A 113121-nucleotide genomic window follows, 5' to 3' on the forward strand; every position below is an offset into this window, starting at 1 on the left:
TCGAAACCGACGAGGTACGGCTTGAGGCTGGACCAGCCGCGCAGTTGCAACGGGCGATTGGCGAAGGCCACCGCATAGGATTCGAACAGCGGAGTGCGGATCAGCAGCAGGTCGCTGCGCTGCTCGGCCACCAGCCGGGTACGGCACAGCTCGCCGTCATTCAGGCCGCGCTCGGCATACTGCAGGGCACGGGCGGCGGGTGCGGCGCGGGTTTCGATACTGATGCCCAGCTCGCTATAGGCTTCCACGAGGATGCGCTTGCAGATCTGGAACAGCGGCAGGCCCTGATCGGGAAACGCACTGAAAACCAGACGCGCCTCGGCATGGCCGGGTGCGGACAGGAGCAGCAGGGCAAGCAGGCAGCATCCATGAACACGCATTGCACTAAAGCCCTGGGGCACGGCCTGCGGCTGGAGTGACTGCCAGACGGCGCCGCCTGCCATGGCGGGCACCTTGCTCCCTGCAACAGACCCATGCGGTGGGTCACGGCGTCTTCCCCGTTCTCGATACGTGCGGGGTTAGCTGAAACTATAGACGCCCGTCTTCAGGGTGTTGGCCAGTTCGCGAGCAGTTCGTCCGTGCACAACACGCGGGCGTACTCGCCTTGCAGGTTGGCCATGGCCATGTCGTGGACCTCGTCGGCGCTGCGCGGGCGGCCGGCGAAGTCGGCCTTGGCGAAGGTGTAGCAGGCGTCCGCGACGACGGTGGTCGCGAAACCCAGGTTGCCAGCGCTGCGGGCCGTGGCTTCCACCGAGTTCTCGCTGGCCACGCCGACGATCACCAGCGCATCGATGCCGCGCACTCGTAGCCAGTGCTCCAGCCCGCTGGCGATGAAAGCGTCGGGAACGTTCTTTTCCAATATCTGCTCGCGCTCCCGGGGCATGAACTCGGGTTGGAAGAGGGCGCCTGGTTGGCCGGGCGCGAATACCGAATCCGCCTCCCGCGAAATGTGGCGGATATGCACCAGCGGCCAGCCGGATTCGCGCCAGCGTGCCAGCAGGGCTGCGATGCGGACTTCGGCATCGGGGTTGTTGCGCGGCTTGTCCAGGCGGCGGATACCCTGCTGCTGATCGATGATCAGCAGGGCACCGGGAGTGTTCTGCACGGTCGTATCCACTTTCCGTTCCCTGAGGCTGGCATACTGGCCGCAATCTACCCTTATCAAGTCGCCGCCAGCCAGCGGCGAGGAGCCGCGTTGAAGAAAATCGCCGTATTCGCCGACGTGCAGAATCTGTATTACACGGTGCGCCATGCCTACGGCTGCCACTTCCACTACGGCGCGTTCTGGCAGAGCGTCAGTGCCGAAGGGGACATCGTCGAAGCCAGCGCCTACGCCATCGACCGCGGTGATCCCAAGCAGCAGCAGTTCCAGCAGATCCTTCGCAACCTGGGCTTCAACGTGAAGCTCAAGCCGTTCATCCAGCGCGCCGACGGTTCGGCCAAGGGTGACTGGGACGTTGGCATCACCATCGACGTGCTCGATGCCGCGCCCAGGGTCGACCTGATCGTGCTGGCCTCGGGTGATGGCGACTTCGACCTGCTGCTGGAGCGGGTGGCCCAGGCCCATGGCGTGGAGACCCTGGTGTATGGCGTGCCCGGCCTGACTGCGCAATCGCTGATCCGTGCCGCCAGCCGCTACCAGCCCATCGAAAATTCTCTGCTGAAGCGCAACTGAACCGCTTCCAACCTGGAACATCCCGTGGACCCCATAGCTGTCATCGACTTCGAAACCACCGGCATCACGCCGGGTAATGATTGCCGCGCCACCGAAATCGGCGTCGTCATCCTGGAGAACGGGCGCATCGTCGATCGCTACCAGAGCCTGATGAACGCCGGCGTCCCGATACCCGCCTTCATCCAGGGCCTCACCGGCATCACCAACGCCATGGTGCGTGAGGCACCGCCGGCGGCGCAGGTGATGGGCGAGGCGGCTGACTTCATCGGCGATCTGCCGCTGCTGGCGCACAACGCGTCCTTCGACCAGAAGTTCTGGGATTACGAGCTGGGGCGCATTGGGCGCTCCCGACGTCAGGCGTTCGCCTGCTCATTACTGCTCGCCCGGCGCCTGTTGCCCGAAGCGCCCAACCACAAGCTCGGCACCCTCAACAGCTGGGCGCGCCTGCCCGACACCGGCAAGGCCCACCGGGCATTGGCCGACGCCGAAATGGCCGCCAACCTCACCCTGCACCTGGCAGGCCGTCTACGGGAAACGCATGGGATCAGCGCGGTGTCGCACCAGCTCTTCTGTACCTTGCAAAAGGTGCCAGCAGCAAAGATTCCCGAAGCGCTCAGGCGCCATCGGGAAGCCTGACCCGCTTTTGTAGGTTGGTCCGAGCTCGGCGAGGCCCAACGATTCCGGGTCGGGTCCGCCTGTTGGGCCTCGCGGGGCTCGGACCAACCTACAGGTATTCAGCCCTTTGCCGTGCGCAGGGTTTCCACCTTGCCGCGCTCCTGGAGCACGCCTTGTAAAAAGTGCCAGCGGCAAAGATTCCCGAAGCGCTCAGGCGCCATCGGGAAGCCTGACCTGCTCTTGTAGGTTGGTCCGAGCTCGGCGAGGCCCAACGATTCCGGGTCGGGTCCGCCTGTTGGGCCTCGCGGGGCTCGGACCAACCTACCAAAAGCTCAGCCTTTTACCGTACGCAGGGTTTCCACCTTGCCGCGCTCCTGGAGCACGCCTTGTAAAAAGTGCCAGCGGCAAAGATTCCCGAAGCGCTCAGGCGCCATCGGGAGGGCTGAACTGCTTTTGTAGGTTGGTCCGAGCTCAGCGAGGCCCAACGATTTCGGGGCGGGTTCGCCTGTTGGGCTTCGCTTCGCTCTGCACCAACCTACAGGACGCTCAGCCTTTTACCGTACGCAGGGTTTCCACCTTGCCGCGCTCCTGCAGCACGCCGGGAATCCGTTGCTCGAAGGGCGTGGAGAGGATGAGAGACGTCTTGGTCGCGCCGAACTTGCCGATCTGGTCGATCAGGTCCTGCAACTCCGGCATCGACGACACGGCCGCTTTGATCAGCAGACAGGCATCGCCGGTGACGCGGTGGCAGAGGTTCAACTGCGGGATCTGCTCCAGGGCTTCCTGGGTGCGTTTGTAGTCGCGGTCGGTGATGCGCAGTTCGATCACGCACTCGATGGGCAGGCCCAGTTTCGCCAGGTCCACGCTGGCGTGGTAGCCGGTGATCAGGCCGCTGGCTTCCAGCTTGGCCACCCGGTCGGCCACCGCCGGTGGCGACAGGTTGACCCGGCGTGCCAGGTCGGCGAATGACGCGCGGCCATTCTCGATAAGCGCCGCGATCAGCAGGCGGTCGTATTTATCCACAGGGACCTCCGAAATCAGCTTCTGTCGAATCGACGGTAGAAGCCGTTGAAAACAGTTCTTTCAAAGGCAAGGGGCGCGATGAATAAGGCTTTCATCCTTATTTCGCCCGGCTTGCCTTACTTAGAATAGACACCTCATTCCTGCCTGTGTCGAGTTCCGATCATGCCTGCGCGCCGCTTTCCGCTCCTGCTCATAGGGGCCTTCATCGCTCTCTACCTGATCTGGGGTTCCACTTACCTGGCGATTCGCATCGGCGTGGAATCCTGGCCACCGATGTTGATGGCCGGCGTCCGCTTCGTGGTCGCGGGCGCACTGATGTACGGCTTCCTGCGCTGGCGCGGCGTTCCCAACCCGAGCTGGCAGGAATGGAAGTCCGCCGCAGCCATCGGCTTCCTGCTGCTCAGTTGCGGCAACGGTGGCGTCACCCTGGCCGAAGACCTTGGCGTAGCGTCCGGCGTTGCCGCCCTGGCGGTGGCCACGGTACCGCTGTTCGCCCTGCTGTTCGGGTTGATCTGGGGGCAGCGCACCACGCGCCTGGAATGGGCCGGCATTCTCCTCGGATTGATCGGAATCGGCCTGCTCAACCTCGGCTCCAACCTCCAAGCCAGCCCCCTGGGCGCCGTCCTGATCATCTTCGCCGCGGCGGCCTGGTCCTTCGGCTCCATGTGGAGCAAGAACCTCAAGCTGCCCGCCGGCCCCATGGCCAGCGCGGCGGAAATGCTCGCCGGCGGCGTCGCGTTGCTGATTGGCAGCCTGCTGAGTGGCGAGCGTCTGGTTGCCGCACCGACCCTCGCCGGTTGGGGCGCACTGGCCTACCTGATCGTGTTCGGTTCCATCATTGCCTTCAGCTCCTACCTCTACCTGCTGAAGAACGTGCGCCCGGCCGCAGCCACCAGCTATGCCTACGTCAACCCGGTGGTGGCGGTGCTGCTGGGGATCGGCTTCGCCGGTGAGAGCATCGGTCTGGAAGAGGGCCTGGCCATGCTGGTGATCATCAGCGCGGTGGTGCTGATCGGCCTGCCGCAATGGCGCGAGCGCAACGAAGCGAAGGTGCAGAAGGGCGATGGGATGGAACAGCAGACCAGTTGATCCCGGAGACCACGGGCAGCCTGATAGAATTGCGCCTTTTCCGCACACTATGGCTGCCCCAATGACCTTCGCTTCCCTCGGCCTGATCGAACCCCTGCTGCGCGCCACCGAGGCGCTTGGCTACAAGACCCCGTCGCCGGTGCAGGCCGAAGCGATTCCCGCCGTCCTCAAGGGCCGTGACCTGATGGCCGCGGCCCAGACCGGTACCGGCAAGACCGCTGGCTTCGCCCTGCCGCTGTTGCAGAGGCTGACCCAGGAAGGCCCGGAGGTCGCCAGCAACTCGATTCGCGCGTTGGTACTGGTGCCCACCCGTGAGCTGGCCGAACAGGTCAACGAAAGCTTCCGCGTCTACGGCCAGCATCTGCCGCTGCGCAACTACGCGGTCTACGGCGGCGTCAGCATCAACCCGCAGATGATGAAGCTGCGCAAGGGCATCGACGTCCTGGTCGCTACGCCCGGCCGGCTGCTCGACCTCTATCGGCAGAACGCCGTGAAGTTCAACCAGCTCCAGACGCTGGTGCTGGATGAGGCCGACCGCATGCTCGACCTGGGCTTCGCCCGCGAGCTGGACGATCTCTTTACCGCGTTGCCGAAGCGCCGCCAGACCCTGCTGTTCTCCGCCACCTTCTCCGATGCCATCCGCCAGATGGCCCGCGAACTGCTGCGCGATCCGCTGTCCATCGAAGTCAGCCCGCGCAATGCGGCGGCCAAGAGCGTGCGCCAGTGGCTGATCCCGGTGGACAAGAAGCGCAAGAGCGAGCTGTTCCTGCACCTGCTGGAAGATCGCGGCTGGGGCCAGGTGCTGGTCTTTGTGAAAACCCGCAAGGGCGTCGATCAACTGGTGGATGAACTCCAGGCCCGGGGCGTCAGCGCCGAGTCGATCCATGGCGACAAGCCGCAGCCGTCGCGCCTGCGTGCACTGCAGGCCTTCAAGGCCGGCGAGGTGCAGATACTGGTCGCCACCGATGTCGCGGCCCGTGGCCTGGACATCGACGACCTGCCGCTGGTGGTCAATTTCGATCTGCCCATCGTCGCCGAGGATTACGTGCACCGTATCGGCCGTACCGGTCGCGCTGGTTCCACGGGTGAAGCGGTATCGCTGGTCTGCGCCGACGAGGTACAACTGCTGGCGTCCATCGAGGTGCTTATCCGCCAGACCATCCAGCGCCGCGACGAGCCGGATTTCTTCCCCGATCACCGCGTGCCCGTTACAGACGCCACCGGCCAGGTGATCAAGAAGCCGAAGAAGCCCAAGAAGCCGAAGGAGCCCCAGGCTGGCGCTGCCAAACCGGGCAAGGGCGCGGCACTGGGCCGCTGGGTCGACAGCGAGAAGCCCAAGGTCAAAGCGGTGCGCAAGTCACCCGGCTTCGGTAAGGCGAAGAAAGGCTGATCGTGGCTCCGGGCGTCACCTGATTGTGGTGATGGGTGACGCCTGATGGGGCAGTGGGAACCGGAATGGGGCAGGGCAGGGAACCGGCACCCCCGTACTAGAAGGCCTCGGCGGGCTTTCAGGATATTGGCTCACTTCCTGCATTTCTGTGCGAAATGCTGAACGCCTATAGTGATTGAAGCGCAGCCCAACCTCAGGCATTTCCCACATGCGCCACAAGGAACTCAAACACTGGACCACCGGTGTTGCCCACCTGCTTTCCCAGCCCGCCGGACGGGCGCGTCTGCTCGGCCTCAGCCAGTGGCTGCAGCAGGTCTGCCATGTCGACCATTTCGTGCTCTTCGTCTACGAAGGCAACCATCGGCCGCTGGCGCTGTTCGATACCTTTCCACCGGACAAGCGCCACGTGTACGTCGAGGATTACCAGGTCGGCCCCTACCTGCTCGATCCCTTCTACCTCGCCTGCACGCGCAACCAGGCCTCCGGACTCTGGCGCTTGCGCCAGTTCGCCCCGGACCACTTCTACCTCGGCGAGTACTACGTCACCTACTACCAGCAGACTGGCCTCACTGAAGAAATCGCCTTCTTCATCGACCTGGCCGATGGTGCCAAGGCCGTCCTCTCGCTGATGCGCAGCGCCTGCAGCCCGGCCTACAGCCGCGATGAAATGCAGTTGCTGGACTGCGCCCAACCGGTGGTGGAGCAGGTGGTCAACGAAGCCTGGGAGCAGGCGCGCGCCCATGCGCCGCGCCCGGTGCAGGACCTGGACTACAAGATCCGCGAAGCCTTCGACCAGTTCGGCGCCCACGTGCTGACGGCGCGGGAGCAGGAAGTGGTGCAGATGCTTCTGCGTGGCCACTCCAGCGCATCCGTGGCCGAGCACCTGGCGATCAGCCCCGGCACGGTAAAAATCCATCGCAAGAACATCTACGCGAAGCTCGGCATCGGCAGCCAGTCGGAGTTGCTGGGCCTGTTCGTTCGGGAGCTGGGCGGGCAACGAGATGAGCCCGAAGACCTGCTGAAGGCGGTATAGGTTTATCGCTGTTAGCGATTAAAACACCGTTGATCAATAACCATACAACCTGTTCCTGCCCCAGCTGCCATCGGCCTTCGACGTGGATGCCCACGAGTTATCCACAACGATTTGCACAGAATTTGTGAGTAGCAGCGGTGGGGCGCCGCAACTGCCCAACTTGACGCGGCAGACCTTCGGCCTGCTTGGCGAATGAATTCGCAGGTTGAAGTCGGATTACTGTAGGAGCGAGCTTGCTCGCGAAAAGGTCCCGGCCCGGCTATTCGCGAGCAAGCTCGCTCCTACAGATTCTTATCGCCCCCGCAACGAGGGGGTTGCTCAAAATTTGACCGCAAAGCTCTGGCCCTAGCCCCCCGTGGCCTGCAGCCCACCATCCATAACTTATCCACAATGGATTCCACAGTTTTTGTGGAATGCATATCTATCCCCCGAGGGATATATACAGCCTGGAATCACCATTGCTAGCGTGTTGCCACATGCCAAGAACACCTAAAAAAGGGGCCGGCCGTGAGTGATGCAAGCGAGTTCGTCGATATCGAGTTCCGCAATGTGGTCAAGCGCTATGGCGCGGTCACGGCGGTCAACGGCTTGAACTTCAAAGTCCGGCGGGGCGCGTTCCACTCCTTCCTCGGCAGCTCCGGCTGCGGCAAGACCACGACCTTGCGGATGATCGCCGGCTTCGAGCAGCCCAGCGAAGGCGAGGTGCTGCTGGCCGGGCATTCGGTAGCCGGGATTCCCGCGCACCAGCGGCCGGTGAACATGGTGTTCCAGAGTTATGCACTGTTCCCGCACCTGACGGTGGCGGAGAACATCGCCTATGGCCTGCGCTACCACCAGCCACGCCCGGATCGCGCCGCGCAGCGCCGGATGGCGGACGAAGCCCTGGAAATGGTGCACCTGTCCGGCTTTGGCCAGCGCAAGCCCCACGAACTTTCCGGCGGCCAGCAGCAGCGGGTGGCCTTGGCCCGTGCGCTGGTGAACAAGCCCACCGTGCTGCTGCTGGATGAGCCCCTGGCGGCGCTCGATCGCAAGCTGCGCAAGGAGATGCAATCCGAGTTGCTGCGCCTGCAGCGCGAAGTGGGCATCACCTTCGTGCTGGTCACCCACGACCAGGAAGAGGCGCTGTCCATGAGCGACAGCATCAGCGTCATGCAGGACGGCCAGATCCTCCAGAGCGCCAGCCCCGAGCAGCTCTACGAAACCCCGGCGAGTCGCTATGTGGCGGACTTCATCGGCGAATCCAACCTGTTCGACGGCACCGTGCGGCGCATCGAGAATGGTCGCGTGCTGCTGGACACCACCCACGGCCTGCAACTGGCGAGCCCGCAGACGCCCACCGGCCCCGCCCTCAAGGCCACTGAGCCAGGCTGCATCGCGGTGCGCCCGGAACTGATCGCCATTGGCGCCAGCGAAGAGGCGTTGCCCCGCGAAGTCAGCCTGCCGGGCCAGGTGGTGGACCGCATCTACCTCGGCAACCTCACTGAATACCGCGTACGCACCGAGCCCTTCGGCATCGTCTGCGTGCGCGTGCAACGCCATGGCCAGCACGAGCGTTCGGCCTTCGAACACGGCTCGCCGGTACGCATCGGCTGGGACCAGGCGAGCGGCCTGGCCATGACGCTGTAGAGAGACGCAGTAGGCGAAGGACCAGAACAACCAACCCTTGAAAGGCAGGTGGCAGCAATGGATCGGAAAGACTTCATCAAGCAACTGCGCAGTTGGCAGAACGGCTCCATCAGCCGTCGCGAGTTCCTCGGTCGGACTGGCCTCGGCGTGGCCATGGCGGTAATGGCCGCGAACATGCCGGGCCTGCTCACCAGCAACCGGGCCTTCGCCGCCGAGAAAGGCGCCCTTGGCGACCGCGTGGTCCTGGCTACCTGGCCGAACTATCACAACGCCAACAACTTCGCCGCCTTCGCCGAACAGACCGGCGCCCAGGTACAGATGAACGTGTTCGGCTCCAATGAAGAGATGCTCGCCAAGCTCCAGGCGGGTGGCAGTGGCTGGGACGTCTTCGTGCCCACCAACTACACCATCAGCACCTATGCCGAGCTGGGACTGATCGAGCCGCTGGACCTCTCGCGCCTGCCCAACTTCGATCCGGCCTCCTATGAAAAACGCTTCATGGAGCAGGGCGTGATCAACGGCAAGACCTACGCCGTGCCGAAGAACTGGGGCACCACCGGCTTCGTCTACGACGGCAACAAGATCAAGGCCAGGCCCACCACCTGGAAGGAATTCTGGGAGCTGAGCAAAGGCGAAGCCAACGGCCGGGTGATGGTCCACGACTACCAGCTCACCGTCATCGGCAATGCGCTGAAGTCATTCGGCTACAGCTTCAACTCGCTGGACCCGAAGGAACTGGCCCAGGCCGAGAAGCTGCTGCTGGAGGTCAAGCCGCACCTCTTCGCGATCAACTCCGACTACCAGCCATCGATGCGCAATGGCGATGCCTGGATGTCCATGTGCTGGACCGGAGACGCCTCGCAACTGCATCGCGACATGCCGCAGATGACCTACGTGCTGGGTAGCGAGGGCGGCGAGCTGTGGAGCGATTTCTTCGCCATTCCGAAGAGCGCCGAGCGGCCGGACGCGGCCTACGCGCTGATCAACTTCCTGCTCGATCCGCAGGTGAACAAGCTGGAAGTCGAGGCCCACGGCTATCCCACCGGTGACAAGCGCGTGGATGCGCTGTTGCCCAAGGACTTGCTCGACGACCCGATCATGTATCCCGCAGCCGACTTGCTCAGTGCGCTGGAGTTCGGCGCCGCCGCCACCCTGACCAGCCCGGCGCGAGCGGAACTGATGGCGCGCTTCAAGGCGGCCTGACGCATGGCGTTGTAGGAGCGAGTTCGGCTCGCGAAGGCGTTTGCGAGCAAGCTCGCTCCTACAGCGTCCGCTTCCATGAATCGCAAGGAATCTTCCATGAACGTCGCTCTCAGCGTCCCCGCGCTGGCCGATGCGGGGCAGGCCGTGCCGGTGGAAAGCCGTAGCCTCGCCCGGCGCGTCACGCTGCTCCTGCTGCTGCCGTCCACGCTGTGGTTCCTGCTGCTGCTCCTTCTGCCGCTGGTGATCATCCTGGTCTTCAGCCTCGGCGAGCGCAGCCCGGTGGGAGGCTACAGCGCGGCCCTGACCCTGGAGAACTACCTGAACCTGGGGTCGCGGGCGAAGGCCTTCTACAACACCCTGGTGCTGGCGCCGCTCGGCACCCTGGTGTGCCTGGTGGCGGCCTACCCGCTGGCCTATTACCTGGCGGTGAAGGTGCAGCGCAGCCGTTCGCTGCTGCTGACCCTGGTGATCGTGCCGTTCTGGACCAGCTTCCTGATCCGCACCTACGCCTGGATTTTCATCCTCGGCGGCAAGGGCATCCCGGCGCTGCTGGCGATGGTCGGGCTGGAGGATGTGCGCCTGATCAACACCCCGAGCGCGGTGCTGATCGGCATCGTCTACGGCTACCTGCCGCTGATGGTGTTCCCCATCTACGTCAGCCTGGAGAAGCTCGACAAGCGCCTGCTGGAAGCCTCGTCCGACCTTGGCGCCGGCGCCTTCGAGACCTTCCGCCGGGTGACCCTGCCGCTCTCGGCACCCGGCGTCATCACCGGCAGCATGCTGGTGTTCATCCTGCTCATGGGCGAGTTCCTGATCCCGGCGATCCTCGGCGGCGGCAAGGTGTTCTTCGTCGGCAACGCCCTGGTGGACCTCTTCCTGCAATCGCGCAACTGGCCATTCGGCAGCGCGGTGGCGATGACCCTGGTGGCGATGATGCTGGTGATCATCGCCCTCTACCTGAAGCTGGTGGCGCGCTATGGCAAGCGCGGCACGGAGGGGATGCTCTGATGTGGCTGCGCAGCTATTCCACCTCGCTCTACCTGTTCCTGTACGCGCCCATCGCGCTGATCGTGCTGTTCTCCTTCAATGCCGGGCGCAGCGGGCTGTCGTTCGAATGCTGCTCGGTGCAGTGGTTCGGCCGCGCCTTTAGCAACCCCTTCATCATGGAATCCCTGGGTACCAGTGCGCTGATCGCCTTCAGCTCGGCGCTGATCGCCACGCTGTTCGGCACCCTGGCAGTGTTCGGCCTGCAACGGGCGGGCAAGCGGGTGCGGCTGTTCTTCGACGCCATGACCTATTGCGCGATCATCATTCCGGGCATCGTCATCGGCATCGCCACGCTGATCGCCTTCATCAGCCTGTTCGAAGTGGTCAATCCGCTGCTGGACATGCTGCTGGGAGCCGGCCTGCCGCGTCTGCGCATGGGCTTGTTCACGGTGATCGCGGCGCACTCGCTGTTCACCATGGCGCTGGTGATCGTGATCGTCCGCACCCGTGTCGAGTCCCTCGACAAGGCCCTGCTGGAAGCCTCCGCCGACCTCTACGCACCGCCCCTGGAAACCTTCCGCCGAGTGACCTTGCCGCAGATTGCCCCGGCCATCCTCGCCGGCTTCCTGCTGGCGTTCACCTTCAGCTTCGACGACTTCATCGTCGCGTTCTTCGTCGCCGGATCGGAAACCACTTTGCCGATCTACATCTTCTCGTCGATCCGCCGGGGCATCACGCCGGAGATCAATGCCATTTCGACGGTGATCATCTGCGTCTCCCTGGCGCTGCTGTTCACCTCCCGCTACCTGCAGAACCGCCGCAGCGGCGCCTGAGCGCCCATGGAGCAGAGCCATGCGTGACCAGTTGTACATCAACGGGCAATGGGTCCGTCCCGACCTGGGCGGCTATTTCGAAGTGCTGGACCCCAGCAGCGGCGACCTGATCCAGCGGGTGCCGGCGGCCACCGAGGAAGACATCGACCACGCCGTGCATGCTGCCCGCCAGGCCTTCAACCGTGGCTGGGGCCAGAGCAGCGGGGCCGAGCGCGCCGGCTGGCTGGAGGCCCTGGCCAACGAGCTGGAGAGTCGCCAGGATGCCTTGGCGGTGCTGGAAGTGCGTGACAACGGCAAACCCCTCCCGGAGGCGCAATGGGACATCGCCGACGCCATCGGCTGCTTCCGCTACTACGCCGAGCTGGCGCGGGAACTGGACAGTCGCCAGGACGAGCCGCTGGCACTGCCGGATGATCGCTTCAGCTGCCGCATCCGCCACGAGCCGGTGGGGGTGGCGGGGCAGATCATCCCCTGGAACTACCCTCTGCTGATGGCGTCCTGGAAGGTCGCCCCGGCCCTTGCGGCAGGCGCCACCTGCGTGCTCAAACCATCGGAACTGACGCCGCTGACCGCCCTCGAACTGGCCGGCGCCGCCGAGCGTATCGGCCTGCCTTCCGGCGTGCTCAACGTGGTGACAGGACTGGGCAGTGAGGCGGGCGGCCCGCTCAGCCAGCACCCCGGCGTGGATAAGCTGGCCTTCACCGGTAGCGTGCCGACGGGGGCGAAGATCATGTCGGCGGCGGCGGCCGACATCAAGAACATCAGCCTGGAGCTGGGCGGCAAGTCGGCCTTCATCGTCTTCGATGACGCCGATGTGGAAGCCGCCGTGGAATGGATCATGTTCGGCATCTTCTGGAACCAGGGGCAGGTGTGCAGCGCGACCTCGCGCCTGCTGGTGCAGGAGGGTGTCGCCAACCGGCTGATCGAGCGCCTGGTCGACGAGACGCGGCGCATCACCATCGGCCCGGGCCTGGAGCGCGGCGTGCTGCTCGGGCCGCTGGTCAGCGCCGGGCAGTATCAGAAGGTCATGGGCATGATCGAACAGGGCCGCCAGGAAGCTAGCCTGCTCACCGGCGGCAAGCGCCCTATGCATCTGTCCCATGGCTACTTCGTCGAGCCGGCGGTGTTCGACGAGCCGGCGGACAACAGCCGTATCTGGCGTGAGGAAATCTTCGGCCCGGTGCTGTGCGTAAAACGCTTCAAGACCGAGGCCGACGCCCTGCGCATGGCCAACGACAGCCGCTTCGGCCTGGCCGCCGCGGTGATGAGCGCCGACCTCGACCGCGCCGCGCGGGTGGCCAACGGCCTGCGCGCTGGCATCGTCTGGGTCAACTGCTCGCAGCCGACCTTCAGCCAGGCGCCCTGGGGCGGCATGAAGCAGAGCGGTATCGGCCGCGAACTGGGCCGCTGGGGGTTGGACAACTACCTGGAGGTGAAACAGGTCACCGAGTACAGAAGCCAGGAGCGGTGGGGGTGGTACATCAAATAGGGAAACGTTGGGGGTGAAATCGGTGTGGGAGCGAATTCATTCGCGAATGGGGCGCTCTGCGCCCCCTGGGCAGGGCAGGCCTGCGGCCTGCATCGCGATTGAAATCGCTCCCACAATATACGCAGTGCCTACAAAAAACGCGGACGACTCGTCTCCGCCAACTGCCGTTTCAGTCGCGCCACCTCGGTCATGTCGGTGATCAGCAGGCATACGCGCTCCACCTTTCCACCTGCGGCAGCCAGCGGCAGGATGGTGAGGTTCTGGTACATGAAATCTTCTTCACCAGTGATCGGCCGGTAATTCTCGAAACGGATCAGGTAAGGCCGCTGTTCCCACAGGCTGAAGGCGCGGGTGCCGAGTTGCAGCACGCTGTCCACCTTGCGCCGTAGCCAGTTGCGTTCGATCTCCGGGAACAGCTCGAAAATGTTCTTGCCGTGTACCCGGTCGGGGCCGAGGCCCGAGTGGTTCTCCATGAAGCTGTTCCATACCTCGACGCGGTACTGGCGGTCCAGGACCACCACGCCGACGTCCAGGCACTGGACGATGTCGAGCAGCCAGTGGAGTTCCTTGAAATCGATCTGTGCCGGCATGGATCAGTCCATCAGGTAGTGGATCTTCTGGGTCAGGCGCGCGATGGAGGTCTCGGTGAAGAGCAGCAGCAGGTCGAAGTGCAGGTTGTGATCTTCGATGGCGTAGCTGATCTCCACTGCCAGCGTCTTGCGCCAGCGCCGGTTGTTGAGCTGGAACAGTCGCTCGATGGAGCTGTGCCGGCCGAGCAGTTGCGGATGGCCCTGGGAGAAACGCACGTCGATCTGCTCGGCGATGCCGGCCAGGCAGGCGCCGATCAGGATGCTCGCGAGGTCGAGTTGCATCTCCGCCTCGTCGTGCTCGCCTTGTGGCTGCCAGCCAAGCAGGCGCGCCACTTCGGCACTCTCTGCGTCGTGGAACAGCAGCAGCGCCTCGCCGGCGATGGATTCCCCGATGAAGCCCTGGCACACCGCCGACAACCGCTCGCCGCGCTGGGCATCGGCCAGGGCCATGTGCAGTTCACTGACTTCGAACAAATTGACGTTGGGCACCGGCAGTTGCACGAACACCCCGAGCACGCGTGCGAGCAGGGCGGCGGCGCGGCCCATGGCAACGTTGCTGACCTCGCGCAGGGCGTCGCGGAAGTTCACCCGCAGGTCCGGATCGTGGCGTCCGGGCACCCCGGTGACCGGGCTGGTGGACGGCGCCGGGCGCAACAGGCCGAGGCGGATCAGGGTCTCGCGCAATTCGTCTGGGTCGGCCGGCTTGCGGATGAAAGCCAGGGCGCCGAGATCGTGGACGCGGCGCTGGGCTTCTTCCTGGATATCACCAGATACGACCACCACCCTGGATTTCAGGCCTTCTGCGCGAATCCGGCTGAGGACCTGATAGCCATCCAGCACCGGCATGGTCAGGTCCAGCAGGACCACCTGGCCATGACCGTGGCGGATGGCTTCAAGCGCTTCTTCACCGTTGCTGGCCTGGGTGATATGCACCGGCCAATCCAGCGGCAGCGCGCGAATCAACTGCTTGCGCGCCATCATCGAGTCGTCGCAGACGAGGAGGGGGATCACCTTGGGGGCACCGCATGAAGAAAGCTGGGCTCAGGGCAAGCATAGACGCTGGCCGCGTGCCAACCGGCACCTCGCGGCCAGCTTCCGATCAGATGTTCTGTCCGATGCGCCAAAGGACGCCGCTGGGGTCGATGAGGACAAAATCGCGCATCCGCCAGGGCTGATCCTGGGGGGGCACCACCCGCAGGCCGTAGCGCTCGATCACGCCCGAGGCTTGCACGTGCTGCCACCAGGCTTCAACGTCCTTCACCTGCAAATGCATCATCAGGTTCTCCGCAAACTCCTTGGTGTAGAAGTTCTGCAGGAGGAAGGCATTGTGGCCGTATCGGAAGTAGCTGACCTCGTCCGAAGTACTGCACATTTCGAAGCCGAGTTCGCGGTAGAAATCCTTGCTCTGTGCGTAATCCTTCGCCGGAACGAAGGCCTTGATCTCGATGGTGTCCAGTGTGCTCATTGGGTGTTCCATGACAGTGGCTGGAAAACGAGCCATCACGGTGGCAGGTGGCCCTCTGACGGGGCCTGGCGAGCGATGCTACTCCAGTGCACCCGGGCGCGATAGCCAGCGCAATACGCCTTGCGCGGCGACTCGACCACTGGCGAAGCAGGCTGTGAGCAGGTAGCCGCCGGTAGGCGCTTCCCAGTCGAGCATTTCCCCTGCGCAGAACACACCCGGCAGGCGCTTGAGCATCAATCCGTCATCCATCGACGCGAACGGCACTCCACCGGCGGTACTGATGGCCTCGTCCAGCGGACGCGCCCGCACCAGCGTCAGTGGCAGCGCCTTGAGCGTCGCCGCAAGTCGCAAGGGGTCGAGGAAGTCGTCCTTGGCCGACAGCTCCCGCAAAAGACCGGCGCGGGCGCCATCGATGCCCAGCTGGCTGTGCAGGTGCTTGGCCATGGAGCGCGACCCGCGTGGACGGGCCAGGGCCTTGGCAATCTTTTCCACAGGCTGGCCGGGCAGCAGGTCCAGATGGACGGTGGTACTGCCCTTGGCGTTGATCCGTTCACGGATGGCGGCGGAGAAGGCGTAGATCAGGCTGCCTTCGACGCCGTAGGCGGTGAGCACGAATTCGCCCTGGCGTGCGGGTTCGTCGTCCAGGCGGATCGCCACCGGCTTGATCGGCGCCCCGGAGAATTTCTCCTTGAGCAGCGGGCTCCAGCCGCCCACTTCGAAGCCGCAGTTGGACGGCTGCAACGGCGCGACAGCAATGCCGCGCGACTCCAGCAGGGGAACCCACGCCCCATCCGACCCCAGCCGCGCCCAGCTACCGCCACCCAGGGCGAGCAGGCAGGCATCGGCGTCGACGGCTTTCTCGCCATCCGGCGTAGCGATGCGCAGGGCGCCGTCGTCGGTCCAGCCCAGCCAGCGGCTGCGGGTATGGATGACCACGCCCTGCTCGCGCAGGCGCTTGAGCCAGGCGCGCAACAGCGGAGCGGCCTTCATGTCGGTGGGGAAGACCCGGCCCGAACTGCCGACGAAGGTCTCGATGCCCAGGTCGTGAATCCAGCTACGTAGCTCTTCGGCGCCAAAGCCGTCCAGCAGCGCGGCCACTTCTTCGCGTCGCGCGCCGTAGCGTGCGACGAAGGGCGCCTTGGGTTCAGAGTGGGTGATGTTCATCCCGCCCACGCCGGCCAGCAGGAACTTGCGTCCTACCGACGGCATGGCATCGAACAACTCCACCCGCGCGCCGCCCTGGGCCAGGACTTCGGCGGCCATCAGGCCCGCGGGGCCGCCGCCGATGACGGCGACGAAGGGGGAGGAGTCGTTCATGGGAATGAGTCGAAGCGGGAAATGGGGGAGGGCGCATTCTAATGCACGCCGCTCGGCTGGACACGGCATGTTGTGGGGGCGAATTCATTCGCGATGGGCGGCGAAGCTGCCCCGAGGAAATCTACCGGGCAGGTCTATGGCCTGCTCAGCGATTGAAATCGCTCCCACAGGAAAGGCACATTGCTCAGCGCCCCAACCCCAGCTCCCGCCACACCTTGTCGGCGCTGTGGTGCAGGATGCCATGCCGCCTTGCCAGGGCCGCGCGGTCCTTGCTGTAACCGCCACCGATTACGCCCAGCACCGGGATATCCCGCCCGAGGCAATGGCGGATCACCCGTTCATCACGCTCGGCCACGCCGGCATCGGTCAGTTGCAGGTAGCCGAGCGCATCGTCCTTGTGCACGTCGACGCCCGCGTCGTAGAGCACGATGTCCGGCTGGTACAGCGGCAACAGATAGTTCAGCGCGTCCTCCACCACCTGGAGGTAATCGGCGTCGCCCATGCCCATGGGCAGGGGGATGTCCCAATCGCTATCGGCCTTGCGTGCGGGGAAGTTCTTTTCGCAATGCAGGGAAACGGTGATGGCCTCGGGCGTATCGGCCAGCAGCCGCGCGGTGCCATCGCCCTGGTGCACGTCGCAGTCGAAGATCAGCACCCGCTGCACGCTGCCGGCTTCCAGCAGGTAACGGCTGATCACCGCCAGGTCGTTGAAGATACAGAAGCCCGCCGCATGGTCGAAGTGGGCGTGATGGGTGCCGCCGGCCAGGTGGCAGGCAAGGCCGTGCTTCAGGGCCAGGTCGGCGGTCAGCAGCGAGCCGCCCACCGCACGCACGGTGCGACGCGCCAGCGGTTCGCTCCAGGGCAGACCGAGACGGCGCTGTTCGTCGCGGCCGAGGTCGCCGTCGAGGAAGCGCTGGATGTACGCCGGGCAATGGGCCAGGGCCAGCACCTCGGGCGGGCAGATCTCCGGCCGGTGCAGGCGCTCGTCGGTGGTCAGGCCGCTCTCCAGCAGGTGCTCGTAGAGCAGGCGGAACTTTTCCATGGGGAAGCGGTGCTCCGCCGGGAAGGGCGGGCTGTAGTCGTCGTGATAGACCAGCGGCAGGAACATCGATAGGCACTCGGGGCGGTACGCACGGCAGTATGATTGGGCCTTCGAGCCCACCTCAAGAGACGCGCCCGTGCATCCGATCGAACTCATCACTCCACGACTGCGTCTGCGCGGCTGGCGCGACGACGACCTGCCGGCCTTTGCCGCCCTGAATGCCGACCCGGAGGTGATGCACCACTTCCCCGCCTGCATGACCCGCGGACAGAGCGATGACCTGGCGGCACGCATCCGCGCCCATTTCCGCGACCATGGCTTCGGCCAGTGGGTCGTCGAGCATCGCGGCGATGGCGCCTTCGTCGGCGTGCTCGGCCTGCAGAACGTGAACTTCGAAGCACACTTCACGCCGGCGGTGGAGATCGGCTGGCGGATGATGCGGCGCTTCTGGGGTCAAGGCCTGGCCAGTGAGGCGGCGCAGGCGACCCTGGCTTTCGCCTTCGAACCGCTTCAACTGACGGAGGTGGTGGCCTTCACCGTGCCGGCCAACCTGCGCTCGCGGGCGGTGATGGATCGCATCGGGATGCAACACGACCCCGAGGGCGACTTCGAACACCCGCTCCTGCCTGAAGGACACCCACTGCGCCCGCATGTGCTCTATCGCCTGGGACGCGCCGAGTGGGAAGCGTTGCAATGAACGACGCGGTACGCGGCTATCACGAACTCAGCAAGCATCGCCCTGATCGCTTCGCGCCGGGGCCGGGGCAACTGGACTGGGCGACCCAGCCGGCGCCTTTCCGTCGCTACAGTGGCGCGCGCTTGCTCGAACTCTGGCATCGCCCGCTGGAGGAAACCCCGCCCTACGATGCGGTGTTCGCCGCTCCAGTCGGCGAGCCTGCACCGCTGAGCCGCGACAGCATTTCCCAACTGCTCTACGACAGCCTGGCGGTTTCCGCGTGGAAGGAAGCCGGGGCCAGCAAGTGGGCACTTCGGGTCAATCCATCCTCGGGCAACCTGCACCCCACCGAGGCCTACTTGCTGCTGCCGCCGGGTGCGGTGGAGGAGGGCGGCGTGCTGGCGCATTACGCGCCGGATGCCCATGCCCTTGAAGTCCGCGCCGACCTGCCAGCGCCGTTGGGCGCGCAACTGTCGGCAGCGTTGCCGCCCGGCGGCTTCCTGCTGGCGCTCGCCAGTATTCCCTGGCGCGAAGCCTGGAAGTACGGCGAGCGCGCCTACCGCTATTGCCAGCACGACCTGGGACACGCGCTGGCTGCACTGGCGATTGCCGCATCGGCATTGGGCTGGCAGGTGCGGGTCATGGCCGGCGTTGCCGAAGAGACTCTGGACGGCCTGCTGGGGTTGGATCGTCCCGGCTTCATCGAACCCGAGTTCGCCGATGCCTTGCTGTGGGTCGGGCCGATCCAGGCGCACGAGTTCGCCTTGCCGTCGTCGCTGCTGGAGGGCCTGGCCGCACTTGAGCTGCAGGGCACGGCCAACCGGCTGTCCCGCGAGCAGCGCCAATGGCCGGAGCTGGAGCGGGTCCATGGCCTGTGCCGCGCACCGCGCTTGCCCCTGGCCGAATGGCCGGCCACCACGGCCACCGCGCTTGTGGATAACCCCGGTCTGCCCCTGCGTCCGCTGTTGCACCGCCGGCGCAGTGCCCAATCCCTGGACGGCCGCAGTGGCATCCAGGCGGATCTGCTGCTGGCCTGGCTGCGTCGCCTCATGCCGGCGAACTCGCCGGTCCCCTTCGCCAGCCTCGGTGAAGCGCGGGTCGATCTGCTGCTGTTCGTCCATCGTGTCCAGGGCATGGCGCCCGGCCTTTATTGGCTGGCACGCGGTGCAGCCGCGGAGGCGGAACTGGCGACTGGCATGCGCGAGGATTTCGCCTGGGAGCGGGTCAGCGACGAGCTGCCGCTGTACCGCCTGCTGGAAGGGGACGCCCGTGGCCTGGCGGGCTTTCTCTCCTGCGGCCAGGACATCGCTTCCGACGGTTGCGTTGCCCTGGCCATGCTCGCCCGATTCGACGCTGCCCTGGAACAGGGCGCCTGGCGCTATCCGCGGCTCTATTGGGAATGTGGGCAGATCGGGCAGATGCTTTACCTGGAGGCCGAGGCCGCCGGGTTGTCGGGAACCGGCATCGGTTGCTACTTCGATGATTCGGTACATGAATTGCTGGAAATGGCCGACAGTCGCTGGCAAAGCCTTTACCATTTCACCATTGGCCGAGCGCTGTGGGACGAGCGCCTGACGACGCTGCCGGCCTATCCCGAACTACGACGACCGCCCCGGCCATGACCAGGGCGGCAGCCTTGCAGAGGAGAATTCCATGACCCAGGTGCTCGACGAGCTGGTCGCGCTGCTGAGCCTCGAATCCATCGAAGAAAACCTGTTTCGTGGTGTCAGCCAGGACCTCGGTTTCCGCCAGCTGTTCGGTGGCCAGGTTCTCGGCCAGTCCCTTTCCGCCGCCAGCCAGACGGTGGAGTCCGAGCGCCATGTGCATTCCCTGCACGGCTACTTCCTGCGCCCCGGCGACGCCACCCTGCCGGTGGTCTACTCGGTCGAGCGGGTGCGCGACGGCGGCAGCTTCAGCACTCGCCGGGTCACCGCTATCCAGAAGGGCCAGCAGATCTTCACCTGCAGTGCCTCCTTCCAGCAGGATGAAGGCGGCTTCGACCATCAGATCACCATGCCCGATGTGCCGGGGCCGGAAAACCTGCCCAGTGAGCAGGAGCTCGCGCGCCAGAATGCTCACCTGCTGTCCGAGCGGATACGCGACAAGCTGCTCTGCGCCAAACCCATCGAGATTCGCCCGGTCAGTGCGGAAAACCCCTTCAGCCCGCGTCCGGGGGAGCCGATCAAGTACGTCTGGTTCCGCGCCGACGGCAGCCTCCCGGACATCCCGGCGATCCACAAGTACATCCTCGCCTACGCCTCGGACTTCGGCCTGCTGACCACGTCCATGCTCCCCCATGGCGTATCGGTGTGGCAGAAGTTCATGCAGGTGGCCAGCCTCGACCACGCCCTGTGGTTCCACCGCGACCTGCGCGCGGACGACTGGCTGCTCTATTCCATGGACAGTCCCTGGGCTGGCAATGCCCGCGGCTTCTCTCGTGGCAGCATCTTCAACCGTGCCGGCCAGTTGGTCGCCTCGGTGGCCCAGGAAGGCCTGACTCGCGTGCGCGAGGATTGGAAGTGACGGCTCCGAGCGCCCAGCTTGGGCGATACCGCCATTGGGTGTTCGACATGGACGGCACCCTGACCATTGCCGTGCATGACTTCGCCGCCATCCGCGTGGCCCTGGACATCCCGCCGGAGGACGACATCCTCCACCACCTCGCGGCCCTGCCCGATGACGAGGCCGCCGCCAAGCACGCCTGGTTGCTGGAGCACGAGCGGGAACTGGCCCTGAACGCCCGACCCGCCGAAGGCGCCATCGAACTGGTGCGCGAACTGCACCAGCGCGGCTGCCGCCTCGGCATCCTCACCCGCAACGCCCACGAGCTGGCACTCCTCACCCTGCAGGCGATCGGACTCGGTGACTGCTTCGCCACTGACGACATCCTCGGCCGCGGCGAGGCCCCGCCCAAGCCGCATCCCGGCGGGCTTCTGCACCTGGCCGAACGTTGGCAGGTCGAGCCGCGTGAGCTGGTGATGGTGGGCGACTACCGCTTCGACCTCGACAGCGGCCGCGCGGCGGGAACGAGCACGGTGTTGGTGAACCTGCCGGAAAACCCCTGGCCGGAACTGGTCGACTGGTTTGCGCGGGATTGTGGGGAGTTGTTGGGGATGGTGAGGGAGTAAGGGGCGGGTGATTGCGAGCAAGGAGGCTCAATGGAACTCAAGAAATTTGCCAGGGAACTGCGCAGCAACATGACCGATGCCGAGCATCACCTCTGGTACTACCTGCGCGGACATCGGTTCTTCGGACTCAAGTTCAAACGACAGAAGCCAATGGGTCGCTACATAGTCGACTTCGTTTGCCTGGAACAGCGGCTGGTGATTGAACTGGATGGTGGCCAGCATCAGGAACAGGCTGACCGGGATGGCGAACGCGATCGCTGGCTGTCAGAGCAGGGCTATCGGGTGTTGCGCTTCTGGAATCACGAAGTGTTGGGAGATACGGACGCTGTGCTTGAGGTGATAGCACGTGCGCTCGGTAAGCTCTGACCCTCTCCCCAGCCCTCTCCCACGCGTGGGAGAGGGGGCGGTCCGTGTGCGTCATGACTTGGTCGCTCCGATCCGGCTCTCTCCCGGCTGCGTGAGCGGGGCGGTCCGTGCGCGTCATGACCAGATCGCGCCGATCAGGCTCCCTCTCCCGCCTGCGGGAGAGGGCGGGGGGAGAGGGCAAATGACAGTCCGCTAAAGCCTTGCCGTCGCAAACGTATCGCACTTGCCCACTTCGCCCTTCTCGAACCCCATCTTGAACCAGCGCACCCGCTGTTCCGAAGTCCCATGGGTGAAGGAGTCGGGAACCACCTGGCCACGGCCCTGGCGTTGCAGGCGGTCGTCGCCGATGGCGTTGGCGGCGTTGAGGGCTTCTTCCAGGTCGCCGGGTTCCAGCCAGTTCAGGCGTTGCTGGGCATGGAAGGCCCAGACGCCGGCCAGGCAATCGGCCTGGAGTTCCTGGCGTACCAGCAGGCCGTTGTCGCCTTCGACCTTTTCGCCGCGTTGGCGGGCGGCGTTGACCTTGGCGGACACGCCCAGCAGGGTCTGCACGTGGTGACCCACTTCATGGGCGATGACGTAGGCCTGGGCGAAATCGCCGGCAGCCTGGAAGCGGCTGGCCATTTCCTCGAAGAAGTCCAGGTCCAGGTACACCTTGCGGTCCCCCGGGCAATAGAAGGGGCCGACTGCCGATGAGGCGAAGCCGCAGGCCGATTGCACGCCGCCGTTGAACAGCACCAGCGTCGGGTCCTGGTACTGGCGACCAGCGGACTGGAAGATGGCGCGCCAGGTGTCTTCGGTATCGCCGAGGATGGCGCGGACGAACTCGCGCTCCTCCGGTGTGCCGGTGGGATTGGCCGATTGTTGCTGTGGATTGACCGAAGCGTTCTGCTGGGTGATCTGCCCCAGGATCTGCAGCGGGTCTTCACCCATCAACAGCGCCACGACCACGACAATGGCGATACCGCCCAGACCCAGCCCCTTGCCACCGCCCAGGCGCATGCCACCGCCACCTGCGCTTCCGCCGTCTTGCACATTGTCGCTGCGTCGCGCACGTTGCCAGCGCATGATCGCTCTCCGTTCGTATGCGAGTTAATCAGTGTTGACGCTGACTCCGGTCACCGCCAGCCCGGTCGTCAGTCCAGCTCTCCGGGAGAGGGCAGCAACCGGGCATGGGCCAGCAGCTGGACCTCGCCACCCACCAGCGCATTGCCGGCTGCGGTGACGCAGACGTCAAGCCGGCTCGGACGGCCAAGGAAGCGTCCCTGGGCCAGGGTAAAAGGCGTGTCGGCGGGCTCCAGGCCCTGGGCCACGCGCCAGGCCGCAACCGGACCGGCGGCGCTGCCGGTGGCAATGTCTTCCACCACGCCCAGCGGGTCCCAGGTCCGGCCTTCGCGGGCGTCGACGTCCATCAGGAAGACGAAGGCCGCATCGATGCCGGCCAGGGCGTCATCCAGGAGTTCGCGCTGTTTTGCTCCGGCCAGCCCAGCGACGGTCACCGGCAACAGCAGATAGGGCAGGCCGGTGCTGACCACCTGGGCCGGATAGCGGCGGTCGCGCTCGCTGCCAAACGCGGCGGCGAAGGCATCGGCGGTGGCTTCGTCCAACACCTTGCCGAATGCCGCGGGCCCCTGATCCATCTCGGCGTAGAAGCCCTTGCCCTGGCGGCGAGTGGCAATGCGCACCTGCTTCTCCGGCAGGTGCAGCGACCAGTCTGCGTCGGACTTGCCGCCGTGCAAGTGATGCAACAGGGCGGCGGCACCGAGGATCGGGTGACCGGCGAAGGGCAGTTCCTCTTCCACGGTGAACACCCGGGCGGAGAAGGCATTCGGGGCGTCCAGGGGGGCGAGGAAGATGGATTCGAACTGCCGCAGCTCGCGGGTCAGTTCCTGCATCGCCGTGGCGCTGAGGCCGCTGGCATCAGGAAAAACCGCCAGGCCGTTGCCGGCCAGCACCCGTTGGGCGAACACATCGACTTGCCAATATTCCATTTCAGGCTCCAGAAAAAGAAAACGGCCGCATCAGGCGGCCGTCGACGAGATGCTGATCTTCAGCGAGCAGGATACTCGCTGAGCACGCTCAACTTGCCACCCTGGGCGACGCCGACCACTTGGTAGGCGTCCTGCTTGTCACCCATTTCCATGCCGGGCGAACCCACGGGCATGCCGGGTACGGCGGCGCCGAGCAGGTCGGGGCGCTCGCGCAGCTTGAGCACATCGCTGGCCGGCACATGGCCTTCGACGAATTTGCCGTCCACTACCCCGGTATGGCACGAGCCGAGCTGGTAGGGCACGCCGACGCGCATTTTGACCGCCGCCATGTCGGTTTCCTCGTGATCACGGACCTGGATGCCGTTATCCCGCAGATGGCTGATCCAGGCCTTGCAGCAACCGCAATTGGGGTCGCGGTAGACGTCCATGGTGATGGGCTCGGCGGCCTGGGCGATGCCGGCGAAGAGGGTGGTGAGCAGGAGGAGGGAACGCATGTGGACTCCTTGCGGCCAGGCGGGCCGGAGACAAAGAAAGGCAGCATAGCGCCGCCGCTTCGCGGCCCCAAGCACGGCTCTGTATCAGACTATTCCCGAGCGCCTATGCTCAATTCTGACCGCGTTGCGAGACCTCTGGCGATGCTCTTCACCCGCGTCCTGTTGGGCCTGCAGGCCCTGATCCTTGCCGTCTTCGGCCTGGCCTACTTCATTCGACCGGAAGAAATGGCGAGCCTCAGCGGCATGCTGCTGATGGACCCTTCGGCGGTCACCGATGTGCGTGCCTGGTACGGTTGCCTGCCGCTGGGCATTGCCGCGTTCCTCCTGCTGTCGCAACTGCGCCTGCAACTGGCGCGCGCCGCGCTGGACCTGCTGGTGCTGGTCTATGTCGCCCTGGCCCTGGGGCGGGTCAGCGGCCTCTGGCTGGATGGCAGCCTGGGGCAGACGTTCAATCTCTACGCGCTGCTGCTCGAGGTGGTGTCGGCGGGCCTCGCCTTCGCCGCGCTGCGCAAGCTGGATGGCTGATATGCAAAAAAGAGCTATAAATATTTTTATTTCGAATTTTTAGAAATAAAAAATTGCCTTTATAAGAGCGAGAACGACACCTCTCCTCGCCCTGAAAAAGGACTTTCCCGATGAACGCCAAAACCGAAACCCCAGCCATCCCCGAAGGCGCCTGCATCACCGCCAAGGTCCCCGAGCGCGGCACCGCACTGCTCGGCGACGTGGTGGTCAACCCCTACAAGCTGGCGCCCCTGACCGCCATCATCCGCGACGGCGGCCAGGCCATCAGCGCCGCCCACGTCCGCGTGCTGGGCAAGGGTGAGCGAGGCGTGGACATCGCCTACGAAGTCTCCGACCGCTCCCTCTGGAACTACGGCGGCATCCCGGTATTCGGCCTCTATCCGGACCACGTCAACCAGGTGGAGGTGAGCTACAAGCTCGATGGCGAGCGTATCCGCGAGCGCTATCAGGTCTACGCCCCGGCCGTGCGCCTGCCGGTGGTGGCCAGCCAGACCGCCGCGCTGCCGCTGGTGGAACCGATCAAGGTGGCGCCCGGCTTCGAGCACCGTCTGTACCTGTTCAACCACCTGCTCGGCGAGATTCCCGGCGGCCGCGCCTTCAAATGGAACGCCCTGGGCGGTGCCGCGGAGTGGGACCAGGTGGGCAACAACTGGATTGCCGACAGCAACGGCGACGTGCGCTGGTACCTGGATATCGAGCAGATTCACGACTCTGGTCGCCGGGACGGCCTGGGCGGCACCATGGGCTTCCAGCAGACCCGCGACGGCAAGCTGATCTGGGGCCAGGGCCAGACCTATTCCAAGTACGATCTGCTGGGGCGCCGCGTGTGGCAACGCGCCCTGCCGGACAAGTTCGCCGACTTCTCCCACGAGATCCGCGAAACCCCCAACGGCACCTACCTGCTGCGCGTCGGCACCAGCGACTACCGCCGCCCGGACGGCAAGCGCGTGCGCTCCATCCGTGACCACATCATCGAAGTCAACGAAGCCGGCGATGTACTGGACTTCTGGGACCTCAACCAGATCCTCGACCCCTATCGCGGCGAACTGCTGGAAACCCTTGGCAAGGCCGCGCTCCAGCTACCGGAAGGTGTGCAGAAGCAGGACAGCACCGCTGCCAACGAGCTGCTCGAAGGCGACCTGCCGTTCGGCGACACACCCGGCGTCGGCACTGGCCGCAACTGGGCCCACGTCAACGCCATCGACTACGACGCGAGCGACGACAGCATCATCATCTCCGCCCGCCACCAGGGCGTGGTGAAGATCGGTCGCAACAAAGAGGTGAAATGGATTCTCGCCTCGCCGCAGGGCTGGCCGGAGCGCCTCAAGTCCAAGGTGCTGACCCCGGTGAATGCCAAGGGTGAAGCGCTGTCGGAGGAGGGCGGCCTCTATGCCGAAGGCTTCGACTGGTCCTGGACCCAGCACACCGCCTGGCTCACTGGCAAAGGCACGCTGAGCGTGTTCGACAACGGCTGGGGCCGCAACTTCGCGCCGACCAAGCTGGCCGGCAACTTCAGCCGCGCGGTGGAGTACCGCATCGACGAGGTGAAGGGCACGGTCGAGCAGGTCTGGGAATACGGCAAGGAACGCGGGGATGAGTGGTACAGCCCGGTGACCTCGGTAGTCGAATACCGCGCCGACAAGGACACCCAGTTCATCTACTCGGCCTCGGTGGGCTTCCTCACTCCGGAAAAACTCACCACCACCGTGCTCAACGAAGTGAAGTACGGCACCCAGGAAGTGCAGGTGGAGCTCAAGGTGAGCAGCCGCCAGCCGGGTAGTGTGGGCTATCGGGCGCTGGTGATCGATCTGGCGCGCGCCTTCTCGTAGGCAAGCGCTTTTGTAGGTTGGTGCAGAGCGCAGCGAAGCCCAACGATGGCGGAAACACCGAGCGAGGCTTGGCTACCCTCATCCGAACGCGGCCCGCCCCGGCCCCTCTCCCAAGGGGAGAGGGGTGACTCACGCCGGTCAGTCCCAGCACGGACCGCCCCCTCTCCCTCTGGGAGAGGGTTGGGGTGAGGGTGTTCGATTCCGCTCCGGACCCCAACCTACGAGCGCCGCTCCAACAACACACCCGACTCCATGTGGTGCGTATAGGGGAACTGGTCGAACAGGGCACAGCGCACCACTTTGTGAGTGTCGCTGAGCTGCTGGATGTTCGCCGCCAGGGTCTCCGGGTTGCAGGAGATGTAGAGGATGAGGTCGAAGCGGCGGGTCAGTTCGCAGGTGTCCGGGTCCATGCCGGCACGCGGCGGATCGACGAAGACGTTGCCGAACTCATAGCCCTTGAGGTCGATGCCGGCGAGGCGACGGAACGGGCGGACCTCGTTCAGCGCCTCGGTCAGTTCCTCGGCGGACAGGCGCACCAGGGTGACGTTATCCACAGCGTTGTCGGCCAGGTTGGCCAGGGCGGCGTTCACCGAGGTCTTGCTGATCTCGGTGGCCAGCACCTTGCGCACGCGGGTGGCCAGCGGCAGGGTGAAGTTGCCGTTGCCGCAGTACAGCTCCAGCAGGTCGTCCTGGCGCTCGCCCAGCACGTCGAAGGCCCAGCCGAGCATCTTCTGGTTCACCTCGCCATTGGGCTGGGTGAAGGCACCTTCCGGCTGGCGATAGCGGAACACGCGGCCAGCGACGGTCAGTTCTTCCTCGACATAGTCGCGGCCGATGACGATGCGCTTGCCCTTGGAACGGCCCACCAGGCTCACGCCAAGGTCAGCGGCGAGCTTTTCGGCTTCGACTTTCCAGGCCTCGTCCAGCGGACGGTGGTAGCAGAGGGTGATCAGCGCATCGCCGGCCAGGGTGGTGAGGAACTCCACCTGGAACAGCTTGAACGACAGCACCTGGCTCGCCTGCCAACCCGCCTTGAGGCGCGGCATCAACTCGTTGATGCGGCGGCTGGCGATGGGGAAGTCCTCGATCAGGATCGGAGTGAACTTGTCGCCGGCTTCGAACATCGCGTAGTGGCGAGTCTCGTTGCCGGTTTCGCGCCACAGGCGGAACTCGGCGCGCAGGCGGTAGTGTTCGCGGGGGGATTCGAAGACTTCCGGTTCCGGGGCGTCGAAGGGCGCCAACAGCGCCTTCAGGCGCTGCGTCTTCTCGTTGAGTTGGGCGGTGTAGGCCGCCGGGTCGAACTGGGGACGACTCATCAGTGGAAGAAACCCATCTTGATAACGAAAAGCACGGCGAGGATCACCAGCGCTGGGCTGAGTTCCTTGTAGCGGCCAGCCAGGGTCTTGATCGCGGCCCAGGCAATGAAGCCGAAGGCGATGCCGTCGGCGATGGAATAGGTGAACGGCATCGCCAGGGTGGTGATCAGGACCGGCGCGGCGGTAGTCAGGTCGTCCCAGTCGATTTCGGCCAGGCCCGAGGCCATCAGCACGGCAACGAAGAACAGCGCCGGCGCGGTGGCGAAGGCCGGAACGCTGCCGGCCAGCGGCGAGAGGAACAGTGCCAGCAGGAAGAGTACCGCCACCGTCAGGGCGGTGAGGCCGGTACGACCGCCGGCGCTCACGCCCGCTGCGGATTCGATGTAGCTGGTGGTGGTGGAGGTACCCAGCAGCGAGCCGCCCATGGCCGCGGTGGAGTCGGCGATCAGCGCGCGACCCATCTTCGGCATGTAGCCGTCGGCGCGCATCAGGCCGGCCTTCTTGGCCACGGCGATGAGGGTGCCGGAGTTGTCGAACAGGTCGACGAAGAGGAAGGCGAAGATCACGCTCACCAGGCCGATTTCCAGGGCACCGGCGATGTCCAGCTGGAGGAAGGTGGGCGCCAGCGACGGCGGCATGGAGAAGATGCCGCCGAACTGGGACACGCCCAGCGCGATGCCGGCGATGGTCACGGCGAGGATGCCGATCAGCACGGCGCCGGTCACCTTGCGGGCTTCGAGGGCGACGATCAGGAAGAAGCCGAGCACGGCGAGGATCGGCTCGGGCTTGGTCAGGTCTCCGACTGTCACCATGGTCACCGGGTGGGCGGTGACGATGCCTGCTTTCTGCAGGGCGATCAGGCCGAGGAACAGGCCGATGCCGGCGGCGATGGCCGAGCGCAGCTCCAGCGGGATGCTGTTGATGATCCATTCGCGGATCTTGAAGATCGACAACAGGAAGAACATGCAGGCGGAGAGGAACACCGCGCCCAGGGCCACCTGCCAGGTGTGCCCCATCTGCAGCACCACGGTGTAGGTGAAGAAGGCGTTCAGCCCCATGCCGGGAGCCAGGGCGATGGGGTAGTTGGCGATCAGCCCCATGACGGTCGAGCCGATGGCCGCGGCCAGGCAGGTGGCGACGAACACCGCGCCCTTGTCCATGCCGGTCTCGCCGAGGATGGCCGGGTTGACGAAGAGGATGTAGGCCATCGTCAGGAAGGTCGTCAGACCGGCCAGGATCTCAGTGCGCACATTGGTGTTGTGCGCCTTGAGTTGGAATAGCTTTTCCAGCATGTGTGGGCTCCCCGTGACGCATTGCGTCGTTGTCATTCAGCTGGCGAACAGCAAAGCACAAATGCACGGCACACGCGGGCGCCATGGACTTTTCTCTGCCAGTCTGAAAAAAGGCGCGCATCATACCAGCTCACCCGGGAGCGGTGAATTTATGACCGGACGGACAGCTTCGGTTTCCGGGAACAGGAGAATGCCATGCATACCCAACCTCAACTCCAGGCCCTGATCGCCGTTGCCGAAGGCGTGGAGGACCTGGAGACCGTGACGCTCATCGACGTGCTGCGGCGCGCCGACATCAAGACGGTGGTGGCCAGCATCGAAACCCGGCGCATGATTACCCTTGCCCGTGGCACCCGCCTGACCGCCGACACCATGTTGCTCGACGTACTGGCGCAAGATTTCGACCTGATCGTGCTCCCCGGCGGCATGCCGGGCGCGCAGCGCCTGGGCGAGCACGAGCCGCTGGGCGAAAAGGTCCGCGAGCAGGCGAAGGCAGGCCGGTTCTTCGCCGCCATCTGCGCTGCCCCGGCCATGGCCCTGCAGCCGTTCGGCGTACTGCGCCAGCGGCGCATGACCTGCTACCCGAGCTTCAGTGACCGTCTGTCCGGCTGCACCTTCGTCGACCAGCCGGTGGTGGTGGATGGCAACTGCATCACCAGCCAAGGCCCCGGCACCGCCCTGGCCTTCGCCCTGACGCTGGTTGAGCAGCTGTGCGGCAAGGCCAAGCGCAACGAAATCGCCAAGGCGATGTTGGTGCCTTGATCGGGATGAGGTAGCTCTTGTGGGGGCGATTTCAATCGCTAGGCAGGACGAAGTCCTGCTCGACGGATGTTGAGGGGGGCAGCTGCGCTGCCCATAGCGAATGAATTCGCCCCCACAAGGAAACGCACCCGGGATGGGCTCAGTGCAGCTTGTCCCGCTTGGCCAGGCTAGGGAACAGCTTCATCCACAGCCCGGTCACGATCAGCGTGCCGACGCCGCCCATGACCACTGCCGGAACCGTGCCGAACCAGGCGGCGGTGACGCCGGACTCGAACTCGCCCAACTGGTTGGAAGCGCCGATGAACAGCCCGTTCACCGCACTGACCCGGCCGCGCATCTCGTCCGGGGTATGCAGCTGCACGAAGGCGCCGCGGATCACCATGCTGATCATGTCTGCCGCGCCGAGCACCGCTAACACGGCGAGGGAGAACCAGAAGGACGTCGACAGGCCGAAGGCGATGGTGGCCACGCCGAATATGCCCACCGAGGTGAACATGATCCGGCCGACATTGCGCTCGATGGGGAAGCGCGCCAGCCAGAAGGACATCAGCAAGGCGCCGACCGCCGGCGCCGAGCGCAGCAGGCCCAGGCCCCAGGGACCGGTGAGCAGGATGTCCTTGGCGAACACCGGAAGCAGGGCGGTGGCGCCACCCAGCAGCACGGCGAAGAGGTCCAGGGAGATGGCGCCGAGGATATCCGGGCGGCTGCGGATGAAACGGATGCCCGCCAGCAGGTTCTCCAGATTGGCCGGGGCCTTGTTGGCCTGTTGCTGGCTGCTGGAGAGGCCCAGCATCAGGAAGCAGGCGGCTATATAAAGGGCTGTCGTCAGTCCGTAGACCCAGAGGCTGCCGAAGGCGTAGAGCAAGCCGCCGAGCGCCGGCGCGACGATGGTCGCGGCCTGCATGGCCGAAGCCGAGGCGGCCACCGCACGGGGGAAGAGTTCCTTGGGCACCACGTTGGGCAGCAGCGCCTGGGTGGCCGGCATCTCGAAGGCGCGTGCGGCGCCGAGGACGAAAGCCATGAGGAAGATCAGCTCGCGGCTGGCACTGTCGGTGGCGCTGGCGAAGACCAGCGCACCGGCTACCAGGGCCTGGAGAACCTGGCAGATGGCGGCGACGCGGCGACGGTCGAAGCGGTCGGCCACATGCCCGGTGTGCAGCATGAACAACACGCGCGGCAGGAACTCCACCAGTCCAACCAGGCCCAGGTCGAGCACGTTGCCGGTGAGCTCGTAGATGTGCCAGCCGATGGCGACGGTGATCATCTGGAAGCCGCTTGCCGTGCAGACGCGCGCGAACCAGAAGGCCAGGAAGGGGCGGTGATGACGTAGGAGGAGTGCCTGGGACATATCCGAAAATGCTTAGGCTGCTATCGATGGCGCAGCCTAGCACGGCGCCCGAAACATGCGGTTGCATTTACCGAACAAAGCGTTCGATCAGCGCGTCGCCTTGGAAAATTCTGACCAAAGAGACAGATTCCCCCTTTGTCTCTGTCAGTGATTTCGCTAGAATTTGACTTTCAAGTCAGGTTCATCCCTCCGACTACTCTCATATCGACGACCCTTCTCTCTTGAAGGGCCGACAACCGTGTTTTGCACAAAGAAAAGCGCCGGCCAACGCCGGTCGATGAGGAACGGGCATGTCCACTCCTGAGTTATCCCGCCGCGCCTTCCTGCAAGGCAGCGTCGTCGCCGGTATCGGCATCACCCTCGCTCCATTGGGCAGCAAGGCCTTCGCCGCGCTGTTCGAAGAGCAGGTCACCCGCACTCCTGAGCCCTGGTACACCGCTGGCGGCCAGGCCCGTGGACGGATCGACGGCGTCAGCAAAGTCTGCGGCGGGAAGGTGTTCGCCCGTGATATCCGCGCCAAGGACATGCCCGGCTGGCCGCAGCAGCAAGGCCATGCGCTGCTGCTCAAGGCCACCCGTGCCGACCACCTGTACCAGGGCTTCGACCTGTCGATGCTGGGTGATGAGCTGAAACCGGATCGCGTGGTGACCGCCGCCGATCTCGCGCGCGACGGCATTGCCTTCCCCGAAGGCCACAGCCCGGACCCCTTCCTGCCGGAAGGCCAGGTGCCGATGTTCATCGGTCACCCGGTCGCGCTGCTGATCTGGAAGGATTTCGACCGCTATCGCCGCGCGAAGAACATCCTCAAGTTCAACGAAAAGGTGGTGCGCTACGGCGACAAGGCTCCGCTGTACCAGCGCGACCCCTACGGCAGTTTCCGCTTCGTGCGCGTGGGCGGTGCCTCGGCGTTCGAGCCGGATACCTTCTCCAGCCTGAAGGACAGCATGCTGTTCCCGCTGATCCGCGAGCGCAAACCCACCTGGGGCGCCGGCAACCCGGCAGGCGACCTGACTGCCCAGGGCATCTACCACGCCGAGCAGATGCAATCGAAATTGGCCAATCCGCCGGAAGGCTGGATGGTCTTCGACGAGCGCTTCAAGACCCAGTCCATCGAACCGGCTGCCCTGGAAGCGGACAACGGCAACGGCTGGTACGACCCGGCCACCGGCACCCTGCATTTCGTCGTGGCCACTCAGTGCCCGTTCGAAGTGGCCGAGCAGACCGCGCACATGCTGGCGCCGTCCCGCTTCAAGGTCACGAAGCTGAACATGCACCCCGGCTACACCGTGGGTTACGGCTCCAAGGACAACAACATCTTCGTCTTCTACGCCGCCCTGGCCGCCATCTACGGCGACGGCGTGCCGGTGCGCCTGGCCAATGACCGCTACGAGCAGTTCCAGAGCGGCATCAAGCGCCACCCCTTCGACATGCACTACCAACTAGCGGTGAAGAAGGACGACCTGTCGTTCCAGATCTTCCGCGCCCACATGGACGTCGACGGTGGCGGACGCATCAACTACAGCCCCTCGGTAGCTGCCGTGGGTGCCACCGCCGCGCAGTCGATCTACTACCTGCCGCAGAGCGACCTGGCCGCCACCGCCTACCACTCCCGTGGCGTCGAAGCCGGCTCCATGCGTGGCTACGGCACCCTGCAGACCATGGCCGCCACCGAAATGATGGTGGACGAGGTGGCCCAGCGCCTGGGCGTCGACCCCATCGAGCTGCGCCGCAAGAACGTCTTCAAGTCCGGCATGAAGAACACCCAGGGCGCGATTCCCGCCGGCGCCCTGCGCCTGGAGGAAATCCTCGACAAGGCCGCCCAGCACGACGTCTGGAAGAACCGCGATGCGCGCAAGCGCGAGGAAGAGGCGAAGGACCCGGACAACTACTACGGCGTCGGCTTCGCCATCTGCCAGAAGGACTTCGGGACCGGCTCAGAAGCGCCGATGGCGAGCGTGGAGTTCACTGCCGACGGCCGTGTGACGCTGCGTCAGATCGCCATCGACATGGGCACCGGCATGGCCACTTCCCAGGCCTTGCTGGTCGCCGACTATCTGGGTCGCCCGGCGCACGAGATCCGCACCGGCGTCACTGAATGGTCCGAACTGGCCCTGACCACCAGCGGCAACCCCTACCTGATCAGCCAGGCCGAGCAGGATGCCGCACTGAAGAACCCGCGCTGGGTCGGCAAGTTCGCCTCGCCGTCCTCCGCGACCAACTCGGCCTATTACTCCGGCCACGGCACCCGCGAAGCGGCGCGCATCCTCTTCAACCACGGCCTGTGGCCGGCGGCATTAGCCATCTGGGGCCGTGGCGAGTTCGGCGGTATGGCCAACCCCTACGTGGTGCGTCGTGAGGACGCCAACTGGGTGGAAGGCAAACTCACCGCTAACGGCCTGCCGCCGATTCCCTTCGAGCTGCTGGCGCACAAGGCCCATGAACTGGGCCTGGTCACCGGCGTCAGCGTCCATGGTTTCAACCGTTGGGCCTGGGCCGAGGGCGAGTTCGAGATCGACGGCAAGCGCGACACCTTCCCGCTGGACGCCGTGGCCGTGAAGTACGGTGACGGCGCGTCCAAGGAGAAGAAGGCGAAGATGACCAGCCACGGCTTCCACCTGCTGGATCGCACCGCCATCACCTATCCACCGACCCAGTTGAACAACGCCATGGTCACCTACTACAGCCCGGTCGCCACCCTGGTCGAGGTGAAGGTGAACAAGGGCAGCGGCGAGGCACGGGTGATCAATCACCACTCCTGGCTGGAGTGCGGTCGGGTCATCGTCCCGGAACTGGTGCGCGGCCAGCTCGAAGGCGGCATCGCCATGGGCATTGGCCACGCGCTGCTGGAAGAAATGCCGCTGTACGAGGGCGGGCCCGGTGAGGGCACCTGGAACTTCAACCGTTACCAACTGCCGCGCGCCAAGGACTGCGCAGTCTGGACACAGACCGCTGAAATCCTTCCGCCGCTGTCGCCCAGCGACCCGGCCAAGGGCATCGCCGAAGTGGTGATGATCCCCGTGGTCGGCGCCATCGTGAACGCCGTGGCCCACGCCACCGGCAAGCGTCTGCGCGACCTTCCCCTGACCCCGGCCCGCATCAAGGAGGCCCTCCATGGCTAAGCGCGCCCTGAGCATGACCCTCAACGGCCAGGCCGTCGGTCCCTTCACCGTGGACGACGACCTGATGATGATCGAGTTCCTCCACGAACACCTGAACCTCACCGGCTCGCGTCTGGGCTGCGGCCAGGGCATCTGCCACGCTTGCGTGGCGATCCTCGACAAGCCGGACGGCACCAGCGAGGAAATCCGCACCTGCATCACCGGCGCGCACTTCTTCGACGGCAAGAAGGTGCGCACCATTGAAGGCCACGCCAAGCGTGACGCCAAGGGCGAAGTCACCGAGCTGAACCCGATCCAGCAGAAGTTCATCGACCAGTTCGCCTTCCAGTGCAGCTACTGCACCCCCGGCTACGTCAACGCCGCCACCGTGCTGGTGGAAAAGCTCCAGCGCCAGCCGGTCAAGCGCAGCGAACTGGAAGGGGAGATCGAGCACGCCCTGGGCAACCACATCTGCCGCTGCACCGGCTATGTCCGCTACTACAACGCCGCGCGCGAAGTGGTAGAAGGCCTCGGCCTGGTCAAGGAGGGTTGAGGATGCGTTCTTTCCTTCTCGCGGCACTGCTGCTGCCCCTGGCCGCCCAGGCGGCTGAAGAACCGGCGGACAAGGCGCTGGTCGAGCGCGGCAAGTACCTGGCCCGCGCCGCCGACTGCGTGGCCTGCCACAGCATCGAAGGCGGCGCCGAGTACGCCGGCGGCCTGCCGTTGGTATCGCCGTTCGGCACCATCTACGGCACCAACATCACCCCGGATAAGGAACACGGTATCGGCAACTACACGGCCGACGAGTTCTTCAAGGCGGTGACCCAGGGTGAGCGCAAGGATGGCGGCAAGCTCTACCCCGCCATGCCGTACACCTCCTACCACCTGCTCAAGCGTGAAGACTCCGATGCCATCTACGCCTACCTGATGAGCCTGGATCCCATCGCCAAGCCGAGCCCGAAGACCGACCTGGCCTTCCCGTTCAACGTGCGTTTCGGCATGACCTTCTGGAACATGCTCTACAAGAACCGCGTGCAGCTCGAAGCGGCCGATGGCAAGGGTGAGGAGTGGCAGCGCGGCCAGTACCTGGTGGAAGTGCTCGGCCACTGCGGCGAATGCCATACCCCGCGTAATGCCGTCGGCGCCTTGCAGCAGGACCTGCGCATGACGGGCGGCGTGATCCTCGGCTACGAGGCTCCGAGCCTGCTGGCCAAGGACCTGGCCGAGCGCGGCTGGACCACGGATGACCTGACCACCTTCCTCAAGCACGGCATCAGCGACCAGGGCTCGGTGTTCAACGAGATGTACCCGGTGCTGCACCACAGCACCCAGTACCTGCCGAAGGACGATCATCGCGCCATGGCCACTTACCTCTTGGGTGAGCAGCCGCCGACACCGCGCAAGATCGCCGCGGTGGCCGACGCCGAGCTGGGCGAAAGCGCAGCCCGTGGCCGTCAGGATTACCTCAACGTCTGCGCCGGTTGTCATGGAGCGGCGGGGGAGGGCGTGCCCCATGTGGCGGTCGCCATGAACGGCAACACCACCCTGCGCCTGGCGGATTCCCGCAACCTGCTGCGGGTGATCGACGACGGCATTCGCGAACAGCAGTTCACCGGTTTCGAGCGGATGCAGCCAATGCCCGGCTTCAGGGATAAACTCGACGACGGCCAACTGCGCGACCTGCTCAACTACCTGCGTCAGACCTGGGGCGGCCTCGATGGCGAGGTGAGTCCGGAGCGGGTGGCGGAGCTGCGCAGCGAAGTCCAGTCCCACTGACAGCGAGCACCCTCGATGCAACACCTGGATCTGCTGGTGGTACGCAAGGCCCTCGAATGGTCGGCTTCCGGCCAGCGCGTGTGGCTGTGCACCGTCCTTGCCACCTACGGCTCGGCGCCTCGCGCGCCGGGCTCGCTGCTGGCCGCTACCGCCGACGGCCACTGGATAGGTTCCCTGTCCGGGGGCTGCGTGGAGGATGATTTCCTCGAACGCCTGGCCGCCGGCGCTTTCCCCGAACCGGTGCAATTGGTGCGTTACGGCGACGGCAGCGATACCCAGTCGTCGATCCGCCTGCCCTGTGGCGGCATCCTGGACGTGCTGGTGGAAAACCTGCCCTCCGACTGCGATGTCCAGGCCCACCTGCGCGAGCTGGAAAGCGCACTGGCGGGCCAGCGCCGGCTGATCCGCGAGGTTTCCCTGCCCGATGGTGCACGCCGTCTTCTGCCGGATCGCGAGCATGGCCCACGGGTAGAGCGCCAGGGCGATCTGCTGCACCTGCGCGTGGGCGCTGCCCAGCGCTTGCTGCTGGCGGGTTATTCCACGGTGGCTCAGGTGTGCGCCGAGTTCGGCCAGAGCCTGGGTTTCGAAGTGGTGCTCTGCGACCCGCGTGACGAGGCGCTGCAAGGCGTCGAGCTGCCGGGCGTGGAAATCCGCCGCGAACTGCCCTCGGAGTTCATTCGCCTGGGTGGCTGCCATGCCGACACCGCCGTGGTCGCCTTGACCCACGATCCGAAGATCGACGACCTGGCGATGATCGAAGCAGTGCGCACCGAGGCTTTCTACATCGGCGTGATGGGCTCCATGGCCACCAGCGCCAAGCGCATGGAGCGCCTGCGCCGGGTCGGCGGCCTGAACGAGGCGGAACTCGCCCGCATCATCGCCCCCATCGGCCTCAACCTGGGCAGCAAGACGCCGTCCGAAATCGCCCTGGCGGTGCTCGCGGATATCCTGCGGGTGCGCAATGGGATTGGGCGGGAAAGGGTGTAGGGCCATACGCAGGTGCTGGTGTTTCCTTGTGGGGGCGAATTCATTCGCTTTGGGCAGCGCAGCTGCCCCCTACAAACTTTCAGGGCAGACCTGCGGTCTGCATAGCGAATGAATTCGCCCCCACAGTGTTCGTGCCGCCCTAGCTGAACGGAGCTGACCGATGCCCACCGTCCCCGCCCTGATCCTCGCCGCCGGCTTCGGCACCCGCTTTGGCAGCGACAAGCGCCGCGCCACCCTGGTTGATGGCCGCACCCTGCTGGCAGCCAGCCTGGAACGGGCCAAGGCGGTGTTCGGCGAGGTGCATATGGTGCTGCGCCCGGAGGACGATCCGGCCGCATTGGGGCTGCCGGAAGGCTGCAACATCATCCTCTGCGAAGACGCCGGACAGGGCATGGGCCACAGTCTGGCGGCCGGGGCGAGGGCGCTGGCCACGGGGGAAGGGGAGGCCATCGCCGTGCTGCTCGGGGACATGCCCTGGATAGCCGAATCCAGCCTGCGCGCACTGGTGGCCAAGGCCGCGCCGGGCCGCATCGTCTTCCCTGTCCACCACGATGAACGTGGGCACCCTGTGCTCTTCGGCCGGGAGTTCTGGCCCGAGCTGCAGCAATTGACTGGCGACGAAGGCGCGCGCCGGGTCCTGCGCGCCCACGCCTCTGCCTGGGTAGCGGTGGGTGTGGATGATCCAGGCGTGCTGCGCGATGTGGACAGTCCTGAGGCAATCCAACCGTAGGTTGCGGCAGAGCGCAGCGAAGCCCAACGATTCCCGGTGAGTCCGCATGTTGGGCTTCGCTGCGCTCAGCGCCAACCTACATCCCCCCAACGACCTCATGCGGCGCGCGGCCGCGCGTCAACCTGTCGCGCGGCAACGAACCACAGCTTCCTAAATGCCTTGACCGGCTACTCTCTATGCATTGCTTGATCCGCGTCAAAACCCCCGACGCGGGTTTGTGAAGGGCCTGGCTGGCCCGCATCCAGTCGCAGCAGCTATCCATAAGAACAATTCGATCCGGCGCGAATCCTCTATAGGGTGGAGTCGCGCGGGGCCGCACCCGTATCAACCTGATTAGAGGATTCGCCATGTTCGGATTGGAGGCTCTCGATCTCGCCCGAATGCAGTTCGCCTTCACCGTGTCCTTCCACATCATCTTCCCGGCCATCACCATTGGCCTGGCGAGCTACCTCGCCGTGCTGGAAGGGTTGTGGCTGAAGACCCGTGAGGAGGTCTACCGCGACCTCTATCACTTCTGGTCGAAGATTTTCGCCGTGAACTTCGGCATGGGTGTGGTTTCCGGCCTGGTCATGGCCTACCAGTTCGGCACCAACTGGAGCGCCTTCTCCGACTTCGCCGGCGCGGTCACCGGGCCGCTGCTGACCTATGAGGTGCTCACCGCATTCTTCCTCGAGGCGGGATTCCTTGGCGTCATGCTGTTCGGCTGGAACCGCGTGGGGCCGGGCCTGCACTTCTTCTCCACGGTGATGGTGGCCATCGGCACCATCATTTCCACCTTCTGGATTCTCGCTTCCAACAGTTGGATGCAGACCCCGCAGGGCTTCGAGATCATCGATGGCCGCGTGGTGCCGGTGGACTGGTTCGCCGTGGTGTTCAACCCCTCGTTCCCCTACCGTCTGGTGCATATGGCGACAGCGGCCTTCCTCGCCACCGCGTTCTTCGTCGGCGCGTCGGCGGCCTGGCACCTGCTGCGTGGTCGCGACAACCCGGGCATCCGCAAGATGCTCTCCATGGCCATGTGGATGGCCCTGCTGGTGGCGCCGGTACAGGCGTTCATCGGCGATTTGCACGGCCTCAATACCCTCAAGCACCAGCCGGCGAAGATCGCCGCGATGGAAGGCCACTGGGACAACAGCAGCGGCGAAGCCACCCCGCTGATCCTCTTCGGCTGGCCGGACATGGAGCGCGAGGAAACCCGCTTCAAGGTGGAGGTCCCCTACCTCGGCAGCCTGATCCTGACCCACAGCCTGGACAAGCAGGTGCCGGCGCTGAAGGAATTCCCCAAGGAAGACCGGCCCAATTCCACCGTGGTGTTCTGGTCGTTCCGCATCATGGCGGGCCTGGGCATGCTGATGATCCTCACCGGCGTCTGGAGCCTCTGGCTGCGCTGGCGTGGCGGGCTGTTCCAGTCCCGGCCGTTCCTCTACTTGTGCCTGTGGATGGGCCCGTCCGGACTGATCGCGATCCTCGCCGGCTGGTTCACCACCGAGATGGGCCGCCAGCCCTGGGTGGTCTACGGGCTGATGCGCACGGCCGATGCAGTGTCGAACCACAGCGTGACGCAGATGAGCCTGACCCTGGTGAGCTTCGTGGTGGTGTACTTCGTGCTCTTCGGCGCCGGCCTGGGCTACATGATGCGCCTGGTGCGCAAGGGCCCGGTCACCAACGAAGGCAAGGAACAGGGTATCGGCGGCCCCGGCCAGCATCGGACCCCCGCCCGCCCGCTCTCGGCGACCGAAGAGGGCATGGACGATGACGAAAACGCTGTAACCGAGCCGAGGAATTGATCATGGGCGTCGACCTTTCACTGATCTGGGCGATCATCATCATCTTCGGCGTGATGATGTATGTGGTGATGGACGGTTTCGACCTCGGAATCGGCATCCTCTTCCCCTTCGTCAAGGACAGCGGCGAACGCGACGTGATGATGAACACCGTCGCGCCGGTCTGGGACGGCAACGAGACCTGGCTGATCCTGGGCGGTGCCGGCCTGTTCGGCGCCTTCCCGCTGGCCTACTCGGTCGTGCTTTCCGCGCTCTACCTGCCGCTCATCCTGATGCTGCTGGGGTTGATCTTCCGCGGCGTCGCCTTCGAGTTCCGCTTCAAGGCCAAGCCGGCCAAGCGTCACCTGTGGGACAAGGCGTTCATCGGTGGCTCCATCGCCGCGACCTTCTTCCAGGGCGTCGCGCTGGGTGCCTTCATCGAGGGCATCCCAGTGGTGAACCGCACCTTTGCCGGTGGTTCGCTGGACTGGCTGGCGCCGTTCCCGATGTTCTGCGGCCTGGGCCTGATCGCCGCCTATGCACTGCTCGGCTGCACCTGGCTGATCATGAAGACCGAAGGCCGCCTGCAGCAGCAGATGCACGACCTGGCGCGCCCGCTGGTGATGGTGCTGCTGGCCATCACCGGCATCGTCAGCATCTGGACGCCGCTGGCCCACGAGGAAATCGCCACGCGCTGGTTCAGCCTGCCCAACCTGTTCTGGTTCATGCCGGTGCCGATCCTGGTGCTGGTGTGCACCTGGGCACTGCTGCGTGCGGTGGCCGACAACGCCCACCACGCGCCCTTCGTGCTGACCCTGGTGCTGATCTTCCTCGGCTACAGCGGCCTGGGCATCAGCCTCTGGCCGAATGTGATCCCGCCGTCGATCTCCATCTGGGAAGCCGCGGCACCGCCGCAGAGCCAGGGCTTCATGCTGGTGGGCGCGCTGTTCATCATCCCCTTCATCCTGATGTATACCGCCTGGAGCTACTACGTATTCCGCGGCAAGGTGACCCAGGAAGACGGCTACCACTAGGAGCGCCTTGTGGATAAGTCAGAGAAGAAACCGCTGTGGCAGCGCCTGGGCTGGCTGGTGGGCATCTGGGCCCTCAGCGTGCTGGCCCTCGGCGCCGTGGCCTACCTGCTGAGGATGTTCATGACGGCGGCGGGGTTGAGTACGCACTGATCCTGTGGGGGCGAATTCATTGGCTAAGGGCTGCGCAGCAGCCCCCATGAGTCTCGAAAGGCAGACCTTCGGTCTGCATCGCGAATGAATTCGCCCCCACAAGGTTTCCTGCAAGTCGCGGCGTTATTTGCTCGCCTTCAACACCACAAACTTCGGCGTCGCCGCCACCTGCTCCACACCCCGGAACAGGCGCTTGAGCTTGGCGTGGTAGCCCAGGTGGCGGTTGCCGACGATCCATAGCTCGCCCCCCTTCACCAGCGCATCGCGCGCTTGCACGAACATGCGCCAGGCGAGGAAATCGCCTACCACCTGCTGCTGGTGGAACGGCGGATTGCACAGCACCAGGTCCAGCGAATCCTCCGGCTGTTCGGCCAGGCCGTCGCCAGCGCGGATGTCCGCCGGGCGATCACCCAGTGCCGCGCGCCAGTTTTCCTGCGCCGACTGCACCGCCATGTAGGACTCGTCCACCAGGGTCATCTGCGCCTGCGGGTTGGCCAGGGCGTAGACGATGCCGAGAACGCCATTGCCGCAGCCAAGGTCCGCCGCGCGGATGTCCGCCAGGCTGCGTGGCAGGTGCGGGAGGAAAGCGCGGGTGCCGATGTCCAGGCCTTCGCGGCAGAACACGTTGGCGTGGTTCACCAGCGTCAGGCGTGGCTGGTCCAGCTGATAGCGCGTGGGATAGGGCGAGGAGATGGCCGGCTTCTGCTCGGTCGTGGCGATCAGCAGGCGTGCCTTCTTCACCGCCAGCGACGGCTGCATCGGGCCGATGTATTTCGCCAACAGATCACCGGCGGCGTGGGGCAGGTGTTTGACCATGCCGGCGGCGACCACAGTAGCGCCTGGAGCCAGTTGGCCGTGCAGGCGGATCAGTTGTTCCTCCAGCAGTGCCAGGGTCTTGGGCACGCGGATCAGTACCCGGTCGAACGGACCAATAGCCGCTTCACTGGCAGGCACGAAGCGTACGCCACTGACATCCAGTTCATTGCGCGCCAGATTGCGTTGCAGGGCGATATGACCGAGGTGGGAATCGCCGCTGCTGGTGACCTGGGCGTGGGGCGCGAGGCTGGCCGCCAGCGCGCCGAAGCTGTCGTTCAGTACCAGGATGCGCGTATCGGCCGTGATGCCCTGCTCGTGCAGGTGGCTGAGCAGGTATTCATCGGCAGCATCGAAGGCCTGCAGCGGATCGTCCTGCTGTTCGGGCTGGCGAACGAGGTCGAGCTGGGCAAAAGGCGTAGCAAATATAGGCATAAGAACCGGCGGTGTTTCTGAAGGCCGCTTTGCGAGACACTGGGGCGGCCTTCGAACGAATCGGAAAGAGTGGGAGCGGAGTATGACCGCCAGCGAAGAGAAGTTCACCCGTCAGACCCTGCTGGAAGTGGAGACCCTGACGCCCAGCCTGTTCACCCTGCGCACCACCCGCGACGTGGGCTACCGCTTCCGCGCTGGCCAGTTTGCCCGCCTGGGCGTCACCAAGGCCGACGGCAGCACCGTCTGGCGCGCCTATTCCATGGTGTCGGCACCCCATGACGAGCACCTGGAGTTCTTCTCCATCGTCGTGCCGGGAGGCGAATTCACCAGCGAGCTGTCGCGCCTGAAAGAAGGCGACACCCTGATGGTGGACAAGACGTCCTTCGGTTTCCTCACCCTCGACCGCTTCGTCGATGGTCGCGACCTCTGGCTGCTGGCCACCGGAACGGGCTTGGCGCCCTTCCTGTCGATCCTCCAGGACCTGGAGGTCTGGCAGCGTTTCGAGCGCATCATCCTGGTCTACAGCGTGCGCCAGGCCGCCGAACTGGCCTATCAACCGCTGATCGATGACCTGAAAAACCGTGATTACCTGGAAGGCGTGGCCGACAAGCTGCTGTACATCCCCGTGGTGACCCGCGAGGAAGTGCCCGGCGCGCTGCATGGGCGCATCACCACCCTGATCGAGAACGGTGAGCTGGAACAAGCCGCTGGCCTGGAACTGACCCCGGAACATTCCCGCGTGATGCTCTGCGGCAACCCGCAGATGATCGATGACACCCGTGCTGTGCTGAAGAAGCGCGACATGAACCTGAGCCTCACCCGCCGGCCGGGGCAGGTGGCGGTGGAGAATTATTGGTAGGCAGTGGTTGCTCTCGCTTTTTTGTGGGGGCGATTTCAATCGCTAAGCAGACCGCAGGTCTGCCCGACAGTTGATAGGGGCTGCTGCGCAGCCCTTAGCGAATGAATTCGCCCCCACAGGGTTCGGCCCTCAGGCGTCCATCTCCACTCGGCTCGCACAACCCCCATCACACCGCCCCGGGCAACTACACCCCGTGCTGCTGCGGCCTGTGGCGCGTTCCATGCGCCGGGCCACGGGCTCGTCGTCGGCGAAGGGCAGCATGGTGGCTTCGTCCAGCTGACGCTGGCTCCTGCCGCCCAGGCAGGCCTGGGTGGCGAGGTAGAAGAAGGTCAGCGCGGCGAGGCTGAGCAGGGCGTAGGCGCTCTCGCTATCCATGGACCACCGCCTGCGGTACCACTTCGGTGGTGCGTGCATCGCCCACGCGGATGGTGCGCCAGGTATTCCAGGCCATCAGCAGCATGCCGGTGACGAAGAAGATGCCGCCCACCATGCGTACCACGAAGCCCGGATGGCTGGCTTCCAGCGCTTCCACGAAGGAATAGGTGAGGGTGCCGTCCTCGTTGACTGCGCGCCACATCAGGCCTTGGGTGATGCCGTTGACCCACATCGAGGCGATGTAGAGCACGGTGCCGATGGTGGCCAGCCAGAAGTGGGCGTTGATCAGGCCGACGCTGTGCATCTGCGCGCGGCCGTAGAGGCGCGGGATCAGGTGGTAGAGTGAGCCGATGGTAATCATCGCCACCCAGCCCAGCGCACCGGCGTGTACGTGGCCGATGGTCCAGTCGGTGTAGTGGGAAAGGGCGTTGACGGTCTTGATCGCCATCATCGGGCCTTCGAAGGTGGACATACCGTAGAAGGCCAGCGACACCACGAGGAAGCGCAGGATCGGGTCGTCGCGCAACTTATGCCAGGCGCCGGACAGGGTCATCATGCCGTTGATCATGCCGCCCCAGGATGGCGCCAGCAGGATGATCGACATCACCATGCCGAGGGACTGCGCCCAGTCGGGCAGGGCGGTGTAGTGCAGGTGGTGCGGGCCGGCCCAGATGTACAGGGTGATCAACGCCCAGAAGTGCACGATGGACAGCCGGTAGGAGTACACCGGGCGCCCGGCCTGCTTGGGAATGAAGTAGTACATCATCCCGAGGAAGCCGGTAGTCAGGAAGAAGCCCACGGCGTTGTGCCCGTACCACCACTGGACCATGGCGTCGGTGGCGCCTGAATACACCGAGTAGGACTTGAACCAGCTCACCGGAATGGCCATGTGGTTGACGATGTGCAGCATCGCGGTGACCACGATGAAGGCGCCGAAGAACCAGTTGCCCACGTAGATGTGCTTGGTCTTGCGCTTCATGATGGTGCCGAAGAACACCACCGCGTAGGCGATCCAGACGATTCCCATCCACACCGCGCCGGTGAATTCCACCTCGGCGTATTCCTTGGTGGTGGTCAGGCCCTGAGGCAGGGTCACCAGCAGGATCACCACCAGCGCCTGCCAGCCCCAGAAGGTGAAGGCGGCCAGCCCGCCACCGAACAGTCGCGCCTGGCAGGTGCGTTGCACCGTGTAGTAGCTGGTGGCGAACAGCGCGCTGCCGCCGAAGGCGAAGATCACCAGGTTGGTATGCAGCGGGCGCAGACGGCCGAAGCTGGTCCAGGGCAGGTCGAGGTTCAGCGCCGGCCAGACGAGCTGGGCGGCGATGAACACGCCCATGCCCATGCCGACGATGCCCCAGACGAGCGTCATCAGGGCGAACTGGCGAACCACCTTGTAGTCGTAGGTCGGTTCCGGGAATGCGGTGTTCATGTGCGGGCCTTTCGGTTGGGAAGACTGAGCGGCCGCCATTCTGGAAATCCCGACGACGGGGAAACAGACTCAGATAAAGGCACTTTTTAGAGCTCAGATGGAAGGCGGCCCTGTAGGAGCGAGCTTGCTCGCGAACCGCAGCCCTTCGCGAGCAAGCTCGCTCCTACAGTTTCATCTGATACGGTTTTTTGCAGCGAACCTGAAGCTGTTTCCATCTCGCTCGCACGCACATAGTGACGGCTCCGCCCGCCTTGCTGGAGCCCGCTTGCATGTACCACTACGACGACTACGACCGCGCCCTGGTGCAGGAGCGCGTAGCGCAATTCCGCGACCAGGTGGCGCGGCGCATCAGCGGCGAGCTGAGCGAGGAAGAATTCCTGCCGCTGCGCCTGCAGAACGGCCTCTACATGCAGAAGCACGCCTACATGCTGCGGGTCGCCATTCCCTACGGCACCCTGTCGTCGAACCAGCTGCGTTGCCTGGCGCACATCGCCCGCGCGCACGACCGCGGCTACGGCCATTTCACCACCCGGCAGAACATCCAGTTCAACTGGATCGAACTCGCTGAAGTCCCGGACATCCTGCAGCAGCTGGCCGAGGTGGAAATGCACGCCATCCAGACCTCCGGCAACTGCGTACGCAACATCACCACCGAGGCCTTCGCCGGGGTGGCTGCCGATGAACTGCTGGATCCGCGCCCGCTGGCGGAAATCCTCCGCCAGTGGTCGACCATCAACCCGGAATTCCTCTTCCTGCCGCGCAAATTCAAGATCGCCCTCTGCGCCGCCGAGGAAGACCGTGCCGCCGTGCAGATGCACGACATTGGCCTTTACCTGTACCGCGACGACGCTGGCGAAATGCGCCTGCGGGTGATGGTGGGCGGCGGGCTTGGGCGCACGCCGATCCTCAGCCAACAGATCCGCGACGGCCTGCACTGGCGCCACCTGCTGTCCTATGTCGAGGCCATTCTGCGGGTCTACAACCGCCACGGGCGGCGCGACAACAAGTACAAGGCGCGGATCAAGATCCTGGTGAAGGCGCTCGGCATCGAGGCGTTCGCCCGCGAGGTGGAAGCCGAGTGGCAGCACCTGAAGGATGGACCCGCCGAGTTGACCGAGGACGAGTACCAGCGGGTCGCCGTCAGCTTCGATGCGCCGTCCTATGCCCATCTCGATGACGCCGATCTCGGCTTCGGCACGCACCTGGCGCGGGCCCCGGCCTTCGCCCGCTGGTGCGCGCGCAACCTGCAGCCGCACAAGGTGCCGGGCTACGCCGCTGTGGTGCTGTCCACCAAGCCGGGGCCCGAGGCACCACCCGGTGACGTCACCGCCGCGCAGATGGAAGCGGTGGCCGACTGGGCCGAGCGCTTCGGCTTCGGTGAAATCCGCATCGCCCACGAACAGAATCTGGTGCTGCCTGACGTCCGCAAAGCCGACCTGCACACCCTCTGGCTGCTGGCCTGCGAGCAGGGCCTGGCGACGGCCAATATCGGCCTGCTCACCGACATCATCGCCTGCCCGGGAGGCGACTACTGCTCCCTGGCCAACGCCAAGTCCATCCCCATCGCCCAGGCGATCCAGGCGCGCTTCGTCGATCCGGCGGCACTGCAGGACCTGGGCGAATTGAGCCTGAACATCTCCGGCTGCATGAACGCCTGTGGCCACCACCACATCGGCAACATCGGCATCCTCGGCGTGGATAAGGGCGGCAGCGAGTGGTACCAGATCACCCTCGGCGGCGCCCAAGGTATGCAGAGTGAGCTGGGCAAGGTGATCGGACCGTCCTTCAGTGCCGACGAGGTGCCGGACGTCATCGAGAAGGTGGTGGCGACCTTCCGCGACTACCGCGAGCCGGAGGAGCGCTTCGTCGACACGGTGCGCCGCATCGGCCTGGAGCCCTTCAAGGAACGGGTCTACGCCAAGACGGAGGTGCCGGCATGAACAACCTGATCAAACTGGTGGAGGGAGAAGCGCGCCTGGTGGACGACCCTTGGACCCTGGTGCGTGAGGCGGGTGAAACCTTGCCGGATGGGCAGTTGATCCTGCCCCTGGCGCTCTGGCGCGAGCGAGACGGTACGGATGGGCTGTTGCTGCAGCCGGACGATGAGGTTGAGGAACTGGCCTCGCTGCTGGAAGGAGTGCCCCTGATTGCCGTGGATTTCCCCAGCTTCCGCGACGGCCGGGGCTACAGCCAGGCTTACCTGCTGCGTACCCGCCTGGGCTGGCGTGGCGAGCTGCGTGCGGTGGGCGATGTGCTGCGCGACCAGCTCAGCCACATGCGCCAGTGCGGGTTCGATGCGTTTGCGGTGCGGGAGGACAAATCCGCTGAAGACGCGCTCAAAGGACTGGCCGGTGTGAGCGTACTTTATGGCCGCTCAGTAATAGAGCCGAGACCACTCTTTCGCCGGCGCTAAGAGATTTCATACATGATTGGTAAAAATTCCCTACTTAGAGTTGGTGAATTTCTGACCTAGCATTCGCAGTTCGTTTATCCGAACTGGAAACCAATGGACAGCGATAGTTGTAAGCCGCCCCCTGCAACCCTGGGTGCGGCCGCCCCCCTCCCCACTGGCGTCTGCGCACGCCAATTCGAATTGCAGCTCACCGCTGCCTACCCTTCGTGCATGTCGATGCAACGCCCGCAGGCGTCGTTTGCGCCTGCCTGTAACCCTGGTTCGAGAGCCTGATCCCTATGGAATGGATAGTTGACCCCACGGCCTGGTTGGGCCTGCTGACTTTGATCGTCCTGGAGATCGTCCTCGGCATCGACAACCTGGTGTTCATCGCCATCCTGGCTGACAAGCTGCCGCCCCATCAGCGTGACCGCGCGCGCCTGATTGGCCTGTCGCTGGCGCTGGTCATGCGCCTGGGCCTGCTGGCGAGTATTTCCTGGCTGGTCACCTTGACCACGCCGCTGTTCGAGGTGTTCGACAAGAGCTTCTCCGGCCGTGACCTGATCATGCTCTTCGGTGGTGTGTTCCTGTTGTTCAAGGCCACCATGGAGTTGCACGAGCGCCTGGAAGGTCGCGTCCACAGCCAGAATGGCAGCCGAGCCTACGCCCTGTTCTGGCCGGTGGTGGCGCAGATCGTGGTGCTGGATGCGGTGTTCTCCCTCGACGCGGTGATTACCGCCGTGGGCATGGTCGAACACCTGGAAGTGATGATGATCGCCGTGGTGGTGTCCATTGGTCTGATGATCATCGCCAGCAAGCCGCTGACCGCCTTCGTCAACGCCCACCCGACGGTGATCATGCTGTGTCTGGGCTTCCTGATGATGATCGGTTTCAGCCTGACCGCCGAAGGCCTGGGCTTCCACATCCCGAAAGGCTACCTGTATGCCGCCATCGGCTTCTCGTTGCTGATCGAGGCTGCCAACCAGTTGGTGCGCTGGCGCCGCAAGCGCCAGCTCCAGGGCGACCGCAGCGTGCGCGAGCGTACTGCCCACGCGGTGCTGCGTTTGCTGGGTGGGCGTGGTGTCGAGGCTGATGAGGTGGGCGAAGAAATCGCCGACCTGCTGGATGGCGACGACATTGGCAAGGTGCCGTTCGACCGTCGCGAACGGATCATGATCAGCGGCGTGCTGGGGCTGGCCGAGCGCCCGATCCGAACCCTGATGACCAACCGCAACGAGGTGGGACGCATCGACCTCGACGAGCCGCGCGAAAGCATCCGCGACGCCCTGCTGCGTTCGCCGCACTCGCGCCTGTTGGTGATCCGCAGTGGCGATGTAGACGAGCCCCTGGGCTACGTGCACAAGAAGGAACTGCTGCGCGAACTGTTGCAGGGTCAGGAACCGGATTTCGAGCAGATGCTGCGGATACCGCCGAACCTGCCGGACAGCGCCTCCGTGCTGGGCGCCCTGGAAGAAATGCGCAAGGCCTCCACCCACGTGGCGTTCGTGGTCAACGAGTTCGGCGGCTTCGAGGGGCTGCTGACCATGACCGACATTCTCGAGTCCATTGCCGGTGAGCTGCCCGATGCCAGCGAAGTGGACGGCCTGGATATCGAGCCGTGCGACGGCGGCTGGAAGGTCAGCGGCGCGGTGAACCTGAGCCTGCTGGGGGAGCGCGTCGGCTTTGCCGCCAAACCCGGCGAGGATTACCAGACCCTTGCGGGGCTGGCCATGAGCCTGCTGGATCGCCTGCCGGTGATCGGCGACGCCCTGGAAGTCGAAGGCTGGCAGCTGGAAGTGATCGAGGTGAAGGAAAGACGCGTCAATCGCCTGTTGCTCAAGCCGCTGGTGTAGATGAGCAGAGACTGTGTGGGGGCGATTTCAATCGCTGAGCGGGCTGCAGGCTCGCTCCACGAAGTCAGAGGGTCGCTGCGCGCCCCATCGCGAATAAATTCGCCCCCACAAGAAGAAACGGCGCCATCAAGGCGCCGTTTCTTTTGCGATGTCCTTCAGGGCTGCCTGTCCTGCTGCGATTTCAGCAGGTCGCGAATCTCGGTCAGCAGGGTTTCCTCGGGGGTCGGCGTCGGCGGCAGCTCGGGAGCGGCGGCCTCTTCACGTTTGAGCTTGTTGATCACCTTCACCCCCATGAAGATCGCGAAGGCGACGATCACGAAGTCGAGGATGGTCTGGATGAACTTGCCATAACTCAGCATCACTGCCGGGATTTCCCCCTCGGCGGCCTTGAGGGTGATGGCCAGGTCGGAGAAGTCGACCCCGCCGATCAGCAGGCCTATGGGTGGCATGATCACGTCGCCCACGAAGGACGAGACGATCTTGCCGAAGGCGGCGCCGATGATGATGCCCACGGCCATGTCGACCACATTGCCTTTGACGGCGAAGGCTTTGAATTCATTGAGCAAGCTCATGTTTCACTCCCTGAGGTTCTGGATTCAACGCTGAAGTGTAATTCAGCGGGTCGAGGCTGCCAGCGATGGCCACCTCCTTGTGCCGGCGCACATGCTAGGGGGCGGCGGCCGCAGTGCCAAGTCCGGCGAGGTTTCCGTCAGGCGGCGCTTTCGGCCTCTGGTCCCTGGTCTAGCCTGAGAGGGAGGCTGCAAGAGGAGGGTCGCTGCCATGCCACTAGAACACCACCCGCTCAACCGTGAATTCCCGGAGTTCAAGGACACCATGCGCGCACTGCTGCAGAGCGATGCGCACTTTGCCCGGTTGGCGGGGGAGTACCAGGATCTGGATTCGCAAATCTACGAAGTCGAGGACGGTAACAAGGCCCTCGATGACAGCGCCCTGCACGGTCTGAAGGTGCAAAGGGTCGCCTTGAAAGATGAAATCGCCCGAATGCTCAGGAGCGCCAAGGGCTGACGCCTTGATTTGATCGGGGTCAACAGGGCAGGACGAGCAGGGGCATAGGCTGGGCACCATCTTTTCTTCCCGGAGCCTTTGCCATGACCGCCTCCATCCTGATGTCCGGCGTGGGCATGATGCCTGCGTCGTCCATTTCCCCTGAGCGCCTGGAAGCCATCGAACGTCTGGGCCGCCTGCAAAGTCAGCTCGACCTGCTGCAACTCCGCATCCGCCGCGTGGAAGAGGGCAGCGAGCCGTCAGACGGCTCCAGCCTGACCATGCTGCACATGCGCCTGGATGGTCTGCTTGAGGACCTCGAACGCCAGCGTCGACGCGCCAGCGGCCAATGCTGCAACTGCGGCGGCGGTTGCCGGGATTGATCCGCTATCATGCGGGCTTTCGTGTTTTTGACGGAGTCCGCTGATGGCCAAGGCCAAGCGCATGTATGGCTGCACCGAGTGCGGCGCCACTTTCCCCAAATGGGCCGGCCAGTGCGCTGATTGCGGGGCCTGGAACACCCTGGTGGAAACCGTGCTGGAGGGGGCCGCCGCCACGTCGAGCGGGCGTACTGGCTGGACCGGCCAGCAAGCGCAGATCAAGACGCTGGCGGAAGTCAGCGTCGAGGAAATGCCACGCTTTTCCACGGCCTCCAATGAGCTGGACCGCGTGCTCGGCGGCGGTCTGGTGGACGGCTCGGTGGTGCTGATTGGCGGTGATCCCGGCATCGGCAAATCCACCATCCTCTTGCAGACCCTCTGCAACATCGCAGCGCGCTTCCCTGCGCTCTATGTCACGGGCGAGGAATCCCAGCAGCAGGTGGCCATGCGTGCCCGCCGCCTGGGCTTGCCGGAAGACAAGCTCAAGGTGATGACCGAGACCTGTATCGAAAGCATCATCGCCACCGCGCGGCTGGAGAAGCCCAAGGTGATGGTGATCGACTCCATCCAGACCATCTTCACCGAGCAACTCCAGTCGGCCCCCGGCGGCGTTGCGCAGGTCCGTGAGAGCGCGGCGCTGCTGGTGCGTTTCGCCAAGCAGAGCGGCACGGCGATCTTCCTGGTCGGCCACGTGACCAAGGAAGGCGCCCTGGCGGGCCCACGCGTGCTGGAGCACATGGTGGACACGGTGCTCTATTTCGAGGGCGAGTCCGACGGCCGACTGCGCCTGTTGCGAGCGGTGAAAAACCGTTTCGGCGCGGTCAACGAGCTGGGCGTGTTCGGCATGACCGACAAGGGCCTGAAGGAAGTGTCCAACCCCTCGGCGATCTTCCTCACGCGCGCCCAGGAATCCGTGCCCGGCAGCGTGGTGATGGCCACGTGGGAGGGGTCGCGGCCGATGTTGGTGGAGGTACAGGCGCTGGTGGACACCAGCCACCTGGCCAATCCGCGCCGAGTCACCCTGGGCCTGGACCAGAACCGCCTGGCCATGCTGCTGGCGGTCTTGCACCGCCACGGCGGTATCCCAACCTATGACCAGGATGTGTTCCTCAACGTGGTGGGTGGCGTGAAGGTATTGGAGACCGCGTCCGACCTGGCGCTGATCGCCGCCATCATCTCCAGCCTGCGCAACCGCCCCCTGGCCCATGATGTGCTGGTGTTCGGCGAGGTGGGGTTGTCCGGCGAGGTGCGCCCGGTGCCCAGCGGCCAGGAGCGCTTGAAGGAAGCCGCGAAGCATGGATTCAAACGGGCGATCGTGCCCAAGGGCAACGCCCCCAAGGAAGACCCGCCGGGTCTGACCGTTGTCGCGGTGACACGGCTGGAGCAGGCGCTGGATGCGCTGTTCGAGTAGTGGGAAGTGAGGCTGAGGTGGGAGGTTATTGGCAGGCCTGCGGTCTGCTTAGCGATTGAAATCGCCCCCACAGGAAAACGGGAAGGCTATTACTTGCACGGACGGCTCCCTCTCCCTCTGGGAGAGGGTTGGGGTGAGGGGCTCTTGGCAGACCTGCAGTCTGCTTGGCGAATGAATTCGCCCCTACAGGAGAAGCGATAGCCCATTACCGGCACGTTTAGCTCCCTCTCCCGCTTGCGGGAGAGGGAGGGGGAAAGGGGCTTTTGGCAGACCTGCGGTCTGCTTGGCGATTGAAATCGCCCCTACAAGAAGTGGCTGCCGACGGGCTATTCCTCACCCAGCGCGGTCAGATCACGTTCCAGCAGCTCTTCACTGCCCAGGTTGAGCTCTACCAGGCGGCGCAGGTGGCTGATGGAGTCCAGGTCGATATGACGGCAGACGAAGCCGAGCTGGTCGCCCTGGGCGCGGGTCAGTTCCACTTCCATCTCGACCTTGGCGTCTGCGCCCAGATCGACGCGCACATCGAACAGGCTTGTTGGATCGCCATCCCAGTCCGCCGGGCGGATCACCAGCAAGCCCTTGAGGGAAATGTCATGCAGCTCCGCCGTCCAGCGTTTGTCGCCCTGGGTGATTGTGGTGGCGGCGTCGAAGTTGATGCGGTGGAAGCGCCGACGGTCGCTGGCGGTTTCACTCATGGTCATGCTCCTGCGAGATTTCACCCACTATAGCCAAGGCGCTCCGGGCTGTTCATTTGCCGCGGCGACGCCTGATCCAGAAAATCGACAGGGCAACCACCAGCGCGCCGGCCCCGACCAGCAGGTACTTGTAGGGGCGCAAGTGGGCGCGTAACCCGTTCCCGCGCTCTTCCCAGACACGCTTGCCGGCGGCGTCGAAATCCGGCTCTTCGCAGTTGCGGCCGAAGTTGGCCGCCCAGGGCACGTAGGGGCCATCTTCCACGTAACGCAGGTAGTAGCCGCGCGCGTCTTTCAGGTTGCTGCCGAGCAGGAAACCGGTGGCCTTGCACAGCACCGCGGCAAAGGCCTGGCTGCTTTGTGGCAACTGGTCGGCGGCGCGGCCGGCCAGTTGCGCCGCGACCCAGCGATAGTGATAGCGGGTGTTGGGCCGAGCGAGGTTTTCGTTCTGCCGGCTCACCTCGTCCGCGCTCAGCAGGTCGCCTGGCTGCTGCTGTCCGACCTGAAGCAGGGCGAAGGAACCACCCAGGCTGTGGAAGTCCGGCGACATCTCGTACCCCAGCAGCTCCATGCCCTGTTCGCGGGCGATCAGTGCGGCTTCATAGAGCGCCTCGGCGCGTCCGGTAGCGGTCCAGCGGGTTTCCGCCTCCTCGCGGGCCTGGCCGTAGCGACGGGCGGTGTCGCGCAGTTCGTCATCGTCAAAGTAGGGTAATGCCTCGGCATAGTGGCCTTCGCGCAGCAGACGCCGGGCCAGCAGGTTGCGCAGCTGGGCGGCGACCGGGCGTGGCTGGTAGTTTTCGCGCTCTTCCGCAGTCTGCGGTTTGGGCGCCGGCACCTTGCCGTCGACATAGCCCTTGAGTTCTTCCAGGGTGAGCACCCGTTCGGCGATGGTGGCGCTGTCCCACCAGTAGATCTCGCCGGTGCGCCAGAGCAGGTCGAAGGCATCCAGATAATCGCCACGCTGGAGCGAAAGGATGGCGTTCTCGCCGTCCACGCGGCAGCGTGGCTTCACGTCTTCCCAGTCCCAGTTCTCGGTGCGTCGGTAGCCCCAGTCTTCGTCCTTGGGGAAGGCGCGGGCGGCCTTGGCATAGGCTTCGGTGGCGCGAGTGGAGTCGCCATCGCGCAGGGCCAGCTTGGCCCGCAGCCACCAGGCAAGCCCGCTGTCGCCGGCCTTGGCGACGAAGTGCTCGGCGTCGGCATAGCGGCCGAACTGGTAGCTAAGGGCGGCCAGACGATCGGCGTTGGCCAGGTCGAGGCCAGCGTTCTCGATCAGCAGCGCGCTGATGCGTTCATCACCGCTCTGCTCGCCGTCGATGCGGCTGAGCAGGCGGGCCGTGAGCAGCTGCTGCACTTCCGGCAGGGCCAGCAGCGGCGCCAGCTCTTCGCTGGGCATCCGCGCCAGTTCGCCGGCGAGCTGGCGCAGGGAGCTGTAGCCGGTACTGGATCGATGGGCGGTCTGGCTGGCGTAGAGGCGGATGGCGCTGGCCCAGTCACCGGCCAGATAGGCCAGGCGGGCTTCCTCGCCGAGGCTGGCAATGCCCAGCTCCAGCGGGTCGGCATAACCCTGGATGGCGAGCTGGCGAGTCTGCTGGAACGCTTCCCGTGCGGACTGGGCGGCGTCCTCCATGAACAGGCGTTGATCTTCCTCGCTGCGCCGGGCTTCTTCGACGGGGACGCCTTCGGGGCGGCTCAGGCTGGCCTGGGCACGTCCGAGCGAGTAAGCAGCCCAGGTACCGCGCAAGCGGCGCTGGTCTGCCGGGAGTTCCAGCACGCGGCGGAAGTAGGCGCTGGCCAGCAGGTAGTCCTGCTGGGCAAAGGCCACTGCGCCGGCACTGTAGAGGCGCAGTTCGGCGGGCAGCTCCTGGCCCTGGTCTTCCACCTGGCTGGCGTCGGCCAGCGTGCGCAAGCGTTTCACCTGCTGGTAGAGGGTGTCTCCCAACTCCTTCTGCTCGATCTCGTCGCGCTGCTGGAGGTATCGCTCTCCTCCGTCGTCCCAATAGCCCACCAGGGTGGCATCCCCGGACTGGCCGAGGCCCGGTACAGGCTTGCCCAGGCGCGCGGCTTCAAAGGCGAAGTTGCCTTCGGGAAGTTCGGCCAGGGTCTGGGCACGGTCGCCCAGCAGGCTCAGGGGAAAGTCCGGTCCACAGGCCTGGGCACTCATGAGCGGCAGGCAGAGTGAGATGGCCAGGGCCAGGCGCCGGCGGCGTTCAGGGGTAGACATGGGATCCTCCTTGATCGATTTGCTGGCAGCGTGCCCAACCCAGGGCACGTTGCTGGCCGGCGGTGAGCTGGCCTTCGGTATGACGGGTGAATACCAGCGCGTTGGCCGTGCGTTCCAGGCGATAGCCGGCAAGGGCATCGGCGGAATCGCAGGCTTGCGCCGGCAGCTCGATGCGTTGGGGCAGCGCGGTGGTCAGGTTGCCCTGATTGGCCAGTGCCAGTTCATGGAGCGTTCCACGCTGACGGATCAATGGCTGGGCGTCGGCGTACAGGCTTTCGCCGCGCGCCACGGCCTTGAGGGTCGTCAGTGGCCAGGCGCGCCGGTCGCCTTCCAGTGGCAGGCGGAACCAGATGACGCCGGCCAGGTGTTCGGGACGTTTCTGTCGCAAGTCGGCGAGCAGTTCGGCCAGTTGCTGTGGGTCTGCCTGGAGTTCGTGGCGTGGGCCAGCCAGCGCCAGCGGGCTTTCGCTTTCCACCTGTCCATTGACCAGGGCAATGCCATAAGCGGGCAGGGCGAGCTGGAAGGGGCGGTCGGAGGCCTGGCTCCAGCGTTGAGCCCAGGCCAGGGCGCGGGTAGGGTCGAAAAGACCGCTCGCGGGTGCGCTGACCGCATGGACCTGCAGCACGCTGCTGTCCACCTCGCGCAGCAGGTCCGGAAGGGTGGGGGTGTCGAGCCAGGCGGGCAGGGCGGTAATGCTGAGTTTCAGCTCAGATGGCAGTGCCTGGCGCAGGTCACGGAGGAAGGCGCGATAGCCCGGCAAGCGTGCGCTGGCGCAGTCGTGGTCGATCTCCAGGCCTTGCACGGCAAGGCCCTGTGCGCGCCAGTCTGCCATCAGCGCGAGGATATCGTCGCGGGTGCGCTGCAGGTCCAGCTCCGGCAGTTGACCATCCAGGCGCACCACGGCCACCAGCGGTCGGCCATCGGCCCGGAGCATCCCGGCATTCACCCTGATGCGAGACCAGCCGGCACCGGGATGGGCCTGGGCGGCAAGCACCCGCAGGGTGGAAAAGTCGGTGCGGCTCGCGGCCAGGGCTTCGGCATGGGCGGGTCGCCATTGCCGTTGCCAGATATAGAGTTGCTGGTCGAGCGCGGGCGGAGCTTCCGGCCGGCAGCCAGCGGCGAGGAGCAGCAGAAGGGCGAGGACGGCACGTAGATGAAAGACAGGCATGGATGCGACGCGCACGGGGGGGCGGAGTCCTTGGGCATTCGAGCCGGAATGCGGCGAATTACATCCGCATTCCCACGCGCCGGCAAGGCCTGCTGGCGCTGGTTTGACAGTTACCCATCCGTCACCAAAGCTGCTTAGGCGGTTTCTCTATAAATCCATGCGGAGCGCAGAATATGGATAAGCGACTGCTGAGCAAGGGGTTGATCGTAGGCCTGTTGAGTGCGGCGAGTCTGGCTGCCCAAGCCGACCAAGCCGGGGGTGGCGGCTGCGGTTGGGGCCAGATGGTCTTCGAAGGTCAGCGTGGCCTTGTGCCACACCTGCTGGCCACCACTACCAACGGTACGTCGGGCAATGCCACCTTCGGCCTGACGTCGGGCACCAACGGTTGCGACTCCAGCGTCCGCATTGGCTATGGCGGCCGTTCCCTGCTGGCCATGAACGGCATGCTGGACAACATCGCCGAAGACATGGCTCAAGGCCAGGGTGAAGCGCTGGATGCCTACGCGACCCTGCTGGGAATCGAGCAGGGCGACCGTGCCCACTTCGCCCAGGTCACTCACGCCAATTTCTCCACCATCTTCTCCGGGGCGGACGTCACCGGCGAACAAGTACTGGCCGCGACCCTGGACGTGATGAGCCGAGACCAGCAACTGGCCCGATACGCCAAGCAGCCGAGTTAAGTTCCGCAACGCATAAAAGAGCCGGGCAATGCCCGGCTTTTTTCTAGCCCCCGGTCGCGCAAAGGGGCGTTGCAGACGGTGGCCGGCCAACGGTTGCCTCCAGACGGACTAAGCTTGTGCGGCAGCTTGTCTGTCCATCCATTCGGAGCTTCCTATGAACAATAACAACAGCGTCCTGCGCCACCTGCCCTGGGCAGTGCTGGCTGTAGTCGGCGCCTGTGCTCTGGGCGTCGTCGCGCTGCGTCGCGGCGAAGCGATCAACGCCCTGTGGATAGTGGTGGCCGCCGTTGCCCTGTACCTGGTTGCCTACCGCTACTACAGCCTGTTCATCGCCAACAAGGTGATGCAGCTCGATCCCGCCCGTGCCACACCGGCGATCATCCATAACGACGGTCTGGATTACGTTCCGACCAACAAGCACGTGCTCTTCGGCCACCACTTCGCCGCCATCGCCGGCGCCGGCCCGCTGGTGGGCCCGGTTCTCGCCGCGCAGATGGGCTACCTGCCCGGCACGCTCTGGCTGATCTCAGGTGTGGTCCTGGCTGGTGCGGTGCAGGACTTCATGGTGTTGTTCATTTCCAGCCGCCGTGATGGTCGCTCGCTGGGCGAACTGGTGCGCGAGGAAATGGGCCAGGTGGCCGGCACCATTGCGCTGTTCGGCGCCTTCCTGATCATGATCATCATCCTCGCGGTCCTCTCGCTGATCGTGGTGAAAGCCCTGGCGGAAAGCCCGTGGGGCATGTTCACCGTGATGGCGACCATCCCGATTGCGATGCTGATGGGCATCTACATGCGCTACATCCGCCCCGGCCGCATTGGTGAGATTTCCGTCGTCGGCGTGGTGTTGCTGCTCACCTCCATCTGGCTCGGTGGCCAGGTGGCCGCCGACCCGGTCTGGGGCCCGGCCTTCACCTTCACCGGTATACAGATCACCTGGATGCTGATCGGCTACGGCTTCGTCGCCGCAGTGCTGCCGGTGTGGCTGGTGCTGGCGCCGCGTGACTACCTGTCGACCTTCCTCAAGATCGGCACCATCATCGCGCTGGCCATTGGCATTCTGATCACCATGCCGGAACTGAAGATGCCGGCGCTGACCCAGTTCGTCGACGGCACCGGCCCGGTGTGGAAGGGCGCGCTGTTCCCGTTCCTGTTCATCACCATCGCCTGCGGCGCGGTGTCCGGCTTCCATGCGCTGATCAGCTCCGGCACCACGCCCAAATTGCTGGCCAGTGAGGCCCACGCCCGCTACATCGGTTACGGCGGCATGCTGATGGAGTCGTTCGTCGCCATCATGGCCATGGTTGCCGCTTCGGTGATCGAGCCGGGTGTGTACTTCGCCATGAACAGCCCGCCTGCCGTGGTGGGGGCGGATGTCACCAGCGTCGCCGCAGCAGTCAGCGGCTGGGGCTTCGCCATCACCCCCGAGCAACTGGAGGCGACCGCCAGGGACATCGGTGAGCACACCATCCTGGCCCGAGCCGGTGGTGCGCCGACCCTGGCCGTGGGGATCGCGCAGATCCTCCACCAGGTGCTGCCGGGCGAGAACACCATGGCCTTCTGGTACCACTTCGCGATTCTCTTCGAAGCGCTGTTCATCCTCACTGCGGTGGACGCCGGTACCCGTGCCGGGCGCTTCATGCTGCAGGACCTGCTGGGCAACTTCGTCCCCGCGCTGAAGAAAACCGAGTCCTGGACCGCCAACGTCATCGCCACCGCGGGTTGCGTGGCGCTGTGGGGCTGGCTGCTGTACCAGGGCGTGATCGACCCGCTGGGCGGCATCAATACCCTGTGGCCGCTGTTCGGCATCTCCAACCAGATGCTGGCCGGTATCGCCCTGATGCTGGGCTGCGTGGTGCTGATCAAGATGAAGCGCCAGCGTTATGTGTGGGTGACGCTGATTCCTGCCACCTGGCTGCTGATCTGCACCACCACCGCAGGCGTGATCAAGCTGCTCGACCCGAACCCGGCCGTCGGTTTCCTGGCCCTGGCCAAGAAGTACAGCGATGCGCTGGATGCTGGCCAGATCCTCGCCCCGGCCAAGGACATCACGCAGATGCAGCACGTGATCTTCAACGCCTACACCAACGCGACCCTGACCGTGCTGTTCCTCTTCGTGGTGCTGAGCGTGCTGTTCTACGCGCTCAAGGTGGGGCGCAACGCCTGGATGAAACCGGAGCGCACCGACAAGGAATCGCCATTCCAGCCAATTCCGGACGCTTGAGGAGGCTGCGCGCATGTTCAATGACCTGAGCCGCATGGGCAAATACCTCGGCCAGGCTGCCCGCATGCTGGTGGGCATGCCCGACTACGACAATTACGTCGAGCACATGCACAACAAGCATCCGGACAAGCCGGTCATGACGTACGAGGAGTTCTTCCGCGAGCGCCAGGAGGCGCGCTACGGCGGCGGCAAGGGACGGCCCATACGTTGTTGCTGAGCTGAAAGGCAGAGGCAGGGAGGCGCCACGCATTGTCGTGGCGCTTCTTTTTTTCGCGTCAGATCCGACGAATGTGGACAGGTTCGCGTTCCGGGCAATCCGGCAGCCAGACACAAGCGACTGGCAGGCACGGCCATGACGATGCCGCTCGTGATCGTTTAAATCCTCCCCAGCCCTCATGGGAGCAGGGCGGGAGGGAACCATGAAGAAGACGCTCTGCCTGTTGCTGTGCACCTTGCTGGCCGGCTTTGCCCAGGCCGAGGAGGTGCTGCGGGTCTACAACTGGACCAACTACATCGATCCCGACGTGCTCGCGGCCTTCCAGCGTGAGAGCGGGGTTCGCGTCGAGTACACCACCTTCAATACAGCCGCCGAGCTGGATGCGGCCCTGGTCGGGGCGACGCCGTACGACCTGGTCGTGCCCTCGCATTTCCAGCTCACGCGATTGATGGGCGAAAAGCGCCTGCAGCCGTTGGACTTCAGCCAGTTGCCCCATTACGGCAGCCTGGACCCGGCACTGCTGGCCATGCTGGCCGGATTCGATTCGGCGAACCGCTACGTGGTGCCCTATCTCTGGGGATCGGTAGGCCTGGTGAGCAATCCGTCCCTGGCCGAAGCCGCACTTGGCGGCGCCTTGCCGAACAGTTGGAGCCTGCTCTTCGACGAGCAACAACGATCGCGCCTTGCGAGCTGCGGTCTGGGGATGCTGGATGCGCCGGAGGAAACCCTGTCGCTCTGGCTCAACTATCGGGGGCGCAACCTGAGCAAGGGTGGCACCCGGCAGGTCGATCAGGCGGGCAAGCAACTGCTGGCCATGCAGGGGCAGATTCGTAACCTGGACAACGACGGCTACGTCGCCGATCTCGCCAGCGGCAAGCTCTGCGTGGCCATGGCCTGGGTCGGACATGCGCTGACGGCCGCAGAGAAGAATCCTGCCCTGCGCTTCCGGATTCCCGATGAGGGCGCGCTGGTCTTCATCGACAGCCTGGCCATCCCCGCCAACGCTGCGCGGCCGGACCTGGCCTATCGCTTCATCGACTTCCTGCTGCAGCCGGATAACGCCCGCCGTAATGCCCTGGCATCGCATTTCTACTCGCCGCTGAAGGCCGACTCGCCGGAAATGGCCCGGCTGGCGAAGGAGCAGCCGATGCTGGTGCCCAACCAGGCCGAGCGCAAGCGGCTGTACCTGCTGGAACGCCTGACGCCGGCGCAGAAGGAGAGGGTGGATGCGCTGTGGCAGCAGATCAAGGCGGCGCGTACTGGTGGGTGAGGGAAGCCCTGCTCGCACACAATCTTGCCAATCCGGCATGAGCTGAACACCCATGAAAAAGCCCGGCATTTGCCGGGCTTTTTCATTGCGCTGTCGCTTACTTGCCGTAAACCGGCAGCTTGGCGCAGATGGCCTTGACCTTCTCGCGAACCGCGTCGATCACGGACTCGTCGCCCATGTTCTCGAGGATGTCGCAGATCCAGCCAGCCAGTTCGCGGCACTCGGTTTCCTTGAAGCCACGAGTGGTGACCGCCGGGGTGCCGATACGCAGGCCGGAGGTGACGAACGGGGAACGCGGGTCGTTCGGCACGGAGTTCTTGTTCACGGTGATGAAGGCGCGACCCAGGGCGGCGTCGGCGTCTTTACCGGTGATGTCCTGCTTGATCAGCGACAGCAGGAACAGGTGGTTCTGGGTGCCGCCGGAAACCACGTCGAAGCCGCGGTCGATGAAGACCTGGGCCATGGTCTGGGCGTTCTTCAGGACCTGCTGCTGGTAGGTCTTGAACTCAGGCTGCAGGGCTTCCTTGAAGCACACGGCCTTGGCGGCGATCACGTGCTCCAGCGGGCCACCCTGGGCGCCCGGGAATACGGCGGAGTTCAGCTTCTTCTCGATCTCTTCGTTCTTGCGAGCGAGGATCAGGCCGCCACGCGGACCGCGCAGGGTCTTGTGGGTGGTGGTGGTGACCACGTCGGCGAACGGAACCGGGTTCGGGTAGACGCCAGCGGCGACCAGGCCGGCAACGTGGGCCATGTCGACGAACAGGTAGGCGCCTACCTTGTCGGCGATGGCGCGGAAGCGCGGGAAGTCCAGGACCTGGGAGTAGGCGGAGAAGCCGGCGACGATCATCTTCGGCTTGTGCTCGACGGCCAGGCGCTCGACTTCGTCGTAGTCGATCAGGCCGTTGGCATCGATGCCGTACTGCACGGCGTTGTACAGCTTGCCGGAGGAGCTGACGCTGGCGCCGTGGGTCAGGTGACCGCCGTGGGCCAGGCTCATGCCGAGGATGGTGTCACCGGCGTTGAGCAGGGCCAGGTAGACGGCGCTGTTGGCCTGGGAGCCGGCGTGCGGCTGGACGTTGGCGTAGTCGGCGCCGAACAGTTCCTTGGCGCGGTCGATGGCCAGTTGCTCGACGATGTCGACGTACTCGCAACCACCGTAGTAGCGCTTGTGCGGGTAGCCTTCGGCGTACTTGTTGGTCAGCACGGAGCCCTGGGCTTCCATCACCGCCGGGCTGGTGTAGTTCTCGGAGGCGATGAGCTCGATGTGCTCTTCCTGGCGCTGGGCTTCTTGCTCCATGGCGGCGAACAGGTCGGCATCGTAGCGGGCGAGGGTCAAATCACGGCTGAACATGGCGGTCCTCTTAAGGATCGGTGCTAGGAAAGGGCCGCATTCTACCTGATCGGTCGCTGGCTGGCATATGAAGGTCGGTCATGTGACAGACAAGTGGCCCTCATGGCCACCATCACCGTCCAGGACGGAACGCCGCCTCAGCTGAGGATGAAGTTGGCGCTGGTGCCGAACAGGTGCTCGAAGCGCGCCGCCGGCACCGGATGGCCGAACAGGTAGCCCTGGACTTCGTCGCAACCGTGCTCGCGGAGGAAGTCGAGCTGGGCCTGGGTTTCCACGCCTTCGGCGATCACCGCCAGGTTCAGGCTGTGGGCCATGGCGATGATGGCGCGGGCGATCTGGGCGTCGCGTTCGCCATCGGGCAGCCCGTCGACGAAGCTGCGGTCGATCTTCAGCACGTCGATGGGGAACTGCTTGAGGTAGTTGAGGGACGAGTAACCGGTGCCGAAGTCGTCCACCGCGATGCACAGGCCGAGGCGCTTGAGGTTTTCGAGGATGTCCATGGCTTCGGCCACGTCGCGCATCAGGATGCTCTCGGTCAGCTCCAGCTCCAGGCAGGCCGCTGGCAGGCCGCTGTCTTCGATGATGGCGGCGATACGCTCTGCCAGTTGGCCGTCGGCGAACTGGCGGGCGGAGATGTTCACCGAGATCTTGGGCAGGCGCATCTTCTTCTGGTGCCAGGCCTTGAGCTGACGGCAGGCTTCGGCCAGTACCCAGTCGCCCACCTGGACCACCAGGCCAAGTTCCTCCAGTACCGGAACGAACTCTCCCGGCGGAACCAGCCCGCGCTTGGGATGGCGCCAGCGCAGCAAGGCCTCGACGCCGGTCAGGCGCTTGCCGTCGCCGGAGAACTGCGGTTGGTAGTAGAGCAGGAATTCGCCCTGCTCCAGGGCGTGGCGCAGGTCGCTCTCCAGTTCCAGGCGTTCCAGCGCGCGGGCGTTCATGTCCGCCTGGTAGAACTGGAAGTTGTTCTTGCCGCGTTCCTTGGCGTGATACATCGCCGTGTCGGCGTTCTTCATCAGTTGGCTCAGCTCGCGGCCGTCCTGGGGGGCGAGGGCGATGCCGATGCTGGCGGTGACGAAGAACTCGCGGCCTTCAAGGACGAAAGGACGGGCCAGGCTGTCGAGGATCTGCTCGGCGACATGCACGGCCCGATTCAGGGCGCCTTCGCGGGTGGCGCGCGGCTGCAGCAGCAGGGTGAACTCGTCGCCCCCCATGCGTGCCACGGTGTCGTCTTCGTGGACGCAGGCCGCCAGGCGCACGGCCACATCCTTGAGCATGCGGTCGCCCGCCGCGTGGCCAAGGGAGTCATTGATCGGCTTGAACCGGTCGAGGTCGAGGAACATCAGCACCACCCACTCCTGGTTCCGCTCGGCGTATTGCAGGGCGGTATGCAGGCGGTCCTGGAACAGCGTGCGGTTGGGCAGGTGGGTCAGGCCGTCGTAGTAGGCCAGGCGGTGAATGCGCTGCTCGCTGGCCTTGCGCTCGCTGATGTCGCTGAAGAAGCAGACGTAGCTGACCAGGTCGCCGTCTTCGTCGTGCACGGCGGTGATGCCGACCCAGGCCGGGTAGGTATCGCCCTCGCGGCGCTTGAGCCAGATCTCGCCTTCCCAACTGCCGCGCTGGTTGAGCTGGCCGATGATGTAGTTGAGCTGATTGGCTTGCTGGCGGTCGGCGGTGAGCATCGACGGCAGTTGGTCCAGCACATCGTTGGCCTTGTGGCCGGTGATGCGGCAGAAGGCTTCGTTGACCTGGACGATGTAACCCGCCGGGTCGGTGACCAGGATCGCCGAGGTGGAGTGCTCGAACACCGTGGCCGCCATGCGCATGTCTTTCTCCGCGCGGCGTTGCTGGCTGATGTCCCGGCCGACACCGAGCATGCCCTCGAAGCGCCCGTATTCGTCCCACATCAACATGGTGCGCAGTTCCACCGGGATCTTCTGGCCATCGGCGCGCATGCAGTCGAACAGGAACAGCCGCGCCGGCGTCTGGCTGCGCAGCTCGGCCAGGCGCTGGGGGTTGCCCAGGGCACTGCGGATCTGCTCCAGCTGCTCGAACAGCTCGAGCATCTGCCGCGGATCGGCAGCCATGCCCTGGAAACCATTGGCGATGGCCCAGTCGGCGTTGTAGCCCAGCACCGGCAGGACCGACGGGCTGACGTAGTTGAGCTGCAGTTCGCTGTCCGTGGTGAAGATCACGTCGCTGATACTTTCGGCCAGCATGCGGTAGCGGCGTCCGCTCTCGCGCATGGATTCGGTGGCCTCGATCTGCTCGGTGATGTCCTTCGCCACGCCGATCAGGCGGCTGACGCGGCCCTTGTCATCGCGGGCCAGGGCCTGCTCGCGAATATCGAACCAGTGCCAGCTGCCGTCCTTGTGGCGCCAGCGCAGCTGGCACTGCAGCAGCGCACCATCGCCGACGACCTGCTGCAGATTGCGCACGCGCCAGTACTGTTCTTCGTCGTCGGGGTGCAGCAGCTCTTCCCAGAAGCGCTCGCCCATCCTGAGGACATCCCTGCGGCTATAACCCAGCTGCTGGGCCAGGCGATTATTGGTGAGCATCACCCGTTTGCTGATGACGTCGTGCACGTAGAGGGTGTCGGGCACTGCGAGCACCACGTCGGACCAGAAGCGTTCGCGCTCGATCAGCGACAGCTCTACCTGCTTGCGGCTGGTGATATCGCTGATGCTGAGGGTGACGGCTTCGAGGTCCTGGATCATGTCCGGCAGGTGCAATACCAGCCAGATGTGCCGTACTTGACCCTGGGCGGTGACGATCTGGCTTTCCATCTCCAGGTGCCGGTTGCCCCCCAGCAGGGCGGCCATCACCTGGAAGCGGATGCCGCCTTCGCGCAGCGGGTGGGTACCGATCAACTGCCGCCAGGCCTGCTCGCTGCTGCTGACTTCCAGCAGGTGCATGGCCACCTGGTTCACTTCGGTGATACGCAGCAGGCGCAGCGCTTCGGCGTGGCGCTGGCGATTGTCCTTGACCCATGCCGCCAGGCTGGCGTGATCGCGCATGCCTTGCTGGATCAGGTACCGGCGCAGTTCGGCGAGGTCGAGCACGCACAGCGCGATGCCGCTGCCTTCGAAGATGTCCTGGTAGCGCCGCCGGGTTTCCTGAAGTACGCGCAGCGCTTGCTGTTCTTCGGTGACGTCGCGCACCACCCAGACATAGCCCAGCAACTGGCTACCGTCGTTGAGATCGTTGCGGGTGACGGCCAGCAGGCGGGTCTCGCCATTGCGCCGGAACTGCACCAGGTCCGATCCCAGTTCATGGTCCAGGTCCGGTGCGTTGAGCAACAGCGGGTCCAGGCCCGGCAGCAGGGCCAGCAGATGGTGGTCCTGGGCCGCCGCGCCGCAGATGCCGAACATCGATTCGGCCTGCGGGTTGAGGTAGCTCAGGCGGCCGTCCACCTGGGTCACCAGCACGCGTTCCTCGATCACGCCGAGGGCGCTGGCGGCCTGGCGAAGCGAGCGCCGCGATGCGGCATTGAGTTCGCGCAGGCCGCGTTGTTCGCGTTGCAGGTAGTAGAGGGCGATCAGCGCCAGGCTGGCGCTGATGAGGAACAGCAGCAGCTTGCTGAGCAGTTCGGGCAGCAGCCGCGTGCGTACTTGGCGTTCGTCGTGCAGGGCGCGCAGCTGCCAGTCGCTGTTCCGGAGCTCGGAAACGAGAATGGTCTGCCCTTCCTGCTCGGCGGTCACCGGCATCACGATGGGGCTGCTGCGGCTGAGCTTGCCGCTCTGCGCCAGGACCCGCTGGAGGAAGCGGTCTTCCAGCAGCCAGCGGTAATCGCGGTCCTCGTGCTTGAGCAGCCAGGTGCGAATGGCTTCGGCGTCCAGGCGCAGGGCCCAGTAGCCGCTGGGCTCGGGCAGCGGTGACTGGCGCAGGATCAGGTAGACCTCGCCGCGACCCTCGGTACTGAAGGCGAAGTGGTAGGTCTGGCCCTCGCTGCGCTGGGCCAGGCTGGCGAGGAACAGTTCGTCGTCGCTGTCGGCCTGGGTATCGGCCAGTACGCCGCCATTGGGGTTGAGCCAGGCCAGGCTGGTGATCGCCGGCAGGATGGGACGCACGAGTTCGAGTTCCGCCAGCCGCTCGTCTTCGACCTCCGGCCTCGTCGGTTGCTGGCGCAGCAGGGCGAGTACCGCGTCGGCCTTCATCTGCATGACCAGTTCGAGATGGCTGGCCAGTTCGCGGGTCAGGGTGTAGTTGCGCTCCCGGGCGCCATCCTGCAGCTGGCGGTATTCCTGGTGCAGTTGCCAGAGGAGGAGGGCGAGCATCAGCAGCACGAGGCCGGCCAGCAGGCCCTTTACCGAGCCGCGCGCAGGTGCGTTGGCCAGGGGAAGTCCTGGCTCAGGCTGGGCGGGAGGGCGGGGGCTGACTGGCAAAGAATGGCGTTCCTGCTACTGCTCGATGGGCAGGTGACGGGGTGTCGCGCGCAACCGGGCGCGCGGGGCGGCTAGCATGCCCTGAAGGCACTCAAAGTGCCAGTACGACCGTCGCCTGTTGTTTGCCCTCCCCGGTGCATTCCGGTAGCTTTGCCGCACGCGCGCGGGAGCGCCTGTTCCCTGATTGTCGCTCCCCGCCTTATTCCACATTCGCTACAGCACCAAGGTCTGTCATGGCTCAATACGTCTACACCATGCACCGGGTCGGCAAAGTCGTGCCCCCGAAGCGTGAGATTCTCAAGGACATTTCCCTTTCCTTCTTCCCGGGCGCCAAGATCGGCGTGCTCGGTCTGAACGGCGCGGGTAAGTCGACCCTCCTGCGCATCATGGCCGGGGTGGACACCGAGATCGATGGTGAAGCCCGCCCGATGCCTGGCATCAAAGTCGGCTACCTGCCCCAGGAACCCAAGCTGGATCCGACCAAGACCGTGCGCGACATCGTCGAAGAGGCGGTGGGCGAAATCAAGCAGGCCCAGGCCCGCCTGGACGAGGTCTACGCCGCCTACGCCGAGCCGGACGCCGACTTCGACGCCCTGGCCGCCGAGCAGGCCAAGCTGGAAGCCATCCTCCAGGCCTCCGATGGCCACAACCTGGAGCGCCAGCTGGAAGTCGCCGCCGACGCCCTGCGACTGCCGCAGTGGGACGCGAAGATCGAACACCTTTCCGGTGGCGAGAAGCGCCGCGTGGCCCTGTGCCGCCTGCTGCTGTCCGCCCCTGACATGCTGCTGCTGGACGAGCCGACCAACCACCTGGACGCCGACTCCGTCGCCTGGCTGGAGCACTTCCTCCACGACTTCCCCGGCACCGTGGTAGCCATTACCCACGACCGTTACTTCCTCGACAACGTTGCTGGCTGGATCCTAGAACTGGACCGTGGCCATGGCATTCCGTTCGAAGGTAACTACTCCGGCTGGCTGGAATCCAAGGCCAACCGCCTGGCCCAGGAAGCCAAGCAGGAAGCCTCCCACGCCAAGGCCATGAAGGCCGAACTGGAGTGGGTTCGCCAGGGCGCCAAGGCTCGCCAGTCCAAGTCCAAGGCTCGTCTGCAACGCTTCGAGGAAATGCAGTCCCAGGAATTCCAGAAGCGCAGCGAAACCAACGAGATCTACATCCCGGCCGGTCCGCGCCTGGGCGACAAGGTCATCGAGCTGAACAACGTCACCAAGGGCTACGGCGATCGCGTGCTGATCGACGACCTGTCCCTGAGCATTCCGAAGGGCGCCATCGTCGGCGTGATCGGCGGTAACGGTGCGGGCAAGTCGACCCTGTTCCGCATGCTCACCGGCAAGGAGCAACCGGACTCGGGCACCATCGATATCGGTGAAACCGTGCAGATCGCCAGCGTCGACCAGAGCCGCGAGATCCTCGACGGTGGCAAGACCGTATGGCAGCAGGTTTCCGACGGCTTCGAGCAGATCAAGATCGGCAACTACGAAGTCCCGTCGCGCAGCTATGTCGGCCGCTTCAACTTCAAGGGCGCCGACCAGCAGAAGTTCGTCAAGGACCTCTCCGGTGGTGAGCGTGGCCGCCTGCACCTGGCCCTGACCCTGAAGCAGGGCGGCAACGTGCTGCTGCTCGACGAACCGTCCAACGACCTCGACGTGGAAACCCTGCGTGCGCTGGAAGAAGCGCTGCTGGACTTCCCCGGCGCCGCCATCGTGATTTCCCACGATCGCTGGTTCCTGGACCGTATCGCCACCCACATCCTCTCCTACGAGGACGACGGCAAGGTGAACTTCTTCGAAGGCAACTACACCGAGTTCGAGGCAGACCGCAAGAAACGCCTTGGCGAGGCTGCTGCCCAACCACACCGCGTACGTTACAAGAAGCTGGCCCAGTAACCCGGCCGGGCAAGCGTCACAAGACAACGGAGCCCTTTGGCTCCGTTGTCGTTTCAGGAGGTTCCGTGAAGGGATTCAATCACTACCTGTTCTGGCTTTCGACCCTGGCGCTGTTCGGGGTCTGCGGCCTGTATTTCTCCTTCTACCCATCGCCTGCCTGGAAAGCCGGTTCCGTCGGCTGCGCCCTCGTGCTCGGCAGTGGGCTTTATGCCTGGCTGGCCTGGCGCGAGCGCTTCGTCAGCCTCTTCCAGCTGGAGACGGACAGCGCGCGCTGGCAGTTGCACGCTGTCTTGGGGGCACTCCTGATCCTGGTGGTCTGGGGCGCGCTGCAGGTGCCAGCGGCCGCGCTATATACCCAGTGGTTGGGGGAGGATTCCGAGTTCGCCGCGCGGATTCTGGGCAAGGCTGACGGTGGCCTCGGCTGCCAGTTCCGAGTGGAGCTGGTGCTGGACGATGCGGCAATGGGCGTCGGTGTCTGCGTTGCGGAGGACGTCTGGCATGCCCTGCCGGACCACGGCACGGTGGTGATGCGCGGCAAGCGCAGCGCCATGGGCATCAATCCCCGAGAGGTGCTGAAGGTGTCCGCGCATTGATGGCGGGTCGGCGCCATGGGCAGATCTGGTGCGCTGGATGCTCAAGCGTGGTGCGACCATTGGTCGGCTGGCTGTGGTGCCAATCCCCAGAAATAGAGCGTTAAGGTACGGAAATCCGCTGCTTTCAGTGCTGATTTACATTTAATGCACCAAAAAGATTCAGATATGCGTCATTTTGCCCTATCGAGGTGCCGTGCAGATTGGTAGAGTCTCGCGCCATAAATTGTTCACAAAAGAAGAAATTGGTGAGAGTCATGACGCAATCTGTCGACGCCTTCCTGCTGCGCCTCAAGCAGCGCGACCCCGACCAGCCTGAGTTCCATCAGGCCGTGGAAGAGGTCCTGCGCAGCCTTTGGCCGTTCCTTGAAGCCAATCCACAGTACCTGCAGGCCGGCATCGTCGAACGTATCGTCGAGCCGGAACGCGCAGTTCTGTTCCGGGTGCCGTGGGTCGACGACCAGGGGCAGGTCCGCGTCAACCGTGGTTTCCGTGTGCAGATGAGCAGCGCCATCGGCCCCTACAAGGGCGGCCTGCGCTTCCATCCTTCGGTGAACCTGGGCGTGCTGAAATTCCTCGCCTTCGAGCAGGTCTTCAAGAACTCCCTGACCTCGTTGCCGATGGGCGGTGGCAAGGGCGGTTCGGACTTCGACCCGAAGGGCAAGAGCGACGCCGAAGTCATGCGCTTCTGCCAGTCCTTCATGAGTGAGCTGTACCGCCACATCGGTGCCGACCTCGACGTGCCGGCCGGTGACATCGGTGTGGGTGCCCGCGAAATCGGTTTCCTCTTCGGCCAGTACAAGCGCCTGTCCAACGAGTTCACCTCGGTGTTCACCGGCAAGGGCCTGGCCTACGGTGGCAGCCTGATCCGCCCCGAGGCCACCGGTTACGGTTGCGTTTACTTCGCCCAGGAAATGCTCAAAGGCATCGGTCGTGACTTCGACGGCCAGCGCGTGACCATTTCCGGCTCCGGCAATGTGGCCCAGTACGCGGCACAGAAGGTCATGGAACTGGGCGGCAAGGTGGTTTCCCTGTCCGATTCCGAAGGCACTCTGTTTGCCGAGGCGGGCCTGACCGTCGAGCAGTGGGAAGCCCTGATGGAGCTGAAGAACGTCCGTCGTGGCCGCCTCAGCGAGCTTTCCGGTCCAGGCCTGCGCTTCCTGCCTGGCCAGCGTCCCTGGGCCCTGGCTTGCGACATCGCCTTGCCCTGCGCGACCCAGAACGAGTTGGATGCCGAGGACGCCCGCGCCTTGCTGGCCAATGGCTGCGTCTGCGTCGCCGAAGGTGCCAACATGCCGTCGACCCTGGCAGCGGTGGACGTATTCCACGAAGCAGGCATCCTCTTTGCCCCGGGCAAGGCCTCCAACGCCGGTGGCGTCGCTACCAGCGGCCTGGAAATGAGCCAGAACGCCATGCGTCTGCACTGGACCGCGGGTGAAGTGGACCAGCGCCTGCACGGCATCATGCAGAACATCCACCACGCCTGCGTGAGCTATGGCGAAGAGAACGGCCGGGTGAACTACGTGAAGGGCGCCAACATCGCCGGCTTCGTGAAAGTCGCCGATGCCATGCTGGCGCAGGGCGTGGTGTAACGCTGCTGTAGGCCTTGTAGGGGCGAATTCATTCGCCAAGGGCAGCGCAGCTGCCCCCTTCAAGGTCTGTAGGGCAGACCTTCGGCCTGCTTGGCGAATGAATTCGCCCCTACAGATTCACTGCCGTCAATCCGGATGCAACGCCCGCCCCAGGGCGTTGCTCCTGTCCCGCTCCCACTCATCATTGTGCCGATCTCGGCGCCAATCCTCGTAATCGCGGCGCTCCTCGCTCTGCACCTGCGCCTGGCATTGACGAAAACCATCGCTCCAGCCTTCGGCGTACGTTGCGTCCTTTAGATAGCGCGGCACGTCCTTGCGGAACTCTCCGCTGATAGTCCCGGCTGCCTGGCGGCCGCTGCTGCAGCCATCGGCGAAACCGTCGGCGAAGGCGGGTGGATAGCCCTGGGCGATCAGATGGTCATGGGTGGTTTCACAGCCTGCGATCAGACTGCCGACAAGCATGAAGAGGGCGACGTGACGCGACGCCATGGTGGCTCCCGTGCACCAAGAGGCGGGCGCACGCGCAATGGGGGTTGCGAACGACTCTAGCGCGGGCCTTGTGATGAAAACGTCAAGGCGCTCAACCCTTGACGCAGACCACCTGGCGCAGGGTATGCACGACTTCGACCAGGTCACGCTGGGCCGCCATCACGGCATCGATGTCCTTGTAAGCCATGGGGATCTCGTCGATCACGTCCTTGTCCTTGCGGCATTCGACGTGGGCAGTGGCGCGGATCTGGTCTTCCACCGTGAACAGCTTTTTCGCCCGTCCACGGCTCATGGCCCGACCGGCACCATGGCTGCAGGAGCAGAAGGCGTCCTCATTGCCGAGGCCCCTGACGATGAAGCTCCTGGCTCCCATGGAACCGGGAATGATGCCCAGCTCGCCTTTCTGCGCAGACACCGCGCCCTTGCGCGTCACCAGCACCTCGTGGCCGAAGTGCCGCTCCTTCTGCACGTAGTTGTGGTGGCAGTTCACCGCTTCCAGGTTGGCTTCGAAGGGGCGCTTGAGCGCCTTGCGGGCGGCGTCGATAACCGCCTGCATCATCAGGGCGCGGTTTTGCCGGGCGAAGTCCTGAGCCCAGCCCACCGCTTCCACGTAGTCATCGAAGTGTTTGCTGCCTTCCTCGAAGTAGGCCAGGTCGCGGTCCGGCAGGTTGGCGATGTGCTGGCGCATGTCGGCCTGGGCCAGTTCGATGAACAGGGTGCCGATGGCATTGCCCACTCCGCGCGAACCACTGTGCAGCATGAACCAGACGCGATCGGTCTCGTCCAGGCAGACCTCGATGAAGTGGTTGCCGGTGCCCAGTGTCCCCAGGTGATGGCGGTTGTTGGTCTTCTCCAGGCGCGGGTACTTCGCGGTGATGGCCTTGAAACGCCTGGCGAGAGGGCGCCAGGCCTGATCAGCGATATCCGGCACATCATCCCAGGCGCCCTGGTCATGTCGACCGAAGGTCTTACCGTGCGGTACCGCCCGTTCAATGGCGCTGCGCAGGCCGTGGAGGTTGTCCGGCAGGTCGCGGGCGTGCAGGGAGGTGAGGGCGGCAATCATCCCGCAGCCGATGTCCACGCCGACTGCGGCAGGAATGATGGCGCCCACGGTGGGAATCACGCTGCCGATGGTCGAGCCCTTGCCCAGGTGTACATCGGGCATCACCGCCAGGTGCTTGAAGATGAACGGCATCTTCGCCGTGTTGATCAACTGCTGGCGGGCTTCGTCTTCCACCGGCACGCCCTGGGTCCAGAGCTTGATCGGCTTGCCGTTGGAGACTTCCAGCAATTGGGGACCGTTGGTGTTCATCTGCATCGCCTGACGAGGGTGTGGATAACCATTCTGAGCCCGTTGTGGCGGGCCGGGCGCGCATCTTACCGGTGGCGCCAGTGATGGGTATCGCAGGCTCGCGGAACGCCGCCCGACCCATCCTGCAAAGGCGAGGTGGGGGTCGGCCGTAGGATGGGTGGAGCGAAGCGATACCCATCAATAGTGGTACCACTTCAGTTCCAGCATCACTTCGTTCACCGGCGCGGCGAGCTGGCTGAACTCCCGCTGCGCGGTCAGGCGCAGGCCGAGGTTGCGGGAAATCTCCCATTGCTGGTTGAGAGACAGTCGGCGACGGACTTCGCCGTTGTGGAAATAGTCGCCGGCCGCTTCCAGGCTGAGGCTGCCCAGTGGGTTGTGCCAGAGCAGGCCAGTGTTGAAGCCTGCTGCGGTGGCGATGAACGGCGCGAAGTCTTCGTTGTGCTCGATACGGGCGGTCGCCAGGGCGAAGCCGAGGGCGTCATCCCCCAATTGCCAGGAACCGCCGACGCCGCCATTGAGGTGGCTGACCAGGCGTTCGTCGCCATCCTCGCCCAGTACCCGCTCCAGGCCACCCGCCACCTGCCAGGACAGCGGCTTCAGCAGGTCCCCACGCGGGGTCAGGGAGCGGATGGTCGCCAGGTCCAGGCGCTGCAGTTGCCAGTGGTTGTCCTCGTACTGGCGCAACTTGAGCTGGAGGATCTCGATCTGCGCGCCAAGCGGGAAACCGGACAGGTTGTCATTGAGGTCGTGATAGGCCATGCGCAGGCCGTACTCGGCGAAGGCACGGTCCTCGCGGGTACCGGCGCCGAGTTGCCAGGTGCGCGATTCGTGGCCTTCTTCGGGCAATCCGGGGCGGTCCAGGCTCAGCTCCGGCGGCGGATTGCGATTGATGCTCTGCAGCAGCTTGTAGCTGCGTGTGGCGCTTTCGCGGGTGCGCTCTTCCCCGGTGGCGCGATAACGAACCAGGCGGAAGGCGGCGTCCTGGATCAGGGCGCGACGCGGAGCGGGCAGGGCAAGAAAGGTCGGGTCATTCAGTAGCTGTTCGTTTTCGGCGAGCTGGCGTACCCACTGCTGTTCGGCGTGGTCCAGCGGCTCGGCGCGCGCCAGCAGTTCCTTTTCCCGCGAGGGGCGGTAGTCGATCGACTCCACCAGACCGGCTTGCTTGACCGCGCGCACGGTATCGGTGGGGATGGCGGTAATCGGGAACTGGTCGGTGAGCTCGATTCCGGGGCGGGCGATCTCCAGCAATTCCAGCAGGCGGTAGGAGCAGTTTTCGTCGAAGAAGTAATAATCGAAGCGGATCTGCTTGAGTTCCCAGACGTGCTCCACCATGCGCCCGGTTTCCTCGGCGGTGAGATTCAGGCGGTATTCCCAGAGATCGCGATTCTCCAGGCGGCTGTATTCCTTGAGCTTGTCGCGGTAGGGCACCAGGGCGAACAGGCCGGGATAGCCCCCCATCAGCCCCTTCCAGGCGTAGAGGATGCTGTTGTCCGCCCCTTCGATGAAGGCGCCGAAGTTCAGCGCATAACTGAGCATTGCGGTGTTGTTTTCGTGGATGTCCGGCTGGTCGATCCGCAACAGGGTATGGCCGAACATGGAGGACGGGCTGTTGAGGTAGGCTGCGGGGAACACCAGCACGGTGCTATCCGGGTTGATGTCGGCGTACCAGGCCTTGTACTCGCCGCAATCCGGCTGTGGCAGGTCGCTGAGCTGGAGCTGCGCGCGTAGCCAGCGGGTACGCGCGGGATAGACGCATTGCGGATGTTTGTCGCCTTGTTCGGCTGGCGCGTAGAGCGCGGCCAGGGTAGCGCGCAGTTCGGCTTCCGGGTCGTTCGCCCCCGTTTCGGCCAGGAAGAACTCGGAATCGTCCACATAGCTGCGCCAGCCGCCCAGCTTCCCGGTCTCGTAGTGGCCAAGGGCAATCCAGTAGGAATCGTTCGCCAGCGCCTGGATGCGTTCGGCGGGGAACTGGGGAGCGGCGTGGGCGGCGATCGAGGTGCACAGGGCGAGGTACGGGAAAATCCGTTTCAAGGGCACAGCTCTTCCTGGTGAGAGATTCGTCCGAGCTTTGGGTAACGCCGGGGCGGGTGTCAAGCAAGGCGATGACGCGCATTTACGCAAGTTTGCACAAGTGGGATGCAGGCTGCGTTACAGCGTCCACACTTAGGGAGTGAACTGGGGAGATTCCAGCATGACAACTACCGACCCTCGGGCCGCACTCGATGCCCTGATAGTGGAGTACACCGCCCGCGCCAACTCCATTCGTGAAGACCTGGCCAGCAGCCACTCGCCGGATTTCGCCGAGCAGGCGGGGGAGCGCGAGAACGACGAAGTACTGACTGCGATCCTCGCCGAAACCGAGGCCGCCCTGCGCCGTGTGGGCATGGCCAAGTTGCGCCTGGCGGACGGCAGCTACGGTTTTTGCCAGCGTTGCGGCGAGCCCATAGAGCCGGCGCGACTGGCGGTGCTGCCGGCGGCCGAGTACTGCCTGAGCTGCGCTGACCTGGCCCACTGAACACCCTGGCGTTTTGCCTTGCCAGTGATGTCAGGGCGGCGCCAGAATGCGGCCATTGCTTTCTTGCCGAGCCATTAAGGACACTCGATGCCTGACTCCTTCGCTGCCAGCCTGCGACTGGCGCCCGATGCGCTGACCCGTCCCTTCGAGCCCCACCAGTTCAGTTTTAAGTCGACCGAGGACCTGGAGCCCTTCCGCGGCGTGCTCGGCCAGGAGCGCGCGGTGGAGGCCCTGCAGTTCGGCGTGGCGATGCCGCGTCCCGGTTACAACGTCTATGTGATGGGCGAGCCCGGCACCGGTCGCTTCTCCTTCGTAAAACGCTACCTCAAGGCCGAGGGCAAGCGCCTGGAAACCCCGGCGGACTGGCTCTACGTCAACCACTTCGAAGAACCCCGCGAGCCTCGTGCCCTGCAATTGCCGTCGGGCGAGGCGAACGATTTCATCTGCGACATCGAGCATCTGGTGGACAACCTCCTGGCCACCTTCCCGGCGGTATTCGAGACACCCACCTTCCAGCAGAAGAAGAGTGCGATCGATCGCGCCTTCAACCAGCGCTACGACCGTGCGCTCGACGTCATCGAGCGCCTGGCCCTGGAGAAGGATGTCGCCCTCTACCGTGACAGCGCCAACATCGCCTTCACGCCCATGAAGGACGGCAAGGCTCTGGACGAAGCGGACTTCGCCCAGCTGGACGAAGCCGAGCGCGATCGTTTCCACGATGACATTTCCATGCTGGAGGAGCGCCTGAACGAGGAGCTGTCCAGCCTTCCGCAGTGGAAGCGCGAGTCCAGCAACCAGCTGCGCCAGCTCAACGAGGAAACCATTACCCAGGCCCTGCAACCGCTGCTTTCGCCCCTGTCGGCCAAGTACGCGGAGAACGCCGGCGTCGTGGCCTATCTGCAGGCCATGCAGGTGAACCTGCTTAAAACGGTGGTGGACCAACTGCTGGACGACAAGCCGGACGCCCAGCGTCGCGAAATACTGGAAGAGCAGTACTGCCCCAGCCTGGTGGTGGGTCATCACGCCAGCGGCGGCGCCCCGGTGGTGTTCGAGCCGCATCCCACCTATGACAACCTGTTCGGCCGCATCGAGTACGGCACCGACCAGGGCGCCCTCTACACCAGCTACCGTCAGCTGCGCCCAGGTGCGCTGCACCGTGCCAACGGTGGTTTCCTGATCCTGGAAGCCGAGAAGCTGCTGGGCGAGCCCTTCGTCTGGGATGCCCTGAAGCGCGCACTGCAGTCGCGCAAGCTGAAGATGGAGTCCCCTCTTGCCGAGCTCGGTCGCCTGGCCACCGTTACCCTGACACCCCAGATGATCCCGCTGCAGGTGAAGGTGGTGATCATCGGTTCGCGCCAGCTCTACTACACGCTGCAGGACCTGGATCCCGACTTCCAGGAGATGTTCCGCGTGCTGGTGGACTTCGACGAGGAAATCGCCCTGTCGGACGACAGCCTCGAGCAGTTCGCCCAGTTGCTGAAGACCCGCACCTCGGAAGAGGGCATGGCCCCGCTCACCGCGGCTGCCGTCGCCCGCCTGGCGACCTACAGCGCCCGTCTGGCCGAGCACCAGGGCCGGCTTTCGGCACGCATCGGCGACCTGTTCCAACTGGTCAGTGAGGCGGACTTCATCCGTCAGTTGGCGAACGAGCCGATGACCGATGCCGATCACATCGACCGCGCCCTCAAGGCCAAGGCGACCCGCACTGGCCGTGTATCCGCGCGCATCCTCGACGACATGCTGGCGGGCATCATCCTGATCGACACCTCCGGCGCCGCCGTGGGCAAGTGCAACGGCCTGACGGTGCTGGAAGTGGGCGATTCGGCTTTCGGCGTGCCGGCGCGGATTTCGGCGACCGTCTACCCGGGCAGCTCGGGCATCGTCGACATCGAACGCGAGGTCAACCTGGGCCAGCCGATTCACTCCAAGGGGGTGATGATCCTCACCGGGTACCTCGGCAGCCGCTATGCCCAGGAATTCCCCCTGGAGATCTCCGCGAGCATCGCCCTGGAGCAGTCCTACGGCTACGTGGATGGCGACAGCGCTTCCCTCGGTGAGGCCTGCACCCTGATCTCCGCGCTCTCGCGCACGCCGCTCAAGCAGTGCTTCGCCATCACCGGCTCGATCAACCAGTTCGGCGAGGTGCAGGCAGTCGGTGGGGTCAACGAGAAGATCGAAGGCTTCTTCCGCCTCTGCGAGGCCCGTGGCCTGACGGGCGAGCAGGGGGTCATCATCCCTCATGCCAACGTCACCACCCTGATGCTGGACGAACGCGTGCTGGAGGCCGTGCGCACGGGCCGCTTCCACGTCTATGCGGTCCGCCAGGCCGACGAGGCGCTGAGCCTGCTGGTGGGCGAGCCTGCTGGTGTGCCGGACGACAAGGGCCAGTTCCCCGAAGGCAGCGTCAATGCCCGCGTAGTGGCGCGACTGCGGGAAATTGCCGAGATGGGGCTGGAAGAAGAGGAGAAACCAGCAGTTGCCCAGGAGGTAGTGGAGGCCGTTGCCAAGGCCGCAGCACCGCCCAAGCCTGCGCGTAAGGGGCCAAAGAAGGAGCCCGGCAAGGCGCCGGTCCCGGACAAGACCCAGGGTCCGTCCTGAGTCATCGACCGTCGCGCCGGGTTGGGTGCCCGGCGTGGCTGGTCAGTCATTGAGCGGTGGGGAAGGCCCCTCGGGTAGCCGGCGTCCCACCGCCTTTCCCTCACCCTGTGCACAGGGTTATCCACAGTTCACGTGGATAAGCATCGCGCTTTCGCAGGTCTAAACTCGGGTGTAGGCTGAAAAACAGGCCTCTGCGAGGAAAGCCGCCATGACGCGCAACCTCTGCCTTACCCGTCAGTGCCTGGGACTCGTGACCCGGATCGAGTGTGTGATCCGTCCGCTGGCGGGAGAGAATGGACTCTGGACGCTGCTCTGTGCAGCGGGAATGTCGGGGGAACAACCCTCGGCGATCAAAGCCCAGGGCCCATTCCATGGGCCTATCGTGGCGGAGTCGGTGCTCTCTGCGATTGCCGATTGCCTCGCCGAACAGGGTTACACCGAAGCCCACGATCCGCCGATCTGGCGCCTGCACCTCCAGGGTGAGTTGCGACGCATCAATGGCACGCGTTGTCGAAGCCTTGGCGACTGCCAGTTCCGCCCCGAAACCTGACGGGCTTCAGTTGGCCAGCTTTTGTGCAGCGGCTGGGAGCCTACGGCGGTAGCGGCGTGCGTCGGACGTTCCAATGTTCGCTCACAGACTTATCCACAGTGTTTGGGGATATTTCGCTGCTCGTTGCCATTATTTTTCTGTAAGAAGCACCTCGCTATACTCGCGGCCGGTTTTTTACTGACTACGAGAAGCCATGGAACGCATTCTAGAAAACTCGATGTACGCCGCACGCTGGTTGCTGGCCCCGATCTACTTCGGCCTGTCCTTCGCGCTGTTGGCGCTGACCCTGAAATTCTTCCAGGAAGTCGTGCACATCCTGCCGCACGTCTTCGAGAAGTCCGAAGCAGACCTCATCCTGGTGCTGCTGTCGCTGATCGATATGTCGCTGGTGGGCGGCCTGCTGGTGATGGTGATGATTTCCGGCTACGAGAACTTCGTTTCTCAGCTGGATATCGATGACAGCAAGGAAAAACTGAGCTGGCTCGGCAAGATGGACTCCGGCTCGTTGAAGATGAAGGTGGCCGCATCCATCGTGGCGATCTCCTCCATCCACCTGCTGCGCATCTTCATGGACGCGCAGAACATCGATAACAGCAAGATCATGTGGTACGTGGTGTTGCACATGACCTTCGTCATCTCCGCCTTCGCCATGGGTTATCTGGACAAGATGACCAAGCACGACCACTGACAAGGTTTTTGCGCTGCCCTGACCGCCCGGCCGCTGAAAAGCGGACGGGCGGTTGCGTATCTGCCGTCCACATACGGTCCTGTGCATTAGATTTGAGGTGTACAGCGAGCGAGGGCGACGCCATGAAATTGCACGACCTCAGCAGTCATGCCCGTGCCGGGCACATCGAAGAAATCAACCTGATCTCCCTGGAAGGCGGTATCTATCTGCTGGAAGCCCGGATCGATGGCCGTAGCCATCATCTGGATGACGGCCAGGGCCATGCGACGCACCTTCGCTCGGTGGAACACGCCCGGGAAGTGCTTCGCGAGTTCCCGGACCTGCCCTTCCATCTGGTGCACAGCGTGGTGCACGACGAGATGTGCGGGATGGAGGCAGACAGCCAGGATACGGTGCGCGTGCCCATCTCGACCCGCGTCTCCCACTGACCTGCGGCTGTCGGCGGGAGCCCGCGCCGGGGAAGGGAAGCTGTGCTAGTCTGGCCGACCTTTTTTCCCGGAGCGGAGTTCCGCCATGTCTCAACTCGATCTCTCTACCGACGAAACCCGCGTCAGCTACGGCATCGGCCGTCAGCTCGGCGACCAGATCCGTGACAATCCCCCGCCCGGCGTAAGCCTTGAAGCAGTGATCGCTGGCCTCAGCGATGCCTTCCAGGGCGTGGAAAGCCGTGTCGATGGTGCTGCCCTGTCTGCCAGCTTCCGCGTGATTCGCGAGCGCATGCAGGCTGAAGCCGAAGCCAAGGCCGAGGCCGCTGCTGGCGCTGGTCGCACCTACCTGGAAGAGAACGCCAAGCGCGAAGGCGTGACCGTCCTGCCGTCCGGCTTGCAGTTCGAAGTACTGGTAGCGGGTGAGGGCGCCAAGCCGTCCGCCGAAGACACCGTCCGCACCCACTACCACGGCACCCTGATCGACGGCACTGTGTTCGACAGCTCCTACGATCGTGGCCAGCCGGCCGAATTCCCGGTGGGCGGCGTGATCGCCGGCTGGGTCGAGGCCCTGCAACTGATGAACGCTGGCAGCAAATGGCGCCTGCACGTTCCGAGCGAACTGGCCTATGGCGCCCAAGGCGTCGGTAGCATCCCGCCGCACAGCGTGCTGGTGTTCGATGTGGAGCTCCTGGACATCCTCTGATCCAGGGCGACCCCTGGGCGAGCCATCCCTGGCCCGTCCAGGAACCGGCGAGGGCGCCTTTGCCCTCGCTGCAAGCGCGGCGCCCGGGCGCCGCACTTGCGGATGACGCATCCTGGCGTCATCCAGATTCCCGAATGACCCTCAGTGCAGCTCGCCGTGCGGACGCAATGCCCTGGCGTAGCAGAACAGGAAGAGGTTTCGCACCAATTCCTTGAGCACCAGCGGCTCGCTTGAGTTGAGGCAGGCCAGGTCGAGTTCGCCCTGTTCGCGCAGTTCGTCGAGGGCTTCTTCTTCCAGCACGGCGCAGACCTCACCGGTTTCCCGATGGAGTATCCGCAGGTAGGGGTGGGGGCGATCCAGCCAGGCATCGATCAGGTAGGTCATGGCTCATCTCCTTGAAAACCGTAGAGATGAGAATAATTACTATTATCAAAATGGCAAGCGCTAATCGATACCTTTCGTCGAGGCAGAAAAAAGCCCGTCACCAGGACGTAATGCTGTTCAGTTAGCCCCGCCCACGAGGTGTCGCTGTTGTTGTAGGAGCGAGCTTGCTCGCGAAGCTTTCCGGGATATCGCCCATTCGCCAGCAAGCTGGCTCCTACAGCGTTTCCCCGCTGCAGAAACCAAGAACGCCGCTCACCCGGTGAGGGATTAGCGGCGTTCTTATGTGAACAGCATTACGTCACCAGGACGGGCTTTTTCGACTGATCAGGGCCTCAGTGGGTTCGCGCGACAGCGAACTCGGTGAGCTCGACCAGCGCATCGCGATAAGCGCTGGCCGGTAGCGTATTCAGGCAGGTGATGGCACGGGCGGCGTAGTCGCGGGCCAGTTGGGCGGTGTAGTCCAGGGCGCCTGCTGCTTCCACGGCTGCGCGGATACCTTCCAGGTCCTGGCTGCCACCTTGCTGGATGGCCTTGCGCACCAGGCTGGCCTGCTCCGGAGTGCCATCGCGCATGGTGGCGATCAGCGGCAGGGTGGGCTTGCCTTCGGCCAGGTCGTCTCCGACGTTCTTGCCGAGGGTGGCAGCATCGCCGCGGTAGTCGAGCAAGTCGTCCACCAATTGGAAGGCGATGCCCAGGGCGTCGCCGAACTGGCGCAGAGTCTCGGACTGCTCGGCGCTTGCGCCGGCCAGCACCGCGGCGCTGTGGGTCGAGGCCTCGAAGAGCATCGCGGTCTTGCCGCGAATGACTTCCATATAGGTTTCTTCGGTGGTGCTGGCGTCACGGATTTTCGACAGTTGCAGCACTTCGCCTTCGGCGATGACCCGAGTGGCCTGGGAGATGATGCGCATCACCGGCATGGAGCCGAGTTCCACCATCATTTCGAAGGAGCGGGCATAGAGGAAGTCGCCCACCAGCACGCTCGGCGCGTTCCCCCAAAGGGCGTTGGCGGTCGAGCGGCCGCGGCGCAGGCCGGAGGCATCCACCACGTCATCGTGGAGCAGGGTGGAGGTGTGCAGGAACTCGATGGTGGCGGCCAGCAGGCGCAGTTGGTCGCCGCCGAAGCCAAGGGCATTGCCGCTCAGCAGGACGAGCAGCGGGCGCAGGCGCTTGCCACCGGCGGAGACGATGTAGTCACCGATCTTTTCCACCAGGGGGACGCGGGAGGTCAGCTGCCGGCGAATGATGTCGTCGACTGCGGTAAAATCGTCCGCCACCACGCGGTAGAAAGCCTGGGGTTGCATCGGCCAGAAGTGCTCCTGTTGGGATGCGCGGCATGCTAGGGACCGGGCCGGGGACTGTCAAGGCGAGCCCTGGCGGTGCTTGCGCGGCAATCGCGCCTTGCGTACAATCGCGGCCCCTGAACTTCCTTGGGCATTTTCCTGCCTTACGCAATTGCACGGGCGTCAGTTCCGGCCCCATGCAGCCATGCCGACCGATACCTCTTTTTATAAAGCGTCGGGTGAGCAGGTTTAACGGAGAAAATCCATGTACGCAGTTATCGTTACCGGCGGCAAGCAATACAAAGTCGCTGAAGGTGAATTCCTGAAAGTCGAGAAGCTCGAAGTCGCCACCGGCGAATCCGTGACTTTCGACCGCGTCCTGCTGATCGGCAATGGCGAAGACGTGAAAATCGGTGCTCCGGTTGTTGACGGTGCCAAAGTAGTCGCTGAAGTGGTCTCTCAAGGCCGTCACGACAAAGTGCGCATCATCAAGTTCCGCCGTCGTAAGCACCACATGAAGCGCCAGGGCCACCGCCAGTGGTTCACTGAAATCAAAATCACCGGCATCCAGGCCTAATTTCCTTTTTGGAGGATTTGACTCATGGCACACAAAAAAGCTGGCGGTTCTACCCGCAACGGCCGCGACTCAGAAAGTAAACGCCTTGGCGTGAAGCTGTTCGGTGGCCAGGTTGTCAAAGCTGGCAACATCATCGTGCGTCAGCGCGGCACCAAGTTCCACGCCGGCGTCGGCGTTGGCCTGGGCAAGGATCACACCCTGTTCGCGAAAGTGGACGGCGTGATCAAGTTCGAGGTCAAAGGTGCTTTCGGCCGCAAGTACGTAAGCATCGTCGCAGCCTGATTGCGACTTCGCTGGAAAAGCCCCGTCTTGCGACGGGGCTTTTTCGTTTCTGCTTCATGGAAACTCTGCATTGAGCGGGGTTCCCTGTATCCTATGTGCTTTGTTTCACTCAACCCGTCCCCGTGGCGGGAGGCGTCCTGATGAAATTCGTCGATGAAGTATCGATCTTTGTAAAAGCGGGCGACGGCGGCAATGGCCTGATGAGTTTCCGTCGCGAAAAATTCATTGAAAAGGGCGGCCCCAACGGTGGTGACGGGGGCGATGGCGGCTCCGTATTCATGGAGGCCGATCCGAACCTCAATACCCTGGTCGATTACCGCTACACCCGTCGTTTCGACGCCCAGCGCGGTGAAAATGGCGGCAGCAAGGACTGCACTGGTCGCAAGGGTGATGACCTGGTCCTGCCGGTGCCGGTAGGGACCACGATCATCGATGCGGCGACCCAGGAAATCATCGGCGACCTGACCAGGCCGGGACAGCGCCTGATGGTCGCCCAGGGTGGCTGGCACGGCCTGGGCAACACCCGCTTCAAGTCCAGTACCAACCGCGCACCGCGTCAGACCACCAAGGGCAAGCTGGGTGAATCCCGCGACCTCAAGCTGGAGCTGAAGGTGCTGGCCGACGTGGGTCTGCTCGGCCTGCCGAACGCGGGCAAGAGCACGTTCATTCGTGCCGTTTCCGCTGCCAAGCCGAAAGTGGCTGATTATCCCTTCACTACGCTGGTGCCGAACCTTGGTGTGGTCAGTGTGGGTCGATTCAAATCCTTCGTGGTGGCCGACATCCCTGGCCTGATCGAGGGTGCTGCAGAAGGCGCCGGCCTGGGCATTCGCTTCCTCAAGCACCTCGCGCGTACTCGCCTGTTGCTTCACATCGTCGACATGGCGCCGCTGGATGAAAGTGATCCGGCCGAAGCTGCTGCAACCATCATCGAAGAGCTTGCTCGCTTCAGTCCTGCGCTGACCGAGCGTGATCGCTGGCTGGTGCTGAACAAGGCTGACCAGCTGCTCGATGACGATCGCGATACCCGCTTGAAGGCAGTGCTCGAGCGTCTGGGGTGGGATGGTCCGGTGTTCGTGATTTCCGCCCTGGAGCGCGAAGGAACCGAGGCGCTCTCTCAGGAGATCATGCGTTACCTCGACGAGCGCACACTGCGCATGGAAGAGGAGCCGGAGTATGCCGAGCAGCTCGCTGAGCTGGATCAGCGCATCGAGGACGAGGCGCGTGCCCGCCTGCAGGCCATGGATGATCAGCGTGCGCTGCGCCGTGCCGGCATGAAGAGCGCTGGCGTCGACGATGATGACGATTTCGATGACGACGAGGATGACGGCGACGGGCCGGAAATCTTCTACGTACCCTGATCCTGGCGCCACCCGGCGCTGTGGGATGTTCGCATGGCCGCGCGCCTTGCCGCGCGGCCTTCTAGCTAAGGTTGGACGATATGCGGGACAAGGTGACTGGCGCGCAGCGCTGGGTGGTGAAGATCGGTAGTGCTTTGCTCACGGCTGACGGTCGCGGGCTGGATCGTTCGGCGATGGCGATCTGGGTTGAGCAGATGGTGGCCTTGCGTGATGCGGGTGTGGAACTGGTGCTGGTGTCCTCCGGTGCTGTGGCGGCGGGTATGAGTCGCCTGGGGTGGCAGAGTCGCCCGAGCGCCGTTCACGAGCTGCAGGCTGCCGCTTCCGTAGGGCAGATGGGGCTGGTCCAGGCCTGGGAATCCAGTTTCGCCGAGCATGGTCGCCACACTGCGCAGATCCTGCTGACCCACGATGATCTGTCCGATCGCAAGCGCTACCTGAACGCTCGCAGCACCCTGCGCACCCTGGTTGAGCTGGGTGCTATTCCGGTGATCAACGAGAACGACACCGTGGTTACCGACGAAATTCGTTTCGGTGACAACGACACCCTGGCTGCGCTGGTGGCCAACCTCGTGGAGGCGGACCTGCTGGTGATCCTTACGGATCGCGACGGTATGTTCGACGCCGACCCTCGTCACAATCCCGATGCCCAACTGATCTTCGAGGCGCGTGCCGATGACCCGGCGCTGGATGCTGTTGCCGGTGGTACCGGTGGTGCTCTGGGGCGGGGTGGTATGCAGACCAAGCTGCGCGCGGCGCGGCTGGCGGCACGCTCCGGTGCGCACACCGTGATTGTCGGTGGGCGGATCGAGCGGGTTCTGGATCGCCTCAAGTCTGGCGAGCGCCTGGGTACGCTGCTTGCGCCTGAGCGCGGCATGCTGGCGGCGCGCAAGCAGTGGCTGGCTGGCCATCTGCAGACCCGCGGCACCCTGGTGCTCGATGCGGGTGCGGTCAAGGCGCTCCGTGAAGATCGCAAGAGCCTGCTGCCGGTCGGTGTGAAGGCTGTGCAGGGTAGTTTCCGTCGCGGTGAGATGGTGGTTTGTGTCGGGCTGGATGGTGCGGAAATCGCCCGTGGCCTGGCCAACTACAGCGCCCTCGAGGCGCAGAAGATCATCGGCCAATCGTCCGATCTCATCGAGAAGCTGTTGGGCTACGTCGACGAGCCGGAGCTGGTGCATCGGGATAACCTGGTCCTGGTTTGAGTTGGAGGGACAGATGCGACTGATCAAGGGAGTGGCGGCTGCGCTTCTGGCGATGCCGCTGGCGGTTGCTGCGGAGGAGATCGGCTCGGTCTCCACCGTGTTCAAGTGGATGGGGCCGAACGACAAGATCACGGTCGAAGCATTCGATGATCCGAGGGTCGAGGGCGTGACCTGCTACCTGTCGCGAGCCAAGACTGGCGGAGTGAAAGGTGGCCTGGGATTGGCCGAGGATCGTGCCGAGGCGTCCATTGCTTGTCGCCAGGTGGGGCCTATCCGCTTCAATGGCGAGCTCAAGGATGGCGAAGAGGTATTCAAGGAGCGTACGTCGCTGGTGTTCAAAGCCATGCAAGTCGTGCGCTTCTTCGATCGCAAGCGCAATACCCTGATCTATCTGGTCTACAGCGACCGCGTGATCGAGGGCAGTCCACAGAATGCCGTTACCGCGATCCCGATTGTTCCATGGCCGAACCGGCCTTGAGTTGATGCCAGAAAGCAGAAAGCCCGGAATTGCCGTAATGCTGTTCACATAAGAACGCCGCTAATCCCTCGCCGGGTGAGCGGCGTTCTTGGTTTCTGCAGCGGGGAAACGCTGTAGGAGCCAGCTTGCTGGCGAATGGGCGATATCCCGGAAAGCTTCGTGAGCAAGCTCGCTCCTACAACAACAGCGACACCTCGTTGGCGGGGCTAACTGAACAGCATTACGGAATTTCCGGGCTTTTTCATGGCTGTAAATCCTGTTTCAGGAAATGCAGGCAATAAAAAACCGGCCAGAAGGCCGGTTTTTCGCAAGAACTCAAGCTTAGGCAGCAGCTTGACCGAGCGCCTTGATGTGGGCGTTCAGGCGGCTCTTGTGACGAGCAGCTTTGTTCTTGTGGATGATGCCTTTGTCGGCCATGCGATCGATCACCGGTACAGCGGCGGTGAAAGCGGCTTGTGCCTTCGGCAGGTCTTTGGCGTCGATAGCCTTGACCACGTTCTTGATGTAGGTACGAACCATGGAGCGCAGGCTGGCGTTATGGCTACGACGCTTCTCAGCCTGTTTGGCGCGTTTTTTGGCAGAAGGTGTGTTGGCCACCGTCAAGCTCCTCGAAACTGGGGAATTGAATCAAATTAAGGCCGCGAATCATGCCCACGTGATGTGGGCTTGTCAAGGGCGATCAGGCAGGTCGGGCGACGAGCGTGCGCTTTTCTTGCCGGATGCTTTTATCCCGCACGGACTCTACACTCGGCAGCCTCGATTGTCCCCTGGCAGCATTGCCGAAGGACCGCGCAACACCTGTCCGGACCCCTGAATGAACCTGCTCAAGTCGCTGGCGGCCGTCAGCTCCATCACCATGCTTTCCCGCGTATTGGGCTTCGTGCGCGATACCATCGTCGCGCGCTATTTCGGCGCCGGCATGGCCACTGATGCCTTCTTCGTCGCGTTCAAGTTGCCCAACCTGCTGCGCCGAATCTTCGCCGAGGGGGCGTTCTCCCAGGCATTCGTCCCGATCCTGGCGGAATACAAGACCCAGCAGGGCGAAGAGGCGACTCGCACGTTCATCGCCTATATCTCCGGCCTCCTGACCCTGGTACTGGCGTTGGTGACCCTGCTCGGTGTGCTCGCGGCGCCGTGGGTGATCTGGGTGACCGCCCCGGGTTTTGCCGATACCCCTGAGAAGTTCGCCCTGACCACTGACCTGCTGCGGGTGACTTTTCCGTACATTTTCCTGATTTCGTTGTCATCGCTGGCGGGAGCGATCCTCAACACCTGGAACCGTTACGCGGTGCCGGCCTTCGTGCCGACCCTGCTGAACGTCAGCATGATTGTCTTTTCGCTCTTCCTGATTCCCTATTTCGATCCGCCGATCATGGCCCTCGGCTGGGCGACGCTTGTCGGTGGCTTGGCACAACTGCTCTACCAATTACCGTCACTCAAGCGCATCGGCATGCTCGTGCTGCCTCGCCTGAACCTGCGCGATACCGGGGTCTGGCGTGTGCTCAAGCAGATGGGGCCGGCGATTTTCGGGGTTTCCGTGGGGCAGATCTCGCTCATCATCAACACCATCTTCGCCTCGTTCCTGGCGGCGGGGTCGGTGTCCTGGATGTACTACGCCGACCGCCTGATGGAGTTGCCGTCCGGTGTGCTCGGCGTCGCCTTGGGCACCATCCTGCTGCCATCCCTGGCCAAGACGTACGCCAGTGATGACCGCCATGCGTACTCGCAGCTGCTCGATTGGGGCCTGCGGCTGTGCTTCCTGCTGGTACTGCCTTGCACCCTGGCCCTGGCGCTGCTCGCCGAGCCGCTGACAGTGGCGCTGTTCCAGTACGGGAAGTTCACCGCCACCGACGCGCTGATGACCCAGCGCGCCTTGATCGCTTACGCCGTGGGCCTCCTCGGGATAATCCTGGTCAAGGTGCTGGCTCCTGGTTTCTACGCGCGGCAGAACATTCGCACGCCGGTGAGGATCGCCCTGTTCACACTCATCGCCACCCAGTTGATGAACCTTGTCTTCGTCTTCCCGCTGCGCCATGCCGGATTGGCCCTGGCGATCAGCCTGGCAGCTTGCATGAATGCCGGGCTGCTCTATTGGCAGCTGCGCAAGCAGCAGCTCTTCCAGCCGCAGCCGGGCTGGGGGAAATTCCTGGCAAAGCTCGTTCTGGCGGTACTGGCGATGTGCGCTGTCCTGCTCGGCGTGATGTACCTGCTGCCCGCATGGGAGCAGGGAGGAATGGCCGAACGGTTGCTGCGCCTGGCCGTTCTCGTGGGTGCCGGTGTGATCACCTATTTCGGCGTGCTGGCGCTGCTGGGTTTCCGCCTTCGCGACTTCGCCCGGCGGGCGGTGTAGTTCGCCGAGCTGCGACTCGTCGCCGCTTGTCGTGGTGACGGGTCTGTAGCGCCTGTTGTCCAGCCTCGGCTGTGCGTATAATCGACCACTTTGTGAACAAGACTTGTGCTATGCAGCTGGTTCGAGGTTTACACAACCTGCGGCCCCACCATCGGGGCTGCGTCGCCACCATCGGCAATTTCGACGGCGTGCACCGCGGCCACCAGGCCATTCTCAAGCGGTTGCGCGAGCGTGCGGCTGAGCTGGGTTTGCCTACTTGCGTGGTGATTTTCGAGCCGCAGCCGCGCGAATATTTCGGCCCTGACACCGCTCCAGTACGTCTGACGCGGCTACGCGACAAGCTTGAGCTGCTGGCCCGCGAAGGGGTGGACCGGGTGCTCTGCCTGGCCTTCAATGACCGCCTGCGTGAACTCAGCGCCGCCGAGTTCGTGCATGCCGTGCTGGTGGAAGGACTGGGCGCCAAGCACCTGGAGATCGGTGACGATTTCCGCTTTGGCTGCGACCGCGCCGGAGACTTCGATTTCCTGCTGCAGGCCGGCGAAGCGGAAGGTTTCAGTGTCGAAGCCGCGGCAACCGTCGAGCTGGATGGCTTGCGGGTCAGCAGCACCCGCGTGCGCCAGGCCCTGGCCGAAGGTGACTTCGTGCTTGCGGAGCGGCTGCTGGGGCGTCCTTTCACCATTACCGGCCGAGTGCTGCACGGGCAGAAGCTCGGTCGCCAGCTGGGTACCCCGACCGCCAACGTGCAACTCAAACGCCGCCGCGTCCCGCTCAACGGGGTGTACCTGGTCAGCGTGGAGCTGGAAGGCCGGCAACTGCCCGGCGTTGCGAACATCGGCGTGCGCCCCAGCGTGAAGGGCGATGGACGCGCCCATCTGGAGGTCCATCTGCTGGGCTATTCCGCCGACCTCTACGACCGGCGGATCAGCGTGACCTTCCACCACAAGCTGCGTGATGAGCAGCGTTTTGCCTCCCTGGAGGCGTTGAAGTCGGCGATCGATGCGGATGTCGCTGCCGCCCGTGCCTATTGGCAGGGTACTCAATCAAATTGAAGAGCCTGGACTTGAAATGACCGATTACAAAGCGACCCTGAACCTGCCCGAGACGGCATTCCCGATGAAGGCCGGTCTGCCCCAGCGCGAGCCGGAACTGCTGCAGCGCTGGAACAGCATCGACCTGTACGGAAAGCTGCGGCAGATCGGCGAAGGTCGCCCGAGGTTCGTCCTGCACGATGGCCCGCCCTACGCCAACGGCAGCATTCACATCGGTCACGCGGTCAACAAGATCCTCAAGGACATCATCGTTCGCTCCAAGACCCTGGCGGGCTACGACGCGCCCTATGTTCCGGGCTGGGATTGCCACGGCCTGCCCATCGAGCACAAGGTCGAGACCACCCACGGCAAGAACCTGCCCGCGGACAAGACCCGGGAGCTGTGCCGTGCCTACGCCTCGGAGCAGATCGAAGGCCAGAAAGCCGATTTCATCCGCCTCGGTGTACTGGGCGACTGGGGCAATCCCTACAAGACCATGGCCTTCGGTAACGAGGCTGGCGAAATCCGTGCACTGGCCGAAATGGTCAAGCAGGGCTTCGTGTTCAAGGGCCTGAAGCCGGTGAACTGGTGCTTCGACTGCGCTTCTGCCCTGGCTGAGGCGGAAGTCGAATATGCCGATAAGAAGTCCGACGCCATCGACGTCGCCTTCGCCATTGAAGATGCCGACAAGCTGGCTGCCGCCTTCGGCCTGCCGAGCCTGGCCAAACCTGCTGCCATCGTCATCTGGACCACCACCCCCTGGACCATCCCGGCCAACCAGGCGCTGAACGTTCACCCCGAGTTCAACTATGCGCTGGTGGATACCGGCGCGCGCCTGCTGGTTCTGGCTGAAGAGCTGGTGGAATCCTGCCTGCAGCGCTACGGCCTGGAAGGCCAGGTCATCGCCACCGCCAAGGGCGAGTCGCTGGACCAGATCCGCTTCCGCCACCCGTTCTACGAGCGTCTGTCGCCCGTCTACCTGGCCGAGTACGTCGAGCTGGGCGCCGGCACCGGCATCGTTCACTCCGCGCCGGCCTACGGCGAGGACGACTTCCGTACCTGCAAGCAGTACGGGATGAGTAACGACGACATCCTAAGCCCGGTGCAGAGCAACGGTGTCTACGTTCAGGACCTGCCGTTCTTTGGCGGCCAGTTCATCTGGAAAGCCAATCCGGCCATCGTCGCCAAACTGGAAGAAGTGGGTGCGTTGCTCAAGCACGAATCCATCAGCCACAGCTACATGCACTGCTGGCGTCACAAGACCCCGCTGATCTACCGCGCCACCGCGCAGTGGTTCGTCGGCATGGACAAGCAGCCGGAGCAGGGCGCCACCCTGCGCGAGCGTGCGCTGACCGCTATCGAACAGACCGAATTCGTTCCGGGTTGGGGCCAGGCGCGCCTGCACGGCATGATCGCCGGCCGTCCTGACTGGTGCATCTCCCGCCAGCGCAACTGGGGCGTACCGATTCCGTTCTTCCTGCACAAGGCCACCGGCGACCTGCACCCGCGCACCGTCGAGCTGATGGAGCAGGTTGCCCTACGCGTCGAGCAGGAAGGCATCGAAGCCTGGTTCAAGCTGGATGCCGCCGAACTGCTCGGCGATGAGGCCGGCCAGTACGACAAGATCAGCGACACCCTGGACGTCTGGTTCGACTCGGGCACCACGCACTGGCACGTCCTGCGCGGCTCCCATGCCGAGTTGGGCCATGCCAGCGGTCCGGCTGCCGACCTCTACCTGGAAGGTTCCGACCAGCACCGTGGCTGGTTCCATTCTTCCTTGCTGACCGGCTGCGCCATCGACGGACACGCACCTTACCGCCAACTGCTGACCCACGGCTTCACCGTGGACGAAAGCGGCCGCAAGATGTCCAAATCCCTGGGTAACGTCATCGCTCCGCAGCAAGTGACCGACAGCCTCGGCGCCGACATCCTGCGCCTGTGGGTATCGGCTACCGACTACTCCGGTGAGATGGCGGTTTCCCAGCAGATCCTCCAGCGCAGCGCCGATGCTTACCGCCGCATCCGTAACACTGCGCGTTTCCTGTTGGCCAACCTGAACGGCTTCGACCCGGTCAAGGATCTGCTGCCCGCAGAAGACATGCTGGCCCTCGACCGTTGGGCCGTGGACCGCGCCCTGCTGCTGCAGCGCGAACTGGAAGAAGCCTACGGCGAGTACCGTTTCTGGAACGTCTACTCGAAAGTGCACAATTTCTGCGTGCAGGAACTGGGCGGCTTCTACCTCGACATCATCAAGGACCGCCAGTACACCACCGCCGCTGACAGCGTGCCGCGCCGTTCCTGCCAGACCGCACTGTTCCACATCGCCGAAGCCCTCGTGCGCTGGATTGCGCCGATCCTGGCCTTCACCGCCGAGGAAATCTGGCAATTCCTGCCGGGCGAGCGTAACGAGTCCGTCATGCTCAACACCTGGTACCAAGGCCTGTCCGAGCTGCCGGAAGGCACCGAACTGGACCGCGAATTCTGGGAGCAGGTCATGGCCGTCAAGGCCTCGGTCAACAAGGAACTGGAAAACCTGCGCAGCAACAAGGCGATTGGCGGCAACCTGCAGGCTGAAGTCACCCTGTTCGCTGAAGACGCCCTGGTGGCGAGCCTGGCCAAGCTGGGCAACGAACTGCGCTTCGTGCTGATCACTTCTGCTGCTGACGTCCAGCCCCTGGCCAATGCCCCGGCCGATGCCGTGGATACCGAAGTCGCCGGCCTCAAGCTGAAAATACACAAATCCGTCCACACCAAGTGCGGCCGTTGCTGGCATCACCGCGCCGATGTTGGTCAGTTCGTGAAGCACCCGGAGCTGTGTGGCCGTTGCGTCGACAACATCGATGGGGCCGGCGAGGTTCGTCACTATGCCTAAGGCATACGGCCGTCTCGGCTGGCTGTGGCTGACCGCCCTGGTGTTCATACTGGATCAGGTGAGCAAGTGGTTCTTCGAAACCGAGCTCAACCTCTACCAGCAGATCGTGGTCATTCCCGACTACTTCAGCTGGACCCTGGCGTACAACACCGGCGCGGCCTTCAGCTTCCTCGCCGATAGCTCTGGCTGGCAGCGCTGGCTGTTCGCGTTGATCGCCCTGGTCGTGAGCGGCGTGCTGGTGGTCTGGCTTAAGCGCCTGAAGCCTGAAGAAACCTGGCTGGCCATTGCGCTGGCCCTGGTTCTGGGCGGTGCCCTCGGCAACCTCTACGACCGCGTGGTGCTTGGCCACGTGGTCGATTTCATCCTGGTGCATTGGCAGAACCGCTGGTACTTCCCGGCGTTCAACCTGGCCGATAGCGCCATCACCGTCGGCGCCGTGATGCTGGCGCTGGATATGTTCAAAGCGAAGAAGTCCGGAGAACCTGCCCATGACTGAACATCGCATAGGGCCGGACATGGAGGTCACCCTGCATTTCGCCATCAAGCTGGATAACGGCGACGTGGTGGACAGCACCTTCGAGAAGAAGCCGGCCACCTTCAAAGTAGGCGACGGTAACCTGTTGCCTGGCTTCGAAAGCCTGCTATTCGGACTCAAGAGCGGCGACAAGCGCGTCCTCGCCGTCGAGCCGGAGCAGGGATTTGGCCAGCACAATCCGCAGAACGTGCAGGTGATGCCCCGTGGCAACTTCCAGGACATGGAGCTTTCCGAAGGCCTGCTGATCATCTTCAATGACGCGGCCAACGCCGAGTTGCCTGGGGTGGTCAAGCTGGTCGACGACACGCATGTGACCATCGACTTCAATCACCCATTGGCCGGCAAGCCTCTCGCCTTCGAGGTGGAGATCCTGTCGGTTCGCCCTATCTGATGGGGGCGGGACACCTGTTGGAGCGAGGGGGACGCCGAGTTCTTGCTCGCGAATGGGCGATTCCCGGCTGCGACGGCTGCACGAGGTAAACAGCATGCAAATCAAACTCGCCAATCCGCGCGGCTTCTGCGCCGGCGTCGATCGCGCCATCGAGATCGTCAACCGCGCGCTGGAAGTCTTCGGTCCGCCGATCTACGTGCGCCATGAAGTGGTGCACAACAAGTTCGTGGTCGAGGACCTGCGCGCCCGTGGCGCGGTCTTCGTCGAAGAACTGGATCAGGTGCCGGACAACGTCATCGTCATCTTCAGCGCCCACGGCGTTTCCCAGGCCGTGCGCCAGGAAGCCGACCGCCGCGGCCTGAAGGTGTTCGATGCCACGTGCCCGCTGGTGACCAAGGTGCACATGGAAGTCGCACGCTACAGCCGTGACGGCCGCGAATGCATCCTGATTGGCCACGCCGGTCACCCCGAAGTGGAAGGCACCATGGGGCAGTACGACGCCAGCAATGGCGGCGCGATCTACCTGGTGGAGGACGAAACGGACGTGGAACGCCTGCAGGTCCGCAATCCAGAGGCGTTGTCCTTCGTGACCCAGACCACCCTGTCCATGGACGACACCAGCCGCGTCATCGACGCGCTTCGCGCCAAGTTCCCGAGCATCGGCGGCCCGCGCAAGGACGACATCTGCTACGCCACCCAGAACCGCCAGGATGCGGTGAAGCAATTGGCTCACGAGAGCGATGTCGTCCTGGTGGTCGGCAGCCCCAACAGTTCCAACTCCAACCGCCTGCGCGAATTGGCCGAGCGCCTGAACACCCCGGCCTACCTGATCGACGGTGCCGAAGACCTCAAACGCGAGTGGTTCGAGAACGCGCAGCGAGTGGGCATCACTGCCGGGGCATCCGCCCCTGAAGTACTGGTGCAAGGCGTGATCGACCAGCTCCGGGAGTGGGGCGCAGAGTTAGCCGTCGAACTGGATGGCCGGCCGGAGAATGTGACGTTCTCGATGCCGAAGGAGTTGAGGGTGAAGGCGGTTTGAGTCTTTGCTGCTGAATAAAAAACGGGGCCTGATGGCCCCGTTTTTGTTTTTCATAAGGTCAGATGCCGCGGCAACTGGTCCAGGCGTTGGCCAGGGTACCGGTACCGGCTTTCACTCCCGCCGAATTCAGCGTCAGGGTGCCTACTCCGTTCATTGGGCCGCCGTTGATCGCGGCAGCCTCGATTGCATAGGTCGAGGCTGTCGGGGCGGGGTTGGCGACAATTGTCAGGTTAAAGTTTTTCGGCGTGCCATCAATGGGGCTCTGGCTAGCGAATATTCCTGGTGCTCCGGTGTTGGCCCCTGCAGCCCCGGCTGCCAAGTACGACCCAGTTTGCGCCCGGTGTCTTTCCAGTGCATTGGCCAGGCCGAGGAGGGCTCCCTTCGCATCCTCGCAGGCGGTACGGCGGACGTGGCCCTGATAGGCTGGGTAGGCAATGGCGGCCAAAATAGCCACCACCGCAACCGCAATCATGAGTTCAATAAGAGTAAAACCGGTGTTGGGTTGCCTCATAAGGTCAGTACTCGTCAATCCAGTAGGTCTTGCCGACTGTTACATCAGCTTCGAGGAAGTCGCATTCCGTGGCTGTACATTTGACGCCCTTGCCATTGTTGGCGCCTTCCGGGAACAGGATCACGGGTTTGGGTGGAATGCCTCCGGTAAGCAGGTTCTGCGAGCGAGTCACGTTGCCATCCGTGGTGACTAAGGCCGGGGTGGCATCGTAGAGGTTGACACTGTACTCGCGACCCGTGCCCTGGACAGGGCGACAAGTATTGCGCGCCGTGGCAGCTGGTGAGTACGTGTTGAAGAACACCTTGCCGCCGAAAGTGGTCGCTTCGGCCAAGACTTTCTCACCGCTACTGGGCAGGCGAATGTACCAGCCGCCGGTGGTGCGTCGGAACGCTGCAGCGGCGGTAGCCGATTCGGCACTGGTGCCGGTCTGGATAAGGTTGCTGGTGGCGTCGTACAAATCGCTCTCGGTGAGAACTGTATGGTCATTCGCCGCGTTGGTGCCGGGATTGGCAACCAGAGGGGTGCGGAATGAATAGAACCTATCCAGCGTCACTTCATTCAACGGGTGGCCTCTGTAGCCGGAGCCGATGTTCACCACCATCGTTCGTGTACCGTTGACGTTCAGGAGCGCGACATCGGGTTCGTTATAGAAACGACGGAGTTTGTTCTCCAGGTTCGTCGCATTCTCCGATCCTGTGTCGGCAGCGATGACGTTGGCGAACACACCGTCGTCAGCTCCCGCGCTGCCAGCGCCATCGCTGTTCACCGGCGTGACCAGGCCGCTGGCGTCGCTTCCATTGTTGATGAAGAAGCGCCAGATCTGGCCGCCCATATCACCAACGAAGAACTGATCCGCCTTCCCGTCGCGATCTACATCGATGACGCGCAGGCTGCTGGGGATGCTGTAGATCATTTTATTCAACTGCATCGTGTGGCCGCTGACGCTACTTGCCGACCAGATTAGTTGTCCCGTACGAGCGTTGACGATGTAGATGGAGTTCCCAACATCGTCGGCGGTGCGCCTGGTGACGGTGTCCTGCTTCGTGTCGTAGCCGCCTGCGAACATGATGACGTCCGTCGGTGGGTTCGAAGTGCTAGCGGCCCCAATCTGGATGCTGGTGACCACCGGAGTCGACCATGTCTGGCCGAGGCGCTCGAAGCCGGTCGTTTCTCCGCCCTTGATGAGCCAGCGCATCTGGGGAGAGGCACGGTTAGTCACGTCGAGCGAGTAGAGGTTACGGCCGCCACGACCCATGGTTGCGAACGCGTAGACGAACTCATTGGCGTTCGGATTGGTGGCGTCGAGCTTTGCCGGTGGAACGGTTGTGGACGAGGGGTCCTTGCCGCCGAATATAACCCCGTTCTTGTTCACATCGTTTGCCCAGACGACAACGGTATTGTCCATTCCGTATAGGCGTGGCTTGACGGTGGTGGATTCCTCGTTTCGCTTGAGTGCTCTGATATTCAGTAGCAGTTGCTCTGGCATGAAGGCGAGCTGTTCCGCCCCAGTGTTGGTATTGAATGCGTGGACGAAACCTTCGTTCGTGCCTACGAAAAGAGACTGGTCCTCAACCCTGCATCCTGTGAGGGTATCGTCGGTGAAGTCGTTGTTCACACAGCCATAGGTGACCAATCGGGGAACGGAGTGCAGCGGATCACCCAATGTCCGCCGCTCGACTCCGTTGTCGTTCCCCCTGATCCAATTGATCAGTTCGGTACGTTCGGCATCGTCGTTGGCTCGTACATTTCCTCGGGTGATGGTGGTGTTGGCAGTGTTCAGCAGATAGTTCGCCTGGTTCAGGTTCACCGGGCTGGTAGGACTATTGCCGATGAAAGTGAATACCTTCCGATCGGCTGCAAGCGGGATCTGCTTAGCAACACCGCCCAGTTCGGTGTTGTTGCCGTCGTCCCCGGTGGTCCATACGCTGCGGGCATCGTTCACGAAGAAGCCAGTGCGAGGATCGATCGCAGCGATGTTATCCGCGTCGAGAATGATCTCGCCGGTGTTGTTAAAAATCTTGTATCGCTTCACGTTACCCGGCCAACGGTCATTCTTGGTCGGCTTGAACAGGGCGAAATACACCTCGTTCTTGTTGTTCTGCCGGTTGAACTGGTTGACCGTGGCGCCGGGGCTGACGAACGTGGTGTCGGTCGACATGACGCTCTGGATAATCTTGCTGAATGCGTTGGCCAGGCCTTGGTAGTCTTCCGCGGTATAGGTTGATTTGGTCGTGCTGTTTTCGCTGATGGGGGAAGCCATGTCTCTCAGGAAGGCTTTAACGTTCGTACTCTGAGTCGTACCACCTGCGTTCAGCGCAAAGCCGATGGTATGGGTGGTGATCGTCTGTTTGTCGGCGATGCTTCCAAGCACGTCATTGTTGTAAACCCAGTTCATGAGCGTACGACCGCACTGTTCGCCGGAGTTTGTTGCATCACCACTGCAAGAACCGGTAAGCGCAGCGATGCTGCTTCTGGTTCCGCTGGTGTTTTCGTTGGCTTGGCCGTCGGTGAGCAGCACTAAGTGGTTGGGTTGGCAGGCGCTTGTGATGGGAGTGTCGAATGACTGGCGTTCACCGCGGTAATACTTCACCGCTTCGTCCAGCGTCGGGACTATCGGGGTGGAGTCGTTGGCCGTCATCGCTTGCACGAGCGCATTCAGGTGCTGCCTGACCGTGGCGCTGCTGGCAATCAGGTCACCGCTCGCCACCTTGAACACCAAGCGAATGCTTTCCGTTGGCGACGTCTCGAAGCTTCGCAGCTTGAGATCGTTGTCCGCTGTAGGCGTGACGAACAGGCTTAGCGCGCTGCCAGGTGCCCAGCCACTCCGGGCGAAAATGCTTTGCAGTTCAGTCGCAATGCTGGCGTTGGTGCACGTGAAGCTATGGCCAGCGGTCCAGCCGCCACCATTATTGTCGATAGTGCAGGTACTGCCAGTGGTCTTCGTTCTTCCACTCAGATCTCTGGCGTTGGTGGTGAACTGCGCAGAGCTGTTTGCCCTTTCGAAGGCGATGCTTGTACTGACACTCGGATCGCTGGTGGTTTCCTGTGGTGTCATCAGAACCTTGGCGCTAAGGACGGTAGCGCCCTGACGAATCTGCAGGTTTTCGAAGCGGGCCCCGACAAGGCTTCGCGTCATCGGGATGATTTCACCGGCGAGGTTTACGCTGCCAGCCGTATCCTCGTGACCATCGTTCTTCTGGGCGATGACTCGCGCCTCGACGATGGGGTTGAGACAGCCGCCCGAGCCGCCGGTGTACTGGACGTTCAGCACCGGCTGCAACCCAATGCCACCGTCGATGCTTCTAGCTGTCCTGGTGCCCGTGCTTGCAGCCGTAGGCTTCAGGTAGAAGGCCATGGAGTTATTGCCACACCAACCGCTGGTGCCGCCCAGGTTCACCACCTCCTGGACAGCACTGGTGACATCTGGCCCTTCCACATAGACCGCAGGGTTGTTGTTGACCCAGGCGGGGGCGGCCCAGGTGGTCAGCGCGGAGGTAGTCGTCCTGGTCGTGAGGTCGCTGGTGTTACTGAACGCAGTCGCATCGCCTACTTTCTCGGCTCTCACCTCGAAGGTTACTGGCACGTCGCTGGAGGAGGCGGGCACGAAATCGATCCTGGCGGATTGAATGGTTGCTCCCCTGGGAATGCCGACGTTCTGGAAACGTAGGGCTCCCATTCGCGATTCGACTGCCGTGACCTGGGTCGTGTACTCGATATAGATGCGTGGTTTAGTTGTTTCCGAGCAACGGCGGGCACAGAAGCTGTAGTTGGTCGTACTGTTCGCCTTGAAGCGGATAACCAGATCACCGATCTGGTCAGCTACTGGGTCAATCCCTTTGAGCGTATTGAGTTGGTCGGTGATTCGGAAGCGGGTGGCGGTTCCGTCTCTCCAAGTCGTAGCACTGCTGTTCACATTGTTAGGGAACGTTCTCGACGCCGTGGAAGTGCCATCGTTGGGATCGTCGGGAGTTTTGTCCTGCTCAAGTGCGAAGCCGATTGTCGGTGCCGTGCTCTGGGTGTTGGTCGGGGTGACTTCCAGCCAAGCATTGGTAATGGTGGCCGAACTGGGAAGGTTTAACCCCTTGAAGATAAAGAACGCGGTTTCCGCACCAATGTTCAGACTGTTTAATCTGTCATTGTCGCAGCGATTGCCGCTATTTCGGTTCGGAGAGGAAAGCGAGCAGGCAACTTTGTATGGGGTTCCACGGTCAGTACCTGACTTCTCCAAGAAGGCGCCGGCATTCTCCAGAAGTGTGCTATTGGTTCCCGGTTGGTTCGTTGGCTGATTTGCCAGAATATTTCCCATCAATAGGGAGGCGCTGTCAGCGACGGCTCGCTGGCTTGGAGTGACGTTAACCACCTGGGTCGCGTCATCGTCACTTTGAAGTATTTCTGGTTGGGATGCGATTTGCGATATCGATGTTAGCGGTTGGTCGATATTGGTGATCGGATACACCATTCTGGTGTTGTTGTATGCACTGCGTGGGTTCAGCACCATGATTCCGGCGTTTATATTGCTCGCAGTGCTGATAATGTCTCCGAAGGCCTGTTTGAGGATGGCCATGCGCGACTTTTGGCTACCAGACGGATAACTGTCGTCCTCGTCGGTACGCCACGCCATCGAGCCTGAGTTGTCCAGGACAAACAGTACGTTCGGGCGAACGTTGCTGCCGATGGCAGGGCCGGCAAAGAATATTTCGGTGTCATCCGCATAACTGTTGGCCGCGCTCAAGATAAGAAGGCTCGAAATAGAACTGATGAGCAGGCGGGGCAGGAAATTTTTGTGTTTATTCATAATGGCTCCGTATGCCGAATCAGCGAATTTCGCGATCGCGGTAACCTTGGAGGTGAAGTGCGTTCGTGTTCGAGCCGTTCGTGGGAATGCTCGATGGTGTAGTACTTGCGGTATCTGCAAGGCTGGCGCGGCTTGATATGTCGTAGATGACTATTACCGGCGTGCCCGGCTTTACATCCAAGCTATAGCCATCGGCCAGATCACCTGTCGTCTGAACCCTTGTATGTGCGACCCGGCCGCTCGGATAGGTCATTGCTACAACGGTATCAGTCGGTGGTACTGCCTGAGAGTCCAGCGTGTTGACGGTGGCAGCAATTCCACTTTCCGAAGTCTGGAAAGCAATATTATTTTCCTGCGCGTTGTAAGCCATCTTTTCCTGCAATGAGGAAAGGTTTGCTGCAGAAATCGCCAGTAAAGTCAGTAGTAACAAGAGAATCAGGCTGACAAACAGCGCTACGCCTCTCTGATCTTGGATTTTTGAACTGGTCATTAACGGTTTCTCACATCAATGATGGCGTTGTATGCGCGTCGCAGGCGATTCTGATCTGACGTGGGAGGCGTCCAGGTGAGGTTCGTCCCGAGATTAGCAATGGGATAGCTAGCGGTGCTGGATGTGATTGAAGGTGTGTCCGGGCTGGACATCACCAGACTAATTTGTAGTTGGCTAACCTGCGCGCGGAGTGCATCGGTCAGGCTTGATGCATTAATCCATCTGATCTGGTTTCCGGTATTTATCCCATACAGGATCTGGAAGTTATCAACGTCAGCAATCAACGCATCATTATTCTTGTACAAAGTGGATCGGTTGTTGTTCGTGTTATCGCTACGAATGCTGTAAGACGCAGTGAGGATAGGGTGAACACGTGCTCCTTCAGCTATCCCATTGAAGCTTGGGGCAGGGCCCGCATTTCCATTTACAGTAGCTCCACTGATGCTGCTGATCGTGTAGCGCCATCGTGGTGAAGCGTTGGCCCCTAAATCAGTTGGAGCTGCGATGTTGCCAGTAAAGGTCGCAACTCGTTCGCAGTCCGTAATCAGGAATTCTTGACCGTTCCCATTATTGACCCGCAAGTTTCCATTGGTACTTGTAAAGGTAATGGACGACGACGATATGCTGGTCGCTCGACCGTTCACGGGAGAGGCATAGACAATTTCCACTCTGTCGCTACCAGTGTTGGCGGCTTCGCATGTCAACGTTGCTGATTGACTGCAATCCGAGGCTTGGCTGGTTATGGCGTCACGTGGAAACATTCGAAAGGAGTTGGTAATTGAGACATCCGAAGGGCTCGCACAGCCCTGATACCCGAGACGCCTGAAGTCCCTTTTCAGTATTTCTAGCGCGACTCGACTGCTTTCCTGAAGCCTGGCCATCTCGGTATTTGTCCGGCTGCTTGCTTGGGAATTGCTGAAAATCTGGACTACCCCAAGTAGAAGAAGTGAGCTGAGCAGAATCGCTACCATCAACTCGATCAGAGAGAGGCCAGCCTGTCGACCAAAGGCAGGGGTGTGGCGAATTCTCATAGGTCGACTCTCAAGGCAAATGAGCATTGGGGAACATTGTTGACGCGCGGGCAGGACGCGGAACTATCTTCCAGCCAGATGATGGTGATGGTGTATTGGTTTCCGTTTCTGGACGCCGTACCTGTAAGTCCTGCTTGTCCCAAACTGGTAAGCCACTCCCGTACATCCAATGTGGCAGCATTGCTCAGCGAGCAGCCGTTAGAGGATGACTTGCAACCAGGGTCGCTAGGAATGGTAGTGGCCGACGTAACGACGTAATCGTTGGTGGTGGTCGCACGGGTCTTATTTAGACGCATGCGTTCAGCGAAGTCGTAAGCCAGAGTGACTGCCTGGTTGCGTTGAAAGGAACTCTGATTGGACTTCATGCTGGTCATCATGAGCGTGGCCATGCCCAAAAGACCGATAGCCAGTACCAAAAGCGCAATCAATACCTCAATCAATGTGAAGCCACGGCACTTGATTTTCATGGGCATTGTCCGTTCCCCCCGGAACGTGCCTGGCCCGCAATATTGACGGTGACCTGGCGAGAGCTGCCTACACCGCGGCTATCACAGACCCGCAGTGATGACGTTTGGGCCGAGGTTCCGTCGGTCTGGAAATCCACGGAGGTGGCTGCGTTCGCGACCCCTCGAATAGTATTGCCGTCATTAGAGGCTGGAATGATTCGCAGGAGCTCGGCCGTTGCGGCAGACCCATTACCGTCGATGTCACGGAAGGCGATCACACCATTCTCCCAGTCGGTCGTATTGCAGGCCTTGGGGAATGTGGCGTTGTTTGCATCGGTGCTACCGCAAACTCGGGTTAGCGTTCGAGTGGTTACAGCCTCTGACCTGGCATATTGCAGAATTCCAAGGAGGCTGTTGGTCTGAGTGGAGATGCGGCTGTTCAAGATTGCGGTCATGAAACTCGGATAGCCGATGCTGCCGAGTATCGCAACGATGGCAACTACTACCATCAGTTCGATCAGTGTGAATCCATTTCGGGACTGCATTGCGTCACATCCTGTTGGGCCCACCTGCACACTAACTTTTGGGCAGGAAAGTGCCAGTGTACTAGGACAGGCGTACAGAATCCGCGACGAATAACCACTCAGTTGCACCGCGCGTTTTCAAGGGGTGCACGGGTTCTCGGACGACCTGTTACGTTGATCACAATCTGCTGGAGAGGCCGGTTTTGCCGGCATAAGGTCAATGTGCCATTCAGGGAGTGCGTCGTTCCATCGGGCAGGAACTGGAGATAGGTTTTTCGCCTGAAGTTGACCCAGAACCAGCTATCGCTCTCGGGCAGATCTAACGAAAGCATTATGTCTTCGCCAGGGCTCTGCTGCCCATCCTTGTTCTGGTCGTGGAAGACGACGATTTGTCCGCGCCATTCGACGCTCTCTGCACATGGGTTTCCGCCACCACATATAGCTACTACCTTGCGCTCCATCACCGCCTTGCCACGTGCATAATGCAGCGCCCCCAGCAACTGGTTAACGGCTTCGGTCTGGCGATTGCGCTCGACAGTCGAGACAAACGAAGGAAGCGCGGCGCCAAGCAGGATGCCGGCAATGAGCAGACAAAATAGAAGCTCGACCAGCGTATGGCCGTAACGTGATTTCATGGTCGGCGTCCTTGCCGGGGCGGGAATGTGTGTGCGGGCAGTCTAAGGTGGGGTTTTTTGATGCCAACCGATGTAGGAAAAAGCGTCGCCATTGTGGGTGGCGGTGCGATAGGACTTCTGAGCGCCCTGGAGTTGGCGCGCAATGGGCAGCAGGTTTGTCTGCTGGAGCGCGGCGACACGGGGCGCGAGTCTTCCTGGGCGGGGGGCGGTATCGTTTCTCCGCTGTACCCATGGCGATACAGCAGTGCAGTGACGGCATTGGCGCATTGGTCCCAGGACTTTTACCCACAACTCGGTCAGCGATTACTCGCTGAAACCGGGATAGATCCTGAGGTCCACGAGACCGGCCTCTATTGGCTGGATCTGGACGACGAAGCCGAAGCCCTGGCCTGGGCCGCGCGCGAAGGGCGGCCGCTGGCGCCGGTTGACATCGCTCAGGTGCATGCCGCGGTGCCGCCGCTGGGAACGGGATTTCAGCGGGCCATCTATATGTCCGGTGTCGCAAACGTGCGTAACCCGCGCCTGGCGCGAGCGCTGCGTGAAGCGCTGCTGCGGATGCCTAACGTGTCTGTGCAGGAACACTGCGAAGTGCATGGATTCGTTCGTCGGGACGGGCGCGTGATCGGAGTGGAAACGGCCCAGGGCGAAGTGCTGGCGGATCGGGTCGTGCTGGCAGCGGGTGCCTGGAGCGGTGAGCTGCTTGGCCTGCTCGGGCTGACGCTTCCGGTGGAGCCGGTGAAGGGGCAGATGATCCTGTTCAAGTGCGCCGCGGATTTCCTGCCGGCCATGGTGCTGGCCAAGGGGCGTTATGCGATCCCGCGCCGAGACGGTCATATCCTCGTGGGCAGCACGCTGGAGCATGCCGGCTTCGACAAGACGCCCACGGACGATGCACTGGAAAGTCTCAAAGCCTCGGCTTTCGAGCTGTTGCCGCAACTGGCTGAGGCCGAACTGGTGGGGCATTGGGCGGGGCTGCGTCCCGGCTCACCGGAAGGCATTCCCTTCATCGGCCCGGTGCCGGGGGCGGATGGGCTTTGGCTGAACTGTGGTCACTACCGCAATGGGCTGGTGCTGGCACCGGCCTCGTGCCGACTGCTGGCGGACCTGATGCTGGGGCGCGAGCCCATTATTGACCCGGCGCCGTACGCTCCCGCCGATAGATTGGCGTGAGGAATCTATTCGCTGTGCTGAATTGCCAGCGAATGGCTGTTTTTCGCTAGCAAGCTAGCTCCTACAAGGTTCCTGGAACAGCGGTCGATCTCTGGCATAGCCAACCTATTCGCCAGCAAGCTGGCTCCTACTTTTTGCGGGAGCCGGCTTGCTGGTGAATGTCAGTCGATGCCCAGCTTCTTCAGGCGATAGCGCATGGAGCGGAACGTCAGGCCCAGGCGCTGGGCTGCGGCGGTGCGGTTCCAGCGGGTTTCCTCAAGCGCTTGCATGATCAGCTTGCGTTCGATGTCTTCCAGGTAGTCTTCCAGATTGTCGATCTGCGCGAGGTTGGCCTCTCCGCCTTCGATCGCACCGCCCGCTTCGGCCAGCCGCAGGTCGCGTGCCTGGATCTGGTCGTCCTCACAAAGCGTGTAGGCACGCTCGAGCATGTTCTCCAGCTCGCGCACGTTGCCGGGAAAGCGATAGCACTTGAGCTTGTCCAGGGCCTCGGAGGCGAGGCTGGCGGCGGGCAGTCCGCTTTGCTGGGCCAGGCGCTTGAGCATGGTTTCGGCCAGCAGCGGGATGTCTTCCCGACGTTCGCGGAGCGGAGGCACGCTGAGTTCGATCACGTTGAGACGGTAGTAGAGGTCCTGGCGGAAGCGGCCAGCGGCGACTTCAGCGGCGAGGTCCTTGTGGGTAGCGCTGAGGATGCGCACGTCGACGACGACTTCCTGTTGGCCACCCACAGCGCGCACGGCCTTTTCCTGGATGGCGCGCAGCAGCTTGACCTGCATGGCGAGTGGCAGATCGGCCACTTCGTCGAGGAACAGGGTGCCGCCGTTGGCCGCCTGGAACAGGCCCTGTTTGTCCTCGACCGCGCCGGTGAAGCTGCCTTTTTTGTGGCCGAAGAATTCGCTTTCCATCAGCTCGGACGGAATGGCGCCGCAGTTGACCGGTACGAAGGGGCGCTCGGTGCGCGGACCCTGTTCATGGATCAGTCGAGCGACCAGTTCCTTGCCGCTGCCCGATTCGCCGCTGATGTACACGGGCGCCTGGCTGCGGGCGAGTTTCTGGATCTGCTTGCGCAGGGTGCTCATGGGCGGCGAGTTGCCCAGCAAGCGACCATCCACGGGGGCTTCGCCTTCTTCCGGGGTACTCAGGCGCAGTGCGGTGTTGACCAGTTCGCGCAGGCGGCCAAGGTCCACCGGCTTGGTCACGAAGTCGAAGGCGCCGGCCTTGAGTGCGTTCACCGCCGTATCGAGGCTGCCGTACGCGGTGATCATCGCCACAGGCACCATCGGGTGGCGCTGCTGGATGTACTGCACCAGTTCCAGGCCAGTGCCGTCGGGCAGGCGCATGTCGGTCAGGCACAGGTCGAAGGGCTCACGTGCCAGCCACTCGCGGGCTTCCTTGAGGTTGCGGGCGCTGCGCGTGTCGAGCTTCATCCGCCCGAGGGTGATCTCCAGCAGCTCGCGGATATCGGGTTCGTCGTCGACGATCAGGGCTCGTTGTCGGGTCATGGTCAGCTCAGTTTGCGCGGATGGGCGAAGGTGATGCGGAAGCAACTGCCACCTTGTTCGCGCGGTTTGTAGTCGAGGCGGGCCTGGTTGCTCTCGCAGAGTTCGCGGGAGATGTACAAGCCAAGTCCGGTGCCCTTGCTCTCAGTGGTGAAGAAGGGCTCGAAGATATTGTGTACCTGCTCGGGTGGGACGCCGTCTCCGTCGTCTTCCACCTCCAGTACGGGCAGGTCGCTTTCCGGGTCGCGGAAGAGTTTGAGCCAGACCTGGCCCCGGGTGTTCTTCTGGGTGCTGTAGCGCAGTCCGTTCTGCACCAGGTTGGTCAGCACCTGGGTGAGCTGGTGCGGGTCCATGCGGGTCTGCAAGGTGCTGCCGAGCGTTGACAGGTGCAGGGTCTGGTCGGGGCTGGAGGATGTGCGGAACTCGCTGGCGAAACGGGTCAGCCAGTATTTGAGGTCCAGCAACTGGGGCTCGGACTGCCGCCGACGGGACAGCTGCAGCACGTTCTCGATCACCAGGTTCATGCGCCGCGAATGGTCCTGGATGATATGCGCCAGCCGCCGATCAGGACCCTGGAGCTCTTCCGATTCCTGCAGCAGTTGCGCCGCATGGCTGATGGCGCCCAGGGGATTGCGGATCTCATGGGCGATGCCTGCGGTCAGGCGACCGAGGGAGGCGAGCTTCAGCTGCTGGGCCTGCTGGGTGATCTGCGAGATGTCTTCGAGGAAGACCAGGACGTTCTGCTGATTGCCACTCTGCAAGTGAACGAAGCTGGGCTGCAGCGTTGGGCCATTGGCGAACGCCTGGAGGCTCTGCGGGCGCAAAGTGGGGTTGGCCAGCCACTGTTGCAGGCTCTCCAGCAGTTCGGGGCACTGGCCAACCAAAGGGCGTCGGGCCAGCGAATCCTTGCCCAGCAGGGATTGCGCGCCGTTGTTGGCGAGGAGAATCAGGTTCTGCGGGTTGAGTACCAGGATGCCGGTGCGCATGCGTTCGAGAATCTGCGCGTTCAGTGCTTCCAGATTGGCCACATCCGCCGCGCGTTGCTCCGCGAGGTTTTCGCTGAGTTGCAGGCGCCGGCTCAGGCCCTGAAGGAGCAGCGCCGCGGCGAAGCACAAGGCGCCAAAGCCGCCGGCCTGGACGAACTGGCTGGCAGCCTGGGGGTGGCTAATGCTCAGGTAGAAGGTCAGGTAGATCAGCCCTATGGCCGCGACCGCCGCCACCAGCAGGCCGATGCGTCCGCGCAGCAGGATGTTGGAGATGGCGACCGAAACCACGATGAGGTTGGCGATACCGCTGGGGGTGCCACCTGCCGCGAAAAACAGGGCGCACAACAGCAGCACGTCTACCACTGCCAGGCTGAAGACCTGCACCATGCTCCGCGGGCGAGGTACCAGCGCGGCGATCAGGGTGTTGAGGATCAGGTAGAACCAGCTGGCGTTGCGGAACAGCTCCGGTCGCGCCAGGTCCAGGAGGCTGTCGTCCAGTTCACTGGAGATAAGGAGGACCAGTGCCAGGCCGATCAGCAGTCGATACAGGCTGTACAGGCGGAATATGCGCCGGCCCTGGGCGCTGAGTGCAGCAGGGGCGGGGAGGGTATCAGCGCTCACCAGTGCTCTGGTCCTGTTCCAGGTGGGCCCGGCTGCAATACCAGCGATTGTCCTGGGACAGGGCGTGGCTACGGGGGACGTGCACGCCGCATTGAGCGCAGCGCACCATGGGCTGGTTGTCGTCCTGCTGGCGCGGCTGGGGGCGGGGCTTGGAAGGGGTCTTGAAGCGGCGCCACAGCCAGATGGCGGCGAAGATCACGACAATCCAGAACAGCAGGCGAAACATGCCGAAGGTGCTCTCTTCTTGATGGAAAGCTGGCAGTTTAGCCAAGCCGGTTCTCCTCGCACAGAGACCCGTCGCACGCTGTCACGACTTGCATGGTTTCCGCTGCGGGCGCTGCGGAGTATGTTGGCGTTGAGACGTATTCGATGCCTTGTTCAACGCCCGGGAGGCGGTCATGCGCCAGAGCCTGCGAATCGTGATGGCCCAGCTCAATCTCCGAGTCGGTGATGTCCAGGGCAATGTCGAGCGGATGATCGAGGAAGCGAACGCCGCCCGTGAGGCCTGGGAAGCGGATGTCATCGTCTTTCCTGAGCTGTCCCTGTGCGGTTATCCACCGGAGGACCTGCTCCTGCGTTCCAGCATGCAGCGGCGCATCGAGCAGGGGTTGCGGCAACTGCGCGACGAAGTCCGCGGCATCTACCTGGTGGTGGGGTATCCGTGGCTCGAGGAAGAGCTGCGCTACAACGCCTGCGCGGTGATCGCCGATGGCCAGCTGCTGGCCAGCTACTACAAGCAATGCCTGCCCAACTACCGGGTGTTCGACGAAAAGCGCTATTTCGAGCCGGGGCAGCAACCTTGCGTCGTGGATATCAAGGGCGTGCCGGTGGCGCTGGCGATCTGCGAGGACATCTGGTTCCCCGAGCCCATGGCCCAGGCCCGCGCTGCCGGGGCGAATCTGATGCTCAGTCTCAATGCCTCACCCTTCCATCTGGACAAGCAACTGGAGCGCGAGGAAGTGCTGGCGGAGCGGGGCGCCGAGGGTGGGATGCCGATCATCTACGTGAACCAGGTCGGCGGCCAGGACGAACTGGTGTTCGATGGCGGAAGTTGCGTCATGGACGCCAGTGGGATGATCTGCCAGCGCGCGCCAGCGTTCGTCGAAGGCCTGTATCCGGTGGACCTGCAATTGCTGGACGGGCGTTGGCTGCCCCGCCGGACCCACTGCGCCGAGCTGCCGGAGGTGGAAGCCAGCGTTTACCAGGCGCTGGTGGTGGGCGTGCGCGACTATGTGCAGAAGAATGGCTTCAAGGGTGTGGTCCTGGGGTTGTCCGGCGGTATCGACTCGGCGCTGACCCTTGCGGTGGCTGTCGATGCCCTGGGCGCCGAGCGTGTAGAGGCAGTGATGATGCCCTACCAGTACACGTCGCAGATCAGTCTGGAGGATGCCGAGACCGAGGCGCGTCTGCTCGGCGTGGCCTATCGCGTACTTCCCATTGCTCCTGCCCTGGAGGGATTCCAGCAGGTGCTCGCACCGGTATTCGACGGCCATTCCCGCGATGCCAGTGAGGAGAACCTGCAGGCGCGCTGCCGTGGGGCGATCCTGATGGCGATTTCCAATAAGAAGGGCAGCCTCGTGCTGACCACCGGCAACAAGAGCGAGCTGGCCGTGGGCTACGCGACCTTGTATGGCGATATGGCCGGCGGCTTCGATGTGCTCAAGGATGTGCCCAAGACCCTGGTGTTCCGCCTTGCCGAGTACCGCAACAGCCTTGGGCCAGTGATTCCGCCGCGAGTGATCGAAAGGCCGCCCTCTGCGGAGCTGGCACCCGGACAGCGCGATGAGGATTCGCTACCGCCTTATCCGGTGCTGGATGAGCTTCTCAAGCTCTACGTCGAGCACGATCTGTCGGCCAACGCCATCATCGCCGAGGGATTCGATGCGGACATGGTGAATCGCGTGCTGGCCATGGTCGATCGCAACGAACACAAGCGGCGCCAGGCGGCGATCGGCATCCGCGTGACCCAGCGGGGATTCGGCAGGGACCGGCGTTATCCGGTTACCTCCGGGTGGCGGTTGGGGGACTGATGCCGGCGGCTGAAACGAAAAAGGGAGGCCAGTGGCCTCCCTTCTCTATCGCTTGCGGCGTTGTTCAGTCGAACAGGCCGAAGGTCATGTAGCTGAACCAGGAACGATCGTTCTGGTTGGCTTCGGACTCGTGCTCTTCTTCCTGCACTTCGTCCTGGTTCTCTGGCAGCAGTTCTGCAGGAATTTCTTCCTTGGCGTTTTCGTACTGCTTGATCACGTCCTGCGCGGCGCGGGTTTCGCCCGGCGGCAGCGGCGCGTCGCTCTCGATCAGGCCGAGGGTCGACTTGGCCAACCAGGAGCGGTTGTCGGCTTCTTCTTCGCGAGCCACGAACTGCCCGTCAACCAGTTGTGGGTGGTCCGGGTAGTTCAGTTTCAGGGTTTCCAGGCTGGAAGCAGACAGGTCGTTAAGACCCAGGCGTTGGTAGGCTTCGACCATTACGGCCAGGCCGTCGCCGACAGCGGGGGTTTCCTGGAAGTTTTCCACCACGTAGCGGCCGCGGTTGGCAGCGGCGACATAGGCCTGACGGGTCAGGTAGTAGTCGGCAACGTGGATTTCGTAGGCGGCCAGCAGGTTGCGCAGGTAGATCATGCGCTGCTTGGCGTCCGGGGCATAACGGCTGTTCGGGTAGCGGCTGGTGAGCTGGGCGAACTCGTTGTAGGAGTCGCGGGCGGCGCCCGGGTCACGCTTGGTCATGTCCAGCGGCAGGAAACGCGCCAGCAGGCCGCGATCCTGTTCGAAGGATGCCAGGCCCTTCAGGTAGTAGGCGTAGTCGACGTTCGGATGCTGCGGGTGCAGGCGGATGAAGCGCTCCGCGGCAGACTTGGCTGCTTCCGGCTCGACGTTCTTGTAGTAGGCGTAGATCAGCTCGAGCTGGGCCTGTTCGGCATAGCGGCCGAACGGATAGCGGGATTCCAGGGCCTTGAGCTTGGCGATGGCGGGGGTGTAGCTGCTGTTGTCCAGATCGGCCTGGGCCTGCTGATACAGCTCGGCTTCGCTCAGGTTCTCGTCCACCACTTCTTTATTGGAGGAACAGGCGGCGGTGAGGGCGAGAGTGGCGATCAGCAGCAGGTGTTTCACTTGCATGGCGGCTTGCGTCCCTGTGACGGCTGGCTGTCTTGCCTGGAGCCGTCCTGTTATGATGGGCGCCCCGGAACCCCCGGGACAAAGACGCAGTATTTAACCACAAGCGCGTAACCGAAACCAAAGGCTGCGCCCCCTCCGTTGTCGAGCATGTCTTCCAATATCAAGCAGGTCATTCAACTCAGCGCCGAAGTGCCTTCCGAACTGGGCGGGCAACGTCTCGACCAAGTCGCTGCGCAACTCTTTTCCGAGCACTCCCGCTCCCGCCTTTCCGGCTGGATCAAGGACGGGCTTCTCACCGTTGATGGCAGCGTGCTGCGTCCGCGCGACATCGTGTATGGCGGAGCTCAGCTGGAGCTGAATGCCGAGCAGGAGTCCCAGGGTGAGTGGATAGCCCAGGACATCGAGCTGGATATCGTCTATGAAGACGATCACCTGTTGGTGCTGGACAAGCCCGCCGGACTGGTGGTGCATCCGGCCGCCGGCCATGCCGACGGCACGTTGCTGAACGCACTGCTGCACCATGTGCCGGGGCTGGAGAATGTGCCGCGCGCCGGTATCGTCCACCGTCTGGACAAGGACACCACCGGTTTGATGGTGGTCGCCAAGTCCCTCGAGGCCCATACCAGCCTGGTGGCGCAGCTGCAGGCGCGCAGCGTGAGCCGTATTTATGAGGCCGTGGTGGTCGGTGTGATCACCTCCGGTGGCAAGGTGGATGCGCCGATTGGTCGTCATGGCCAGCAGCGCCAGCGCATGGCTGTGGTTGCCGGTGGCAAACCCGCAGTCAGTCATTACCGGGTGCTGGAGCGCTTCCGTTCGCATACGCATACCCGCGTCAAGCTGGAAACCGGCCGTACCCACCAGATTCGCGTGCACATGGCCTATGTGAACTTCCCGCTGGTGGGCGATCCGGTCTACGGCGGTCGTTTCCGCATTCCGCCTGCGGCGAGCCCGACGCTGGTCCAGACGCTCAAAGAGTTTCCGCGTCAGGCCCTGCATGCGCGCTTCCTCGAGCTGGATCACCCAGTGAGCGGTGAGCGCATGAAGTGGGAGTCGCCGCTGCCTGATGACTTCGTCTGGTTGCTGAGCCTGCTGCGCCAGGACCGCGAGTCCTTCGAGCAATGAATACCTGGCTGACGCCCGACTGGCCCGCCCCGGCGCGGGTGAAGGCGTGCGTCACCACTCGCGAGGGTGGATTCAGCCAGTCTCCCTATGACGGCCTGAATCTCGGCAGCCATGTCGGCGATGAGCTGCAGACCGTGGAGCAGAACCGTCTTCTGCTGACCTCCAGCCTGGGCTGCCGCCCCGCATGGCTGAGCCAGGTGCACGGCGTGCGGGTTTCCAGGGCTGATCCGTCCCGAGTGGACGAAGCGGATGCCAGTTGGACCGACGAACCAGGTATTGCCAGCGCGGTGCTGACCGCCGATTGCTTGCCCGCTCTGTTCTGCGACCGCGCCGGTACCAAGGTCGCCGCCGCCCATGCCGGCTGGCGTGGGCTGGCCAATGGCGTACTGGAGGCCACGCTGGATGCACTGGCCCTGCCGCCCGAAGAGGTGTTGGTCTGGTTGGGGCCGGCCATTGGCCCCGCGTCATTCGAAGTCGGCCCCGAAGTGCGCGAGGCCTTCGTCACCCTTCATCCGCAGGCTGAGCAGGCATTCCAGGGCAGTAGCAATGCCGGGAAGTTCATGGCCGACCTCTATCAACTGGCCCGCATCCGCCTGGCCGCGCGAGGTGTGCACGCCGTTTCGGGTGGTGGCTTCTGCACCGTCAGCGACCCGCGCTTCTATTCCTACCGCCGTGCTTCGCGCACCGGCCGTTTCGCCAGCCTGGTCTGGTTGGCCGACTGACTGCCTGTAACGGTCCTGCGCAAGCCATTGGCCTCGGATGATGGGTTTCGTTCCTCAACCCATCCTACGGGGTTTGCAGATTCGCTCCGACAGGCAGTCTGCTGCAACGCCACATGATGCCGGTCAATCGCATAAAGGTTGAATCGCCCAGAATCGTCCCTATCTAAGCTTCATCCCGGCGGGTTTTCGTAATCGGCGCCTTCATCGTGCCGCCCGCTATCTGAAGGAAGGACGAATCCATGCGAATTGACCGTTTGACCAGCAAGCTGCAACTGGCGCTCTCCGATGCGCAGTCCCTGGCAGTTGGCCATGACCACCCCGCTATAGAACCTGTACACCTGGTGCTGGCCCTGCTCGACCAGCAGGGCGGCTCCATCAGGCCGCTGCTGATGCAGGTGGGCTTCGACATCGCGGCGCTGCGTCAGGGCCTGACCCGCGAGCTCGATCATCTGCCGAAGATCCAGAATCCCACGGGCGACGTGAACCTGTCCCAGGACCTGGCGCGCCTGCTCAACCAGGCCGATCGACTGTCCCAGCAGAAGGGCGACCAGTTCATCTCCAGCGAACTGGTGCTGCTCGCCTCCATGGACGAGAACACCCGCCTCGGCAAGCTCCTGCTTGGCCAGGGCGTGACCCGCAAGGCGCTGGAAAATGCCGTCACCAACCTGCGCGGTGGCCAGGCCGTGAATGATCCTAATGTCGAGGAGTCCCGCCAGGCACTGGACAAATTCACCGTCGACCTGACCAAGCGTGCCGAAGAAGGCAAGCTGGACCCGGTGATTGGTCGTGACGACGAAATCCGCCGGACCATCCAAGTCCTGCAACGTCGTACCAAGAACAACCCCGTGCTGATCGGCGAGCCCGGCGTCGGCAAGACTGCCATCGCTGAAGGCCTGGCCCAGCGCATCGTCAATGGCGAAGTGCCGGACGGCCTGAAGGACAAGCGCCTGCTGGCCCTGGACATGGGGTCGCTGATCGCCGGTGCCAAGTTCCGCGGCGAGTTCGAGGAGCGCCTGAAGGGTGTGCTTAATGAACTCTCCAAGCAGGAAGGCCGAGTCATTCTCTTCATCGACGAGCTGCACACCATGGTCGGTGCCGGCAAGGCTGAAGGCGCCATGGATGCGGGCAACATGCTCAAGCCGGCGCTGGCCCGTGGTGAGCTGCACTGCGTTGGCGCGACCACACTGGACGAGTACCGCCAATACATCGAGAAAGATGCTGCGCTGGAACGCCGCTTCCAGAAGGTACTGGTGGATGAGCCGAGTGAGGAAGACACCATCGCCATCCTGCGCGGCCTGAAGGAGCGCTATGAGGTGCACCACGGTGTGACCATCACCGATGGCGCCATCATCGCCGCCGCCAAGCTGTCGCACCGTTACATCACCGACCGCCAGCTACCGGACAAGGCCATCGACCTGATCGACGAAGCGGCCAGCCGCATCCGCATGGAGATCGACTCCAAGCCGGAAGCGCTGGACCGCCTCGATCGTCGCCTGATCCAGCTGAAGATCGAGCGCGAGGCTCTGAAGAAGGAAGAGGACGAAGCCACCCGGAAACGTCTGGCCAAGCTGGAAGAGGACATCCAGAAACTGGAGCGCGAATACGCTGATCTGGAGGAAATCTGGAAGTCCGAGAAGGCCGAGGTTCAAGGCTCGGCGCAGATTCAGCAGAAGATCGAACAGGCTCGTCAGGACATGGAGGCCGCGCGACGCAAGGGTGACCTGCAGCGCATGGCCGAACTGCAATACGGCGTGATTCCGGACCTGGAACGCAGCCTGCAAATGGTTGACCAGCACGGCAAGACCGAAAACCAGCTGCTGCGCAACAAGGTCACCGACGAAGAGATCGCCGAGGTGGTCTCCAAGTGGACCGGCATTCCGGTCGCCAAGATGATGGAAGGCGAGCGCGAGAAGCTGCTGCACATGGAAGAGGGGCTGCACAAGCGGGTCATCGGCCAGCACGAGGCGGTGGTCGCCGTGGCCAATGCCGTGCGTCGCTCCCGCGCCGGCCTGGCCGACCCGAATCGCCCCAGCGGCTCGTTCCTGTTCCTCGGCCCGACCGGGGTGGGCAAGACCGAGCTGTGCAAGGCCCTGGCCGAGTTCCTCTTCGACACCGAGGAGGCGCTGGTGCGCATCGACATGTCCGAATTCATGGAGAAACATTCCGTGGCGCGCCTGATCGGCGCACCGCCGGGCTATGTCGGCTACGAGGAAGGCGGCTACCTGACCGAAGCCGTTCGCCGCAAACCGTACTCGGTCGTGTTGATGGATGAGGTGGAAAAGGCTCACCCGGACGTGTTCAACGTGCTGCTCCAGGTGCTGGAAGACGGTCGCCTGACCGACAGCCACGGCCGCACCGTGGACTTCCGCAACACGGTAATCGTCATGACCTCCAACCTCGGCTCCTCGCAGATTCAGGAACTGGTGGGTGATCGGGAAGCTCAGCGCGCTGCGGTGATGGACGCGGTAAGCATTCACTTCCGTCCCGAGTTCATCAACCGGATCGACGAAGTGGTGGTATTCG

102 protein-coding genes (2 of these 102 running past the window's edge) are annotated in these 113121 nt (G+C 63.7%); 62 read left to right on the forward strand and 40 right to left on the reverse strand.

The genetic code is table 11. From position 1 onward, the window contains the following. Window positions 1–443, reverse strand: the 5' portion of a protein-coding gene (locus tag DM872_RS19970) for a substrate-binding periplasmic protein (protein WP_256873440.1). It extends 346 nt beyond the left edge of the window; the window shows 443 of its 789 coding nt (coding positions 1–443); its start codon is at window positions 441–443; its stop codon lies beyond the left edge, outside the window. 101 nt (window positions 444–544) lie between these two features. Then, a complete protein-coding gene (locus DM872_RS19975; protein WP_373273726.1) occupies window positions 545–1105 on the reverse strand; it encodes a cysteine hydrolase family protein in 561 nt (186 codons plus the stop codon). Window positions 1106–1195: 90 nt separating this feature from the next. Between DM872_RS19975 and DM872_RS19980 the strand changes: the two genes are divergently transcribed. Continuing rightward, window positions 1196–1675: an NYN domain-containing protein gene (locus tag DM872_RS19980; RefSeq protein ID WP_179061095.1), complete on the forward strand. Its 480-nt coding sequence runs from the start codon at window positions 1196–1198 to the stop codon at window positions 1673–1675. A gap of 24 nt (window positions 1676–1699) precedes the next feature. Then, the gene (locus DM872_RS19985) at window positions 1700–2311 is read left to right on the forward strand and encodes a 3'-5' exonuclease (protein WP_179061096.1); all 612 of its coding nucleotides are present in this window, start codon (window positions 1700–1702) and stop codon (window positions 2309–2311) included. A gap of 525 nt (window positions 2312–2836) precedes the next feature. Here the strand turns inward: DM872_RS19985 and DM872_RS19990 are convergent. Then, the gene (locus DM872_RS19990) at window positions 2837–3313 is read right to left on the reverse strand and encodes an Lrp/AsnC family transcriptional regulator (protein ID WP_179061097.1); all 477 of its coding nucleotides are present in this window, start codon (window positions 3311–3313) and stop codon (window positions 2837–2839) included. Between the two features lie 162 nt (window positions 3314–3475). On the opposite strand from DM872_RS19990, the gene yedA reads away from it, so the two are divergent. From yedA to DM872_RS20030, 8 genes are all read left to right on the forward strand, one after another. Continuing rightward, the gene (yedA, locus tag DM872_RS19995; protein ID WP_179061098.1) at window positions 3476–4402 is read left to right on the forward strand and encodes a drug/metabolite exporter YedA; all 927 of its coding nucleotides are present in this window, start codon (window positions 3476–3478) and stop codon (window positions 4400–4402) included. Between the two features lie 61 nt (window positions 4403–4463). Beyond that, window positions 4464–5792, forward strand: coding sequence for a DEAD/DEAH box helicase (locus DM872_RS20000; protein ID WP_179061099.1), 1329 nt, complete (start codon window positions 4464–4466; stop codon window positions 5790–5792). A gap of 208 nt (window positions 5793–6000) precedes the next feature. Further along, window positions 6001–6825, forward strand: a complete 825-nt coding sequence (locus tag DM872_RS20005) for a response regulator transcription factor (protein ID WP_179061100.1) — start codon at window positions 6001–6003, stop codon at window positions 6823–6825. 507 nt (window positions 6826–7332) lie between these two features. Continuing rightward, window positions 7333–8451: an ABC transporter ATP-binding protein gene (locus tag DM872_RS20010; RefSeq protein WP_179061101.1), complete on the forward strand. Its 1119-nt coding sequence runs from the start codon at window positions 7333–7335 to the stop codon at window positions 8449–8451. Between the two features lie 57 nt (window positions 8452–8508). Then, the gene (locus DM872_RS20015; protein WP_179061102.1) at window positions 8509–9654 is read left to right on the forward strand and encodes an ABC transporter substrate-binding protein; all 1146 of its coding nucleotides are present in this window, start codon (window positions 8509–8511) and stop codon (window positions 9652–9654) included. Between the two features lie 96 nt (window positions 9655–9750). After that, window positions 9751–10662, forward strand: coding sequence for an ABC transporter permease (locus tag DM872_RS20020; RefSeq protein WP_179061103.1), 912 nt, complete (start codon window positions 9751–9753; stop codon window positions 10660–10662). Continuing rightward, window positions 10662–11474 carry an ABC transporter permease gene (locus DM872_RS20025; RefSeq protein WP_179061104.1) on the forward strand — a complete coding sequence of 271 codons (813 nt, stop codon included), beginning with the start codon at window positions 10662–10664 and terminating at the stop codon, window positions 11472–11474. The genes DM872_RS20020 and DM872_RS20025 overlap by 1 nt, the downstream gene beginning before the upstream one ends. Before the next feature lie 19 nt (window positions 11475–11493). Further along, window positions 11494–12963: an aldehyde dehydrogenase family protein gene (locus tag DM872_RS20030; RefSeq protein ID WP_179061105.1), complete on the forward strand. Its 1470-nt coding sequence runs from the start codon at window positions 11494–11496 to the stop codon at window positions 12961–12963. A gap of 128 nt (window positions 12964–13091) precedes the next feature. Here DM872_RS20030 and DM872_RS20035 read toward each other — a convergent pair whose 3' ends face one another. From DM872_RS20035 to DM872_RS20055, 5 genes are all read right to left on the reverse strand, one after another. Beyond that, window positions 13092–13553, reverse strand: a complete 462-nt coding sequence (locus DM872_RS20035) for a PAS domain-containing protein (protein WP_077525159.1) — start codon at window positions 13551–13553, stop codon at window positions 13092–13094. A gap of 3 nt (window positions 13554–13556) precedes the next feature. Continuing rightward, entirely contained in the window at window positions 13557–14531 is a 975-nt protein-coding gene (locus DM872_RS20040; protein WP_373273728.1) for a response regulator, read from the reverse strand. Window positions 14532–14652: 121 nt separating this feature from the next. Beyond that, window positions 14653–15018 carry a VOC family protein gene (locus DM872_RS20045; RefSeq protein WP_179061107.1) on the reverse strand — a complete coding sequence of 122 codons (366 nt, stop codon included), beginning with the start codon at window positions 15016–15018 and terminating at the stop codon, window positions 14653–14655. 78 nt (window positions 15019–15096) lie between these two features. Next, window positions 15097–16335, reverse strand: a complete 1239-nt coding sequence (locus DM872_RS20050) for a TIGR03862 family flavoprotein (RefSeq protein ID WP_179061108.1) — start codon at window positions 16333–16335, stop codon at window positions 15097–15099. A 184-nt stretch (window positions 16336–16519) separates the two neighbouring features. Next, complete coding sequence (locus tag DM872_RS20055) at window positions 16520–17443, reverse strand: histone deacetylase family protein (protein ID WP_179061109.1); 924 nt, start codon at window positions 17441–17443, stop codon at window positions 16520–16522. Between the two features lie 70 nt (window positions 17444–17513). On the opposite strand from DM872_RS20055, the gene DM872_RS20060 reads away from it, so the two are divergent. From DM872_RS20060 to DM872_RS20080, 5 genes are read left to right on the forward strand one after another with little or no spacing between them, the layout of a single operon-like run. Next, a complete protein-coding gene (locus DM872_RS20060; RefSeq protein WP_179061110.1) occupies window positions 17514–18074 on the forward strand; it encodes a GNAT family N-acetyltransferase in 561 nt (186 codons plus the stop codon). Next, window positions 18071–19675, forward strand: coding sequence for a nitroreductase family protein (locus DM872_RS20065; protein WP_179061111.1), 1605 nt, complete (start codon window positions 18071–18073; stop codon window positions 19673–19675). Before DM872_RS20060 ends, DM872_RS20065 begins: the two co-directional genes overlap by 4 nt. Before the next feature lie 31 nt (window positions 19676–19706). Further along, on the forward strand, window positions 19707–20576 hold the full coding sequence (gene tesB, locus DM872_RS20070) for an acyl-CoA thioesterase II (RefSeq protein ID WP_179061112.1): 870 nt from the start codon (window positions 19707–19709) through the stop codon (window positions 20574–20576). Then, complete coding sequence (locus DM872_RS20075; RefSeq protein WP_373273727.1) at window positions 20573–21181, forward strand: HAD family hydrolase; 609 nt, start codon at window positions 20573–20575, stop codon at window positions 21179–21181. The genes tesB and DM872_RS20075 overlap by 4 nt, the downstream gene beginning before the upstream one ends. 30 nt (window positions 21182–21211) lie before the next feature. Next, window positions 21212–21547: an endonuclease domain-containing protein gene (locus DM872_RS20080; protein WP_179061113.1), complete on the forward strand. Its 336-nt coding sequence runs from the start codon at window positions 21212–21214 to the stop codon at window positions 21545–21547. A 192-nt stretch (window positions 21548–21739) separates the two neighbouring features. Here DM872_RS20080 and ypfJ read toward each other — a convergent pair whose 3' ends face one another. The 3 genes from ypfJ to DM872_RS20095 all read right to left on the reverse strand — a co-directional run bounded on the left by ypfJ (window position 21740) and on the right by DM872_RS20095 (window position 24029). Then, window positions 21740–22612, reverse strand: a complete 873-nt coding sequence (ypfJ, locus tag DM872_RS20085; RefSeq protein ID WP_077525150.1) for a KPN_02809 family neutral zinc metallopeptidase — start codon at window positions 22610–22612, stop codon at window positions 21740–21742. Between the two features lie 68 nt (window positions 22613–22680). Beyond that, entirely contained in the window at window positions 22681–23535 is an 855-nt protein-coding gene (locus tag DM872_RS20090) for a PhzF family phenazine biosynthesis protein (RefSeq protein ID WP_179061114.1), read from the reverse strand. A gap of 59 nt (window positions 23536–23594) precedes the next feature. Then, window positions 23595–24029, reverse strand: coding sequence for a DUF411 domain-containing protein (locus DM872_RS20095; RefSeq protein ID WP_179061115.1), 435 nt, complete (start codon window positions 24027–24029; stop codon window positions 23595–23597). A gap of 141 nt (window positions 24030–24170) precedes the next feature. Between DM872_RS20095 and DM872_RS20100 the strand changes: the two genes are divergently transcribed. Both DM872_RS20100 and DM872_RS20105 read left to right on the forward strand, forming a co-directional pair. Further along, a complete protein-coding gene (locus tag DM872_RS20100; RefSeq protein ID WP_179061217.1) occupies window positions 24171–24554 on the forward strand; it encodes a DUF4345 domain-containing protein in 384 nt (127 codons plus the stop codon). A gap of 110 nt (window positions 24555–24664) precedes the next feature. Beyond that, window positions 24665–26383, forward strand: coding sequence for an aryl-sulfate sulfotransferase (locus DM872_RS20105; RefSeq protein WP_179061116.1), 1719 nt, complete (start codon window positions 24665–24667; stop codon window positions 26381–26383). 218 nt (window positions 26384–26601) lie between these two features. Here the strand turns inward: DM872_RS20105 and trmA are convergent, their stop codons facing one another. Both trmA and DM872_RS20115 read right to left on the reverse strand, forming a co-directional pair. Continuing rightward, window positions 26602–27699, reverse strand: a complete 1098-nt coding sequence (gene trmA / locus DM872_RS20110; RefSeq protein ID WP_179061117.1) for a tRNA (uridine(54)-C5)-methyltransferase TrmA — start codon at window positions 27697–27699, stop codon at window positions 26602–26604. Continuing rightward, a complete protein-coding gene (locus DM872_RS20115) occupies window positions 27699–28991 on the reverse strand; it encodes an NCS2 family permease (protein ID WP_179061118.1) in 1293 nt (430 codons plus the stop codon). Before DM872_RS20115 ends, trmA begins: the two co-directional genes overlap by 1 nt. A 195-nt stretch (window positions 28992–29186) precedes the next feature. Here DM872_RS20115 and DM872_RS20120 point away from each other — a divergent pair, with 195 nt between their 5' ends. Continuing rightward, complete coding sequence (locus tag DM872_RS20120; protein WP_179061119.1) at window positions 29187–29753, forward strand: DJ-1 family glyoxalase III; 567 nt, start codon at window positions 29187–29189, stop codon at window positions 29751–29753. Window positions 29754–29892: 139 nt separating this feature from the next. Here the strand turns inward: DM872_RS20120 and DM872_RS20125 are convergent, their stop codons facing one another. Then, entirely contained in the window at window positions 29893–31101 is a 1209-nt protein-coding gene (locus tag DM872_RS20125) for an MFS transporter (RefSeq protein WP_179061120.1), read from the reverse strand. Between the two features lie 290 nt (window positions 31102–31391). Here DM872_RS20125 and DM872_RS20130 point away from each other — a divergent pair, with 290 nt between their 5' ends. The 8 genes from DM872_RS20130 (at window position 31392) to DM872_RS20165 (ending at window position 40639) form a co-directional block, all read left to right on the forward strand. Then, window positions 31392–34220: a xanthine dehydrogenase family protein molybdopterin-binding subunit gene (locus DM872_RS20130; protein ID WP_179061121.1), complete on the forward strand. Its 2829-nt coding sequence runs from the start codon at window positions 31392–31394 to the stop codon at window positions 34218–34220. Further along, window positions 34213–34752, forward strand: a complete 540-nt coding sequence (locus DM872_RS20135) for a (2Fe-2S)-binding protein (RefSeq protein WP_077525137.1) — start codon at window positions 34213–34215, stop codon at window positions 34750–34752. Before DM872_RS20130 ends, DM872_RS20135 begins: the two co-directional genes overlap by 8 nt. 2 nt (window positions 34753–34754) lie before the next feature. Then, entirely contained in the window at window positions 34755–35975 is a 1221-nt protein-coding gene (locus DM872_RS20140) for a cytochrome c (protein ID WP_179061122.1), read from the forward strand. Between the two features lie 15 nt (window positions 35976–35990). Further along, a complete protein-coding gene (locus tag DM872_RS20145; protein ID WP_179061123.1) occupies window positions 35991–36962 on the forward strand; it encodes an XdhC family protein in 972 nt (323 codons plus the stop codon). A gap of 160 nt (window positions 36963–37122) precedes the next feature. Next, window positions 37123–37692 (forward strand): nucleotidyltransferase family protein, encoded by a 570-nt coding sequence (locus DM872_RS20150; protein WP_179061124.1) that lies wholly within the window; start codon window positions 37123–37125, stop codon window positions 37690–37692. A gap of 347 nt (window positions 37693–38039) precedes the next feature. Then, entirely contained in the window at window positions 38040–39479 is a 1440-nt protein-coding gene (locus DM872_RS20155; protein ID WP_179061125.1) for a cytochrome ubiquinol oxidase subunit I, read from the forward strand. 2 nt (window positions 39480–39481) lie between these two features. Further along, window positions 39482–40489: a cytochrome d ubiquinol oxidase subunit II gene (cydB, locus tag DM872_RS20160; RefSeq protein WP_179061126.1), complete on the forward strand. Its 1008-nt coding sequence runs from the start codon at window positions 39482–39484 to the stop codon at window positions 40487–40489. Between the two features lie 9 nt (window positions 40490–40498). Beyond that, complete coding sequence (locus tag DM872_RS20165) at window positions 40499–40639, forward strand: DUF2474 domain-containing protein (protein WP_036997560.1); 141 nt, start codon at window positions 40499–40501, stop codon at window positions 40637–40639. A gap of 123 nt (window positions 40640–40762) precedes the next feature. On the opposite strand, the gene DM872_RS20170 is transcribed toward DM872_RS20165, so the two are convergent. Beyond that, window positions 40763–41887, reverse strand: coding sequence for a methyltransferase (locus DM872_RS20170; protein ID WP_179061127.1), 1125 nt, complete (start codon window positions 41885–41887; stop codon window positions 40763–40765). A gap of 82 nt (window positions 41888–41969) precedes the next feature. Here DM872_RS20170 and DM872_RS20175 point away from each other — a divergent pair, with 82 nt between their 5' ends. Beyond that, the gene (locus tag DM872_RS20175; RefSeq protein ID WP_179061128.1) at window positions 41970–42746 is read left to right on the forward strand and encodes a ferredoxin--NADP reductase; all 777 of its coding nucleotides are present in this window, start codon (window positions 41970–41972) and stop codon (window positions 42744–42746) included. A gap of 129 nt (window positions 42747–42875) precedes the next feature. Here the strand turns inward: DM872_RS20175 and DM872_RS20180 are convergent, their stop codons facing one another. Both DM872_RS20180 and ccoN read right to left on the reverse strand, forming a co-directional pair. Continuing rightward, window positions 42876–43121 (reverse strand): cbb3-type cytochrome c oxidase subunit 3, encoded by a 246-nt coding sequence (locus tag DM872_RS20180; protein WP_179061129.1) that lies wholly within the window; start codon window positions 43119–43121, stop codon window positions 42876–42878. Continuing rightward, window positions 43114–44550 (reverse strand): cytochrome-c oxidase, cbb3-type subunit I, encoded by a 1437-nt coding sequence (gene ccoN / locus DM872_RS20185; RefSeq protein WP_179061130.1) that lies wholly within the window; start codon window positions 44548–44550, stop codon window positions 43114–43116. The genes DM872_RS20180 and ccoN overlap by 8 nt, the downstream gene beginning before the upstream one ends. A gap of 269 nt (window positions 44551–44819) precedes the next feature. On the opposite strand from ccoN, the gene DM872_RS20190 reads away from it, so the two are divergent. From DM872_RS20190 to DM872_RS20200, 3 genes are all read left to right on the forward strand, one after another. Further along, window positions 44820–46490 carry a nitrite/sulfite reductase gene (locus DM872_RS20190; protein ID WP_179061131.1) on the forward strand — a complete coding sequence of 557 codons (1671 nt, stop codon included), beginning with the start codon at window positions 44820–44822 and terminating at the stop codon, window positions 46488–46490. Continuing rightward, entirely contained in the window at window positions 46487–46963 is a 477-nt protein-coding gene (locus DM872_RS20195; RefSeq protein WP_179061132.1) for a DUF934 domain-containing protein, read from the forward strand. The genes DM872_RS20190 and DM872_RS20195 overlap by 4 nt, the downstream gene beginning before the upstream one ends. Window positions 46964–47241: 278 nt before the next feature. Beyond that, window positions 47242–48795, forward strand: a complete 1554-nt coding sequence (locus tag DM872_RS20200; protein ID WP_179061133.1) for a TerC family protein — start codon at window positions 47242–47244, stop codon at window positions 48793–48795. A gap of 155 nt (window positions 48796–48950) precedes the next feature. Here the strand turns inward: DM872_RS20200 and mscL are convergent, their stop codons facing one another. After that, window positions 48951–49367 carry a large-conductance mechanosensitive channel protein MscL gene (gene mscL, locus DM872_RS20205; RefSeq protein WP_077525125.1) on the reverse strand — a complete coding sequence of 139 codons (417 nt, stop codon included), beginning with the start codon at window positions 49365–49367 and terminating at the stop codon, window positions 48951–48953. Window positions 49368–49575: 208 nt separating this feature from the next. On the opposite strand from mscL, the gene DM872_RS20210 reads away from it, so the two are divergent. The 3 genes from DM872_RS20210 to radA all read left to right on the forward strand — a co-directional run bounded on the left by DM872_RS20210 (window position 49576) and on the right by radA (window position 51591). Continuing rightward, window positions 49576–49821: a YdcH family protein gene (locus DM872_RS20210; RefSeq protein ID WP_077525124.1), complete on the forward strand. Its 246-nt coding sequence runs from the start codon at window positions 49576–49578 to the stop codon at window positions 49819–49821. Between the two features lie 83 nt (window positions 49822–49904). Next, a complete protein-coding gene (locus tag DM872_RS20215; RefSeq protein WP_077525123.1) occupies window positions 49905–50183 on the forward strand; it encodes a hypothetical protein in 279 nt (92 codons plus the stop codon). Window positions 50184–50226: 43 nt separating this feature from the next. Further along, on the forward strand, window positions 50227–51591 hold the full coding sequence (gene radA, locus DM872_RS20220; protein ID WP_179061134.1) for a DNA repair protein RadA: 1365 nt from the start codon (window positions 50227–50229) through the stop codon (window positions 51589–51591). Window positions 51592–51917: 326 nt separating this feature from the next. Here radA and DM872_RS20225 read toward each other — a convergent pair whose 3' ends face one another. The 3 genes from DM872_RS20225 to DM872_RS20235 are packed head-to-tail and all read right to left on the reverse strand — an operon-like array spanning window position 51918 to window position 55672. Further along, a complete protein-coding gene (locus DM872_RS20225) occupies window positions 51918–52286 on the reverse strand; it encodes a PilZ domain-containing protein (RefSeq protein ID WP_179061135.1) in 369 nt (122 codons plus the stop codon). Window positions 52287–52338: 52 nt separating this feature from the next. Continuing rightward, window positions 52339–54504, reverse strand: coding sequence for a hypothetical protein (locus tag DM872_RS20230; protein ID WP_179061136.1), 2166 nt, complete (start codon window positions 54502–54504; stop codon window positions 52339–52341). Beyond that, window positions 54491–55672, reverse strand: a complete 1182-nt coding sequence (locus tag DM872_RS20235) for a DUF3142 domain-containing protein (RefSeq protein WP_179061137.1) — start codon at window positions 55670–55672, stop codon at window positions 54491–54493. Before DM872_RS20235 ends, DM872_RS20230 begins: the two co-directional genes overlap by 14 nt. A gap of 173 nt (window positions 55673–55845) precedes the next feature. Here DM872_RS20235 and DM872_RS20240 point away from each other — a divergent pair, with 173 nt between their 5' ends. The 4 genes from DM872_RS20240 to DM872_RS20255 all read left to right on the forward strand — a co-directional run bounded on the left by DM872_RS20240 (window position 55846) and on the right by DM872_RS20255 (window position 60060). Next, window positions 55846–56352: a DUF3015 domain-containing protein gene (locus DM872_RS20240; RefSeq protein ID WP_077525118.1), complete on the forward strand. Its 507-nt coding sequence runs from the start codon at window positions 55846–55848 to the stop codon at window positions 56350–56352. 154 nt (window positions 56353–56506) lie between these two features. Further along, on the forward strand, window positions 56507–58573 hold the full coding sequence (locus DM872_RS20245) for a carbon starvation CstA family protein (protein ID WP_179061138.1): 2067 nt from the start codon (window positions 56507–56509) through the stop codon (window positions 58571–58573). A 13-nt stretch (window positions 58574–58586) separates the two neighbouring features. Further along, window positions 58587–58790 carry a YbdD/YjiX family protein gene (locus DM872_RS20250; protein WP_077525116.1) on the forward strand — a complete coding sequence of 68 codons (204 nt, stop codon included), beginning with the start codon at window positions 58587–58589 and terminating at the stop codon, window positions 58788–58790. A gap of 202 nt (window positions 58791–58992) precedes the next feature. Next, window positions 58993–60060 (forward strand): extracellular solute-binding protein, encoded by a 1068-nt coding sequence (locus tag DM872_RS20255; protein ID WP_179061139.1) that lies wholly within the window; start codon window positions 58993–58995, stop codon window positions 60058–60060. Window positions 60061–60157: 97 nt separating this feature from the next. Here the strand turns inward: DM872_RS20255 and glyA are convergent, their stop codons facing one another. Both glyA and DM872_RS20265 read right to left on the reverse strand, forming a co-directional pair. After that, entirely contained in the window at window positions 60158–61411 is a 1254-nt protein-coding gene (gene glyA, locus DM872_RS20260) for a serine hydroxymethyltransferase (RefSeq protein ID WP_179061140.1), read from the reverse strand. 137 nt (window positions 61412–61548) lie between these two features. Further along, window positions 61549–65688, reverse strand: coding sequence for a sensor domain-containing protein (locus tag DM872_RS20265; protein WP_179061218.1), 4140 nt, complete (start codon window positions 65686–65688; stop codon window positions 61549–61551). Window positions 65689–66029: 341 nt separating this feature from the next. On the opposite strand from DM872_RS20265, the gene ettA reads away from it, so the two are divergent. The 3 genes from ettA (at window position 66030) to gdhA (ending at window position 69879) form a co-directional block, all read left to right on the forward strand. Continuing rightward, window positions 66030–67697 carry an energy-dependent translational throttle protein EttA gene (ettA, locus tag DM872_RS20270; RefSeq protein ID WP_179061141.1) on the forward strand — a complete coding sequence of 556 codons (1668 nt, stop codon included), beginning with the start codon at window positions 66030–66032 and terminating at the stop codon, window positions 67695–67697. Between the two features lie 65 nt (window positions 67698–67762). Next, on the forward strand, window positions 67763–68290 hold the full coding sequence (locus DM872_RS20275) for a hypothetical protein (RefSeq protein ID WP_179061142.1): 528 nt from the start codon (window positions 67763–67765) through the stop codon (window positions 68288–68290). A gap of 254 nt (window positions 68291–68544) precedes the next feature. Then, the gene (gdhA, locus tag DM872_RS20280; RefSeq protein WP_179061143.1) at window positions 68545–69879 is read left to right on the forward strand and encodes an NADP-specific glutamate dehydrogenase; all 1335 of its coding nucleotides are present in this window, start codon (window positions 68545–68547) and stop codon (window positions 69877–69879) included. A gap of 126 nt (window positions 69880–70005) precedes the next feature. Here the strand turns inward: gdhA and DM872_RS20285 are convergent, their stop codons facing one another. From DM872_RS20285 to DM872_RS20295, 3 genes are all read right to left on the reverse strand, one after another. Continuing rightward, on the reverse strand, window positions 70006–70368 hold the full coding sequence (locus DM872_RS20285; RefSeq protein WP_179061144.1) for a hypothetical protein: 363 nt from the start codon (window positions 70366–70368) through the stop codon (window positions 70006–70008). A gap of 91 nt (window positions 70369–70459) precedes the next feature. After that, window positions 70460–71680 (reverse strand): RtcB family protein, encoded by a 1221-nt coding sequence (locus DM872_RS20290; RefSeq protein ID WP_179061145.1) that lies wholly within the window; start codon window positions 71678–71680, stop codon window positions 70460–70462. A 177-nt stretch (window positions 71681–71857) separates the two neighbouring features. Next, the gene (locus tag DM872_RS20295) at window positions 71858–73711 is read right to left on the reverse strand and encodes an Lnb N-terminal periplasmic domain-containing protein (protein WP_218649451.1); all 1854 of its coding nucleotides are present in this window, start codon (window positions 73709–73711) and stop codon (window positions 71858–71860) included. Between the two features lie 160 nt (window positions 73712–73871). Between DM872_RS20295 and DM872_RS20300 the strand changes: the two genes are divergently transcribed. From DM872_RS20300 to DM872_RS20325, 6 genes are all read left to right on the forward strand, one after another. Beyond that, entirely contained in the window at window positions 73872–74195 is a 324-nt protein-coding gene (locus DM872_RS20300) for a TraR/DksA family transcriptional regulator (protein ID WP_179061147.1), read from the forward strand. Between the two features lie 87 nt (window positions 74196–74282). Beyond that, window positions 74283–76793, forward strand: a complete 2511-nt coding sequence (locus DM872_RS20305) for a Lon protease family protein (RefSeq protein ID WP_179061148.1) — start codon at window positions 74283–74285, stop codon at window positions 76791–76793. A gap of 208 nt (window positions 76794–77001) precedes the next feature. Further along, window positions 77002–77343, forward strand: coding sequence for a PA4575 family protein (locus DM872_RS20310; protein WP_179061149.1), 342 nt, complete (start codon window positions 77002–77004; stop codon window positions 77341–77343). A 193-nt stretch (window positions 77344–77536) separates the two neighbouring features. Then, window positions 77537–78031, forward strand: coding sequence for a TIGR00645 family protein (locus DM872_RS20315; protein WP_077525105.1), 495 nt, complete (start codon window positions 77537–77539; stop codon window positions 78029–78031). A gap of 122 nt (window positions 78032–78153) precedes the next feature. Continuing rightward, window positions 78154–78459, forward strand: coding sequence for a DUF6482 family protein (locus tag DM872_RS20320; RefSeq protein ID WP_179061150.1), 306 nt, complete (start codon window positions 78154–78156; stop codon window positions 78457–78459). Between the two features lie 85 nt (window positions 78460–78544). After that, complete coding sequence (locus DM872_RS20325; RefSeq protein ID WP_179061151.1) at window positions 78545–79162, forward strand: FKBP-type peptidyl-prolyl cis-trans isomerase; 618 nt, start codon at window positions 78545–78547, stop codon at window positions 79160–79162. A 141-nt stretch (window positions 79163–79303) separates the two neighbouring features. On the opposite strand, the gene DM872_RS20330 is transcribed toward DM872_RS20325, so the two are convergent. After that, a complete protein-coding gene (locus DM872_RS20330) occupies window positions 79304–79546 on the reverse strand; it encodes a PA4570 family protein (RefSeq protein WP_179061152.1) in 243 nt (80 codons plus the stop codon). A 332-nt stretch (window positions 79547–79878) separates the two neighbouring features. Beyond that, window positions 79879–80847 (reverse strand): polyprenyl synthetase family protein, encoded by a 969-nt coding sequence (locus tag DM872_RS20335; protein ID WP_179061153.1) that lies wholly within the window; start codon window positions 80845–80847, stop codon window positions 79879–79881. Between the two features lie 244 nt (window positions 80848–81091). On the opposite strand from DM872_RS20335, the gene rplU reads away from it, so the two are divergent. The 5 genes from rplU to DM872_RS20360 all read left to right on the forward strand — a co-directional run bounded on the left by rplU (window position 81092) and on the right by DM872_RS20360 (window position 84720). Next, the gene (gene rplU, locus DM872_RS20340) at window positions 81092–81403 is read left to right on the forward strand and encodes a 50S ribosomal protein L21 (protein WP_044872190.1); all 312 of its coding nucleotides are present in this window, start codon (window positions 81092–81094) and stop codon (window positions 81401–81403) included. Between the two features lie 24 nt (window positions 81404–81427). After that, complete coding sequence (gene rpmA / locus DM872_RS20345; RefSeq protein ID WP_120653000.1) at window positions 81428–81685, forward strand: 50S ribosomal protein L27; 258 nt, start codon at window positions 81428–81430, stop codon at window positions 81683–81685. A 140-nt stretch (window positions 81686–81825) separates the two neighbouring features. After that, entirely contained in the window at window positions 81826–83043 is a 1218-nt protein-coding gene (gene cgtA / locus DM872_RS20350) for an Obg family GTPase CgtA (protein WP_179061154.1), read from the forward strand. Window positions 83044–83123: 80 nt separating this feature from the next. Next, on the forward strand, window positions 83124–84242 hold the full coding sequence (proB, locus tag DM872_RS20355; protein WP_179061155.1) for a glutamate 5-kinase: 1119 nt from the start codon (window positions 83124–83126) through the stop codon (window positions 84240–84242). Between the two features lie 13 nt (window positions 84243–84255). Continuing rightward, on the forward strand, window positions 84256–84720 hold the full coding sequence (locus DM872_RS20360) for a CreA family protein (RefSeq protein WP_179061156.1): 465 nt from the start codon (window positions 84256–84258) through the stop codon (window positions 84718–84720). A gap of 321 nt (window positions 84721–85041) precedes the next feature. Here the strand turns inward: DM872_RS20360 and rpsT are convergent, their stop codons facing one another. Next, window positions 85042–85317, reverse strand: coding sequence for a 30S ribosomal protein S20 (rpsT, locus tag DM872_RS20365; RefSeq protein WP_069082204.1), 276 nt, complete (start codon window positions 85315–85317; stop codon window positions 85042–85044). 217 nt (window positions 85318–85534) lie between these two features. Between rpsT and murJ the strand changes: the two genes are divergently transcribed. From murJ to ispH, 6 genes are all read left to right on the forward strand, one after another. Beyond that, on the forward strand, window positions 85535–87070 hold the full coding sequence (murJ, locus tag DM872_RS20370; RefSeq protein ID WP_179061157.1) for a murein biosynthesis integral membrane protein MurJ: 1536 nt from the start codon (window positions 85535–85537) through the stop codon (window positions 87068–87070). Window positions 87071–87180: 110 nt separating this feature from the next. Next, entirely contained in the window at window positions 87181–88119 is a 939-nt protein-coding gene (gene ribF, locus DM872_RS20375) for a bifunctional riboflavin kinase/FAD synthetase (protein WP_179061158.1), read from the forward strand. A 16-nt stretch (window positions 88120–88135) separates the two neighbouring features. Continuing rightward, on the forward strand, window positions 88136–90970 hold the full coding sequence (ileS, locus tag DM872_RS20380; protein ID WP_179061159.1) for an isoleucine--tRNA ligase: 2835 nt from the start codon (window positions 88136–88138) through the stop codon (window positions 90968–90970). Continuing rightward, entirely contained in the window at window positions 90963–91466 is a 504-nt protein-coding gene (gene lspA / locus DM872_RS20385; RefSeq protein WP_179061160.1) for a signal peptidase II, read from the forward strand. The genes ileS and lspA overlap by 8 nt, the downstream gene beginning before the upstream one ends. Further along, a complete protein-coding gene (locus DM872_RS20390) occupies window positions 91459–91896 on the forward strand; it encodes an FKBP-type peptidyl-prolyl cis-trans isomerase (RefSeq protein WP_179061161.1) in 438 nt (145 codons plus the stop codon). The genes lspA and DM872_RS20390 overlap by 8 nt, the downstream gene beginning before the upstream one ends. Window positions 91897–91990: 94 nt before the next feature. After that, window positions 91991–92935, forward strand: a complete 945-nt coding sequence (ispH, locus tag DM872_RS20395; RefSeq protein ID WP_179061162.1) for a 4-hydroxy-3-methylbut-2-enyl diphosphate reductase — start codon at window positions 91991–91993, stop codon at window positions 92933–92935. 58 nt (window positions 92936–92993) lie between these two features. Here the strand turns inward: ispH and DM872_RS20400 are convergent, their stop codons facing one another. The 7 genes from DM872_RS20400 to DM872_RS20430 form a co-directional block, all read right to left on the reverse strand. Further along, entirely contained in the window at window positions 92994–93446 is a 453-nt protein-coding gene (locus tag DM872_RS20400) for a type IV pilin protein (RefSeq protein ID WP_179061163.1), read from the reverse strand. Window positions 93447–93450: 4 nt separating this feature from the next. Beyond that, window positions 93451–98241: a pilus assembly protein gene (locus tag DM872_RS20405; RefSeq protein ID WP_179061164.1), complete on the reverse strand. Its 4791-nt coding sequence runs from the start codon at window positions 98239–98241 to the stop codon at window positions 93451–93453. A 19-nt stretch (window positions 98242–98260) separates the two neighbouring features. Next, a complete protein-coding gene (locus tag DM872_RS20410; protein WP_179061165.1) occupies window positions 98261–98731 on the reverse strand; it encodes a pilus assembly PilX family protein in 471 nt (156 codons plus the stop codon). Further along, the gene (locus DM872_RS20415) at window positions 98731–99762 is read right to left on the reverse strand and encodes a PilW family protein (RefSeq protein ID WP_179061219.1); all 1032 of its coding nucleotides are present in this window, start codon (window positions 99760–99762) and stop codon (window positions 98731–98733) included. Before DM872_RS20415 ends, DM872_RS20410 begins: the two co-directional genes overlap by 1 nt. Next, window positions 99759–100229 carry a type IV pilus modification protein PilV gene (pilV, locus tag DM872_RS20420; protein WP_179061166.1) on the reverse strand — a complete coding sequence of 157 codons (471 nt, stop codon included), beginning with the start codon at window positions 100227–100229 and terminating at the stop codon, window positions 99759–99761. The genes DM872_RS20415 and pilV overlap by 4 nt, the downstream gene beginning before the upstream one ends. Then, window positions 100226–100753: a GspH/FimT family pseudopilin gene (locus DM872_RS20425; RefSeq protein ID WP_179061167.1), complete on the reverse strand. Its 528-nt coding sequence runs from the start codon at window positions 100751–100753 to the stop codon at window positions 100226–100228. Before DM872_RS20425 ends, pilV begins: the two co-directional genes overlap by 4 nt. A 98-nt stretch (window positions 100754–100851) precedes the next feature. Then, a complete protein-coding gene (locus DM872_RS20430; RefSeq protein WP_179061220.1) occupies window positions 100852–101367 on the reverse strand; it encodes a GspH/FimT family pseudopilin in 516 nt (171 codons plus the stop codon). Between the two features lie 60 nt (window positions 101368–101427). Between DM872_RS20430 and thiO the strand changes: the two genes are divergently transcribed. Beyond that, on the forward strand, window positions 101428–102537 hold the full coding sequence (thiO, locus tag DM872_RS20435) for a glycine oxidase ThiO (protein ID WP_179061168.1): 1110 nt from the start codon (window positions 101428–101430) through the stop codon (window positions 102535–102537). Window positions 102538–102698: 161 nt separating this feature from the next. Here the strand turns inward: thiO and DM872_RS20440 are convergent, their stop codons facing one another. The 3 genes from DM872_RS20440 to DM872_RS20450 are packed head-to-tail and all read right to left on the reverse strand — an operon-like array spanning window position 102699 to window position 105866. Further along, window positions 102699–104036, reverse strand: coding sequence for a sigma-54-dependent transcriptional regulator (locus DM872_RS20440; RefSeq protein WP_179061169.1), 1338 nt, complete (start codon window positions 104034–104036; stop codon window positions 102699–102701). Between the two features lie 2 nt (window positions 104037–104038). Next, window positions 104039–105640 (reverse strand): sensor histidine kinase, encoded by a 1602-nt coding sequence (locus tag DM872_RS20445; protein WP_179061170.1) that lies wholly within the window; start codon window positions 105638–105640, stop codon window positions 104039–104041. Beyond that, complete coding sequence (locus DM872_RS20450) at window positions 105630–105866, reverse strand: PP0621 family protein (RefSeq protein WP_077525244.1); 237 nt, start codon at window positions 105864–105866, stop codon at window positions 105630–105632. The genes DM872_RS20445 and DM872_RS20450 overlap by 11 nt, the downstream gene beginning before the upstream one ends. 172 nt (window positions 105867–106038) lie before the next feature. On the opposite strand from DM872_RS20450, the gene DM872_RS20455 reads away from it, so the two are divergent. Continuing rightward, window positions 106039–107670 (forward strand): NAD+ synthase, encoded by a 1632-nt coding sequence (locus DM872_RS20455; protein WP_179061171.1) that lies wholly within the window; start codon window positions 106039–106041, stop codon window positions 107668–107670. 64 nt (window positions 107671–107734) lie between these two features. Here DM872_RS20455 and DM872_RS20460 read toward each other — a convergent pair whose 3' ends face one another. Beyond that, on the reverse strand, window positions 107735–108754 hold the full coding sequence (locus tag DM872_RS20460; RefSeq protein WP_179061172.1) for an outer membrane protein assembly factor BamD: 1020 nt from the start codon (window positions 108752–108754) through the stop codon (window positions 107735–107737). A gap of 147 nt (window positions 108755–108901) precedes the next feature. Between DM872_RS20460 and rluD the strand changes: the two genes are divergently transcribed. The 3 genes from rluD to clpB form a co-directional block, all read left to right on the forward strand. Next, window positions 108902–109876 (forward strand): 23S rRNA pseudouridine(1911/1915/1917) synthase RluD, encoded by a 975-nt coding sequence (gene rluD / locus DM872_RS20465; RefSeq protein WP_218649453.1) that lies wholly within the window; start codon window positions 108902–108904, stop codon window positions 109874–109876. Beyond that, window positions 109873–110598: a peptidoglycan editing factor PgeF gene (gene pgeF, locus DM872_RS20470; RefSeq protein WP_179061173.1), complete on the forward strand. Its 726-nt coding sequence runs from the start codon at window positions 109873–109875 to the stop codon at window positions 110596–110598. Before rluD ends, pgeF begins: the two co-directional genes overlap by 4 nt. Window positions 110599–110837: 239 nt before the next feature. After that, window positions 110838–113121: the 5' portion of an ATP-dependent chaperone ClpB gene (clpB, locus tag DM872_RS20475; RefSeq protein ID WP_179061174.1), read on the forward strand. The gene runs 281 nt beyond the window's last position; 2284 of the gene's 2565 nt are visible here — the first part of the coding sequence; it begins with the start codon at window positions 110838–110840; its stop codon lies off the right edge, out of view.

Origin of the sequence: Pseudomonas taiwanensis (genome assembly GCF_013393345.1) — a bacterium.
In the GTDB taxonomy this organism is placed as follows: domain Bacteria; phylum Pseudomonadota; class Gammaproteobacteria; order Pseudomonadales; family Pseudomonadaceae; genus Metapseudomonas; species Metapseudomonas resinovorans_C.

What these genes read in the sequence shown, in the direction of transcription:
- DM872_RS20105 (WP_179061116.1), top strand. Translation starts at nt 24,665, where the DNA reads ATGAACGCCAAAACCGAAACCCCAGCCATCCCCGAAGGCGCCTGCATC.
- ccoN (WP_179061130.1), bottom strand. Translation starts at nt 44,550, where the DNA reads ATGAACACCGCATTCCCGGAACCGACCTACGACTACAAGGTGGTTCGC.
- glyA (WP_179061140.1), bottom strand. Translation starts at nt 61,411, where the DNA reads ATGTTCAGCCGTGATTTGACCCTCGCCCGCTACGATGCCGACCTGTTC.
- DM872_RS20455 (WP_179061171.1), top strand. Translation starts at nt 106,039, where the DNA reads ATGCGCCAGAGCCTGCGAATCGTGATGGCCCAGCTCAATCTCCGAGTC.
- DM872_RS20235 (WP_179061137.1), bottom strand. Translation starts at nt 55,672, where the DNA reads ATGCCTGTCTTTCATCTACGTGCCGTCCTCGCCCTTCTGCTGCTCCTC.
- ypfJ (WP_077525150.1), bottom strand. Translation starts at nt 22,612, where the DNA reads ATGCGCTGGCAACGTGCGCGACGCAGCGACAATGTGCAAGACGGCGGA.
- DM872_RS20390 (WP_179061161.1), top strand. Translation starts at nt 91,459, where the DNA reads ATGACTGAACATCGCATAGGGCCGGACATGGAGGTCACCCTGCATTTC.
- DM872_RS20055 (WP_179061109.1), bottom strand. Translation starts at nt 17,443, where the DNA reads ATGTTCCTGCCGCTGGTCTATCACGACGACTACAGCCCGCCCTTCCCG.
- DM872_RS20440 (WP_179061169.1), bottom strand. Translation starts at nt 104,036, where the DNA reads ATGACCCGACAACGAGCCCTGATCGTCGACGACGAACCCGATATCCGC.
- DM872_RS20200 (WP_179061133.1), top strand. Translation starts at nt 47,242, where the DNA reads ATGGAATGGATAGTTGACCCCACGGCCTGGTTGGGCCTGCTGACTTTG.
- rplU (WP_044872190.1), top strand. Translation starts at nt 81,092, where the DNA reads ATGTACGCAGTTATCGTTACCGGCGGCAAGCAATACAAAGTCGCTGAA.
- DM872_RS20250 (WP_077525116.1), top strand. Translation starts at nt 58,587, where the DNA reads ATGTTCAATGACCTGAGCCGCATGGGCAAATACCTCGGCCAGGCTGCC.
- DM872_RS20330 (WP_179061152.1), bottom strand. Translation starts at nt 79,546, where the DNA reads ATGACCTACCTGATCGATGCCTGGCTGGATCGCCCCCACCCCTACCTG.
- DM872_RS20020 (WP_179061103.1), top strand. Translation starts at nt 9,751, where the DNA reads ATGAACGTCGCTCTCAGCGTCCCCGCGCTGGCCGATGCGGGGCAGGCC.
- mscL (WP_077525125.1), bottom strand. Translation starts at nt 49,367, where the DNA reads ATGAGCTTGCTCAATGAATTCAAAGCCTTCGCCGTCAAAGGCAATGTG.
- DM872_RS20005 (WP_179061100.1), top strand. Translation starts at nt 6,001, where the DNA reads ATGCGCCACAAGGAACTCAAACACTGGACCACCGGTGTTGCCCACCTG.
- DM872_RS20210 (WP_077525124.1), top strand. Translation starts at nt 49,576, where the DNA reads ATGCCACTAGAACACCACCCGCTCAACCGTGAATTCCCGGAGTTCAAG.
- proB (WP_179061155.1), top strand. Translation starts at nt 83,124, where the DNA reads ATGCGGGACAAGGTGACTGGCGCGCAGCGCTGGGTGGTGAAGATCGGT.
- ettA (WP_179061141.1), top strand. Translation starts at nt 66,030, where the DNA reads ATGGCTCAATACGTCTACACCATGCACCGGGTCGGCAAAGTCGTGCCC.
- DM872_RS20215 (WP_077525123.1), top strand. Translation starts at nt 49,905, where the DNA reads ATGACCGCCTCCATCCTGATGTCCGGCGTGGGCATGATGCCTGCGTCG.
- DM872_RS20170 (WP_179061127.1), bottom strand. Translation starts at nt 41,887, where the DNA reads ATGCCTATATTTGCTACGCCTTTTGCCCAGCTCGACCTCGTTCGCCAG.
- DM872_RS20240 (WP_077525118.1), top strand. Translation starts at nt 55,846, where the DNA reads ATGGATAAGCGACTGCTGAGCAAGGGGTTGATCGTAGGCCTGTTGAGT.
- DM872_RS20415 (WP_179061219.1), bottom strand. Translation starts at nt 99,762, where the DNA reads ATGAGAATTCGCCACACCCCTGCCTTTGGTCGACAGGCTGGCCTCTCT.
- cydB (WP_179061126.1), top strand. Translation starts at nt 39,482, where the DNA reads ATGGGCGTCGACCTTTCACTGATCTGGGCGATCATCATCATCTTCGGC.
- DM872_RS20015 (WP_179061102.1), top strand. Translation starts at nt 8,509, where the DNA reads ATGGATCGGAAAGACTTCATCAAGCAACTGCGCAGTTGGCAGAACGGC.
- DM872_RS20095 (WP_179061115.1), bottom strand. Translation starts at nt 24,029, where the DNA reads ATGCGTTCCCTCCTCCTGCTCACCACCCTCTTCGCCGGCATCGCCCAG.
- trmA (WP_179061117.1), bottom strand. Translation starts at nt 27,699, where the DNA reads ATGAGTCGTCCCCAGTTCGACCCGGCGGCCTACACCGCCCAACTCAAC.
- DM872_RS20080 (WP_179061113.1), top strand. Translation starts at nt 21,212, where the DNA reads ATGGAACTCAAGAAATTTGCCAGGGAACTGCGCAGCAACATGACCGAT.
- DM872_RS20025 (WP_179061104.1), top strand. Translation starts at nt 10,662, where the DNA reads ATGTGGCTGCGCAGCTATTCCACCTCGCTCTACCTGTTCCTGTACGCG.
- DM872_RS20155 (WP_179061125.1), top strand. Translation starts at nt 38,040, where the DNA reads ATGTTCGGATTGGAGGCTCTCGATCTCGCCCGAATGCAGTTCGCCTTC.
- DM872_RS20450 (WP_077525244.1), bottom strand. Translation starts at nt 105,866, where the DNA reads ATGTTTCGCCTGCTGTTCTGGATTGTCGTGATCTTCGCCGCCATCTGG.
- DM872_RS20035 (WP_077525159.1), bottom strand. Translation starts at nt 13,553, where the DNA reads ATGCCGGCACAGATCGATTTCAAGGAACTCCACTGGCTGCTCGACATC.
- DM872_RS20125 (WP_179061120.1), bottom strand. Translation starts at nt 31,101, where the DNA reads ATGTCCCAGGCACTCCTCCTACGTCATCACCGCCCCTTCCTGGCCTTC.
- pilV (WP_179061166.1), bottom strand. Translation starts at nt 100,229, where the DNA reads ATGAAAATCAAGTGCCGTGGCTTCACATTGATTGAGGTATTGATTGCG.
- DM872_RS20135 (WP_077525137.1), top strand. Translation starts at nt 34,213, where the DNA reads ATGGCTAAGCGCGCCCTGAGCATGACCCTCAACGGCCAGGCCGTCGGT.
- DM872_RS20300 (WP_179061147.1), top strand. Translation starts at nt 73,872, where the DNA reads ATGACAACTACCGACCCTCGGGCCGCACTCGATGCCCTGATAGTGGAG.
- ispH (WP_179061162.1), top strand. Translation starts at nt 91,991, where the DNA reads ATGCAAATCAAACTCGCCAATCCGCGCGGCTTCTGCGCCGGCGTCGAT.
- DM872_RS20120 (WP_179061119.1), top strand. Translation starts at nt 29,187, where the DNA reads ATGCATACCCAACCTCAACTCCAGGCCCTGATCGCCGTTGCCGAAGGC.
- DM872_RS20320 (WP_179061150.1), top strand. Translation starts at nt 78,154, where the DNA reads ATGAAATTGCACGACCTCAGCAGTCATGCCCGTGCCGGGCACATCGAA.
- DM872_RS20310 (WP_179061149.1), top strand. Translation starts at nt 77,002, where the DNA reads ATGACGCGCAACCTCTGCCTTACCCGTCAGTGCCTGGGACTCGTGACC.
- thiO (WP_179061168.1), top strand. Translation starts at nt 101,428, where the DNA reads ATGCCAACCGATGTAGGAAAAAGCGTCGCCATTGTGGGTGGCGGTGCG.
- DM872_RS20140 (WP_179061122.1), top strand. Translation starts at nt 34,755, where the DNA reads ATGCGTTCTTTCCTTCTCGCGGCACTGCTGCTGCCCCTGGCCGCCCAG.
- DM872_RS20195 (WP_179061132.1), top strand. Translation starts at nt 46,487, where the DNA reads ATGAACAACCTGATCAAACTGGTGGAGGGAGAAGCGCGCCTGGTGGAC.
- DM872_RS20400 (WP_179061163.1), bottom strand. Translation starts at nt 93,446, where the DNA reads ATGAGGCAACCCAACACCGGTTTTACTCTTATTGAACTCATGATTGCG.
- DM872_RS20460 (WP_179061172.1), bottom strand. Translation starts at nt 108,754, where the DNA reads ATGCAAGTGAAACACCTGCTGCTGATCGCCACTCTCGCCCTCACCGCC.
- DM872_RS20180 (WP_179061129.1), bottom strand. Translation starts at nt 43,121, where the DNA reads ATGGATAGCGAGAGCGCCTACGCCCTGCTCAGCCTCGCCGCGCTGACC.
- DM872_RS20255 (WP_179061139.1), top strand. Translation starts at nt 58,993, where the DNA reads ATGAAGAAGACGCTCTGCCTGTTGCTGTGCACCTTGCTGGCCGGCTTT.
- DM872_RS20305 (WP_179061148.1), top strand. Translation starts at nt 74,283, where the DNA reads ATGCCTGACTCCTTCGCTGCCAGCCTGCGACTGGCGCCCGATGCGCTG.
- DM872_RS20090 (WP_179061114.1), bottom strand. Translation starts at nt 23,535, where the DNA reads ATGGAATATTGGCAAGTCGATGTGTTCGCCCAACGGGTGCTGGCCGGC.
- pgeF (WP_179061173.1), top strand. Translation starts at nt 109,873, where the DNA reads ATGAATACCTGGCTGACGCCCGACTGGCCCGCCCCGGCGCGGGTGAAG.
- DM872_RS20245 (WP_179061138.1), top strand. Translation starts at nt 56,507, where the DNA reads ATGAACAATAACAACAGCGTCCTGCGCCACCTGCCCTGGGCAGTGCTG.
- DM872_RS20190 (WP_179061131.1), top strand. Translation starts at nt 44,820, where the DNA reads ATGTACCACTACGACGACTACGACCGCGCCCTGGTGCAGGAGCGCGTA.
- DM872_RS20000 (WP_179061099.1), top strand. Translation starts at nt 4,464, where the DNA reads ATGACCTTCGCTTCCCTCGGCCTGATCGAACCCCTGCTGCGCGCCACC.
- DM872_RS20315 (WP_077525105.1), top strand. Translation starts at nt 77,537, where the DNA reads ATGGAACGCATTCTAGAAAACTCGATGTACGCCGCACGCTGGTTGCTG.
- DM872_RS20145 (WP_179061123.1), top strand. Translation starts at nt 35,991, where the DNA reads ATGCAACACCTGGATCTGCTGGTGGTACGCAAGGCCCTCGAATGGTCG.
- DM872_RS20360 (WP_179061156.1), top strand. Translation starts at nt 84,256, where the DNA reads ATGCGACTGATCAAGGGAGTGGCGGCTGCGCTTCTGGCGATGCCGCTG.
- DM872_RS20325 (WP_179061151.1), top strand. Translation starts at nt 78,545, where the DNA reads ATGTCTCAACTCGATCTCTCTACCGACGAAACCCGCGTCAGCTACGGC.
- DM872_RS20335 (WP_179061153.1), bottom strand. Translation starts at nt 80,847, where the DNA reads ATGCAACCCCAGGCTTTCTACCGCGTGGTGGCGGACGATTTTACCGCA.
- cgtA (WP_179061154.1), top strand. Translation starts at nt 81,826, where the DNA reads ATGAAATTCGTCGATGAAGTATCGATCTTTGTAAAAGCGGGCGACGGC.
- lspA (WP_179061160.1), top strand. Translation starts at nt 90,963, where the DNA reads ATGCCTAAGGCATACGGCCGTCTCGGCTGGCTGTGGCTGACCGCCCTG.
- DM872_RS20100 (WP_179061217.1), top strand. Translation starts at nt 24,171, where the DNA reads ATGCTCTTCACCCGCGTCCTGTTGGGCCTGCAGGCCCTGATCCTTGCC.
- DM872_RS20265 (WP_179061218.1), bottom strand. Translation starts at nt 65,688, where the DNA reads ATGCTCGCCCTCCTCCTCTGGCAACTGCACCAGGAATACCGCCAGCTG.
- DM872_RS20065 (WP_179061111.1), top strand. Translation starts at nt 18,071, where the DNA reads ATGAACGACGCGGTACGCGGCTATCACGAACTCAGCAAGCATCGCCCT.
- DM872_RS20115 (WP_179061118.1), bottom strand. Translation starts at nt 28,991, where the DNA reads ATGCTGGAAAAGCTATTCCAACTCAAGGCGCACAACACCAATGTGCGC.
- DM872_RS20130 (WP_179061121.1), top strand. Translation starts at nt 31,392, where the DNA reads ATGTCCACTCCTGAGTTATCCCGCCGCGCCTTCCTGCAAGGCAGCGTC.
- DM872_RS20230 (WP_179061136.1), bottom strand. Translation starts at nt 54,504, where the DNA reads ATGTCTACCCCTGAACGCCGCCGGCGCCTGGCCCTGGCCATCTCACTC.
- ribF (WP_179061158.1), top strand. Translation starts at nt 87,181, where the DNA reads ATGCAGCTGGTTCGAGGTTTACACAACCTGCGGCCCCACCATCGGGGC.
- DM872_RS20225 (WP_179061135.1), bottom strand. Translation starts at nt 52,286, where the DNA reads ATGAGTGAAACCGCCAGCGACCGTCGGCGCTTCCACCGCATCAACTTC.
- DM872_RS20410 (WP_179061165.1), bottom strand. Translation starts at nt 98,731, where the DNA reads ATGACCAGTTCAAAAATCCAAGATCAGAGAGGCGTAGCGCTGTTTGTC.
- ileS (WP_179061159.1), top strand. Translation starts at nt 88,136, where the DNA reads ATGACCGATTACAAAGCGACCCTGAACCTGCCCGAGACGGCATTCCCG.
- DM872_RS20430 (WP_179061220.1), bottom strand. Translation starts at nt 101,367, where the DNA reads ATGAAATCACGTTACGGCCATACGCTGGTCGAGCTTCTATTTTGTCTG.
- rluD (WP_218649453.1), top strand. Translation starts at nt 108,902, where the DNA reads ATGTCTTCCAATATCAAGCAGGTCATTCAACTCAGCGCCGAAGTGCCT.
- DM872_RS20285 (WP_179061144.1), bottom strand. Translation starts at nt 70,368, where the DNA reads ATGGCGTCGCGTCACGTCGCCCTCTTCATGCTTGTCGGCAGTCTGATC.
- DM872_RS20050 (WP_179061108.1), bottom strand. Translation starts at nt 16,335, where the DNA reads ATGAACGACTCCTCCCCCTTCGTCGCCGTCATCGGCGGCGGCCCCGCG.
- DM872_RS20405 (WP_179061164.1), bottom strand. Translation starts at nt 98,241, where the DNA reads ATGAATAAACACAAAAATTTCCTGCCCCGCCTGCTCATCAGTTCTATT.
- DM872_RS20425 (WP_179061167.1), bottom strand. Translation starts at nt 100,753, where the DNA reads ATGCAGTCCCGAAATGGATTCACACTGATCGAACTGATGGTAGTAGTT.
- gdhA (WP_179061143.1), top strand. Translation starts at nt 68,545, where the DNA reads ATGACGCAATCTGTCGACGCCTTCCTGCTGCGCCTCAAGCAGCGCGAC.
- DM872_RS20150 (WP_179061124.1), top strand. Translation starts at nt 37,123, where the DNA reads ATGCCCACCGTCCCCGCCCTGATCCTCGCCGCCGGCTTCGGCACCCGC.
- DM872_RS20040 (WP_373273728.1), bottom strand. Translation starts at nt 14,531, where the DNA reads ATGGCGCGCAAGCAGTTGATTCGCGCGCTGCCGCTGGATTGGCCGGTG.
- yedA (WP_179061098.1), top strand. Translation starts at nt 3,476, where the DNA reads ATGCCTGCGCGCCGCTTTCCGCTCCTGCTCATAGGGGCCTTCATCGCT.
- radA (WP_179061134.1), top strand. Translation starts at nt 50,227, where the DNA reads ATGGCCAAGGCCAAGCGCATGTATGGCTGCACCGAGTGCGGCGCCACT.
- tesB (WP_179061112.1), top strand. Translation starts at nt 19,707, where the DNA reads ATGACCCAGGTGCTCGACGAGCTGGTCGCGCTGCTGAGCCTCGAATCC.
- murJ (WP_179061157.1), top strand. Translation starts at nt 85,535, where the DNA reads ATGAACCTGCTCAAGTCGCTGGCGGCCGTCAGCTCCATCACCATGCTT.
- DM872_RS20290 (WP_179061145.1), bottom strand. Translation starts at nt 71,680, where the DNA reads ATGAACACCAACGGTCCCCAATTGCTGGAAGTCTCCAACGGCAAGCCG.
- DM872_RS20030 (WP_179061105.1), top strand. Translation starts at nt 11,494, where the DNA reads ATGCGTGACCAGTTGTACATCAACGGGCAATGGGTCCGTCCCGACCTG.
- DM872_RS20045 (WP_179061107.1), bottom strand. Translation starts at nt 15,018, where the DNA reads ATGAGCACACTGGACACCATCGAGATCAAGGCCTTCGTTCCGGCGAAG.
- rpmA (WP_120653000.1), top strand. Translation starts at nt 81,428, where the DNA reads ATGGCACACAAAAAAGCTGGCGGTTCTACCCGCAACGGCCGCGACTCA.
- DM872_RS20175 (WP_179061128.1), top strand. Translation starts at nt 41,970, where the DNA reads ATGACCGCCAGCGAAGAGAAGTTCACCCGTCAGACCCTGCTGGAAGTG.